The sequence below is a fragment of the Asanoa sp. WMMD1127 genome (assembly GCF_029626225.1).
Lineage (GTDB): Bacteria > Actinomycetota > Actinomycetes > Mycobacteriales > Micromonosporaceae > Asanoa.
Genome location: NZ_JARUBP010000001.1, coordinates 1933211 through 2048553 on the forward strand (window position 1 = coordinate 1933211; position 115343 = coordinate 2048553).

The 115343-nt window shown below is 71.2% G+C and carries 110 protein-coding genes and 1 pseudogene (2 of these 111 running past the window's edge); 70 read left to right on the forward strand and 41 right to left on the reverse strand.

Features of this window, described 5'->3' with window-relative positions:
• From O7635_RS09295 to O7635_RS09315, 5 genes are all read right to left on the reverse strand, one after another.
• Window positions 1-399, reverse strand: partial view of a PLP-dependent aminotransferase family protein gene (locus O7635_RS09295; protein WP_278080008.1) — the start only. 696 nt of this gene lie to the left of the window's left edge; 399 of the gene's 1095 nt are visible here — the first part of the coding sequence; it begins with the start codon at window positions 397-399; the stop codon falls past the left edge of the window.
• Window positions 400-423: 24 nt separating this feature from the next.
• Window positions 424-1404: a hypothetical protein gene (locus O7635_RS09300; protein WP_278080009.1), complete on the reverse strand. Its 981-nt coding sequence runs from the start codon at window positions 1402-1404 to the stop codon at window positions 424-426.
• A gap of 24 nt (window positions 1405-1428) precedes the next feature.
• Entirely contained in the window at window positions 1429-1815 is a 387-nt protein-coding gene (locus tag O7635_RS09305) for a CBS domain-containing protein (RefSeq protein WP_278080010.1), read from the reverse strand.
• A gap of 72 nt (window positions 1816-1887) precedes the next feature.
• On the reverse strand, window positions 1888-2730 hold the full coding sequence (locus tag O7635_RS09310; protein WP_278080011.1) for an LLM class flavin-dependent oxidoreductase: 843 nt from the start codon (window positions 2728-2730) through the stop codon (window positions 1888-1890).
• Window positions 2727-3326 (reverse strand): hypothetical protein, encoded by a 600-nt coding sequence (locus tag O7635_RS09315; protein ID WP_278080012.1) that lies wholly within the window; start codon window positions 3324-3326, stop codon window positions 2727-2729. The genes O7635_RS09310 and O7635_RS09315 overlap by 4 nt, the downstream gene beginning before the upstream one ends.
• Window positions 3327-3385: 59 nt before the next feature.
• On the opposite strand from O7635_RS09315, the gene O7635_RS09320 reads away from it, so the two are divergent.
• From O7635_RS09320 to O7635_RS09340, 5 genes are all read left to right on the forward strand, one after another.
• Complete coding sequence (locus O7635_RS09320) at window positions 3386-3901, forward strand: MarR family winged helix-turn-helix transcriptional regulator (protein ID WP_278080013.1); 516 nt, start codon at window positions 3386-3388, stop codon at window positions 3899-3901.
• A gap of 33 nt (window positions 3902-3934) precedes the next feature.
• Window positions 3935-4384, forward strand: coding sequence for an NUDIX domain-containing protein (locus O7635_RS09325; protein ID WP_278080014.1), 450 nt, complete (start codon window positions 3935-3937; stop codon window positions 4382-4384).
• A gap of 77 nt (window positions 4385-4461) precedes the next feature.
• Complete coding sequence (locus O7635_RS09330; RefSeq protein WP_278080015.1) at window positions 4462-5193, forward strand: phosphocholine cytidylyltransferase family protein; 732 nt, start codon at window positions 4462-4464, stop codon at window positions 5191-5193.
• Window positions 5181-6248 carry an iron-containing alcohol dehydrogenase family protein gene (locus tag O7635_RS09335; protein WP_278080016.1) on the forward strand — a complete coding sequence of 356 codons (1068 nt, stop codon included), beginning with the start codon at window positions 5181-5183 and terminating at the stop codon, window positions 6246-6248. Before O7635_RS09330 ends, O7635_RS09335 begins: the two co-directional genes overlap by 13 nt.
• The gene (locus tag O7635_RS09340) at window positions 6223-6939 is read left to right on the forward strand and encodes a CDP-alcohol phosphatidyltransferase family protein (RefSeq protein ID WP_278080017.1); all 717 of its coding nucleotides are present in this window, start codon (window positions 6223-6225) and stop codon (window positions 6937-6939) included. The genes O7635_RS09335 and O7635_RS09340 overlap by 26 nt, the downstream gene beginning before the upstream one ends.
• A 159-nt stretch (window positions 6940-7098) precedes the next feature.
• Here the strand turns inward: O7635_RS09340 and O7635_RS09345 are convergent, their stop codons facing one another.
• Window positions 7099-8268: a glycosyltransferase family 4 protein gene (locus tag O7635_RS09345; protein WP_278080018.1), complete on the reverse strand. Its 1170-nt coding sequence runs from the start codon at window positions 8266-8268 to the stop codon at window positions 7099-7101.
• 26 nt (window positions 8269-8294) lie between these two features.
• On the opposite strand from O7635_RS09345, the gene O7635_RS09350 reads away from it, so the two are divergent.
• The 26 genes from O7635_RS09350 to O7635_RS09475 all read left to right on the forward strand — a co-directional run bounded on the left by O7635_RS09350 (window position 8295) and on the right by O7635_RS09475 (window position 36816).
• Window positions 8295-9155 (forward strand): DNA-formamidopyrimidine glycosylase family protein, encoded by an 861-nt coding sequence (locus O7635_RS09350; RefSeq protein WP_278080019.1) that lies wholly within the window; start codon window positions 8295-8297, stop codon window positions 9153-9155.
• A 302-nt stretch (window positions 9156-9457) separates the two neighbouring features.
• On the forward strand, window positions 9458-10960 hold the full coding sequence (locus tag O7635_RS09355) for a sugar transferase (protein WP_278085420.1): 1503 nt from the start codon (window positions 9458-9460) through the stop codon (window positions 10958-10960).
• 49 nt (window positions 10961-11009) lie between these two features.
• Window positions 11010-12227, forward strand: coding sequence for a histidine kinase (locus tag O7635_RS09360; RefSeq protein ID WP_278080020.1), 1218 nt, complete (start codon window positions 11010-11012; stop codon window positions 12225-12227).
• On the forward strand, window positions 12224-12985 hold the full coding sequence (locus O7635_RS09365) for a LytTR family DNA-binding domain-containing protein (protein ID WP_278080021.1): 762 nt from the start codon (window positions 12224-12226) through the stop codon (window positions 12983-12985). The genes O7635_RS09360 and O7635_RS09365 overlap by 4 nt, the downstream gene beginning before the upstream one ends.
• A gap of 106 nt (window positions 12986-13091) precedes the next feature.
• The gene (locus tag O7635_RS09370; protein WP_278080022.1) at window positions 13092-15179 is read left to right on the forward strand and encodes a carboxypeptidase regulatory-like domain-containing protein; all 2088 of its coding nucleotides are present in this window, start codon (window positions 13092-13094) and stop codon (window positions 15177-15179) included.
• Window positions 15180-15190: 11 nt separating this feature from the next.
• Window positions 15191-17266 carry a carboxypeptidase regulatory-like domain-containing protein gene (locus O7635_RS09375; RefSeq protein ID WP_278080023.1) on the forward strand — a complete coding sequence of 692 codons (2076 nt, stop codon included), beginning with the start codon at window positions 15191-15193 and terminating at the stop codon, window positions 17264-17266.
• A 111-nt stretch (window positions 17267-17377) separates the two neighbouring features.
• Window positions 17378-18055 (forward strand): response regulator transcription factor, encoded by a 678-nt coding sequence (locus O7635_RS09380; protein WP_278080024.1) that lies wholly within the window; start codon window positions 17378-17380, stop codon window positions 18053-18055.
• Entirely contained in the window at window positions 18052-19107 is a 1056-nt protein-coding gene (locus tag O7635_RS09385) for a HAMP domain-containing sensor histidine kinase (RefSeq protein ID WP_278080025.1), read from the forward strand. Before O7635_RS09380 ends, O7635_RS09385 begins: the two co-directional genes overlap by 4 nt.
• Window positions 19104-20585: a DUF4173 domain-containing protein gene (locus O7635_RS09390; protein ID WP_278080026.1), complete on the forward strand. Its 1482-nt coding sequence runs from the start codon at window positions 19104-19106 to the stop codon at window positions 20583-20585. The genes O7635_RS09385 and O7635_RS09390 overlap by 4 nt, the downstream gene beginning before the upstream one ends.
• A gap of 24 nt (window positions 20586-20609) precedes the next feature.
• Window positions 20610-20984, forward strand: a complete 375-nt coding sequence (locus O7635_RS09395; RefSeq protein WP_278080027.1) for a hypothetical protein — start codon at window positions 20610-20612, stop codon at window positions 20982-20984.
• On the forward strand, window positions 20985-22634 hold the full coding sequence (locus tag O7635_RS09400) for a cation acetate symporter (RefSeq protein ID WP_278080028.1): 1650 nt from the start codon (window positions 20985-20987) through the stop codon (window positions 22632-22634).
• Window positions 22635-22665: 31 nt separating this feature from the next.
• The gene (locus O7635_RS09405) at window positions 22666-23424 is read left to right on the forward strand and encodes an ABC transporter ATP-binding protein (RefSeq protein ID WP_278085421.1); all 759 of its coding nucleotides are present in this window, start codon (window positions 22666-22668) and stop codon (window positions 23422-23424) included.
• Window positions 23415-25088, forward strand: coding sequence for an ABC transporter permease (locus tag O7635_RS09410; RefSeq protein ID WP_278080029.1), 1674 nt, complete (start codon window positions 23415-23417; stop codon window positions 25086-25088). The genes O7635_RS09405 and O7635_RS09410 overlap by 10 nt, the downstream gene beginning before the upstream one ends.
• 7 nt (window positions 25089-25095) lie before the next feature.
• Window positions 25096-25620, forward strand: coding sequence for a flavin reductase family protein (locus O7635_RS09415; protein ID WP_278080030.1), 525 nt, complete (start codon window positions 25096-25098; stop codon window positions 25618-25620).
• Window positions 25621-25690: 70 nt separating this feature from the next.
• The gene (locus tag O7635_RS09420) at window positions 25691-26191 is read left to right on the forward strand and encodes a SigE family RNA polymerase sigma factor (protein ID WP_278080031.1); all 501 of its coding nucleotides are present in this window, start codon (window positions 25691-25693) and stop codon (window positions 26189-26191) included.
• Window positions 26184-27032 (forward strand): hypothetical protein, encoded by an 849-nt coding sequence (locus O7635_RS09425; protein ID WP_278080032.1) that lies wholly within the window; start codon window positions 26184-26186, stop codon window positions 27030-27032. Before O7635_RS09420 ends, O7635_RS09425 begins: the two co-directional genes overlap by 8 nt.
• Before the next feature lie 165 nt (window positions 27033-27197).
• Entirely contained in the window at window positions 27198-27569 is a 372-nt protein-coding gene (locus O7635_RS09430) for a DUF485 domain-containing protein (protein ID WP_278080033.1), read from the forward strand.
• Complete coding sequence (locus O7635_RS09435) at window positions 27550-29226, forward strand: cation acetate symporter (protein ID WP_278080034.1); 1677 nt, start codon at window positions 27550-27552, stop codon at window positions 29224-29226. The genes O7635_RS09430 and O7635_RS09435 overlap by 20 nt, the downstream gene beginning before the upstream one ends.
• A 101-nt stretch (window positions 29227-29327) precedes the next feature.
• The gene (locus O7635_RS09440) at window positions 29328-30305 is read left to right on the forward strand and encodes an NAD-dependent epimerase/dehydratase family protein (protein ID WP_278080035.1); all 978 of its coding nucleotides are present in this window, start codon (window positions 29328-29330) and stop codon (window positions 30303-30305) included.
• A 102-nt stretch (window positions 30306-30407) separates the two neighbouring features.
• Window positions 30408-31655, forward strand: coding sequence for an LCP family protein (locus O7635_RS09445; RefSeq protein WP_278080036.1), 1248 nt, complete (start codon window positions 30408-30410; stop codon window positions 31653-31655).
• A gap of 199 nt (window positions 31656-31854) precedes the next feature.
• The gene (locus O7635_RS09450; protein WP_278080037.1) at window positions 31855-32787 is read left to right on the forward strand and encodes an LCP family protein; all 933 of its coding nucleotides are present in this window, start codon (window positions 31855-31857) and stop codon (window positions 32785-32787) included.
• A gap of 20 nt (window positions 32788-32807) precedes the next feature.
• The gene (locus O7635_RS09455) at window positions 32808-33146 is read left to right on the forward strand and encodes a rhodanese-like domain-containing protein (protein ID WP_278080038.1); all 339 of its coding nucleotides are present in this window, start codon (window positions 32808-32810) and stop codon (window positions 33144-33146) included.
• Between the two features lie 5 nt (window positions 33147-33151).
• Window positions 33152-33925, forward strand: a complete 774-nt coding sequence (locus O7635_RS09460; protein ID WP_278080039.1) for a glycerophosphodiester phosphodiesterase — start codon at window positions 33152-33154, stop codon at window positions 33923-33925.
• A 43-nt stretch (window positions 33926-33968) separates the two neighbouring features.
• Window positions 33969-35429, forward strand: a complete 1461-nt coding sequence (locus O7635_RS09465; RefSeq protein WP_278080040.1) for an ATP-binding protein — start codon at window positions 33969-33971, stop codon at window positions 35427-35429.
• 31 nt (window positions 35430-35460) lie between these two features.
• Window positions 35461-35883: an ATP-binding protein gene (locus O7635_RS09470; protein ID WP_278080041.1), complete on the forward strand. Its 423-nt coding sequence runs from the start codon at window positions 35461-35463 to the stop codon at window positions 35881-35883.
• Window positions 35884-35937: 54 nt separating this feature from the next.
• Window positions 35938-36816, forward strand: coding sequence for a DUF5926 family protein (locus O7635_RS09475; RefSeq protein WP_278080042.1), 879 nt, complete (start codon window positions 35938-35940; stop codon window positions 36814-36816).
• On the opposite strand, the gene O7635_RS09480 is transcribed toward O7635_RS09475, so the two are convergent.
• The gene (locus O7635_RS09480; protein ID WP_278080043.1) at window positions 36803-38014 is read right to left on the reverse strand and encodes an arginine deiminase; all 1212 of its coding nucleotides are present in this window, start codon (window positions 38012-38014) and stop codon (window positions 36803-36805) included. The genes O7635_RS09475 and O7635_RS09480 overlap by 14 nt on opposite strands.
• Before the next feature lie 161 nt (window positions 38015-38175).
• On the opposite strand from O7635_RS09480, the gene O7635_RS09485 reads away from it, so the two are divergent.
• Window positions 38176-38901 carry a hypothetical protein gene (locus O7635_RS09485; RefSeq protein WP_278080044.1) on the forward strand — a complete coding sequence of 242 codons (726 nt, stop codon included), beginning with the start codon at window positions 38176-38178 and terminating at the stop codon, window positions 38899-38901.
• Window positions 38902-39001: 100 nt separating this feature from the next.
• Complete coding sequence (locus O7635_RS09490) at window positions 39002-39520, forward strand: hypothetical protein (protein ID WP_278080045.1); 519 nt, start codon at window positions 39002-39004, stop codon at window positions 39518-39520.
• 3 nt (window positions 39521-39523) lie between these two features.
• Here O7635_RS09490 and O7635_RS09495 read toward each other — a convergent pair whose 3' ends face one another.
• Both O7635_RS09495 and O7635_RS09500 read right to left on the reverse strand, forming a co-directional pair.
• On the reverse strand, window positions 39524-40753 hold the full coding sequence (locus O7635_RS09495; RefSeq protein ID WP_278080046.1) for a sigma-70 family RNA polymerase sigma factor: 1230 nt from the start codon (window positions 40751-40753) through the stop codon (window positions 39524-39526).
• Window positions 40750-41100: a YciI family protein gene (locus O7635_RS09500; protein ID WP_278080047.1), complete on the reverse strand. Its 351-nt coding sequence runs from the start codon at window positions 41098-41100 to the stop codon at window positions 40750-40752. Before O7635_RS09500 ends, O7635_RS09495 begins: the two co-directional genes overlap by 4 nt.
• A gap of 107 nt (window positions 41101-41207) precedes the next feature.
• Here O7635_RS09500 and O7635_RS09505 point away from each other — a divergent pair, with 107 nt between their 5' ends.
• Window positions 41208-41597: an ACT domain-containing protein gene (locus O7635_RS09505; RefSeq protein ID WP_278080048.1), complete on the forward strand. Its 390-nt coding sequence runs from the start codon at window positions 41208-41210 to the stop codon at window positions 41595-41597.
• A 55-nt stretch (window positions 41598-41652) separates the two neighbouring features.
• Window positions 41653-42183 (forward strand): hypothetical protein, encoded by a 531-nt coding sequence (locus O7635_RS09510; RefSeq protein ID WP_278080049.1) that lies wholly within the window; start codon window positions 41653-41655, stop codon window positions 42181-42183.
• Between the two features lie 8 nt (window positions 42184-42191).
• On the opposite strand, the gene O7635_RS09515 is transcribed toward O7635_RS09510, so the two are convergent.
• From O7635_RS09515 to O7635_RS09540, 6 genes are all read right to left on the reverse strand, one after another.
• The gene (locus tag O7635_RS09515) at window positions 42192-42593 is read right to left on the reverse strand and encodes a hypothetical protein (protein ID WP_278080050.1); all 402 of its coding nucleotides are present in this window, start codon (window positions 42591-42593) and stop codon (window positions 42192-42194) included.
• Window positions 42590-42889, reverse strand: coding sequence for a hypothetical protein (locus O7635_RS09520; protein WP_278080051.1), 300 nt, complete (start codon window positions 42887-42889; stop codon window positions 42590-42592). The genes O7635_RS09515 and O7635_RS09520 overlap by 4 nt, the downstream gene beginning before the upstream one ends.
• 61 nt (window positions 42890-42950) lie before the next feature.
• A complete protein-coding gene (gene pheA, locus O7635_RS09525) occupies window positions 42951-43901 on the reverse strand; it encodes a prephenate dehydratase (protein WP_278080052.1) in 951 nt (316 codons plus the stop codon).
• 76 nt (window positions 43902-43977) lie between these two features.
• On the reverse strand, window positions 43978-44709 hold the full coding sequence (locus O7635_RS09530) for an AIM24 family protein (protein ID WP_278080053.1): 732 nt from the start codon (window positions 44707-44709) through the stop codon (window positions 43978-43980).
• Between the two features lie 112 nt (window positions 44710-44821).
• Window positions 44822-45181 (reverse strand): metallopeptidase family protein, encoded by a 360-nt coding sequence (locus tag O7635_RS09535; RefSeq protein WP_278080054.1) that lies wholly within the window; start codon window positions 45179-45181, stop codon window positions 44822-44824.
• 31 nt (window positions 45182-45212) lie between these two features.
• Complete coding sequence (locus tag O7635_RS09540; protein ID WP_278080055.1) at window positions 45213-45641, reverse strand: OsmC family protein; 429 nt, start codon at window positions 45639-45641, stop codon at window positions 45213-45215.
• Between the two features lie 38 nt (window positions 45642-45679).
• On the opposite strand from O7635_RS09540, the gene O7635_RS09545 reads away from it, so the two are divergent.
• The 6 genes from O7635_RS09545 (at window position 45680) to O7635_RS09570 (ending at window position 51729) form a co-directional block, all read left to right on the forward strand.
• Window positions 45680-46330: an NAD(P)-binding domain-containing protein gene (locus O7635_RS09545; protein ID WP_278080056.1), complete on the forward strand. Its 651-nt coding sequence runs from the start codon at window positions 45680-45682 to the stop codon at window positions 46328-46330.
• The gene (locus O7635_RS09550; RefSeq protein ID WP_278080057.1) at window positions 46330-47934 is read left to right on the forward strand and encodes an NAD(P)/FAD-dependent oxidoreductase; all 1605 of its coding nucleotides are present in this window, start codon (window positions 46330-46332) and stop codon (window positions 47932-47934) included. Before O7635_RS09545 ends, O7635_RS09550 begins: the two co-directional genes overlap by 1 nt.
• A 5-nt stretch (window positions 47935-47939) precedes the next feature.
• Entirely contained in the window at window positions 47940-48665 is a 726-nt protein-coding gene (locus tag O7635_RS09555; RefSeq protein ID WP_278080058.1) for a hypothetical protein, read from the forward strand.
• Window positions 48666-48710: 45 nt separating this feature from the next.
• Window positions 48711-49976, forward strand: coding sequence for a serine--tRNA ligase (gene serS / locus O7635_RS09560; RefSeq protein WP_278080059.1), 1266 nt, complete (start codon window positions 48711-48713; stop codon window positions 49974-49976).
• Between the two features lie 140 nt (window positions 49977-50116).
• Window positions 50117-50938, forward strand: a complete 822-nt coding sequence (locus tag O7635_RS09565; RefSeq protein ID WP_278080060.1) for an HAD family hydrolase — start codon at window positions 50117-50119, stop codon at window positions 50936-50938.
• Window positions 50935-51729 (forward strand): HAD family hydrolase, encoded by a 795-nt coding sequence (locus O7635_RS09570; RefSeq protein WP_278080061.1) that lies wholly within the window; start codon window positions 50935-50937, stop codon window positions 51727-51729. Before O7635_RS09565 ends, O7635_RS09570 begins: the two co-directional genes overlap by 4 nt.
• On the opposite strand, the gene O7635_RS09575 is transcribed toward O7635_RS09570, so the two are convergent.
• A complete protein-coding gene (locus O7635_RS09575; protein WP_278080062.1) occupies window positions 51726-52316 on the reverse strand; it encodes a bacterial proteasome activator family protein in 591 nt (196 codons plus the stop codon). The two genes, O7635_RS09570 and O7635_RS09575, sit on opposite strands and share 4 nt — an antisense overlap.
• A 65-nt stretch (window positions 52317-52381) precedes the next feature.
• On the opposite strand from O7635_RS09575, the gene O7635_RS09580 reads away from it, so the two are divergent.
• Complete coding sequence (locus tag O7635_RS09580; protein WP_278080063.1) at window positions 52382-53191, forward strand: alpha/beta hydrolase; 810 nt, start codon at window positions 52382-52384, stop codon at window positions 53189-53191.
• A gap of 85 nt (window positions 53192-53276) precedes the next feature.
• Window positions 53277-54479, forward strand: a complete 1203-nt coding sequence (locus O7635_RS09585; protein ID WP_278080064.1) for an ABC transporter substrate-binding protein — start codon at window positions 53277-53279, stop codon at window positions 54477-54479.
• 6 nt (window positions 54480-54485) lie between these two features.
• On the opposite strand, the gene ddaH is transcribed toward O7635_RS09585, so the two are convergent.
• A complete protein-coding gene (ddaH, locus tag O7635_RS09590; protein ID WP_278080065.1) occupies window positions 54486-55319 on the reverse strand; it encodes a dimethylargininase in 834 nt (277 codons plus the stop codon).
• A 58-nt stretch (window positions 55320-55377) separates the two neighbouring features.
• On the opposite strand from ddaH, the gene O7635_RS09595 reads away from it, so the two are divergent.
• Window positions 55378-55836: an Lrp/AsnC family transcriptional regulator gene (locus O7635_RS09595; RefSeq protein ID WP_278080066.1), complete on the forward strand. Its 459-nt coding sequence runs from the start codon at window positions 55378-55380 to the stop codon at window positions 55834-55836.
• 91 nt (window positions 55837-55927) lie between these two features.
• A complete protein-coding gene (locus O7635_RS09600; RefSeq protein WP_347405269.1) occupies window positions 55928-57769 on the forward strand; it encodes a beta-propeller domain-containing protein in 1842 nt (613 codons plus the stop codon).
• 136 nt (window positions 57770-57905) lie between these two features.
• Here the strand turns inward: O7635_RS09600 and O7635_RS09605 are convergent, their stop codons facing one another.
• From O7635_RS09605 to O7635_RS09615, 3 genes are all read right to left on the reverse strand, one after another.
• Window positions 57906-58994, reverse strand: a complete 1089-nt coding sequence (locus tag O7635_RS09605) for a hypothetical protein (protein ID WP_278080068.1) — start codon at window positions 58992-58994, stop codon at window positions 57906-57908.
• 159 nt (window positions 58995-59153) lie between these two features.
• Complete coding sequence (locus tag O7635_RS09610; protein ID WP_278085422.1) at window positions 59154-59393, reverse strand: DUF6457 domain-containing protein; 240 nt, start codon at window positions 59391-59393, stop codon at window positions 59154-59156.
• Window positions 59390-60007: a molybdenum cofactor guanylyltransferase gene (locus O7635_RS09615; RefSeq protein WP_278080069.1), complete on the reverse strand. Its 618-nt coding sequence runs from the start codon at window positions 60005-60007 to the stop codon at window positions 59390-59392. Before O7635_RS09615 ends, O7635_RS09610 begins: the two co-directional genes overlap by 4 nt.
• Window positions 60008-60472: 465 nt before the next feature.
• Here O7635_RS09615 and O7635_RS09620 point away from each other — a divergent pair, with 465 nt between their 5' ends.
• Window positions 60473-61117, forward strand: coding sequence for a GNAT family protein (locus O7635_RS09620; protein ID WP_278080070.1), 645 nt, complete (start codon window positions 60473-60475; stop codon window positions 61115-61117).
• 547 nt (window positions 61118-61664) lie between these two features.
• Window positions 61665-62543, forward strand: coding sequence for a formate dehydrogenase accessory sulfurtransferase FdhD (gene fdhD, locus O7635_RS09625; RefSeq protein ID WP_278080071.1), 879 nt, complete (start codon window positions 61665-61667; stop codon window positions 62541-62543).
• A gap of 68 nt (window positions 62544-62611) precedes the next feature.
• Here fdhD and O7635_RS09630 read toward each other — a convergent pair whose 3' ends face one another.
• Together O7635_RS09630 and O7635_RS09635 are read right to left on the reverse strand one after the other, a co-directional pair.
• Window positions 62612-63754, reverse strand: a complete 1143-nt coding sequence (locus tag O7635_RS09630; RefSeq protein WP_278080072.1) for a DUF4192 domain-containing protein — start codon at window positions 63752-63754, stop codon at window positions 62612-62614.
• 133 nt (window positions 63755-63887) lie between these two features.
• The gene (locus O7635_RS09635) at window positions 63888-64466 is read right to left on the reverse strand and encodes a GNAT family N-acetyltransferase (RefSeq protein WP_278080073.1); all 579 of its coding nucleotides are present in this window, start codon (window positions 64464-64466) and stop codon (window positions 63888-63890) included.
• Between O7635_RS09635 and O7635_RS09640 the strand changes: the two genes are divergently transcribed.
• The 9 genes from O7635_RS09640 (at window position 64465) to O7635_RS09680 (ending at window position 76540) form a co-directional block, all read left to right on the forward strand.
• Entirely contained in the window at window positions 64465-65349 is an 885-nt protein-coding gene (locus tag O7635_RS09640) for a fructosamine kinase family protein (protein WP_278080074.1), read from the forward strand. The two genes, O7635_RS09635 and O7635_RS09640, sit on opposite strands and share 2 nt — an antisense overlap.
• A gap of 275 nt (window positions 65350-65624) precedes the next feature.
• Window positions 65625-66656 (forward strand): GTP 3',8-cyclase MoaA, encoded by a 1032-nt coding sequence (gene moaA, locus O7635_RS09645; protein ID WP_278085423.1) that lies wholly within the window; start codon window positions 65625-65627, stop codon window positions 66654-66656.
• A gap of 343 nt (window positions 66657-66999) precedes the next feature.
• Entirely contained in the window at window positions 67000-67275 is a 276-nt protein-coding gene (locus O7635_RS09650) for a MoaD/ThiS family protein (protein ID WP_278080075.1), read from the forward strand.
• Window positions 67276-68709: a metallophosphoesterase gene (locus O7635_RS09655; RefSeq protein WP_278080077.1), complete on the forward strand. Its 1434-nt coding sequence runs from the start codon at window positions 67276-67278 to the stop codon at window positions 68707-68709.
• A 54-nt stretch (window positions 68710-68763) separates the two neighbouring features.
• Window positions 68764-71931, forward strand: coding sequence for a UvrD-helicase domain-containing protein (locus tag O7635_RS09660; RefSeq protein WP_278080078.1), 3168 nt, complete (start codon window positions 68764-68766; stop codon window positions 71929-71931).
• A 118-nt stretch (window positions 71932-72049) separates the two neighbouring features.
• On the forward strand, window positions 72050-72904 hold the full coding sequence (locus tag O7635_RS09665) for a flagellar basal body protein FliL (protein ID WP_278080079.1): 855 nt from the start codon (window positions 72050-72052) through the stop codon (window positions 72902-72904).
• A 123-nt stretch (window positions 72905-73027) separates the two neighbouring features.
• Window positions 73028-74233: an ATP-binding protein gene (locus O7635_RS09670; RefSeq protein WP_278080080.1), complete on the forward strand. Its 1206-nt coding sequence runs from the start codon at window positions 73028-73030 to the stop codon at window positions 74231-74233.
• Window positions 74234-74284: 51 nt separating this feature from the next.
• Window positions 74285-74893 (forward strand): DoxX family protein, encoded by a 609-nt coding sequence (locus O7635_RS09675; RefSeq protein ID WP_278080081.1) that lies wholly within the window; start codon window positions 74285-74287, stop codon window positions 74891-74893.
• Window positions 74894-75076: 183 nt separating this feature from the next.
• Window positions 75077-76540, forward strand: a complete 1464-nt coding sequence (locus O7635_RS09680) for a glycosyltransferase 87 family protein (RefSeq protein ID WP_278080082.1) — start codon at window positions 75077-75079, stop codon at window positions 76538-76540.
• Between the two features lie 510 nt (window positions 76541-77050).
• Here the strand turns inward: O7635_RS09680 and O7635_RS09685 are convergent.
• Genes O7635_RS09685 through moaC form a run of 4 tightly spaced genes read right to left on the reverse strand, consistent with a single transcriptional unit; the run spans window position 77051 to window position 79689 of the window.
• A complete protein-coding gene (locus O7635_RS09685; protein WP_278080083.1) occupies window positions 77051-77461 on the reverse strand; it encodes a molybdenum cofactor biosynthesis protein MoaE in 411 nt (136 codons plus the stop codon).
• A complete protein-coding gene (locus O7635_RS09690; protein ID WP_347405270.1) occupies window positions 77458-78696 on the reverse strand; it encodes a molybdopterin molybdotransferase MoeA in 1239 nt (412 codons plus the stop codon). The genes O7635_RS09685 and O7635_RS09690 overlap by 4 nt, the downstream gene beginning before the upstream one ends.
• A 25-nt stretch (window positions 78697-78721) precedes the next feature.
• Window positions 78722-79207, reverse strand: coding sequence for a MogA/MoaB family molybdenum cofactor biosynthesis protein (locus O7635_RS09695; protein WP_278080084.1), 486 nt, complete (start codon window positions 79205-79207; stop codon window positions 78722-78724).
• Complete coding sequence (gene moaC / locus O7635_RS09700; protein ID WP_278080085.1) at window positions 79204-79689, reverse strand: cyclic pyranopterin monophosphate synthase MoaC; 486 nt, start codon at window positions 79687-79689, stop codon at window positions 79204-79206. The genes O7635_RS09695 and moaC overlap by 4 nt, the downstream gene beginning before the upstream one ends.
• Window positions 79690-80358: 669 nt before the next feature.
• Here moaC and O7635_RS09705 point away from each other — a divergent pair.
• The 5 genes from O7635_RS09705 (at window position 80359) to O7635_RS09725 (ending at window position 85968) form a co-directional block, all read left to right on the forward strand.
• Window positions 80359-82890: a bifunctional diguanylate cyclase/phosphodiesterase gene (locus O7635_RS09705; protein ID WP_278080086.1), complete on the forward strand. Its 2532-nt coding sequence runs from the start codon at window positions 80359-80361 to the stop codon at window positions 82888-82890.
• The gene (locus tag O7635_RS09710) at window positions 82887-84143 is read left to right on the forward strand and encodes a glycosyltransferase 87 family protein (RefSeq protein WP_278080087.1); all 1257 of its coding nucleotides are present in this window, start codon (window positions 82887-82889) and stop codon (window positions 84141-84143) included. Before O7635_RS09705 ends, O7635_RS09710 begins: the two co-directional genes overlap by 4 nt.
• Before the next feature lie 4 nt (window positions 84144-84147).
• Window positions 84148-84807 (forward strand): phosphoribosyltransferase family protein, encoded by a 660-nt coding sequence (locus tag O7635_RS09715; protein WP_278080088.1) that lies wholly within the window; start codon window positions 84148-84150, stop codon window positions 84805-84807.
• Window positions 84807-85208 (forward strand): zf-TFIIB domain-containing protein, encoded by a 402-nt coding sequence (locus tag O7635_RS09720; protein WP_278080089.1) that lies wholly within the window; start codon window positions 84807-84809, stop codon window positions 85206-85208. The genes O7635_RS09715 and O7635_RS09720 overlap by 1 nt, the downstream gene beginning before the upstream one ends.
• A 76-nt stretch (window positions 85209-85284) precedes the next feature.
• Complete coding sequence (locus tag O7635_RS09725; protein WP_278080090.1) at window positions 85285-85968, forward strand: maleylpyruvate isomerase N-terminal domain-containing protein; 684 nt, start codon at window positions 85285-85287, stop codon at window positions 85966-85968.
• Here the strand turns inward: O7635_RS09725 and O7635_RS09730 are convergent.
• Complete coding sequence (locus O7635_RS09730; protein ID WP_347405330.1) at window positions 85965-88631, reverse strand: replicative DNA helicase; 2667 nt, start codon at window positions 88629-88631, stop codon at window positions 85965-85967. The two genes, O7635_RS09725 and O7635_RS09730, sit on opposite strands and share 4 nt — an antisense overlap.
• 421 nt (window positions 88632-89052) lie before the next feature.
• Here O7635_RS09730 and O7635_RS09735 point away from each other — a divergent pair, with 421 nt between their 5' ends.
• Window positions 89053-92247 carry a hypothetical protein gene (locus tag O7635_RS09735; RefSeq protein ID WP_278080092.1) on the forward strand — a complete coding sequence of 1065 codons (3195 nt, stop codon included), beginning with the start codon at window positions 89053-89055 and terminating at the stop codon, window positions 92245-92247.
• 71 nt (window positions 92248-92318) lie between these two features.
• Here the strand turns inward: O7635_RS09735 and rplI are convergent, their stop codons facing one another.
• The 5 genes from rplI to O7635_RS09760 form a co-directional block, all read right to left on the reverse strand.
• Window positions 92319-92768 carry a 50S ribosomal protein L9 gene (rplI, locus tag O7635_RS09740; RefSeq protein ID WP_278080093.1) on the reverse strand — a complete coding sequence of 150 codons (450 nt, stop codon included), beginning with the start codon at window positions 92766-92768 and terminating at the stop codon, window positions 92319-92321.
• A gap of 14 nt (window positions 92769-92782) precedes the next feature.
• The gene (gene rpsR, locus O7635_RS09745) at window positions 92783-93022 is read right to left on the reverse strand and encodes a 30S ribosomal protein S18 (RefSeq protein WP_173040721.1); all 240 of its coding nucleotides are present in this window, start codon (window positions 93020-93022) and stop codon (window positions 92783-92785) included.
• A gap of 23 nt (window positions 93023-93045) precedes the next feature.
• Window positions 93046-93591: a single-stranded DNA-binding protein gene (locus tag O7635_RS09750; RefSeq protein WP_278080094.1), complete on the reverse strand. Its 546-nt coding sequence runs from the start codon at window positions 93589-93591 to the stop codon at window positions 93046-93048.
• An 82-nt stretch (window positions 93592-93673) separates the two neighbouring features.
• Window positions 93674-93964: a 30S ribosomal protein S6 gene (rpsF, locus tag O7635_RS09755; protein ID WP_089250289.1), complete on the reverse strand. Its 291-nt coding sequence runs from the start codon at window positions 93962-93964 to the stop codon at window positions 93674-93676.
• Between the two features lie 286 nt (window positions 93965-94250).
• Entirely contained in the window at window positions 94251-95135 is an 885-nt protein-coding gene (locus O7635_RS09760; RefSeq protein ID WP_278080095.1) for a hypothetical protein, read from the reverse strand.
• 174 nt (window positions 95136-95309) lie between these two features.
• On the opposite strand from O7635_RS09760, the gene O7635_RS09765 reads away from it, so the two are divergent.
• On the forward strand, window positions 95310-96080 hold the full coding sequence (locus O7635_RS09765) for a deoxyribonuclease IV (protein ID WP_278080096.1): 771 nt from the start codon (window positions 95310-95312) through the stop codon (window positions 96078-96080).
• Between the two features lie 165 nt (window positions 96081-96245).
• On the opposite strand, the gene O7635_RS09770 is transcribed toward O7635_RS09765, so the two are convergent.
• Window positions 96246-96446: a hypothetical protein gene (locus O7635_RS09770; protein WP_278080097.1), complete on the reverse strand. Its 201-nt coding sequence runs from the start codon at window positions 96444-96446 to the stop codon at window positions 96246-96248.
• A 484-nt stretch (window positions 96447-96930) separates the two neighbouring features.
• Here O7635_RS09770 and O7635_RS09775 point away from each other — a divergent pair, with 484 nt between their 5' ends.
• Window positions 96931-99126, forward strand: a complete 2196-nt coding sequence (locus O7635_RS09775) for a hypothetical protein (RefSeq protein WP_278080098.1) — start codon at window positions 96931-96933, stop codon at window positions 99124-99126.
• Between the two features lie 148 nt (window positions 99127-99274).
• On the opposite strand, the gene O7635_RS09780 is transcribed toward O7635_RS09775, so the two are convergent.
• Entirely contained in the window at window positions 99275-100735 is a 1461-nt protein-coding gene (locus O7635_RS09780; protein WP_278080099.1) for a glycosyltransferase 87 family protein, read from the reverse strand.
• Between the two features lie 474 nt (window positions 100736-101209).
• The gene (locus O7635_RS09785) at window positions 101210-103423 is read right to left on the reverse strand and encodes a transglycosylase domain-containing protein (RefSeq protein ID WP_278080100.1); all 2214 of its coding nucleotides are present in this window, start codon (window positions 103421-103423) and stop codon (window positions 101210-101212) included.
• On the opposite strand from O7635_RS09785, the gene O7635_RS09790 reads away from it, so the two are divergent.
• The gene (locus O7635_RS09790; protein ID WP_278080101.1) at window positions 103407-103901 is read left to right on the forward strand and encodes a hypothetical protein; all 495 of its coding nucleotides are present in this window, start codon (window positions 103407-103409) and stop codon (window positions 103899-103901) included. The two genes, O7635_RS09785 and O7635_RS09790, sit on opposite strands and share 17 nt — an antisense overlap.
• Window positions 103902-104229: 328 nt before the next feature.
• Here O7635_RS09790 and O7635_RS09795 read toward each other — a convergent pair whose 3' ends face one another.
• Complete coding sequence (locus tag O7635_RS09795) at window positions 104230-104646, reverse strand: DUF5318 domain-containing protein (RefSeq protein WP_278080102.1); 417 nt, start codon at window positions 104644-104646, stop codon at window positions 104230-104232.
• A gap of 160 nt (window positions 104647-104806) precedes the next feature.
• Here O7635_RS09795 and O7635_RS09800 point away from each other — a divergent pair.
• Window positions 104807-105352: pseudogene (locus O7635_RS09800) on the forward strand (PadR family transcriptional regulator); the annotation flags it as partial.
• An 88-nt stretch (window positions 105353-105440) separates the two neighbouring features.
• A complete protein-coding gene (locus O7635_RS09805) occupies window positions 105441-106520 on the forward strand; it encodes an inositol-3-phosphate synthase (RefSeq protein ID WP_278080103.1) in 1080 nt (359 codons plus the stop codon).
• A gap of 66 nt (window positions 106521-106586) precedes the next feature.
• On the opposite strand, the gene O7635_RS09810 is transcribed toward O7635_RS09805, so the two are convergent.
• The 5 genes from O7635_RS09810 to O7635_RS09830 form a co-directional block, all read right to left on the reverse strand.
• Window positions 106587-107426, reverse strand: a complete 840-nt coding sequence (locus O7635_RS09810) for a hypothetical protein (RefSeq protein WP_278080104.1) — start codon at window positions 107424-107426, stop codon at window positions 106587-106589.
• Window positions 107427-107580: 154 nt separating this feature from the next.
• A complete protein-coding gene (locus O7635_RS09815; RefSeq protein WP_278080105.1) occupies window positions 107581-108453 on the reverse strand; it encodes a hypothetical protein in 873 nt (290 codons plus the stop codon).
• Between the two features lie 120 nt (window positions 108454-108573).
• A complete protein-coding gene (locus tag O7635_RS09820) occupies window positions 108574-109059 on the reverse strand; it encodes a methylated-DNA--[protein]-cysteine S-methyltransferase (protein WP_278080106.1) in 486 nt (161 codons plus the stop codon).
• Between the two features lie 31 nt (window positions 109060-109090).
• Window positions 109091-109648, reverse strand: coding sequence for a hypothetical protein (locus O7635_RS09825; RefSeq protein WP_278080107.1), 558 nt, complete (start codon window positions 109646-109648; stop codon window positions 109091-109093).
• A 33-nt stretch (window positions 109649-109681) separates the two neighbouring features.
• The gene (locus O7635_RS09830; protein WP_278080108.1) at window positions 109682-111136 is read right to left on the reverse strand and encodes a CCA tRNA nucleotidyltransferase; all 1455 of its coding nucleotides are present in this window, start codon (window positions 111134-111136) and stop codon (window positions 109682-109684) included.
• Between the two features lie 101 nt (window positions 111137-111237).
• On the opposite strand from O7635_RS09830, the gene murJ reads away from it, so the two are divergent.
• The 3 genes from murJ to O7635_RS09845 all read left to right on the forward strand — a co-directional run.
• Window positions 111238-112974 carry a murein biosynthesis integral membrane protein MurJ gene (gene murJ / locus O7635_RS09835; RefSeq protein WP_278080109.1) on the forward strand — a complete coding sequence of 579 codons (1737 nt, stop codon included), beginning with the start codon at window positions 111238-111240 and terminating at the stop codon, window positions 112972-112974.
• Window positions 112975-113017: 43 nt separating this feature from the next.
• Window positions 113018-114109, forward strand: coding sequence for an IS630 family transposase (locus tag O7635_RS09840; RefSeq protein WP_278080110.1), 1092 nt, complete (start codon window positions 113018-113020; stop codon window positions 114107-114109).
• Between the two features lie 278 nt (window positions 114110-114387).
• Window positions 114388-115343, forward strand: partial view of a protein kinase family protein gene (locus O7635_RS09845; protein WP_278080111.1) — the 5' portion only. It continues 607 nt past the right edge of the window; 956 of the gene's 1563 nt are visible here — the first part of the coding sequence; the start codon lies at window positions 114388-114390; its stop codon lies off the right edge, out of view.

Sequence of the window (115343 nt, forward strand, 5' to 3'; positions counted from 1 at the left end):
GCCCGACTCCAGCAGCTTGCGCAGCTCGTCGACGTCGATGCCGTCCGGCCCGGTGGTGACGGCGTGCACCTCGCCGCCCTTGGTGCGCAGGTTGAGCAGCGTGCGGTCGTAGGTCGGCCGCTCCACCACGACCGCGTCGCCGGGGCCGACCAGGTGGTCGAAGAGGAACGCGTCGGCCTGCAGCGAGCCGTTGGTGACCAGCACCTGCTCCGGGGCGACGCCGTGCTTCTCGGCGATCCACTTGCGCAGCGGGAGGTAGCCGACGGACGTGCCGTAGGCGGTGACGCCACCCGGGTCGGCGTCGAAGGCGCGCACGGCGGCGGCCTTGAGCCCTTCGATGTCGACGATGTCCAGCGAGGGCGCCCCACGGGCGAACGAGATGAGCTGCGCGGCGGTCATGGCTAACCAGCGTAGGCCCGCAGGTCAGTCGGGCAACGTGCGGGCGGTCGGCAGCACCCGGTCGATCCACCAGGCCAGCTCCGGCTGGTCGGTCGTCTTCGACCAGCCCAGCTGGACGAACGCGCCGAGCAGGGCCAGCTCCAGCTGCCGCTCCCACCAGCCGGCGGTGTCGACCTTGCGACGCTCCAGCGCGAGCCGGAACGCCTCGATCGTGTCGTTCTTCGACTCCGGCAGACGGCCGGCGTTGAGCGCGAGGTAGCCCGCCAGGTCGACGCAGCTGCCCGCGGCCCCGGCCCAGCCCCAGCCGAGCAGCGCGGTGCGACCGTCGGCCAGCGGGCGCAGGTTGCCGTAGCGCCAGTCGCCGTTGACCAGCGTCTTCGGGAGCCCGTCGAAGGCGGCCAGCAGGGGCGCCGGCTCGATCGCGAGGGCGAGCGCCACCTCGTGGGCCGCGGGCTGGTCGGCGGCGAGCGCGGCCCAGCCGACCACCAGGCCGTCGGCGCCGGAGCTGGCCTCCCGGATGCCGGTCGAGGGCGCGAGCGCGGTGTAACGGGCGCCCGGCGGGGCGAGCCCGACCGGGTCGGTGAAGTGCCAGAACCGGGCGTGCAGGGCGGCCATGTGGTCCAAAACGCGGCGGTGCCCTTCGAGATCGACATCCCACGGTACGGAGGACCGCGCCTCGTCGAGCACCAGCAGGTCAGCGATCTCGGTGGTGGGGTCCCAGCTCACGCCGGCGATCGTGTGGTCGACCGTGCGGGGCAGCCGGTCGAGCAGGCCGCCCTGCCACAGCAGCACCGTCCAGGGCGCCCGGCCGTCGGCGCCGTCGCCCAGGGCGCGCATCACCCAGTCGAGTGGCCGCCCGAGCCGTTCGAGGCGGAACCGCTCGTCGCCGATCGACAGCACCTCGGGGCCGTCGTCGTCGGGCGCGGGCTCACGGCGCACGGGTCGACCCGCCGCGACCGCCTGGATCATCTCGGTCGTCGAGCCGTGGACCGTGCGTCCCGTCATACCGCTCAGTTTGCCGCCAAATGATCAGACGCGCTCGCGGTCCGCCGCCCAGACCCGCATGATGTCGCGAACGGAAACCACCCCGATCACCTCGGTGCCCTCGAGCACCACGAGGTGCCGGAAGCCGCCGCGGGACATCGCCAGCGCCGCCTCTTCGAGCGTCCACTCAGGACCGGCATAGACCACGTCCCAGGTGATGTGGGCGCCGACCGTCTCCACGTCGGGGTCGAGGTTGCCGCCTATCGCGTAGAGCACGTCGCGTTCGGTCATGATGCCGATCCCTTGGGCGTCCGGATCGACGACGATGGCGGACCCCACCCGGCGGGTGGCCATCATGCTGGCGGCCTGCCGGAGCGTGTGTTCGGGACCGACCACGAGAACCTGCTTGGACATGGCATCACGAACCTGCATGACACATCCCCCTTGAAGGCCACCGTACGGACATAGTGGTCCTGCCGGGACAGAACCACAAGACTTGCGCCGTCAGCCCGCCTGTCGTACCAGGGGCAACACCTCGGCGCCGAGCCACGCGACCCGCTCGTCCCGACCGGCCCCAGGGACCGCGAAGTTGAACGCCGTGAACCCCAGCCGCACGTAGCTCAGCAGTGTCTCGGCCACCTCGTCGGCCCCGCCCGCCGGCACGTCGAGGTAATAGCAGCCGCTGATCTCCTCGATGGACCGGCCGGCGGCGTCAGCCGCGCGGGCGATGCGCTCCCGCATGGCCGGGATGGCCTCCGGCGGTGCGTGGCCGAGCGACGGGATCCAGCCGTCGGCGAGCCGGCCGGTCATCGCCAGCGCCCGCGGGCCGTAGGTGCCGACCCAGATCGGGATCGGCCGCTCCGGGCGGGGCGTGATGGTGGCGTCCTCCGTGTGGTGGATCCGCCCGGCGAAGGTCAGCGAGGGCTGCGTCCACAGCCCACGGATCACCTGGATCGCCTCGGTGAGCCCGTCGACCTTGTCGCGCGGCGACGGCACCCCGATGCCGAACGCGCGGAACTCGTGGTCGGCCGAGCCGCCGCCGAGGCCGAGCCCCAGCAGCCGGCCGCCGGAGAGCCGGTCGAGCGTCTCGGCCATCTTCGCCACCATCGGCGGCCGGCGGTAGGGCACGCCGAGCACCCGCGGCAGCACCCGCAACCGCTGCGTGTTGGCCAGCAGCCAGGTGAGCAACGTCCAGTTCTCGAAGCCGGGGTCGGTGCCGCAGGGGTGGTCGTTGGCCGACACGAAGTCGAAGCCGGCGGCCTCGGCGGCGCGGGCGGCGGCGACCGGTTCGACGAACAACTCACCGGCGCCGGTGGTCGCGGGCACGTCCAGTCCGAACAAGATCATGCTGTCTCTCCATTCGCGACGGGGCGCGGTGCGATGGTCAGCCGGGGCAGGAAGACCCCGACCAAAGGCCCGATGGCCAGGGCGTACGCGATCGTGCCGAAGCCGACCGAGCCACCGAGCGCGAACCCGATGGCCAGCACGGCGAGCTCGATGCCGGTGCGGACGAGCCGGATCGAGTGGCCGCGGGCGGCGAGGCCGGTCATCAGCCCGTCGCGCGGGCCGGGGCCGAGGCCGGCGCCGACGTAGAGGCCGGTCGCGACCGCGTTGGCGAGGATGCCGGCGACCAGCAGCCCGATGCGGGCCGCCAACGGGTCGATCTCCGGCAGCAACCACAGCGTGCCGTCGGTGACCAGGCCGACCACGACGACGTTGGCGACCGTGCCGATGCCCGGCCGTTGCCGCAGCGGGATCCAGAGCAGCAGCACCACGACCGCGGTGAGGTTGACGACCAACCCGATGGACAGCCCGACCCGCTCGGCGACGCCCTGGTGGAAGACGTCCCACGGCCCGAGGCCGAGGTCGGCCCGCACCATCAGCGCGAGGCTGATGCCGAAGAGCACCAGTCCGGCGAAGAGCCGCAGCAACCTGTTTGACATGTCAAGCAGACTAGGCGCGTTCTGTTTGACATGTCAAGCAGAGTGTCTAGGCTGATGTGATGACCCGCTGGTTGACCGACGACGAGATGCGCGCCTGGCTCGGCTACCGGCGGCTGCGCACGCTGCTCGACCTCCAGATCACCCGCGACCTGGCGGCCGACTCGGGGCTCTCCGACGCCGACTACGACGTGCTCTCGACCGTCTCCGACGCGCCCGGCCACCGGATGCGGCTCGGCGAGCTCGCCAGCGCGATCCGCTGGTCGGTCAGCCGCCTGTCCCACCACGTCAGCCGGATGCAGCAGCGCGGCCTGGTCACCCGCGACGACTTCGCCGGCGACGGCCGCAGCGCCACGGTGGTGCTCACCGACGCGGGCTGGGCGACCATCCAGGCCGCGGCCCGGTTGCACGTGGCGTCCGTCCGGCGGCACTTCATCGACCTGCTCGACCCGGCCGACCTGGCCGCGCTGACCCGGATCTCCGGCAAGGTGCTGGCCCACCTGGAGCGGGCGACGCCGCCGGACCCCGCTCGTCGTGGCAGCCCGCGCACACAGCGCGAAGGAGCCGCCGGCCGCTAGCAGGAAATGGATCGCGCTGACTAGATTCGGTGCGTGGCCGTCGAACCTTTGCTCTGCGCCGCAGGCGTGATCGTCGACGACGACGGGCGGGTGTTCATCCAGCGACGCTCCGCGACCCGCAAGCTGTTCCCCGACACCTGGGACATCGTCGGCGGCCATCTGGAGCCGGGCGAGAGCCTCGAGGAAGCGCTGCACCGCGAGGTCACCGAGGAGACCGGCTGGCGGGTGTCGATCGTGCTCGGCACCATCGGCGAACACCGCTATCTGGGCAACGACGGGCTGGAGCGGCTGGAGACCGACTTCCTGATCCGGGTCGACGGTGACCTGGCCCGGCCCCGCCTCGAGGCGGGCAAACACACCGCCTTCCGGTGGATCACGCGCGACGAGGTCGACGTGCTGGACGAGAACAACGGCATCGACGACGGTCTCGTTCGCCAGATCGTCGAGGGCGGTTTCGCCCTTTTGCGCCAGATCGGCTTGTAGGCCAGCGCACCGCTATCCTCCTGTCGGGAAGAGTTTTCTTCCCGTACACCTGCTGCACCCCCTGGAGGAAGCGCCGGATGATCGGCCTTGTGCTCGCAGCCGGCGCCGGCCGGCGGTTGCGCCCCTACACCGACACGCTGCCCAAGGCCCTCGTGCCGGTCGACGGTGAGACCACCATTCTCGACATCGCGCTGCGCAACCTCGCCGCGGTCGGGCTGACCGACATCGCGGTCGTGGTGGGCTACGCGGCGGAGACCGTCGAGAAGCGCCGGCCCGATCTGGAGTCCCGCTACGGCGTCACGCTCAACCTCGTGCACAACGACAAGGCCGAGGAGTGGAACAACGCGTACTCCCTTTGGCTTGCTCGCGACCAGTTCGCCGGCGGCGCGCTGCTGGTCAACGGCGACACCGTGCACCCGGTCTCGGTCGAGCAGACGCTGCTGGCCAACCGCGGCCCCGGGGTGCTGCTCGCCGTCGACGACGTGAAGTCGCTGGCCGACGAGGAGATGAAGACCACCTTCGACGCGTCCGGCCAGCTCACCCGGATCACCAAGCTGATGGACCCGGCCGAGGCCTTCGGTGAATACATCGGCGCCACGCTGATCGAGGCGTCGGCGGCCGCGGGCGTCGCCGAGGCGCTGGAGGCCACCTGGCGCCGCGACCCCAACCTCTACTACGAAGACGGCTACCAGGAGTACGCGAACCGCGGCGGCGAGGTCCGGGCGGTGACGATCGGCGACATCCCCTGGGTGGAGGTCGACAACCACGCCGACCTGGCCCGAGCCCGGGAGATCGCGTGCCACTACTAGCCCGCACCGTCACCACGCCGCTGGCCATCGAGGTGCGCCGCGGCGCCGTCGCCGAGCTGGGCACGCTGCTGCACGACCGGCGGATCTCCGGCGGTGGCGATGTGGCCGTCGTGGTGGGTCCCGGCCAGGGCGAGCGGATCGCCGAGCTGGTGCGCCCGTCGCTGGGCAACGCGGACCTGTTCCACATCTGCGGCGGCACGATCGACTCCGCGATGGAGCTGAGCCAGGACCTGCGCCGGCGCAACTACGACGCGGTGGTCGGCATCGGCGGTGGCAAGACCATCGACACCACGAAGTACGCCGCGACCCGGCTGGGCATCCCGATGGTCACGGTGGCGACCAGCCTGGCCAACGACGGCGTGTGCTCGCCGGTCGCCTCGCTCGACCTCGACGGCCGGCGCGGCTCCTACGGCGTGCAGATCCCGCTGGCCATCGTGGTCGACCTCGACTTCGTCGAGAACGGCCCGGACCGGCAGACCCAGGCCGGGATCGGCGACGCGCTGTCCAACCTCAGCGCCGTGGCCGACTGGGAGCTGGCCCACCGCGAGCGCGGCGAGGCGATCGACGGGCTGGCCGTCGCGCTGTCCCGCAGCGGCGCCGAGGCGCTGGTCAACCACCCGGGCAAGATCGGCGACGACGCGTTCCTGACCACGCTGGCCGAGGCGCTGATCATGGGTGGCATCTCGATGGCGGTGGCCGAGTCGTCCCGGCCGGCCAGCGGCGGCTGCCACGAGATCTCGCACGCGATCGACCACCTCTATCCCGGCACCGGCTCGCACGGCGAGCAGGTCGGCCTCGGCGCGCTGTTCTGCACCTATCTCCGCGGCGACCAGGAGCGGTTCGCCCAGCTCGCGGCCTGCCTGCGGCGGCACGGGCTGCCGGTGACGCCGGCCGAGCTCGGGCTGACCGACCAGCAGTTCGGGCTCGCGGTGGCCCAGGCTCCGTCGACCCGGCCCGACCGCTACACGATCCTCGAGCACCTCAAGCTGTCGCCCGCCGAGATCGACGCCCGTCTGAAGGGGTATGCCGATGCGCTCCGCGACCTTGTCGGCTGAGCCGGCGCCGCCGGGACCGGCCGAGTTCTACCGGGTCAACCGGGGCGGCGGGCTGTTCAGCGAGGGCCTGAGCCAGCGGGTGGGCGCGCTGTTCGCCGCGGCGGCGTACCGGACGGGTGTGTCGCCGACCCTGCTGACCGCGGGCAACCTGGTGGTCGGCCTGGCCACGTCGGCCGCGGTGGTCGCCCTGACCTCGACGAGCGCGCCGACCTGGGTAGCGGGGCTGGTCGCGCTGCTCGGCTGGCAGCTCGCCTATGCCCTCGACTGCGCCGACGGGCAGCTGGCCCGGGTGGCCGGCCGCACCAGCCCGGCCGGCGCGCGGGTCGACGTGCTGTGCGACATCGCCGTGCAGATCTCGCTGGTGACCGCGCTGTCCGCCGTGGCGGTCGACCAGCACCCGGCCACGGCCTCCTGGGTGGTGGCGCTGTTCGCCGGCACCTGGATGGTCAACCTGGTCACCTCGGTGATGCAGGCCGGCCCCAACGCGGGCAGCATGGTCACCTCCACCTCGCTGCCGGTGCGGCTGGTCAAGCTGGTCCGCGACTACGGAGCCGTCATCTTCCTGGCCGGCCTGGTGCTCCTGCTTGTTCCACAATGGACCATCTGGCTGGTGGTCGCCTTCACGATCGTCAACGGCGGATTCCTGTTGGCCAGCATCGCCTTCACCGGCCGCACCGCCCTGCGCTCCTAGCGAAGGAACGGCCCCTTCTTATCGGTTTCCGCATAGGAAGGGTCCCTTGTTAACAGCGCCGGCGGCAGCGGCGTTAACAGGGGACCCTTCCTATAGCGAAAGCGACAAGAAGGGGCCCTTGCTTCGTGTTAGCAACGGGCCGTTCTTATGCGGAAACCGTTAGGAACGGGCCGTTGCTTGCGTTAGGCGGGCGTAGGTGTCGAGGAGCTGCTTCGTCACCACGTCCGGGTGGAAGGTCTGCTCGTAGCGCGCCCGGGCCAGCGGGGCCTTCGCGGCGGCCTCGGCTCGGGCGACCGGGAACGCGGCGGCGAGCGCGGCCGCCTCGGCGGGCACCGTCCAGCCCGCGTCACCGACCTCGTAGGGCACCCCGCCCAGCGCCGTGCCCAGCACCGGCCGGCCGGCGGCCAGCGCTTCGAGCACCACGGTCGGCAGCACGTCGTGCCAGGTCGGGGTGACCAGCACCACGGCCGCGGCGGAGAGCGCCGCGGCGACGCCCGGGCGGTCGAGGCGGCCCAGGTAGTCGACGTCGGCCCGCTCGGCCGCCACCGACTCGACCAGGGGGCGCAGGTCGCCGTCGCCGGCGATGCGCAGTGGGCCTAGGGCGCCGTCGGGATGCTGACGCCAGGCGTCGAGCAGCAGCCGGACGCCCTTCTCCTCGGAGAGCCGGCCCGAGAAGAACAGGAAGCCGTCGCCGAGGGGGGCCGCCGGGCCCGGATCCGGGATCGCGTTCGGCTTGACGGTGATCCGGTCCGCCGGGATCCCGTACGCGATCAAATGATCTTTGATGGCGTCCGTCAGGGCCAGGTAGCCGTCGACCGATCGCCACGTCGGCCGGTGCACGGTCAGCGCGGTCGCCATCACCACGCTCTGCGCCGCCGAACCCCGGTAGCACCGGTGCCGCACGGCGGGCAACGGGAGCGCGCGCCCCCGACAGTCGTGGCAGATGCCGCCGTCGCGGAAATAGAGCCCGGACGCGCACACCTGGCGGTAGTTGTGCACGGTCTGCAGCACCGGCAGGCCGAACCGGTGCGCGGTCCGCACGATCCAGGGCGAGATCAACGGGTACGGGTTGTGCAGGTGCAGCACGTCCGGCCGGTGTGTCCGGATCAGCTCGGCGAGGTCGCGCTGCGCCCGGGGCGCGTAGATCGGCGAGACCGGCAGCAGCGCCTTGGCCGCCGGCGACATGTCGGCGATCTCGTCGGAGCTGCGCAGGAACGGCAGCACCTCGACCCCCGCCGCGGCGAGCTGGTCGATCTCCTGATCGACGATCACATTCTCGCCAGAGGGCTGGGCCTCGCGATATCTGTTGTGCGCGACGACGACCTTCATGGTGGCGTCAGGCTACCGTTGTCGACGTGCCCGAACTGCCCGAGGTGGAAGCGCTCGCCGCATACCTGCGTGACCGTGCCGTCGGTCACCGCGTCCAGCGGCTCGAGGTGTCCGCCATCAGCGCGCTGAAGACCTATGACCCGCCGCCCTCCGCGGTCGCCGGCAAGGAGATCACCGGAGCCGGGCGGCACGGCAAATTCCTCGACATCGCGTTCGAGGGCGATGTGCATCTGATCGTGCACCTGTCCCGGGCCGGGTGGCTGCACTACCGCGACTCCTTCCCGAGCGCCGCGCCGCTCAAGCCGGGCAAGGGGCCGATCGCGGTGCGGGTACGGCTCGACGACGGTTCCGGGTTCGACCTGACCGAGGCCGGCACGCAGAAACGGCTCGCCGCCTATCTGGTGACCGATCCGGCCCTCGTGCCCGGGGTGGCCAAGCTCGGCCCGGACGCGCTGACCGCCGACGAGGCCACGTTCGCGGCCGCGGTGCGCAGCCGGCGGGGCCAGCTCAAGGGGATCATCAAGGACCAGTCGGTGCTGGCCGGCATCGGCAACGCGTACTCCGACGAGATCCTGCATGCCGCCAAGCTGTCGCCGTTCGCGATGAGCGACCGGCTGACCGACGCGCAGCTGGCGACGCTCTACGAAATGACCCAGACGGTGCTCAACGACGCGGTCGGTCGGTCCGTGGGTCAGAAGGCCGCCGAGCTCAAGGGCGAGAAGCGCTCCGGCATGAAGGTGCACGCCCGCACCGGACTGCCCTGCCCGGTGTGCGGCGACACGGTGCGTGAGGTCTCGTTCGCCGACTCGAGCCTGCAGTACTGCCCCACCTGCCAGACCGGTGGCAAGCCCTTGGCGGATCGACGGCTGTCCCGGTTGGTGCGCTGAGTGAGCGCCTGGAAGCCCTGCGTACGAACCTTTTTCGACGCACAACTGACTTCTTCCGCCGCGCGCCACAATCGGTATAGTGACCCGGTCCCGCACCGACGGCGCGGGGACGACCGCTCAGGCGGGTCCGGGCGTAATGTCTGTCTTCTGTCCACGGTTCGTAACCGTTGACGTGGGAGACTGATGCGGTGGGCGACCCGAGCCCGTACGGCGAGTGGGCGGCACGCGTTAGCCGGGAGGGCGTAGGTGAGGTGACGACCAGCCTCGAACGCCCGGTGACCAGCAACGGCCGCGGCGGCGTCGTGCGCCACGTCGACAGCTTCGAGATCCAGGTGCCTCCGCCGCCGCCCACCAACGGTGTGCCGCGCTCCGCCTGGGCCCGGGCGCGCCGGCGCGTCTCGCGCTGGCACCGCCCCTTCATCCTCATCCTGCTCGTCCTCGACTTCGGCGCGGTCACGCTGGCCAGCTACATCGCGGTCACCGAGTTCGAGAAGGCGCGGGCCGGCTTCCAGGACCGCCCGACGCTGTTCGCCCTCATCGCCTACGTGTTCCTGCCGTGCGGGTGGATCTTCACGCTGTGGGCCAACCGCGCCTACGACCGGCGTTACCTGGGCCTGGGCACCGACGAGTTCAAGCGCGTGGTCCGCGCCTCGCTCGTGGTCGCCGCCTTCGTCTCGTTCCTGGCCTTCGCCACCAAGACCGACCTCTCCCGTATGACGGTCGGCAGCGTGCTGCTCGGCGCCCTGCTGCTGATCCTGGTCGCCCGCTATCTGGCCCGCCAGGCGCTGCACCTGGTCCGCCGCCGCGCCGGCCAGGCCGGCCACCGGGTGATCCTGATCGGCACGCTTCCCGAGGCGCTCGAGGTCTACACCGCGGTCACCCGCAACCCCGCCGCCGGCCTGGTCCCGGTCGGCATCCACATCACCGACGGCTACGCGGCGGCCCGCGGCATCGAGACCCCGGTCCCGGTCTACGCCGGCCGCGACGTGCTCGGCCTGGTCCGCGAGCTCGGCGCCGACACGATCGCCGTCTGCGGCTCCGCCAGCGCCGAGCCCGGCGAGCTGCGCCGCCTGGCCTGGCAGCTCGAAGGCAGCGGCGTCGACCTGGTGGTGGCGCCGCAGCTCACCGACATCGCCGGCCCGCGGGTGCACATCCGCCCCATCGAGGGCCTGCCCCTCCTCCACGTCGAAGAGCCGACGCTGTCGGGCCCGGCCCTGCTGGCCAAGAACATGATGGACCGCGTCGTCGCCGCCCTGGGCCTGATCATCCTGCTGCCCGTCTTCGCCGCCGTCGCGATCGGCATCAAGATCAGCGACAAGGGCCCGGTCTTCTTCCGCCAGCCCCGCGTCGGCCACGAGGGCCGCACCTTCCGGGTGTGGAAGTTCCGCACCATGTACGTCGACGCCGAAGACCGCCTCGCCGCCCTCGTCGACCAGAACGAGAGCGACGGCATGCTCTTCAAGATCCGCCAGGACCCGCGGGTCTTCCCCTTCGGCAGCTTCCTGCGGGCCAGCTCGATCGACGAGCTGCCCCAGCTCATCAACGTCCTCTGGGGCGAGATGTCCCTGGTCGGCCCCCGCCCCCTCCCGGCCGACGACGGCGACTTCCTGGGCGACGTCCGCCGCCGCCTCCTGGTCCGCCCCGGCATCACGGGCCTCTGGCAGGTCTCGGGCCGCTCCGACCTGAGCTGGGACGAAGCCGTCCGCCTGGACCTCTACTACGTGGACAACTGGTCACTGGCATACGACCTGAGCATCCTCTGGCGCACGATCGGCGTAGTCCTCGCCCGCAAGGGCGCCTACTAGACCACCCGAGGGCTTCCGTAATCGACGAGCGGCGGCGAGGATTCCGCGCATGAGTGCGGACCTCTCCACGGCGCTGGCAGTTCTGGCGCTGGTCAGCGCGCTCGCAGCCGCCGTCTACGCCGTCATCCGCCTCCGGGCCCGCCGGGGCATAGCGACGGCCACCCAACGCGCCACGTACGAGGTCCTCCACACGGCGGGCCTGGCCGCCGAACCGCTCCGCTCCGGCCTGACAACCGCCAGCGCGGCCAAGGCCGCCAAACACCTGAGAGCCCTGGTTGGCGCCCCCGGCCTGGCGTTGGCCGACGACAACACCCTGCTGGCCCTGGACGGCCGCGGCGGCCACCACTCCCACCAACTCCAGGCAGCCGCCAAGAAGGCCCTGGCCGCCGGACGATCGACGGTGCTCCGCCAGGCCGAGCTCCCCTGCGACCGGGTCGACTGCGAGATCCGCGGGGCGGTGGTGGCCCCCATCCGCGGCTCAACCCCGGTGGCCCTGGTAGCCGTGGCCGACGACCAACCCGCCCCGGGCCTGGTCCAGGCAACCCTGGAAACCGCGCGCTGGGCCGCCACCCAACTGGCCCTGGCCGAACTCGACTCCAACCGCGAGCGCCTCGCCCGAGCCGAGGTCAAGGCCCTCCGCGCCCAGATCAGCCCCCACTTCATCTACAACGCGCTGACCGCGATCGCCTCGTTCGTACGCACGGACCCCGAACGCGCCCGCGAGCTGATCCTCGAGTTCGCCGAGTTCACCCGCTACTCCTTCCGGGCCCACGGCGAGTTCACCACCCTGGCCGAGGAGCTGCGCTCGATCGACCGCTACCTGACGATCGAGCGGGCCCGGTTCGGCGAGCGGCTCCAGGTGCGGCTGCAGATCGCGCCCGAGGTCCTGCCGGTCAGCCTGCCGTTCCTCTGCCTGCAGCCGCTGGTGGAGAACGCCGTGCGGCACGGACTGTCCCGCAAACCGGGCCTCGGTATGGTGAGCATCGAGGCCCGTGATGCCGGCGCCGAGTGCCACATCACCGTCGAGGACGACGGCGTCGGCATGGATCCGGCGGCGCTCGTCGCCGGGGTGGCCGAGGCCGGCGTGGCCGGGGTCGACGACGCCGGCGCCCACGTCGGGTTGTCCAATGTAGACGACCGCCTGCGGTCGGTGTTCGGCGACCAGTTCGGTCTGGTGGTGGAGACGGGGATCGGAGCGGGAACCAGGGTGAGCATGCGGGTGCCGAAGTTCCACCCGGGCGTGCACGCGGCCGGTGGCGCGGCATGACCGATCGCGCCTTCCTGCGCGTCCTGGCGGTCGACGACGAGCCGCCGGCGCTGGACGAGCTCGCCTACCTGCTGCGCGCCGACCCGCGGGTAGCCAGGCTGCACACCGCGGCCGACGCCACCGAGGCCCTGCGCGTGCTCCGCGACGCCGACGTCGACGTCGTCTTCCTCGACATCCGGATGCCGGGCCTCGACGGCATGGAGCTCGCCCGGGTGCTGCGCCGCTTCGCCCGGCCACCGGCGATCGTCTTCGTCACGGCGTACGACGACGGCGCCGTCGACGCCTTCGACCTCGGCGTCACCGACTACGTCCGCAAGCCGGTCCAGGCCGAGCGGCTGGCCGAGTCGATCCGGCGCGTGGTCAGCGGCCGCGTGGTGCCCACCCACCCGGCCGCGCTGGCCCGCGCCGAGGAGGACCCGACGATCCCGGTGGAGCTGGCCGGTACGACCCGGATGCTGCCCCGGTCGGCGGTGCGCTGGGTCGAGGCCCAGGGCGACTACGCGCGACTGCACACGGCCGACGGCTCCCATCTCGTACGCGTGCCGCTGGCCACCCTCGCCGACCGCTGGGCCGACGCGGGCTTCGTCCGCATCCACCGCTCCTATCTGGTGCAGCTGCGCCTGATCGCCGAACTGCGCCTGGCCAACTCCGGCTATGTCGTCATCGTCGACGGGGCCGAACTTCCCGTGTCCCGCCGGCACACCCGGGAGCTCAAGGACAAGCTCGTCCGCGCCGCGAAACAGGACTGGAACCGCTAGATCATCTCGGTCGAACGGCCGACGACACGAGAGCGAAGTACCTCTATCCTTCGTTGGCCTGCCATGCGCGTGCGCCGTGGCGGGACCACACGGGGAGAGGAAGGCTTTGACAAAGCAACCGAAGCGCCGGTTGACGGCGGCTGCGCTCGCGGCTGCCCTCCTGGCGACCAGCGTCGCCGGTTGGGCGACACCCGCACAGGCCGCGGCCACCGGCGCGATCAGCGGACACGTGACCACCGCCGCCGGCGCGCCGGCCGAGGACGTCTGGGTCCAGGCCCTCGACGCGGAGACCTACGAAGGCATGGGTTTCACGACCACCGCGGCCGACGGGTCCTACCGCATCGACGCTCTGGCTGACGGCCAGTACATCGTCAGCTTCAACGGTCCCGAGCTCGCCGAGCAGTACTTCGACGGCAAGACGCGGATCAACGAGGCCGACCCGGTCACCGTGACCGGTGGCCGGACCACGACTGTCGACGAAGACCTGATTGCCGCCGGCTACCTCACGGGGCACATCTCCGATCCGAACGGCGAAGGGCTGGACAACAGCCTCGTGCGGATCTACCGGGCCGAGGACGAGGCCTATGTCCAGGCGGTCGGCACCAGCTACGGCGACTTCCGCGTTCCGGTGCCGCCCGGCACCTACGTGCTGAGCTTCGAGCCCGTCAAGGACCTCGACCAGGAGCAGTACGTGCCGGGCAAGCTCACCGCCGCGGCCGCGCAGCGGTTCGTCGTCACCGCCGGCGAGGACACCACGGTCATCGACACCGCGTTGCGGACCGGCACCCTGAGCGGTCGCGTCACCCGGGCCGACGGCACGCCGGCCCGCGACGTCCGTCTCGACGTCTCGCCGTTCATGGGCAACGGGGGTGGCGAGTACGCCACGACCGACAGCAACGGCGAGTTCTCCGCGCCGCCGATGCTGGCCGGCGACTACATGGTGGAGTTCAGCGTCGGCGAACGCACCGAGTACTTCGACCGGGCCGCGCGATACGAAGACGCGGACCCGGTGACCATCACCGGTGGGAACGACAGTCGAATCACGCCGACCCTGCTGCCGACCGGAAGCGTCCGTGTGCGCGCCCTGGACGCGGTCACCGGCTCGGTCGTTCGGGACTTCTGCGCCAACAGCGAGTGCAGCGACGGCTCGGGCGAGGTGCTGCTGACCGACCTCGCCGAAGGGTCACAGGACCTCTGGATCTCCGCCCCTGAAGCGAACTACGTCGACCGCAACAGCACTGTCACCGTCCGCGTTGGTCAGACGATCGACGTCACGGTTCGACTGGTGCCGGGCGCGAAAATCACCACGACGGTCGTCGACAAGGCGACCGGCAAGCCGCTCCAGGACGTCTGCCTGATCGCCTACAAGCCGGGCCAGTTCTTCATCCCGGACGGCATGGGCGGCAACGAGTGCAGCGACGCGGCCGGCAAGGCGACCGTCGACAAGCTGGCGACCGGCGACTACCGGCTGTTCGCCTGGCCACGCAACAGGAGCTACGGCCGGCAATGGGTGACCGCCAACGGCGGCAGTGGTGACGAGCGGCAGGCGGTCACCATCAAGGCGACGATGGGCAAGACGTCTGCGGGCCCGCAGGTCCGTGTCGACCGTGGCGGCTCCATCCGTGGGCGGGTGACCGACGCCACGACCGGCGCGCCCATCTCTTGGACTCAGGTCGGGATTGCCTCCGGGAGAACGGGCGGCGACACCTCGACCGACGAAGACGGCCGCTTCCAGATCGACGGTCTTGGCCCCTACCGCTGGCCGTTGCAGTACTGGGGCGGAAGCGACCACGCCACGGCGTGGACGGGCGGGGCCGTGAGCCGCTACACCGCGACCGGCACCCAGGTGACCGCCGGTGCCGTGGCCACGGCCGACCTCGCGCTGACCAAGGGCGTCACCGTTCAGGGCAATCTGCACACGGGCGGCCACACGCCCGACTGGGCGCGGATCACGCTGGCCAACACGGTCACCCGTGACGACGTCGGCAGCGTCGACTTCGTGGGCAACTCCTACGAAATGCACGTGCTGCCGGGCCAGGAAGTCCGGTTCGCCTACAACCTCGATATCGACGGTGTGAGTTACCGATCCGACAAGGCGCCGCTGCCCCCGGCCGCACCGGGTGGGCCGACGCGCTACGCGGTCACCGTGCCCGACGGCGGGCTGACCATCGACCTCACTATCGCCATCCCATGAGCAGGAGCAGCATGAGACGAGTACGCGCCACGGCCGCCTTCGCGGCGGCCGTCATGGCGGGCACGATGGCCGTGTGGGCGACGCCCGCCCAGGCGGCCGGCACCGGCGTCGTCACCGGCCGGGTCACGACCAGCACCGGCGCGCCCGCCGCCGACATCTGGGTGTCCGTCATGGACTACGAGGAGTGGGGCGAGCCGGTCGGCTACACCACGACCGCCGCGGACGGCACCTACCGCATCGGCGGCCTCAACACCGACAGCTACGTGGTGTCGTTCTCCGGCACCGACCACCCCACGCAGTACTTCGACGGCAAGACCGACATCTTCGACGCCGACGAGGTGCGCGTCACCACCGGCCAGACCACGACGATCAACCAGCAGCTGATCGCCGTCGGATTCATCACCGGTCGCCTGCTGCTGCCGACGGGCGAACCGTTCGCATGGCACTGGGTCGACGCCACCGACGAGTACGGCACGTCCAGGGGTGGCAGCTCGACCGACGACAACGGCGACTACCGCATCCCGGTGCCGGCAGGCAGCTACTACGTGGCGTTCTCGCCGATCGACGACAGCTACCAGCAGCAGTACGTTCCAAGGAAGCTCAGCCGGAACGACGCCACCTTGTTCACCGTGGCGGCCGGCGCCGAGGTCCGTGCTGACGACACCGCCTTGGAGACCGGAAGCCTGAGCGGACGCCTGACCAACGACAACGGGACGCCCGTCGCCGAGGCTTCCGTGTACGGGTCGCCGTTCCAGACGGAGGATGGCGGTCTCTACGGGGAAACCGACGCCAACGGAGAGTTCTCGTTCCCACAGGTGCTGGTCGGCACCTACCAGGTGTCCTTCCAGGCCGGTTACCGCTACCAGTACTTCGACGGCGCGCTCCGGCCGGAGGACGCGGACCCGGTGACAGTCTCGGCCGGCGACGACACCCGAGTGACCGAGAGCATGCTGCCCACCGGCACCGTCCGCGTTCGGGCCCTCGACGCGATCACCGGCTCCGTGATCCGTGACTTCTGCGCCGGCGACTTCTGCAGCGACGGCACCGGCGAGGTGCTGATGACCGACCAGGTCGCGGGAAATGTGCAGTTCAGCATCTGGGCCGACGGCAACTACCTGGGTCGCGACAGCAACGTCACGGTCCGGGCGGGCCAAACCGTCGACGTCATCGCCCGGCTGCTGCCAGGCGCGAAGATCACCACCACGGTCGTCGACAGGGCGACCGGCAAGCCGCTGGCAAACGTCTGCGTGACGGCCTACAAGCCGGCCCGGGCCTACGTGCTGGACGGCTTCGGTGACAACTGCACCGATTCGGCCGGCAAGGTGACGCTGACCAGGCTCGAGGCGGGCGACTACCGGCTGTTCGCCGAGCCTCGCGACAAGGCTTACGGGCGGCAGTGGGTCGCGGCCACCGGCGGCACTGGCGACGAGCGGCAGGCCACCACGATCCGGACCACGGCCGGTAAGACCTCGGGCGCTCCGCAGATCCGCATCGACCGCGCCGGTTCGATCCGGGGCCGGGTGACCGACGCCGCGACCGGAGCTCCACTCCACGCGGCTGTCAACATCTTCACTCAGAACCCAGGGCTCGGCGCCGAAGAGCCGTGGACGGACGAGGACGGCCGCTTCCAGGTCGACGGCCTCGGCCCCTACCGCTGGCCGCTGAAGTTCGCCAGCTACGGCTACCCGATCACCTGGACCGGCGGCGCCATCAGCCGGTACGCCGCCACGGGCACCCAGGTGACCGCGGGCGGTGTGGCCACCGCCGACCTCGGTCTGACCAAGGGGGTCACGGTGAGCGGCAACCTGGTCTCCGCCCACGGCGGTCCCAGCGGATACACCCGGATCAGCGTGCTGAACACCCAGACGGGCGACTACGTCAGCACCGACGACTTCGAGGGCACGGCCTACGAGGTGCGGGCGTTGCCCGGCCAGGAGATCCGCTACGTCTACTACACCGAGATCGACGGTGAGTACTACAGCTCCGACAAGGCGAAGCTGTCCCCGGCCACCCCCGGCGGCCCGCCGCGCTACTCGGTGACCGTCCCGACGGGCGGTCTGACCGGCATCGACGTGCTGGTCGACTGAACGGGACCAAACGGAAGGCCCGCACCGAACGGTGCGGGCCTTTCCGCTTCTCCACAGGTTGTTCACATCGCCGGACCGGCTCCCTCACGCGCGCTTACTACAGTCCCTCGCATGAGAGAGCGCCGGATCCTGGTGGTCGAGGACGAGCGGACCATCGCCGACTCGATCGCCGTGCGGCTGCGGGCCGAAGGTTTCGCGGTCGGGCTGGCCGGTGACGGCCCAGCCGCGGTCGACAAGGCCCGCCGCGAACCGCCCGACCTGGTGATCCTCGACGTCATGCTGCCGGGCTTCGACGGGCTCGAGGTGTGCCGGCGGATCCAGGCCGACCGCCCGGTGCCCGTGCTGATGCTCACGGCCCGTGACGATGAGAACGACATGCTGGTCGGCCTGGCCGTCGGCGCCGACGACTACCTCACCAAGCCGTTCTCGATGCGCGAGCTGGCGGCCCGCGTACACGCGCTGCTCAGAAGGGCCGAACGCAGCCAGACCGCGGGCCCGCAGCCGATCCGGCTCGGCGACCTGGAGATCAACCAGGCGGAACGCCGGGTCAGCCGGGCCGGTGTCGAAGCGCACCTGACGCCGACGGAGTTCGACCTGCTGGTGCACCTCGCCGGCCGGCCGCGCACCGTGCTGCCCCGCGAGCGGCTGCTCGCCGAGGTCTGGGGTTGGGGCGACGGGGCCGGCACCCGCACCGTCGACAGCCACATCAAGGCGTTGCGCCGCAAGCTCGGCGCCGACCTGATCCGCACCGTGCACGGTGTCGGCTACGCGCTGGAGGTGCGGTCGTGAAGGACCTGCTCACCCGCGGGCTCGACCTGCTGCCCCGGCCGCTCGACCCGGTCCGCTCGATCAAGCTCAAGCTGGCCGTGCTGCTCTGCGCCTCGGCCGCCGCGGGCCTCGCCTACTTCTGGTACGCGATGGAGTGGATCCCCTACGTCACCTCCGCCACGGCACTGCTGGTCGGCCTGCTCACCTCGCAGGTGCTGGCGCACGGCATGACCTCGCCGCTGCGCGAGATGACCGCCGCGGTCCGGGCGATGCGCCGCGGCGACTACACGCAGCGGGTCCGGGCCACCTCCCGCGACGAGGTGGGCGAGCTGGCCGAGGCGTTCAACCAGATGGCCGCCGACCTGGCCGCCGCCGACCGGCAGCGGCGCGAGCTGATCGCCAACGTCTCGCACGAGCTGCGTACGCCGATCACCGCCTTGCAGGGCGTGCTGGAGAACATCGTCGACGGGGTGGCCGACCCGCACCCCGCCACGCTGCGCACCGCGCTGCACCAGACCGAGCGCCTCAGCCGGCTGGTCACCGAGCTGCTCGACCTGTCGCGCCTCGACGCGGGCGTGCAGCCGATGCACCCGGTGCGGCTCGACGTGGCGGACTTCCTCGACGAGGTCGCCGAGGAGGCCGCCGTCACCGCGAGCGGCGCGGGGCATGACATCAACCTGGCCGTACGCCCGCCCGACACCCCGCTGACCGTGCACGCCGACCCGGCCCGCCTCCACCAGGTGCTGGCCAACCTGCTCGACAACGCGGCCCGGCACAGCCCGCCCGGCGGCACGGTCTCGGTGGTCGGTCGGCTCGACGACGACCGCGTCGTGTTCGAGGTCGGCGACGAGGGCCCCGGCATCCCGCCGGACCAGCGGGAGGCGGTGTTCGACCGGTTCACCCGCGGCGACCGGGCGGTCGGTGGCGGCACCGGTCTCGGCCTGGCCATCGCCCAGTGGGTGGTGCAGCTGCACGGCGGCACGATCGGCGTGGTCAACCCACCATCGGGCACGGGCTGCCTGATGCGCGTCTCGCTGCCGAGGTCCGCGGCGCCGGCGGCGGTGGCCGCGTGACCGACACGAAGAGCCCGAGCACCGCGCTGGCCGTACGCAAGCCGCCCTCGGACTGGTCCTGGGCCGGTCCGACCGGTGAGCCGGGCGCGCCCGCGCTGGTCGCCCTCCTGATCGCGGCCGGCATCGCCGCGGCCGCCCTGCCGCTCGACCGGGCCGGCATCGGCTGGCTGCTGGGCGGCGCAGCGGGCATTGTTGCCCTGGCAGTCACGCGAAGCAGGGTTTCCTGGCGCCAGGCCGGCTGGGCCGCGAGCACCCTCGCGCTGCTCGGCGTGGGCACCGTCCGCGACGCCGGCTGGCTGTTCGTCCTGTGCGTGCTCACCGCCGTGGTCACCGGCACGCTCGCCCTGGTCGACCCCCGGTCGGTCAAGATGATCGTCGCGTCGTTCGTGGTGCCGATCGCGGCCGCGGTGCGGGCACTGCCCTGGGTGCGGGCCGGCGTGCGCACCCGGCTCGCCGGCCGGCCCGGTGTGCCCGCCCGGGTGTTCGGCATCGCCGCCGTCTCGCTGGCCCTGCTGCTCGTGTTCGGCGCGCTGTTCGCCTCAGCCGACGACGCCTTCGCCACGCTGCTCGGCCGGGCGACGCCCACGGTCAGCGGCGCGACGGCGTCCCGGGCGCTGATCCTGTTCCCGTTGCTGTTCGTCGTGCTGGCCGGCGCCGCGTTCGTCCTGGCCGCGCCACCCCGGCCGGGCGCGGACGACCAGACCCGGTTCACGTTCCGGCGGGCCGACTGGGCGATCCCGATCGCGCTGCTCGACCTGCTCTTCCTCGCCTTCGTCGCGGTGCAGGCCACCGTCCTGTTCGACGGCAGCCGGCACGTGCTCGGCCCGGGCGGCCCGACGTTCGCCGACTACGCCCGCGGCGGCTTCTGGCAGCTCCTCGCGGTCACCGGCCTCACCCTGGTGGTGGTCGCGGTCGCCGGCCGCTGGGCGCCGCGGGCCGGCCGCGCCGACCGGTTCACGATCCGGCTGCTGCTCGGGGCGCTGGCCGTGCTCACCCTCGTGATCGTGGCCAGCGCGACCTACCGCATGAACGTCTACGAGCAGGCGTACGGCTACACCCGGCTGCGCATCTTCGTCTCCGCGGTGGAACTCGGCCTCGGCGCCGTGTTCGTCGCGATCCTGGTCGCCGGCATCCGCCTGCGCGGCGACTGGCTCCCCCGCGCCGTGCTGGCCATCGCGACCGGCGGCCTGCTCGCCCTGGCGGTCCTCAACCCGGACCGGTTCATCGCCGACCGCAACGTCGACCGCTACCTGGCCACCGGCCGGATCGACGTGCACTACCTCAGCACGCTCTCCGCCGACGCGGTGCCGGCCCTCGACCGGCTGACCGGCAACGACCGGGCCTGCGCGATCTGGCGCGCGAACAACGCCCTGGCCACGACTCGGGACGACTGGCGCTCGGCCAACCTCTCGCGCTACCAGGCCCGCCTCCTGCTGGCCGACAGGCCCGCCACCACTTGCCAGGTCTTCCGCGACTAACTGTGATCGGGGACACTGCGGGGCATGACCGAAGGGCGGCGGACGCGGGTGGTGCTTGCCCGTGTGCACCCGCGGGCGCACGACCACGACCGCACGCGCACCGAGTTGGCCGAGCAGACCCAGGTCGGCGAGGCGCTGGTCCGGGGCCTGGTGCGGGCCCAGCTCGCCCTCGCGCTGCGGCTGTCGCTGGTGGTGGCGATCGGGCTTGGCGGGCTGCCGCTGCTGTTCGCCGTGGCGCCCGAGGTCAGCACCGCGCAGTTCGCCGGCATCGACCTGCCGTGGCTGCTGCTCGGCGTCGCGGCCTTCCCGTTCCTCGTCGTCGTCGGGTGGGCCTACGTGCGGCTGGCCGAGCGCAACGAGCAGGACTTCGTCGCGGTGGTCCGCCGGCCGGAGCGCTGAGTGGGCAACCCGTACGTCGTACCCGCCATCCTGTTGGTCACGTTGGTGACCGTCGGCATCGGCTTCTACGGCCTCAAGCTGGCCCGGACCACCTCGGACTTCCTGGTCGCCTCGCGCAGCGTCAGCCCGACCTGGAACGCGGCCGCGATCGGCGGCGAATACCTCTCGGCGGCGTCGTTCCTCGGCGTGGCCGGCCTGCTCCTGAAGTACGGCGTCGACGTGCTCTGGTACCCGGTGGGCTTCGCCGCCGGCTATCTCGCCCTGCTGCTGTTCGTCGCCGCTCCGCTGCGCCGCTCGGGGGCCTTCACGCTGCCCGACTTCTGCCAGCTCCGGCTCGGCTCGCGCCGGCTGCGCAAGCTGGCCACCGCGTTCGTGGTGTTCATCGGCTGGCTCTATCTCGTGCCACAGCTGCAGGGCGCCGGCCTGACGCTGACCACGGTCACGGGTCAGCCGTACGCCCTCGGGGCTCTGCTCGTCGGCGCCGTCGTCACGGTCAACGTGGCGCTGGGCGGAATGCGCGCGATCACGTTCGTGCAGGCCTTCCAATATTGGCTGAAGCTCACGGCGCTGCTGGTCCCGGCGATCTTCCTGCTGCTGCAGTGGCAGGCCGACGGCCGCCCGGCGGTGGCCGCGCCGGACGGCCCGGTGTTCCACGTCGCCACCTCGGTGGTGATCGAGGACCAGGCCACGCTCACCCTGCCCGACGGCTCGACGATGCGGGTCGACGCCGGGCAGCGGCTCGAGTACGCGGCGGGCGACCCCGTGCCGCAGGTGTCCACGGTGGACGACACCCGCGGGCCGGACTGGCTGCTGCCGGGCGACAGCGACCAGGGGCTGTTCGCCACCTACTCGCTGATCCTGGCGACGTTCCTCGGCACGATGGGGCTGCCGCACGTGCTGGTCCGCTTCTACACCAACCCCGACGGCAACGCGGCCAGGCGCACGACGCTGGTGGTGCTCGCCCTGGTCGGGCTCTTCTATCTGCTGCCGACGATCTACGGCGTGCTCGGCCGGGTCTACACGCCCCAGCTGTTGATGACCGGGCGCACCGACGCCGTGGTCGTGCTGCTGCCCGGCGCCGCGCTCGGCGGCGGCCTGTCGGGCCAGCTGCTCGCCGCCCTCGTCGCCGCCGGCGCGTTCGCCGCGTTTCTGTCCAGCTCGTCGGGCCTGCTGACGAGCGTCGCCGGAGTCATCTCCACCGACGTGATCGGGCGCGGCTCGGTGCGCGACTTCCGGTTGGCCACGCTGCTCGCCGGGATCGCCCCGATCGTGCTGTCGCTGACCATCGAGAGCCTCGACGTGTCACAGGTGGTCGGGTTGGCCTTCGCGGTGGCCGCCTCCAGCTTCTGCCCGCTGCTGGTATTGGGGATCTGGTGGCGGGGCCTGACCGCCCGCGGCGCGGCGGCCGGTGTGCTGGTCGGCGGGGGCGGGGCCGGCGGCGCCGTACTGCTCACCGTGCTCGGCCCGCCGCTGTCCGGCTGGCCGGCAGCGCTGGTCAGCCAGCCGGCGGCCTGGACGGTGCCGCTCGCGTTCGCGGTCATGGTGGCCGTCTCGCTCGCCAGCCGCCGCCGCGTGCCCGCCGACGTCGGTGCGGTCATGCTGCGCCTGCACGCGCCGGAAAGCGTGCTGGCCGGTTCCCCACGACGGTGAACCGGGCCGTTACCGTCAAGGGGTGACGACGGTGAAGGACGATCGGTTCGCCCTGGTGCTGCGGGGACTGGCCAAGAGCTTCGACGGCAAGGTGGCGGTCGGCGGCGTCGACCTCGACGTGCCGGCGGGCTCCTTCTACGGTTTGCTCGGGCCCAACGGCGCCGGTAAGACGACCACGCTGTCGATGGCGGTCGGGCTGCTGCGACCCGACCACGGCCAGGCCTGGGTGCTCGGCCACGACGTGTGGGCCGATCCGATCCAGGCCAAGCGGCTCTTCGGCGTGCTGCCCGACGGCGTGCGACTGTTCGACCGGCTCAGCGGGGCCGAACTGCTCGCCTATCACGGCCTGCTGCGCGGCATGGACCCGGCGGTCGTCGACCAGCGGGCCCGGGAGCTGATCGACGTGCTCGCCCTCGGCGACGCCGGGCAGACCCTCGTCGTCGACTACTCGGCCGGCATGAAGAAGAAGATCGGTCTGGCCTGCGCACTGCTGCACGCGCCGCGGCTGCTGGTCCTCGACGAGCCGTTCGAGGCCGTCGACCCGGTGGCCGCCGCGCTGATCCGCGACATCCTCCAGCGCTACGTGGCCGGCGGCGGCACCGTCATCTTCTCGAGCCACGTGATGGCGGTGGTCGAGCGGCTCTGCACCCACGTCGCGATCCTGGCCGACGGCGCCATCAAGCGGGTCGGCACGCTCGACGAGGTGCGCGGCGAGCGGTCGCTCGAAGACGTCTTCGTCGAGGTGGTCGGCGGGCGCACGGCGACCGGGCAGGAGCTGGCGTGGCTCTGACCGCCGCGGTCGACACCGCGCCGCGTGCGGTGTCCGGGCGCCACTTCGTGCGGCTCAAGCTCCGCATCATGGGCAACAGCTTCCGTGGCCAGCCCTGGCGCGTCACGATGTTCGTCTTCGGCCTGGTGATGGGCCTGTTCTACGCCGTCGCCGGTTTCCTCGGCAGCGCGCTGCCCGGGCTGGCCGACAGCCCGGACGCCGCGCTGCTGGTGGCGGCGCTCGGCGGTGGCGTGATCGCCGTCGGCTGGACGCTGGTGCCGCTGGTCTTCTTCGGCGTCGACGAGACGGTCGACCCGGCCCGGTTCGCCCTGCTGCCGCTGAGCCGGCGCACGCTGGTGACCGGCCTGCTGACCGCCGCGCTGATCGGCGTGCCGGCGGCGGCCACGCTGATCGCGACCGCCGGCCTGGTGCTTTCCGCGGGCGCGCTGGGCGGCGTGGGCGCGGCCCTCGTCGAGGCCGTGGGCGTGCTGCTCGGCCTCGTCTTCTGCGTCGCCGTCAGCCGGGCGGTGACCAGCGCGTTCGCCACCATGCTGCGGTCGCGCCGCACCCGCGACCTGGCCGCGGTGCTGCTCGCGGTCGCCGGCGCGTTGATCGGTCCACTGCAGATCGCGATCAACCGGGCCAGCGCCGACACCGACTGGCGGCGGTTCCTGCCGGCGGCCGAGGTGGTGGGCTGGACGCCGTTCGGCGCGCCTTACACCGCGGGCTTCGAGGTGGCGGCCGGGCGCTGGTGGGCCGCGCCGGTCAAACTCCTGCTCGTCGTGGCGGTGATCGGCCTGCTGCTCTGGTGGTGGTCGCGGACGCTCGAGTCGGCGATGGTCGGCACGGCCAGCGCCGGCCGGGCCAAGGAGCGGGTCGCCACCGGTACGCCCGTCGAGCTGCTCTTCCCGCGCGTGCTCAGCTGGGCCCGGCGCGACCAGTTCGGGGCGGTGCTGGCCCGGGAGGTGCGCTACTGGTGGCGGGACGCCCGCCGCCGGGCCAATCTGATCACGTTCGCGGTCGCGGCGTTGTTCGTCTCCGCGATCGTCAACTTCAGCAGCAGCATCTGGGGCACCGAGCCGACGAGCGAGGTGACCACCTCGCCGGTCACGTTCTCCCTGTCGATGATCTTCGTCGGCACCCTCGCCGCCGTCACGCTGGCCAACCAGTTCGGCTTCGACGGCACGGCCTACGCGGCCGACGTGGTCGCCGGCGTCCCCGGCCGGGTCGAGATCGCGGCCCGGGCCAGCGCCTTCGCGGTGTACGTGCTCCCCCTGGTCGTGGTGATCGCCGTAATCGTCGGTCTGTTGGTCGGCGAACCGGGCTGGATCCCGCTCGCTCTCGGCACGCTGGTTGCCACGTTCGGCTGCGGCCTGGCCGCCAACTCGATGCTCTCGGTGGTCGGCGCCTACGCCCTGCCCGAGACCTCGAACCCGTTCGCGCTCAACACCGGCGCCGGCATGGCCCGCGGCCTGCTCAGCGTGGTCGCCATGTTGGTCAGCGTGGCGCTGGCGGTGCCGATGCTGATCGGCGCGCTGTTCGCCGGCGACGCCTGGCTCTGGCTGGCCCCGCCACTGGGCCTGCTCTACGGCGTCGGCGCGGCCGTGCTCGGCAGCGTGATCGTCGGCGACGTGCTCGACCGGCGCATGCCGGAGCTGCTGCAGACCATCACACCGCGACGCTGACAATGGTGTGGTGAACCCGATCGAGCCCGGCGCGCACATCCACGGCACCGACCCGTTCGCCACTCCGGAGGGGTCGCGCTCGCCGGTGCGCCGGTTCCGCGGCCGGCTGGCGTCGCCGGTGACGCTCTGGACGGCGCCCGGGCCGGCGGGGTTCACCGTCTCGTCGACCACGGTGGCCGATGGCGACCCGGGCCGGCTGCTCGGTCTGCTCGACGACGAGTCGGACCTGTGGGCGGCGCTCTCCGCGGCGGGCCGGTTCGCCGTCGCCCCGCTCGGCCCCACGCACCGCCAGCTCGCCGACAGGTTCGCCGGCCTGATGCCGGCGCCCGGCGGCCTCTTCCACAGTGGTGAGTGGACGACCACCGACTACGGCCCGGTGCCGGCCGACGCGGGCTGCTGGGCGGGGTGCCGCCTCGACGCCGCCCGGGAGTTCGGCTGGGGCCTGCTGGTGGAGGCCACCATCGAGCGGATCGAGATCGTGGGCGAGGTCCCACCGCTGATGCACTATCGCGGTCGATATCTGGCCGGCTGACGCAACCCCGGCCTGAGATCATCGGTGTCCTCTCCAAGAAACGGGGAGGCAGCCTATGGAGACGGTTCGGGTGTCCAGACCCGACACCAGCACCACCACCTTCGACTCGTTCTACGCCGCGAACTTCAACCGGCTCATGCTCCAGCTCTACGCGTACACGGCGGACGTCTCGGCCGCGCAGGACGCGGTCCAGGAGGCGTTCAGCCGGGCCTGGGCCCGGTGGGACCGGCTGGTCACCTACGACGAGCCGGCGGCCTGGGTCCGCCGGGTGGCGATGAACGTGGCCACCAACCGGTGGCGCCGGATCCAGGCGGCCCGGGCGCACGCCCGGTTCCACCGCGAGGAGGTGGTGGCGGCGCCGAGCCCGGACCGGGTCGCGCTGGCCCGGGCGCTGCGGTCCCTGCCGGAGCGGCAGCGCCGGGCGATCGTGCTGTTCCACATCGCCGACCTCACGATCGCCGAGATCGCGGCGCAGGAAGGCGTCGCCGAGGGCACGGTCAAGGCCTGGTTGCACCGCGGCCGGGCCGCGCTGGCCACCCTGCTGACCGAGGAGGAGGTCCGCCGTGGATGAGCAGCACCTGGACGACCTGTTCGGCCAGTTCCGGGCGGGGCCGCCGCTGGTCGTGCCGGCCGGCGCCGGCGCCGCGCGACAGGCGTTTCGACACCGCCGCCGGGTGCGGGTCGCGGCGAGTTGCGTGCTGGCCGCCGTCGCGGTCGGCGTGCCGTCGGTCGGCTTCGCGACCGGCGCGTTCGACGGGACCCCGAAGCCGCCGGTGATGACCACCGCCCCCACTCCGACTCCGACCCGGTCGACGACCCCGCCGACCAGCCCGCCGGCCAGCCCACCGGCCACCGGCTCGCCCGAACCGACGCGGACGACCACCGCACCGGTCGAGCCGACCAGCGTGCCGCGCGCAGCGATGCTGCGCGAGGCCGACCTGCCGGCCGGATACGAGTACCGCGGTGAGGACCTCAGCGACGCCGACTGGACGCTCGCGTTCCTGGCGTCGATCTGCGACCCGCGACCCAGGGACACCGAGCCGCGCGGCGTCACCCAGCGCGATGCGGTGTTCGGGCGCGACCGCGACGAGCCGCTGTTCCAGCGGGTCTACCGGATGGCCACACCGGCGGCTGCCCGAAGCTGGCTCGACGGCCTCCCCGATCGGCTCGGCGACGAATGCGGTGGGTCGGGCGAGCGGCGGTTCACCGTGGTCGACACCGACTTCGCGGGCGCCGATGCCGTCCTGATCCGGACCGATCTCGGCGAGGGAGAGCCGACCTTCTCCCTATTCGTCCGGCAGGGGCCGCTGCTGACCCAGATCTGGCAGAAGCACGAGACCGACGTCGGAGCGTTGCGCGACCTCGGCCGGGCGGCCGCGGACCGACTCTGCCAGGGCACGACGGCCTGCTGACATCGGCGCCGTTCAACGGCGTGACGGAGGTCACTGGGCGCAGCCACCTGTCCGTTCGGCGCAGGTGGCTGCGCCCGCCGCGCTGGGGGTTCCAGGGCCGCGCGACCCGTTCCTACGGTGCCGCTGTTCAGCCCTGTCCCGACGCCCCCGCGAAGGTGGTGACACATGAGTACGGAGGCGAGAGACACCGCTCCCACGGAGACCCCCGAGGACCGGTATCTGGCCATGCAGCGTTCCCCGGAGTTCGGCGCGCTTCGAAAGGCTTTCCGCGGCTTCGTTTTCCCGATGACCGTGGCGTTCTTCGTCTGGTACGCGCTTTACGTGATCCTGTCCGCGTACGCGCGCGATTTCATGAGCATCCGGATCGGCGACAGCCACATCAACGTGGCCCTGATCTTCGGTCTGCTCCAGTTCGTCTCGACGTTCCTGATCGCCTGGCTCTACTCGCGGTACGCGAACCGCAAGGTCGACCCGCTCGCCGACAAGATCCACGAAGAGTTGGGGGAGGTGTCGCCCAGTGAGGGTCCTCGCGGCTGAGGCGGCCACGGGCGGCAGCACCGCCCGTACGCTCACGATCATCCTGTTCCTGGTCTTCGTGGCCATCACCCTCGCCATCACCGTGTGGGCCAGCCGGCAGACCAAGACGGCGACCGACTTCTACGCCGGCGGCCGGTCGTTCTCGGGCTTCCAGAACGGCATGGCGATCGGCGGCGACTACATGTCGGCGGCGTCGTTCCTCGGCATCGCCGGCATCATCGCGCTCAACGGCTACGACGGGTTCCTCTACTCGATCGGCTTCCTGGTGGCCTGGCTCGTCGCCCTGCTGCTGGTCGCCGAGCTCCTGCGGAACTCGGGCCGCTACACGATGGCCGACGTGCTGGCGTTCCGGATGCGGCAGAAGCCGGTCCGCACGGCGGCGGCCGTCTCCACCATTACGGTGTCGATCTTCTATCTGCTGGCCCAGATGGTCGGCGCGGGCGCGCTGGTCGCGCTGCTGCTCGGCATCCGGCCCGGCACGACGTTCCTCGGGATGGACGCCGACGCGGCCAAGATCGCCACCATCGTGCTGGTCGGTGCGTTGATGATCGTCTACGTGACGGTCGGCGGCATGAAGGGCACCACGTACGTCCAGATCGTCAAGGCGTTCCTGCTGATGACCGGCGCCTTGCTGATGACCGTGCTCGTGCTGGCCGTGTTCAAGTTCAACCTGTCCTCGCTGCTCGGCGACGCCGCGTCGTCGTCCGGCAAGGGTGAGGCGTTCCTCGAACCCGGGTTGAGATATGGCGTGGAAGTCGCCGGTAACGCGACGCAGACCTTCTACAACAAGATGGACCTGCTCTCGCTCGGCATCGCGCTGGTGCTGGGCACGGCCGGCCTGCCGCACATCCTGATCCGGTTCTACACCGTGCCCACCGCCCGAGCGGCCCGCAAGAGCGTGCTCTGGGCGATCGGCATCATCGGCGTGTTCTACCTGTTCACGCTCGCCCTCGGCTTCGGTGCCGCGGCGCTGGTGGGCAGTCAGGCGATCACGGCGCAGGACCGAGCGGGCAACACGGCGGCACCTCAGTTGGCAGCGGAGCTCGGGCGCCGGTTCTTCGGCGGCGAGGTGGGCAGCGCTGCGTTGCTGGCGGTCATCGCGGCAGTGGCGTTCGCCACGATCCTCGCCGTGGTCGCCGGTCTGACCCTGGCGTCGTCGTCGAGCCTCGCGCACGACTTCTACGCCAACGTGGTCAAGGACGGCCAGGCCTCGGAACGGCAGGAGGTCAACGTCGCCCGGATCTCCGCCCTGGTGATCGGCGCGATCTCCATCCTCCTGTCGATCTTCGCGCAGAACCTCAACGTGGCCTTCCTGGTCGCGCTGGCGTTCGCGGTCGCCGCCTCCGGCAACCTTCCGGCGATCCTCTACAGCTTGTTCTGGAAGAGGTTCAACACCTCGGGCGCGGTCTGGGCGATCTACGGTGGTCTGATCTCGGCCGTGGTGCTGGTGTTCTTCTCGCCGGTCGTCTCCGGCTCGGCCACCGCGATGTTCTCGAAGTCGGACTGGCAGTGGTTCCCGCTGTCCAACCCGGGTCTGATCTCCATCCCGTTCGGCTTCTTCTGCGGCTGGCTCGGCACCGTCCTCTCCAAGGAGCGTGACGACGCGAAGTACGCGGAGTTGGAGGTCCGCTCCCTGACCGGCTCGGGCGCCCACTAGACAACCCGATCGGTCACACCGGGGCCCCGGCGGCGGCACACCGCCGGGGCCCTGCCGCACCCTGGCAGGCCGTTGATCGGCGTGATCGGTAGGCTGGGGACATGGTGGTTGCTCAACGTTTCGGAGCCGGTCATCGCATCCTCGTCACAGGAGGCGCCGGTTTCGTCCCGTCCCACCTGATCGATGCCCTTATCGCCCGAGGTTGCACGGTCGTCGCGGTCGACAACTTCGTCACCGGGTCGAAGGAAAACGTCACCCACCTCGTCGAGCACCCGCAGTTCACGCTCGTCGAGGCCGACGTCGCCGACGGTCTACCGACCCATCACCCGGCCATCGCCGGCCGGTTCGACGCGATCCTGCACATGGCGTCGCCGGCCAGCCCCAAGGACTTCACGACCCTGCCGATCGAGATCCTCCGGGTCGGTTCGATCGCCACGCTGCACCTGCTCGACCGCGCGGTCGCCGACGGCGCCCGGTTCCTGATGGCGTCGACCTCCGAGGCCTACGGCGACCCGCTGGTGCACCCCCAGGTCGAGACCTACTGGGGCAACGTCAACCCGGTCGGCATCCGCAGCGTCTACGACGAGGCCAAGCGCTTCTCCGAGGCGTCCACGATGGCCTACCACCGCTACCGCGGTCTCGACACGGCGATCGTGCGGATCTTCAACACCTACGGCCCGCGGATGCGACCCGACGACGGCCGGGCGATCCCGACCTTCATCGCCCAGGCGCTGCGCGGTGAGCCGATCACCGTGCACGGCAACGGCGCGCAGACCCGCTCCATCTGCTACGTCGACGACCTGGTGCGCGGCATCCTGCTGCTGCTCGACTCGACCGAGACCGGCCCGGTCAACTGCGGCGACGAGCACGAGCTGTCGATGAAGGACCTGGCCGAGACGATCGTCCAGCTGACCGGCAGCTCATCCACGGTCACCTTCACGTCCCGCACCGCCGATGACCCCGAGATGCGCCGGCCCGATCTGACCCTGGCCCGCACCAAGCTCGGCTTCGCGCCGAACACGCCCTTCGAAGAGGGTCTCCGGCGTACGATCGAGGACTTCCGCCGCCGCGCGGTCTGAGCTGAAACCGCAGGTCAACGCGGAAATTTTTAGCTACCAACTTCGTGCCGTGCCGGCGTTGGTTGTGAGCGCCACCCAGGTTTGCTTCGTACCCTGAGTGACATGTCTGCGACCACGTCATCGTCCGGCGGCACCTACGGGCGCGCCTCGGTGCCCGGCCGTACGCCCGGTTCCGCACCGGTCTCCGGCGCCCCCGTCTCCGGCGGGCCCGGCGGCACCCGGATCAGCGGCCGGGCCCACGTCCCCGGCGCCCGGAGCGAGTCCCGCCCCCGTGGCGTCGGTCGCGTCGGTGGCGGCGGTGGCCCGGGCGGGCCCGGTGGCCCACGGGGACCGCGCCGGCCGGGGGCACCCTATCGCCGTGGTCCGCAGCCCAAATGGGGCCGGATCGCCCTCGTCGCGGTGGCCGGCCTGGCGCTGCTCGGCCTGCTCGGCGCCGGCGGCACCTGGGTCTACGTGCGGGCGCTCAACGGCAACATCGGTCGCACCGACCCGTTCTCCGAGATCACCGGCGGCCGGCCGGCCAAGACGGCCAGCGGCGCGCTCAACATCCTGATGGTCGGCACGGACTCCCGCGACCCTGATGCGGCGCTCGACAAGGCCGGCAAGTGGCGGGCCGACACGATCATCGTGATGCACATCCCGGCGTCGCAGGACAAGGCCTACCTGGTCTCCATACCCCGGGACCTCTACGTGCCGGTGCCCAGGTCGGCCAACGCCGACTGCTCCGACTCGGAGCGCCACAAGGTCAACTCCGCGTTCGCCTTCGGCGGGCTGCCGCTGGCCGTGCGTACCGTCGAGTGCTTCACCGACGTCCGGATGGATCACGTGATGGCGATCGACTTCGCCGGTTTCAAGGAGGTCACCGACGCGCTCGGCGGCGTCGACCTCAAGGTCGAGCGGACCATCAAGTCGATCCACAAGCCGTTCCGCACGTTCCAGAAGGGCGTCAACCACATGAACGGCGACGAGGCGCTCGACTGGGTGCGGCAGCGCAAGCAGTTCCCCGACGGCGACTTCGCCCGGATGCGGCACCAGCAGGAGTTCCTCCGGGCCCTGATGGACAAGGCGGCCAGCAGCGGCACGCTGACCAACCCCGGCAAGCTCAACAGCTTCCTCAAGGCGGTCACCAACGCGGTCACGGTCGACGAGGGCTTCTCGCTGGTCGACATGGCGCTGCAGTTCCGCAACCTGCGCGGCGAGAACCTGCAGTTTCTGACCAGCCCCTACAGCGGCAGCCAGACGATCGGCGGGGAGTCGGTCGTGGTCTCCGACAAGACCAAGGCGCTGGCGATGTACAAGGCGATGAACGAAGACAAGATGGCCGACTGGGTGGCTGCCAACAAGAAGTAACAACTGCACCAATCCGGAAGAATGACTGGGCTGGCCCTCGCCCGACATATCCGACTTAAGCTGACGCTAGACCGAGGCGGCGGCGGGGTCGGGAGGGGTCATTCCCAGCTCGGAAGACCAGGGGACCAAGCGGCCGCGCGCGCGGGCCGCCCGCCCACGCTGGGCCAGGATCTTCATAGTCGTCGGCATCGCCCTGGCGGTGCTGGCCGGCCTCAGCCTCGGCGGGCTCAAGCTGATCACGGAGCGGCTCGACGACGCGCTCAAGAAGGCCGACCTGCTCGACTCCGACGCCCGGACCGGCGGCGGTGAGCTGCGCGGCCCCCTCAACTACCTGCTGATCGGCTCCGACCAGCGCCCGACCAGCCCCAACAGTCACCGGGCCGACTCGATCGTCATCGTGCACATCCCCGCCGGGCTCGACCGGGCCTATCTGATCTCGATACCTCGGGACCTGCGGGTCACGATCCCGCCGTACCCCCAAGGTGGTTACAAGGGCGGGCAGGACAAGATCAATGCGGCCTTCCAGTACGGGCAGGGCGACGGCGCCAAGCTGCTCTCGGCGACGGTCACCAACCTCACGGGCGTGCGGTTCGACGGGGCCGCGATCGTCGACTTCACCGGCTTCAAGCGAGTGGTCGACCTGCTCGGCGGCGTGGACGTCTGCGTGGACCAGCAGGTCACGTCCATTCACACCGGCCACGTCTTCCCCATCGGTTGCTACCGCATGGACGGGGCGCAGTCGCTCGACTTCGCCCGCCAGCGCTACGGACTCCCCCGCGGCGACTACGACCGGCAGCGCCATCAGCAGCAGATCCTCAAGGCCATCGCCCAGAAGCTGACCGACCCGACCGTGCTGGCCAACCCGATCAAGCTCGACCAGACCATCCGGGCCATCGGCGGGACCATGACCGTCGACACCAACGGGGTGCCGCTAAACGACCTGGTGATCTCGCTGCGCCACCTGCGGGCCCAGAACGTCTCCGGCATCCGCATGCCTTCGACCGGCGCCCGCATCGACGGCACCTCCTACAACGTCCTCACCGCGGACGCCGACGGCCTGTTCAAGGCGATCCGCGAGGACGATGTGGCGGCCTGGACAGCCGCCAACCCCAAATGGGCGAACAACATCTGACCGGGCCTAATCTGTAGAGCGTGTGGAGACCCGAACCCGTGCCGTGGGTGAGTGCCGAGGACGTGCCGGAGGACGCCTACCTGCTCGACGTCCGTGAAGACGACGAGTGGCAGGCCGGCCATGCGCCGGGCGCGCACCACGTGCCGATGATGGAGGTTCCGGCCCGGCTGCCCGAGGTGCCGACCGACGCCGACGTGGTGGTCGTGTGCCGGATGGGTGGTCGTTCGGCCCAGGTCGTGACCTACCTGGCCAAGCAGGGTTGGGACAACGTGCGCAACCTCGACGGCGGCATGGCCGCCTGGGAGTCCGCCGGCCGGCCGATGGTCAGCGAAGACGGCCAGCCGGCCCGCGTGGTCTGACGTCGGTGGGCGAATCGCCGCTGATCTTCGCGCACCGCGGTTCGTCCGCGGTGCTTCCCGAGCACACGCTGCCGGCCTACCTCAAGGCGCTGGACGAGGGCGCCGACGGGGTCGAGTGCGACGTCCGGCTCACCCGCGACGGCCACCTGGTGTGCGTGCACGACCGCCGGCTCGACCGCACCAGCAACGGCAAGGGCCGGGTCAGCCGGCACACCCTGGCCCAGCTCGACGCGCTCGAGTTCGGCAAGTGGGCCGACACCGACGATCCGCCCGACCCCGACCGGGCCCGGCTGCTCACCCTCGACCGCCTGCTCGGCGCGGTCCGGGACGCCGGCCGCGAGGTCCAGGTGCTGATCGAGACCAAGCACCCGACCCACCACGGCGGCGACGTGGAGCGTGCGCTCGCGGCCATGCTCCGCCGGCACGGGCTCGACCAACCCCGCGACAGCGAGCGGGTGGCCGTGACGGTCATGTCGTTCTCGGCGCTGGCCGTGCGCCGGATGCGCGAGCTCGCCCCCGGCCTGCCCACCGCGCTGCTGATGGAGCTGCTGCCGTCGGCGCTGCGCGGGACCCTGCCGTTCGGCGCCCGGATCGCCGGCCCCGGCATCCACCTGGTCAAAGCCCGGCCGCGGCTGGTCCGCACGCTGCAGGCGGCCGGCAACCGGGTCTATGTGTGGACCGTCAACGAGCCCGAAGAGATCGACTTTCTGATCGACCTCGGCGTCGACGGCATCATCACGGACCGGCCCGCGTTCGTGCTGAAGCACATCGGTCGCTGAACCAGGCCTTTTCCGGACGGCTCGGGTTGGGCACACTCGGGACGTGCCCGCGCGCCCCGACTATGCGTCGTTCATCGCCGGCCACGCCGAGGTGATCGAGCGGATCAACTCGGGCGAGGCCGGCCTGCCGATCCTGGGCGTCGTCCTGCGGCTGGCACAGGAGGCGCTGGGCGCCGCGGGCATGACCTTCGCGGAGTACGGCCCGTCCGGCGGGCGGATCGTCGCCGCGAGCGGCGCCGCCGAGTGGGCGTTGGGCCGGCCCGTCGACAAGGGTTCGCCGACGACGCGGCGGCTGCTCACCGGGCTGCGTACGCAGGTGCTCTCCCTCGACCGGATCGAGGGCGACTTCCCGCACCAGGCGACCGGCCAGGGCCTGCACACCATGCTGGTCACCCGGGCGATCCTGGGCGGGCTGGTGGTGGGCAGCCTGCAGGCGTTCTATCACGAGGCCGAGGACCTGCCCACGATCGAGCACCACACGCTGATCGAGTTCGTCGCCACCAACCTCGCCCACATGTACGGGCACCAGGCCGGCCTGCCCGTGCACGGCGACGGCCCGGTGGTGGCGGCCCTGGCCGACGGTCTCGCGATCATCGACTTCGACCGCAAGGTGCGCCTCTGGAACCCCGCGGCCGAGGAGGTCACGGGCCTGAGCGCGGCGGAGGTGCTCAACGCGACCCTGCCGTTCCCGATCCCGGTGCTCGGCCAGACCCTCGACCACCGGCTCACCGACGGCCGCTGGCTCAAGATCACCGCCAGCGAGCTCACCGGCACCGTCGACTCGATCGTGGTCACCTTCCGCGACACCAGCGACCAGCACCGCCGCGACGGCGACCGCGACCTGTTCGTCGCGCTGACCAGCCACGAGCTGCGTACCCCCGTCACCGTGATCAAGGGGTACGCCGACACGCTGAACAGCCACTGGGACGAGCTGCCGGAATACGAGCGGCGGCACGCGGCCGACGTCATCGGCCAGCGCGCCAGTGAGCTCGCCAAGCTCGTCGACCGGCTGCTCTCGGCGGCCGACCAGACCGGCCCGAGCGCGGGCTCGCCGCCGACCCCGTTCGACCTCGTCGAGGCGCTCCGGGTGGCCGAGCGCGACCTCCCGACCGCGCTGCGCCGCCGCCTCCTGGTGCGGCTCCCGGTCGAGCTGCCGAAAGCGATCGGCGACCGGAGCACGATCACCACGATCCTGACCGAGCTGGTCACCAACGCCGACAAATACAGCGAGGACGGCACCGGAATCGAGCTGACCGCGCACACCGACGAGCGCACTGTGGTATTCCGCGTTTCCGACCGGGGCATCGGGGTACGACCCGAACATGTGGAGCGTGCGTTCGACCGCTTCTGGCAGGCCGAATCGGGTGACCGACGACGGTTTCCGGGGGCCGGACTCGGGCTCTATTTGGTACGAAGGGTCATAGAGCGACAGAACGGGTGGGTATCGCTCCGCCCACGCGACGGTGGCGGCACCGTCGCCGAAGTGCGGCTCCCGCGCGGCTGACGATCGCGCCGGGTGACGGGAGGTTGGGGAAGTGACGACGGCGGTGGCCGAGGGGTCCTGGCACGTGGTCGTGCCGCACCACGCCCGCGGCGCGCGCACCGCGCGGCACCGGCTGACCACCGAGCTGGCCGGCACGGTGCCGGACGAGCTGCTCGCCGACGTCATCGCGGTGACCGGTGAGCTGGTCGTCAACGCGGTCCGGCACGCCCGCCCGCTGCCCGGTGGCGTGATCCGGGTCGACTGGCGCCTCAGCCCGGCCGGGGTGGTCGCGGTGCGGGTCACCGACGGGGGCGGGCAGGTCCGCCCGAGCGCCCGGCCGGCTGGCCCGGAGGCGCTCGACGGCCGCGGTCTGCACATCGTCTCCGCCCTCGCCGACCGGTGGGGCGTCGACCGCGACGGCCACGGCCAGAGCGTCTGGGCCGAGCTGGGGGAGCACTCCCACTCCCTGGCGTGAAACGCCAGACCGCGACGGGCCACCCGGCCGGGGTTGGCAATAGGCTGTCTCCCCATGAGCAAGAAGCGCCGGATCAAGAACGACGGCACCCCCAAGCGGGAGAAGCAAACCGACATGTTCTCGGCGCGCCCGTTCGAGGGCTTCGCCGACGAGGTCGAGTGGATCGCCCTGCGTGAGCTGGTCCCGGCCGCTTCCGCGCCGCTGACGCTCGCGCCGGCGATGGTCGAGGAGTTCGGCGAGCGGCCGGTCATCCTGGCCACCGTGCTGCCGATGGCCTGGCCGGCGATGACCAAGCCCGACGGCCGGATCTTCCTCGGCCTCCAGCGGCACGTGCAGTCCGGCGACGCCTCCCGTGACCTGGCGGTGGCGCTGGTCCGCGCGCTGCAGACCAACCCCGGCAGCCCCGTCTCCGTGCCCGCGCACGCCGGCGTCGGCCCGCGCCTCCAGGACATGATCGTCGACGGGCCGCTCGACATCACGCTGCACGAGGGCTTCGAGTTCTGGCTCGACGACGACGCCGGCGACGACGCCAACGTGAAGGCGTCACTCGAACGGGCGAATGCGTCGATCTATCCGACCGTCCGGCTGGCCGCGGCCAAGGCGGCGTACTGGTGCCGGGTCCCCGACCGTGGCCACGTCCGCTGGGTGCTGCCCGACGAGGAGGACGCCGCGCTGGGCGCGCTGGCCCGTCTCGCGGCCGCCGGCGACCTGCTGCTCGGCGAGGGCACCAAGTTCGCCGGCATGTTCCGGGCGCACGGCCGGCTGGTCCCCGTCTGGGACATCCCGCGCGACCCGGAGGCCGCCGACTGGGAGGCGCCGGTGGAAGCGTTCGCCAAGCGCTACGCCGACGCCCTGGCCGACGAGTCGCCGCTCGACTCCGCCGCCCGCCGCGCCCGCCAGGGCCTGGTCGGCCGCCAGCTCACCCTGCGCTGACCCCGTCGCGGAGCATCGGGCACGACATACAGCGTGGTCCGCCCCGGCCCGAGCCCAGCTCTGAGCCCGGGATCCGGATCACCTCGATGCCGGCCCGCTCGAGCTGGGCGTTGGTCTCCACGTTGCGCTCGTAGGCGACGCACAGCCGCGGCGCGATGGCCAGCGTGTTGTTGCCGTCGTCCCACTGCTCGCGCTCGGCGGTGACCGGGTCGAGGCCGGTGTCGATGACGCGCAACATGGCGATGTCCATGGCGTCGGCCGCCGCGCGCAGGAACGGCGCCGGCCCGTCGACCTGCGGCTCACCGTCAGGACCGGCGATCACGGTGTACGCCTGGAGCGTGTCCGCATATTTCGGATACATGATGACGGCGTCGACGTCGACCATCGTCACGATGGTGTCCAGGTGCATGGTCGCCCGCTCCTGGGTGATCGGTACGACCAGGATCGTGTGCGCGAGTTCGGCCGCGAAGATGCGCCGGGCCAACCGTTCCGCGCCCGCCGGCGTGGTGCGCTCACCCACCCCGATCGCGATCACGCCCTCGGCCAGCAGCAGCACGTCGCCGCCCTCGACCGGCTCCAGGCTCGCGTCGTAGACGAACTGCGTGCCGACGAACCGCGGGTGGTAGCGGTAGATGGCGTCGGTCAGCGTGGTCTCCCGGCGGCGGGCCGGCATGGCCAGGCTCGTGACGGCGGCCCGGTCGCGTACCCAGACCGAGGAGTCCCGGGTGAACAGCAGGTTGGGCAGCGGGTCGATGACGAACTCGTTGCTGGGCATCAGCGAGTAGACGAGGCCGCCCGGCCGGTCGGCGCTGGTGCGCAGCTCGTCGTGCGCCAACCCGCCGATCAGCACCGTCGCCAACGCCGACGGGTCGAGATAGGTCAGATGGTCGGCGACCCGGCGGCGGAGGGTGTCGCCGAGCCGGGGGTCGTCGACGACGCTCGCGGTGATCTCCGCCCGCGCCTCGGGCACCGACAGGGCCTCGGCGAGCAACTGCGACACGTAAAGCACCTCGACGCCCCGTGTGCGCAGGGCCGCCGCGAAGGTATCGTGTTCCTCTTGGGCTCGGCCGACCCACGGGATCCCGTCGAACAGCAGAGAATCGTTGTTTCGCGGGGTCAGACGGGCCAACTCCCGGCCGGGCCGGTGCAGCAGCACAGTGCCGAGCCGACCCACTTCGCTTCCGACATAGTTGGTCACAAGGCCCGAGCCTAGGCCGTGGTTGTCACCATCCGGGAAAAGAGCCGCTCCGTGAATGCGGCATTCATCCCCACTCATTCCCCCGACACATCTTGCCTCAGTACCGGTGTCGCCACGTACGGTAGTTAGACAGCCAAAGCTCGCCCTTGCCGGAGGCAGCGATGACCGTATTTCCTGCGCGTCGAGCCGTCCCCCTCACCCCCCGACGAGCTCTGCCGAGCGCAGAATCCGACCAGCACGACCTGCTCGAAGCCGCACGTCCACGCCCCATGGACTGGGCCCGCCGCCGGCGGGCCGAGCGCGACGCCCGCCGCATCGAAGCGGCCGGCGCCCGTGCTCTCCACCGCGTCGAGAACCTCGGCCCGTCGTGGCACATCATCGAGTGGCCCCGCACCGACTCGTTCGACGCCCTGTTCACGGGCGCCGACGACCAGGCCGGGTTCCTGGTGATCGGGCCGAGCGGCCTGTTCGCCGTGACGATCGCCGACCACGGCCGGTCCCGGGTGATGGTCGCCGGTGACGTCGTCCAGATCAGCGGCAAGCGCCCGCCCTACGTGACGGAGGCGCGCCGGGACGCGAAACGGGCCGCCAAGGCGCTCAGCGGCGCCGTCGGCCACGCCGTACCGGTGACGCCGGTGTTGACGTTCGTCGGTTCTGGCGTCATCAGCGTCTACGGACTTCCCAAGGACTGTCTGGTGGCGACCCACCGCGAACTCGACCGCCTGCTGGTGGCCGGCGGCGACCGGATCAGCGCGTCCACCGCCGAAAAGTTGTCCCGCGTGGCGAGCCAACCCAGCACCTGGCTCAACGCGCCCAACAGCGGTGGTGGCTACCGGTGGTACGAGGAAGGTCGCACCGCCTCCACCAAGCTCGCCACCCGCCGTTGACCGCGTCGTCACTACCATCGGCCGACTGGAGGGTCGTCGGCACGCCCATCACCGGTTAGCGTGACGGTGGGGCAACTGCCGGCGATGCACAGGAGGCGCGGTGGCGCACGTCGAACTTGAGCTCGAGGTTTTGGCACCTGGCGAGTCCGACGGCGTGGAGCCGACAACCGGCCCACCCGCGGGAGCTGCCGCCTGGGCGTCTCCCTCGTGGTCGCCACCGGCGCCGCAACGCCCCGCGCCGACCAGCTTCACCCGCTGGGCCGAGACGGTGTTCGCGGCCGACGAGCCCTGCCTGGTCATCGACCGTTCGATGACCATCGTCGCCGCGTCCGCCAGCTGCTGCGCGCTGCTGGGCCTCGCCGACCCGCGCACCGCGGTCGGCCTTCCGCTGCTCGACGCGGGCCTGCGCCTCGTCGACTTCACCGCCGCCCGCAGCGAGCTCACCGAGACCGAGGTCGACAAGATCCCGCCGCTGCTCGCGGTCACCTCGGAACGCCAGGCCCGCGGCCTCCTCCGCGTCCACCAGGGCGACGGCGACGCCACCGTCGACGCGATCGCCACCCCGTTGCTGGTCGACGGCGCCGTTGCCGGCTCGCTGACCTTCTTCGCCACCGTCTGACCGTCAGCGGTCGGCGACCTCCGCCCGACGGCGCCGCAGGTAGCGCCGCTCCGGGTCCGAGGTGACCAGCGCCAGCGCCTCGTCGTAGGCGCGGACCGCCTCCGCCGGACGGCCGAGCCGGCGCAGCAGGTCGGCGCGGGTCGCGGGCAGCAGGTGATAGCCGTCCAGCGCACCGGTCGCGGCCAGCCGGTCCACCACCGCCAGGCCGGCCTGCGGGCCGTCGGCCATCGCGACCGCCACCGCCCGGTTGAGCGCCACCACCGGCGAGGGCAGCAGCTTGGCCAGCTCGGCGTAGAGGCCGGCGATCTCGGTCCAGTCGGTGTCGCCCGCCGTCGGCGCCGTCGCATGGACTGCCGCGATCGCCGCCTGGATCTGGTAGGGCCCCGGGCGGCCACGCCGCAACGCACGCCGGAGCAGGGCGTCGGCCGCTGCGATGCGGGTCGTGTCCCAGCGCGAGCGGTCCTGGTCCTCGAGCGCGACGAGGTCGCCCGCGGCATCGAGGCGCGCGGCCCGACGGGCGTCGTGCAGCATCATCAGCGCCAACAGGCCGGCCGCCTCCGGCTCGTCGGGCATCAGCGCGACGAGCACCTCGCCGAGTCGGATCGCCTCGGCGGTCAGGTCGACCCGCACGAGGTCGGCGCCCGCTGTGGCCGCGTACCCCTCGTTGAAGAGCAGGTAGACCACCGCGAGCACGGCCGCCAACCGGTCGGGCAGCAGGTGGTCGGGCGGCACCCGGAACGGGATGCCGGCGTTGCGGATCTTGCCTTTGGCCCGGAACAGCCGCTGCGCCATGGTCTTCTCGGGCAGCAGGAACGCCCGGGCGATCTCCGCGGTGGTCAGGCCGGCCAGCGTGCGCAGGGTCAGCGCCACCTGCGCCTCCTGGTCGAGCGCCGGGTGGCAGCAGGTGAAGATCAGCTCAAGGCGGTCGTCGGGGATGCCCACCGGCACCAGTGGTTCCGGCTGGCTCATCCGCACCACCTCCCGCAGCTTCTCCGCCTCGACCGCCGCACGCCGCACGCGGTCGAGCGCCCGGTTGCGCGCCGTCACCACCAGCCAGCCGCCGGGGCGCTGGGGCACGCCCTCGTGCCGCCAGCGCTCCAGCGCCTTCGCGAACGCGTCCTGGGCGCACTCCTCCGCGAGGTCCCAGTCGCCGGTCAGCCTGATCACCGCCGCCACCACGCGACCCCACTCGGCGCGGTAGACAGCGGTGACCTCGGCGTCGATGTCGGTCATTCGGTCCAGTACGGCCGCACGTCGACCATGCCGCCCCAGGCCATCGGGTGCTTCGCGGCGATCTCGATGGCCTCGTCGAGATTGTCGGCCTCGATGATGTCGAAGCCGGCGATCTGCTCCTTGGTCTCCGCGTACGGCCCGTCGAACACCACCACCTCCCCGTTGCGCACCCGCACCGTGGTGGCGTCCGCGCCCGGCCGGATCCGGTTGCCGGTGAGCCGGGCACCCTTGCCGTCCATCTCGCTGACCCAGTCCTCGATCTCCATCGGGCCGCCCGCCGCGTTCTCGGACTCCTCGCTCGGCTCGTTGCCCGGGGCCTCGGTGCAGATCAGAAACAGGTACTTCATCTCAGGTTTCCTCTCGCTTCGCGTCCACTTCCACCTCTACGACGAACGGGAAAGCCCGCCAACTACCGGTCGGGAAAAAGTTCTTGGAGCGCCGTACGCTTCGTGTCATGCCCGCTCTTGATCTTCTCCCGGACGACTACGCGGTCTGCCGGCTCCCTGCCGGCTCGGCGCTGCCGCCGGGCCTGGTCGGTGGCGGCAACGGCGCCGGAGTGCTGTCGGTGACCTGGACCGCCGACGAGGTCTCGGTGATCTGTCGCGCCGACCAGGTGCCCGACGGCGCGACCGCCGAGGCGCCGTGGCGCTGCCTGCGGGTCGCCGGCCCGCTGGACTTCGCGCTGACCGGCGTGCTCGCGTCGATGGTGGAGCCGCTCGCTGCCGCCCGCGTCACGATCATGGCCTTCTCCACCTACGACACCGACTACATCCTGGTGCCCAGCGTCCGGCTGGCGGAAGCCGTCGCCACGCTCGACCGGGCCGGCCATCCGGTGACGACCTGAGCGGGAATACGATGGTGCCGCCCGCACCCCCGTCGATGTCCCGCCCCGAGGTACCGTGCGCCGCCCCACCCTGCCCCCGCTGCTTCTCGCGTCCGCGACGGTCGCCCTGGTCGCGGCCGGCTGCGGCACGCCTCCTGAGCTGAACCCCCCGGGTACGGCGGTCCCGCGCCCAACGGCGACGGCGAGCGCGACGCCGACCGTGCTGCCCCCGCCCCTGACGCCGCAGCCGTCGACGTCGACGCCCCAGCAGCCCACGCCGACCACGACGACCGGCTTCCCGGACAGCCCCGCGGTGGCCTGCGGCGGCCGCCCGTCCGCGGCCCAGGTGATCAGCTTGCTGAAGCGGCGTGGCCTGCTCGCGTCGTCCTATCGGGGCCGGGTGACCGTCGGGCCGATGTGCGCGGGCACGTGGCAGTGGAGCGTGCTCGACACGGCCAACGGGCCCCTGCAGGCGGTCAGCCGGATCACCGGCAACACGCTGCGCCTCGTCACCGCCGGCACCGACGTGTGCAGCATCGAGGTGCGGGCCGGCGCCCCCGCGGGCATCCGCGCCGCCGCCTGCGACGCGAACCCACCCAACATCTAGCGCGCGGATCAGACTTCGATGATCGGCCAGCCGTCGCCGAGAACCTTCCGGACCTGGTCCGCACGTGAGGTGATGAGGCCGGCCGCGCTGCTGATGGCCACGAAAGCGGCATGACCGGCGCCGAGCCGGCCGGTTTGCCGGGCCATGCCACCAATCAGGGGGCAGTCATCACTGCGGTCGACCTCAACGGCTGGCGAGACGACCCGGACTGAAGGGTTCCGACGCAACATTTGCAGCAGCTCATGCTCACGGTGGTCGAGCAGGCTGTACGCCTCGAGTAGACAGACCAGTGGCACGGCCACGGTGGCCCCCGCATCGGCGGCCTCCACCACCGACCCGCCGACCGCCTCGACACCTTGGACGTATGCCATGAGGGCGCCGGTGTCGAGGACGTAGACGGGTCGGCTCACGCGACGTCGGACCGGTCGAAGTCGGCTCGCACCTCGTCCACCGGGCGGTCCAGCAGCTCAGCGACGCGGGCAATCGCACCCTCGCGCATCTCGGGCGTGACCCTTCGCTCCGCGAGCCGGCGCACGGCACCTTCCGGGTCGTATGGGAACTCGCGGTAGCCCGCCGCCCGCATCGCGGCCCGCAGGTCGTCGGACGCCCGACGTCGACGCAGTGCCTCCGTGACGTAGGCCGAGACCTGACGAGCGGGAAGTGCGTCAAGTTGCTCGGCGACGTCCTCCGGAACGGATACTGTCACACGCCGATTCATACTCTAGAGGCTAACAGGTGTGACTTCAGCTCGGGGAACAGTCGGCGCTTTAGTCGCCGCGCCGGATGCGGTCCAGCCAAGCTGCGGCGTCGGCATAGTCCACATCGGATTGGCCGGGCGGCGCCGGGACCGGGCCGTCGCTCTCGGAGTCGGTCCAGCGGTGCCGGGGGTACGAGCCCAGGAAGCGCACCTCGGCGCTGACCCGGCGGAGCCCGCGCAGCGCCTCCCCCATCCGGTCGTCGGCCACGTGGCCGGTGCAGTCGAGGAAGAACGCGTAGCGGCCGAGCGCCTCGCCGGTGGGCCGGGACTCGATCCGGGTGAGGTTGACACCGCGCACGGCAAGCTCCATCAGCACCGCGAGCAGCACGCCGACCCGGTCGTGGGCGATGTAGACGGCCAGCGACGTGCGGTCGTCGCCGGTCGCCGGCGGCGGGGTGCCCGGCCGCGAGACCAGCACGAACCGGGTCACCGCGTCGTTGTGGTCGCTGATCTTCTCGGCCAGCACGGTCAGCCGCTGCTGCGTCGCGCCGATCGGCGCGCAGACCGCCGCGTCGTGCTCGCCGGTGGCGGCGCTGCGCGCGGCCGCGCCGTTGGAGAGCACGTCGACCACGACCGCGTCGGGCAGGTTGTCGCGCAGCCAACCCCGGCACTGCGTGGACGCCTGCGGGTGCGCGGCCACCGAGCGGATGCTCGAGAGCGTGACACCCGGGCGGGCGGCCAGCACGAACTCGACCGGCAGCACCACCTCGCGGGTGATCACGAGCGGCGAGCCGGCGACCATCTCGTCGAGGGTGACACCCACGCCGCCGCCGATCGAGTTCTCCAGCGGCACCAGGGCGGAGTCGGCGTCGCCGGAGCGCACGAGGTCGAGCGCCTCACCGACGCTGCGCGCCGGCGTGCGCTGGCCGCGCTCGGCGGCCGGAATCGTGCGCAGCGCCTGCTCGGCGAACGTCCCCTCCGGCCCGAGGTAGACAAATCGCGTAGGCGGCGTTCCCGGCATGAGGCCAGCCTAGGACCATGGCCCGAACGGACAAACGGCCCACCCCTGTGCGGGGCGGGCCGTCTGCCACGATCGATCAACTGAACAAACCGCCGAGGACGCCGCCCTGCTGCTGGTTGCCGCCGCCGGCGCCGGCGATGCCGGCCGGGGGCTCCTCCGAGGGCTGCACGACGACGAAGCCCTGGCCGGCGAAGCTCATCGTGAACGCCTCGCCGGTGCTGCGGCCGAGCAGCGTGCCGATGCCGAGCTGGTCGGCCCGGTGGTAGCCGGTCTGCAGGCTGGCCGACCAGCAGATCGCCGCCTGCGGGTCGACGTAGGTCGGCTGGTCGACGTTGAGCACGACCGGGGTGCCCTTGGTGGTGATGGCGATCCGGCCCTGGCCGGTGAACACGCAGTTGAACAGGCCGGCCGAGGACATCATGCCCATGCCCTGGACCATCTTGATGTCGTACTGCAGCGACGCGTCGAAGGCCAGCACGTTGGCGCCGTTGATCGACAGGGCGTCGCCGTGGTCGAGGTCGACGAGGTGGATGTCGGCGGCCCGGTCGGCCAGGAAGACGTCGCCGCGGCCGCTGACCTTCATCAGCGGCACGCCCTCGCCGGTCAGCTTCTGCTTGAGAAACTTGCCGATGCCGCCGGAACCGAGCGCCTGGAACTGCACCTGGCCCTGGTAGGCCACCATCGACCCGGTGCGCGCCATGCACTCACCGTTGAGCTCGATCTTGAGCATCTTGGAGTTCTGCAGCCGCAGGCCCGGCTGCTGCGACTCCTTCTCCAGGTTCTCCGCGGAAAACAGCTCGCTACGCATCTGGGCGTTCCTCCATGACAGGATCCGGCGGGGTTGCTGCCCAGAAGCGTAGGTAGCCTGCGCAAACGCGAACGCGCCAGTGTCGCCAAGCCGACCTTGACGAGTCCGCGGCTCAGCCCCAGCCCAGGTCGTGCAGGCGCTCGTCGTCGATGCCGAAATGGTGTGCGATCTCGTGGACGACGGTCACCGCGACCTCTTCGACGACGTCCTCGTCGGTGTCGCAGATCGACAGGATCGGCAGGCGGTAGATGGTGATCCGGTCGGGCAGCACGCCGGCGTAGTTCCAGCCGCGGTCGGTCAGCGCGTGCCCCTCGTAGAGGCCGAGCAGCCGGGTGCCGGGTGGCGACCGGTCCTCGACCAGGATCACCACGTTGTTCATCAGCCGGAGCAGCTCTTCGGGCACCTCGTCAAGGGCGTCGGCGACGAGTTCCTCGAAGCGCTCGCGACTCATCTCGACCGGCACGGCTCCCATTGTGCCGTGCCGGCCGTGACGGGTGCGCCGCTCAGGCGAGGCGCGCGGTGAGCGTGATCTCGGCGCCTGGGGAGAGCAAGCGGGAGATCGGGCAGTTCTCCTTGGCGCCCTGGGCGATCTTCTGGAACTCGGCGTCGTCGATGCCGGGGACGTCGCCGACGGACTCCAGGTCGATGCGGGTGACGGTCATGCCGGCGTCGGTCTTGTCGAGGTGCACCTTCGCCGTCGTCTCGACGGAGGTCGGCGTGTGACCCGCGTCGGCGAGGCCCTTGGAGAAGGCCATCGAGAAGCAGCCGGCGTGGGCGGCCCCGATCAGCTCCTCGGGGTTGGTGCCCTCACCCTCCTCGAAGCGCGACTTGAAGCTGTAGTTCCCCTCGAACCCGCCCTTGCCGGTGCGGATCGTGCCGGAACCTTCGGTCAGGTTGCCCGACCAGCGGGCGGAAGAAGTGCGGATTGGCATGCCCTCGACGCTAGTGCACCCTGCGGCATGATTGCTGGATGCGGATCGGCATCCTCGGCACCGGCACCGTCGGGCAGACGTTCGGCACTCGCCTGCGCAATCTGGACCACGAGGTCGTTCTGGGTGCGCGCGAATCGGGCAATCCGCGCGCGGTGGAGTGGGCTGAGGCACACGCGGCGCGCTGTGGGACGTTCGCCGAGGCGGTCGCCGACGCCGATCTGGTGATCAACGCCACCGCCGGGCAGTACGCGGTCGACGCGCTGGAGATGGCCGGCGGCAATCCGGCCCTCGCCGGCAAGGTGGTTCTCGACCTGAGCAACCCGCTGGACTTCTCGTCCGGGGATCTTCGGCTCAGTGTCTGCAACACCGACAGCGTGGGCGAGCAGATCCAGCGGGCGTTCCCCGACGCCCGGATCGTGAAGAGCCTCAACACCGTCAACGGCAGCGTGATGGTCGAGCCGAGCCTGGTGCCCGGCCAGCACACGATCTTCGTCGCCGGCAACGACCCCGAGGCCAAGCAGGTGGTGATCGGCCTGCTCGGCGAGCTCGGCTGGGTCCGGGCCAACGTCCTGGACCTCGGCGGCATCGAGGCGTCACGGGGCATGGAGATGTACATGCCGCTCTGGGTGTCGATCCTGCGCGCCCTCGACGGCAACCTGGCTTTCAACATCAACGTGGTGCAGGGCTGATGACGCCGTACGACGTCATCGTCGTCGGTGGTGGCCACAACGGGCTGGTGGCCGCCGGTTATCTGGCCCGCGCCGGCCGCCGCGTGCTGGTGCTCGAACGCCGTGAGACGGTCGGCGGCGCAGCGGTCTCGGAGCACCCGTTCGGCCCGGACTTCACCGTCACCAGCCTGTCCTATGTGGTCAGCCTGCTGCCCGCCGACATGGTGCGCGACCTGCGGCTGGTCGAGCACGGTTACCACGTCTACCCGCAGGGGCCCTACTTCGCGCCGCGCGCCGACGGCCGCCACCTGCGGCTGCCGGACGACCCCGCCGAGCGGCGCCGGCAGATCGCGACGTTCTCGGCCCGCGACGCCGACGCGTACGAACGCTGGGAGTCCTGGCTGTCGCACCTCGGTCGACTGGTCGGTCCGCTGCTGCACGAGATCCCGCCGAAGCTGGGCTCCAAGCGGCCGCTCGACCTCGCCGCGCAGGCCGGGCTGGCCGGCCGGCTGCGCCGTGTCGACGTGCGGGCCGCCGTCGACCTGACCCGGCTGTTCACGGCCAGCATCGCCGACCTGGTCGAGGACCGGTTCGAGTCCGACGCGATGCGCGGCCTGCTCAGCGTCTCGGGCGTGATCGGCACCTGGGCCGGCCCGCGCAGCGCCGGCACCGGCTTCGTCACCCTGCACCACCACCTCGACCAGACCGGCGGGCAGCAGGCCGGCTGGGGTTTCCCGCGCGGCGGCATGGGCGGTGTCACGGCGGCGATGGCGGCCGCCGCCCGCGCGTTCGGCGCCGAGATCCGGACCGGGTCGGCGGTCGCCCGCATCGACACCCGCGACGGCGCGGTGCGCGGCGTGACCCTGGCCGACGGCACCGAGCTGCGGGCGTCGACCGTGATCACCACCGCCCACCCGCGGATCTCGTTCCTCGAGCTGCTCGACCGCGCGGAGCTGCCGGCCGACTTCGTCGCCGACATCGAGGGCTGGCGCAGCCGGTCGGGCACGGTGAAGGTCAACTTCGCCGTCGACCGGTTGCCGACCTTCGCCAGCCACCCGGACTACGCGCCCGATGTGCACGGCGGCACGATCGTGCTGGCGGACTCGCTCGACGACATCGAGGGCGCCTACCAGGAGGCGGTCGCCGGCCGCCCGGCCACGCTGCCGTTCGCGGACGTGTGCATCCCGTCGGTCTTCGACCCGACGCTGGCGCCCGAGGGCCAGCACGTGGTCAGCGCGTTCACCCAGTGGGTGCCGCACACCTATGCCGGGGCGCCGCACACCGCCGAGCTCGACGCCTACGCCGACCGGTTGGTCGCCCGCCTGGAAACCGTGGCGCCGGGCTTCACCGACTCGGTCATCGGCCGCCAGGTCATCGGTCCACACACGATGGAGCACGAGTACGGCCTGGTCGGCGGCAACATCTTCCACGGCGAGCTGACACCGGGGCAGATGTTCCACGGTCGCCCGGCCGCCGGGTACGCCGACCTGCGTACCCCCATCCGTGGTCTCTATCAGGCCGGCAGCGCGACCCACGGCGGCGGCGGGGTCACCGGCATCCCGGGCCGCAACGTGGTCCGGCAGATCATGCGGGACCGACGCCGCGGCCGTGGCGTGGCATCCTGAAGGGCATGTCCGCAGAGCCCTCCGGCCCTTCCGTCGTCGCGTTCGGCGCCGGCGACGACCCGGCCGACCGCTCGGGGCGACCGGGCGACCGTCTTCTCCGCATCGCCCGTGACTGGCGGGTATCCGCCGGCGTCGCGACCCTGGCCGCGGGGGCCGCGTGCGTGTCGCTGTTCGCGTCGTGGTTCGGGGTCGTGCTGCCGCTGGGCGAGCCCGACCCCACCACGGGCAACCAGTCCGACCGCCTCACGTTGTTCCACCTCGGTGACCTCGGCCCGCTGGCCACCGCCTACCTGCTGTGTCTGGTGGCGCTGACCGTCACGACCGTGCTCACGCTGTTCGGCCCGCCCGCGGCCCGCCGGGCCCTGCGACTGGGCGGGCTGGCCCTGACGGGCGCGTCGCTCGCGATCCTGGTGGCCCTGGTGGGCACCATCGACAACTACATCCGGCGCAGCTTCTTCTTCCTCTTCGAGGTCGAATACGACGTCGACAGCCGCGCCGGCCTGACGGTCGCGTTCCTCGCCGTGCTGCTGGCCGGACTCGCGCTCTTCCTCGCCGGCCGCACCCCGCATCACCCGGCCGGCGAGACCCCCGTCGCGTGGGGCTGGCAGCCGCCGCGCCAGCCGCACGACGAGACCGCCGCCGAAGTCGCCGCCGCGGCGCCGCTCGACCTCAGCGTGCAGCCGGCCCGCCCGTTCGCCCGGCCCGAGAGCGACGACGGCCGCGGTCGCTGATATCCCCGCGACCGCCGACAACCCGTGCCGGTACGCTGATTTACCGTGATTGACCTTCGACTGCTTCGTGACGACCCCGACGTTCTGCGCGCCAGCCAGCGGGCCCGGGGTGAGTCCGAATCCGTCGTCGACGACCTGATCGCGGCCGACGAGGGCCGGCGGGCCGCCGTGCAGCGCTTCGAGGGCCTGCGGGCCGAGCAGAAGCAGCTCGGCAAGCAGATGCCACGCGCGACCGGCGCCGAAAAGGAAGCGTTGCTGGCCCGCACCAAGGACCTGTCGGCCGAGGTCAAGGCGGCCGAGGCAGCGGTCACCGAGGCCGAGGGCGGGCTGCGCGCGGCCCAGCTGCGGATCTCCAACGTGGTCGAGAGCGGCGCGCCCGCAGGCGGCGAAGACGACTACGTCGTGCTGCGCGAGGTGGGCACCAAGCCCGAGATCGAGTCGCCGCGCGACCACCTGGAGCTCGGCGAGCTGCTCGGCGCGATCGACGTCGAGCGCGGGGCCAAGGTGTCGGGCAGCCGGTTCTACTACCTGACCGGGGTCGGCGCGCTGCTCCAGCTCGGCCTGCTGCAGATGGCCATCGCCCAGGCGGTCGAATACGGGCTGACCCCGTCGATCGTGCCGGCGCTGGTCAAGCCCGAGGCGATGGAGGGCACCGGCTTCCTCGGGGCGCACGCGAGCGAGGTCTACCGGCTCGAGGCCGACGACCTCTACCTGGTCGGCACGAGCGAGGTGCCGCTGGCCGCCTACCACAGCAACGAGATCCTCGACCTCGGCGAGCCGGTCCGCTACGCCGGCTGGTCGAGCTGCTTCCGCCGGGAGGCCGGCTCCTACGGCCGCGACGTGCGGGGCATCATCCGCGTGCACCAGTTCGACAAGGTCGAGATGTTCTCCTACTGCCGGCCCGAGCAGGCGCACGACGAGCACCTGCGGCTGCTGGCCTGGGAAGAGGAGATGCTGGCCAAGGTCGAGGTGCCCTACCGGGTGATCGACACGGCGGCCGGCGACCTGGGCAGCAGCGCGGCGCGCAAATACGACTGCGAGGCGTGGGTGCCGTCGCAGGGGCGCTACCGCGAGGTGACCTCGACGTCCAACTGCACGACGTTCCAGGCCCGGCGGCTCAACATCCGCTACCGCGACGAGGCCGGCAAGCCGCAGATCGCCGCGACGCTCAACGGCACCCTGGCGACCACCCGATGGATCGTGCCGATCCTGGAAAACCACCAGCGGCCCGACGGCTCGGTCGCGGTGCCCAAGGCGTTGCAGCCCTACCTGGGCGGTCGCGACGTGCTGGAGCCCGTGAAGAGGTCCTGACCGCACTGAGTGTCGGCAGCCCGGTTGCGACGATTTCTCCCGAACGTCATGGCTGGGCTACCCAGTGCGAGGTACGGTTGCTGCCCGGCCGCTCGCGGCTCGCTCCCGGCAGCCGATGCGGGTCGGGGCGAGGAGGAGCCATGCCCCGACCGGGCCTGCCGAAACTGGTCGCCACCGACCTCGACGGCACGATCGTGCACACCGACGACACCGTGTCCGCCTACACCCATGAGGTCCTCGACCGGGTGCGCGCCGCCGGTATCCCGATCGTCGGCGCCACTGGGCGTGGCCCGCGACTGGCCGAACTGACCCGCAACGACATCCGCGACGCCGACTTCCTCGTGATGGCCAACGGCGGCCGGGTCGTCGACCAGACCGACCCGCTCGACCCGATCGTGCTGCGCGACGCGCGCCTGTCGGGCCGGGTGCTCGCGTCGGTGATCGCCGAGCTCGAGTCCGCGGTCGGGCCGCTGACCGTGATGGTGGAGGCGCTCGACGGGCACGACGACCCGCTGTGGGGCGACCCCGATCCGTCCTGGCGCTATCCCGACCGGTTCGAGGCCCGCACACGCGACGAGTGCTTCGCCGGCGACGTGATCAAGGCGTTCGCCCGGGCGCCCGGGCACGACGTCGACGAGCTGCTGGCCGCCGCCGCCCGGATCGTGTCGCCGACGGTCGCCACCGTCACGCAGGCCGGGCTGGGGTTCATCGAGATCCTTCCGCCCGGGGTCGACAAGGCGACCGGGCTGGCGGTGGTCACCGAGGCGATCGGCGTCGACCCCGGCGACGTGCTGGTCTTCGGTGACATGCCCAACGACCTCGGCATGTTCGCGTGGGCCGGCTGGGGGCGGGTGGCCGTGGCCAACGCGCACCCGCTGGTCCGGGCCGCGGCCGACGAGGTGACCCTGAGCAACGACGAGGACGGTGTGGCGATTTACCTCGACCGGCTACTGTCGCGATGATGTTGATCGCCACGGACCTCGACGGAACCCTCCTCCGCGCCGACAAGACGATCAGTGCCCGCACCTCCGCCGCGCTGGAGCGGGCGGCCGCCGCCGACCTGCCGGTGGTGCTGGTGACCGGCCGGCCGATCCGCTGGCTCAAGCTGGTCTACGAGCAGCTGGCCACGCCGCTGCCGGCCGTCTGCGCCAACGGGGCCGTGGTCTACGACCCGCACCGTGACCAGGTGTTGCGGGCCAACCCGATGGCGCCGGAGGCGCTCGCGGAGATCGCCCGCCGGCTCGCCGACGAGGTGCCCGAGGCGGTGCTGGCGGTCGAGATCATGGACGGCCGGGAGATGCGGCACCACATCGACTACCCGATGCAGTGGGACACCCCGCACGGCGGCGTCGAGGCCGTCGAGGCGGTGGCCGAGCTCCTGCGGGAGCCCGCGGTCAAGCTGCTCGTGCGGGCCGGCGAGCGGGATCCCGACGAGTTCACGGCCCGGGTGGGCAAGGCCCTGGCCGGCGTGGCCGAGGCGACCCACTCCTCGACGTCGGGCCTGGTCGAGGTGTCCGCGTCCGGCGTCACCAAGGCCGCCGGGCTGGCCTGGTACTGCGCGCGGCTCGGCGTGCCGGCCGCCGACGTGACCGCGTTCGGCGACATGCCCAACGACGTGCCGATGCTGGCCTGGGCCGGGCGCGCGATCGCCGTGGGCAACGCCCACCCGGCCGTCAAGGAGATCGCCGACGAGGTCGTGGCCACCAACGAGGACGACGGCGTGGCGACCTATCTGGAGAAGGTGCTCGCCTAGAGGTATTGGCCGGTGCCGCGACCTTCGGTGCCGGGCTGCGGCGCCCCCGGAATGCCCGGGATGACCCCCGGGACGGCGCCGGGTGGCAGCGCCGGGCGGCTACCGCCGCGCATCTGCTCGAGCTGCATGCGGGCGGCCATCTGCTGGGCCACCAGGGCGGCCTGGATGCCGTGGAACAGGCCCTCCAGCCAGCCGACCAGCTGGGCCTGTGCGACCCGCAGCTCGCCCTCGCTCGGCGTGGATGTCTCGCTGAACGGCAGCGACAGCCGCTCGAGCTCGTCGCGCAGCTCCGGCGAGAGCCCGTCTTCCAGCTCGACGATCGACCGCTGGTGGATGTCGCGCAGGCGGGCGCGGCTGGCCTCGTCGAGCGGGGCCGCGCGTACCTCTTCCAGCAGTTGCTTGATCATGCTGCCGATCCGCATGACCTTGGCCGGTTGCTCGATCTGGCGGCCCGGGTCTTCCTCGCCGCCGTCGGCGTCGGTGTCGACGGTGCCGACCGGCCGGCCGTCCGGCCCGACCACCACCACGGTGCCCGACCGACGGTTGGGTTCGGCCTGCTCGTCCGGCGCTCCTGGGGTCTCGGTCATGACTCCATCTTTCCCCAACGCCCGCCGGGTGTGCTCCCCGGACCCGGCAAGCTAGCGTTCCGCGCATGCCCACAGGCCGACCGGACCCCCGCGACGTGCTCGTTCTCCCCGCCGCGCCACCGGACGCGGTGGTCCGCTACGGGGCGGACGCCGACCACGTCGCCGACGTCCGGCTGCCCTCGGCCGGCGCGGGGCCGCTGGTGGTGGTGATCCACGGCGGTTTCTGGCGCGCCGAGTACGACCGGGCGCACACCGGTCATCTCGCCGCGGCGCTGGTCGCGGCGGGCTATCCGGTCGCCCAGCTCGAGTACCGCCGCACGGGTGGGGCCGGCGGCTGGCCGGCGACCTTCGACGACGTCCTGGCCGGGGTGGCCGCGCTGCCCGGGCTGGTCGCGCTGGCGGCCGCGGACCTGGGCCGGCCGGCGCCGTTGCCCGGGCCACCGCTGCTGGTCGGGCACTCGGCCGGCGGTCACCTGGCGCTCTGGTACGCGGCGCACGCGCCCGCCGCGGCCCGGCCGGCTGGGGTGCTGGCGCTCGCGCCGGTGGCCGACCTGGTGGAGGCGCACCGGCTGGACCTCGACCGCGGCGCGGTCGCGGCCCTGCTCGGTGGCGACCCGGAGGCGTTCGCGGCCGCCTACGCCGCAGCTGATCCGCTGCCCCGCACGCCCCTGGGATTACCCACCGTGATCCTCCATGGCACGGCGGATGCGCAGGTCCCCATCGCGCTGAGCCGGCGGTTCGTCGCGGCGGCCGGCGGCGTTGATAACGAAATAGCGCTGGATGAACTTCCTGAGGTAGGGCATTTCGAACTCATCGATCCGAGGTCAGCGGCGTGGAGCAAGGTGACGGAGGCGTTGCGGTCCTTGCAGCGGTGATCATCTTCATTGACGCAGCGTCGTTGAGGAGGTAGGAACCCGGGGGAGTGTGGCAACCAGCCCACCGGTCGGGGAGGGTCGTTCCGTGTCGCAGATGGATCGTCGACAGGCGTTGCGCTTGTTCGCGGGGTTGGGTGCCGCGGGCCTGCTCGCCGGATGCGGCAACGACGACACGGCCGAGGCGGCCGCCGGCAACGAGCTGGTGAGCGACGAACCGATCAAAATCGGCCTGATCGCCCCGCAGACCGCCGGCTACAAGAACATCGGCGACGAGATCGCCCGCGGTTTCAACCTGTTCCTCGAGATGAACGACCAGCGGCTCGGCGGCCACCAGGTGCAGCTGGTCGTGGCCGACGAGGGCGAGACGGTCGAGTCCGGCAAGGCCGCGCTGGACAACCTGCTCAAGCAGGGCGTGCTGGCACTGACGGGCGTCGTCAACTCCACGGTGATGCTCGGCATCCGCGACACGGTCGAGCAGGCCCGGATCCCGCTCGTCGGCTCCTGCGCCTCGCCGTCGTCGCTGCAGAGCGTGGTCTACATCTGGCGCACGTCCTATGTGAACAATGAGGCCGGCCAGGCGTTGGGCCGCTACGTCGCCGAGAACGTCAAGGGCAAGGTCGGCATCATCGCGCCCGACTACGAGGCCGGCCGCGACGCGGTCGAGGGCTTCCGCACGGAGTTCGGCCCGACCGACTCGCGGATCAAGGCGGGTCCAGTGTGGACCGAATACAACGCCGAGCCGACCAAGACGTTCTTCCGGGCCAAGATTGACCAGGTGCGCAAGGGCAACCCCGAGGCCATCTATTGTTTCTACAATGGACAGGCGGCGGTCGAGTTCCTTCGGCAGCTGCGGGCCGACGGCTACAAGGGGCAGATCTTCGCGCCCGGCTTCCTCACCGAGGGCGAGGTGCTCGGCGAGCTCAAGAGCAACGAGGCCAACGACGTCTTCACGGCGCTCAACTACTCGCCGGACCTCAACAACGCCGCCAACCGCGAGTTCGCCACCGCCTTCCGCCAGAAGTACGAGGCCACGCCGACGACGTACGCGGTCGCTTCCTACGACGCCGCTCAGGTGATCGACAAGGCGGTGCGGATCGCCGGCAAGAACCCCACGCCGCAGGCGGTCAACCTGGCGATGGGCAAAGTCGGACTCATCGACAGCCCGCGCGGCGAATGGCAGTTCAACCAGACGCGCACGCCGCAGCAGAAGTGGTACCTCCGCCAGGTGCGCCGCGACGGGCCCGTGCTGTCGAACGTGGTGATCAACGAGCTGGCGACGCTGGGCTGACCCTGTTCAGGGGCGCAGCTCCGCGACGCAGCACTTGACGCTGCCGCCGCCTTTCTTGAGCTCGCCCAGCTCGACCGGCACGGGCGTGTAGCCGGCGCTGGTCAGCTTGGCGGCCAAACCGGTGGCCTCCGCGTTGAGCACGACGTTGCGGCCGTCGCTGACGAGGTTGAGGCCGAAGGCCAGGGCGTCGTCCTCGTCGGCGATCAGCGCGTCGGGGAACAGCTGCGCCAGGACGCGCTGGGAGCCGGCCGAGAAGGCGCCCGGGTAGTAGGTGATCCGCTCGTCGTCGAGGGCGGCCAGCGCGACGTCGAGGTGGTAGAAGCGCGGGTCGACGAGCTGCAGGGAGACCACCGGGCGGCCGAGCGCCTCCTGGGCGTGGCTGTGGGCCACGGACTCCGTGCGGAAACCGTGCCCGGCGAGGATCATGCCGCCGTACGCGTGGGGCAGGTAGGCGAAGTCGCCCTCACCCTCGTTGATCTCGGTCGGCTCGACGTAGGTCCAGCCCTGCTCGACGTAGAACGCGCGGTGGGCGGCGGCCTCGGCGGCCCGCTGCGGATAGCGGAACCGGGCGCCGAACGCCGTGCCGTCGACCGTGAAGGCGCCGTTTGCCGCATAGACCATGTCGGGCAGCCCGTCCTCGGCCGGCAGCACGTGCACGGTGTGGCCGAGCCGGACCAGCGTCTCGTGGAGCAGCTGCCACTGTTTCAGGGCCAGCTCCGTGTCCACGGCCGCGCTCGTGTCCATCCACGGGTTGATCGCGTACACCACCGTGAACCGCTCCGGCGGGCACATGAGATATGTCCGCTTACGCGACTTCCGCTCGTCCTTCACGATCACCATGATCAGGTACTCTTCGTGGTCAAGACAGCCGAATCTCTTGCTTGGGAGAGGCGAAACGTTGCAGATCGACGACGTGGACCAGCGAATCATTGCGTCACTCGTCGCGGACGCCCGTGCCTCGTACTCGGAGATCGGTGAGAAGGTCTCGCTCTCCGCGCCGGCGGTGAAGAGGCGCGTCGATCGCCTGCGGGCGGCGGGCGTGATCCGCGGCTTCACGGCGGTCGTCGATCCGGCCGCGGTGGGGTGGACGACGGAGGCGTTCGTGGAGCTCTACTGCACCGGGCGGACGACGCCGGCCCAGCTCACGGTCGCGACGCGGCGGCATCCGGAGGTGGTGGGGGCGTACACGGTGTCGGGCGAGGCGGACGCTCTCGTGCACCTGCGTGCGGCGGACATCGCCCACCTGGAGCAGGCCCTCGAGCGCCTGCGCGCGGAGCCGTTCGTCACCTCCACCCGGAGCATGATCGTGCTGAGCCGCCTGGTCGACGCCCCCAACGTGGTCCCGGCCCCGCACTGATCCCACGCGTTTCGGTGGGAACGGTCGTGGACGGGCCCGCGTCCAAAGCGGCATGACGATCGCCAGGCGCGGTGCGTACGCCCTTGTCGCTGTGTTGCTCTTGAGCGGGTGCACCGGTGAGCCCACCGCCGCACCACCGCCCTCCCCGACCGCGCTGCCCGCCCCGGCGTTCCGGCTGGTGGCGTTCGACTCGTGCGCCGATGTGCTGGCCGGGTTGAAGCAGGCCGCCAAGGAGGTGGTGACGCCGTGGGGCTTCGAGGGTGACTGGCGCGCGGGGCGGCTGCCGATGGCGGCCGCCGGGGGTTCTGTGGAGGACGCGGCGAACACGCGGGGCGACGCGGGTGTCGCCAAGGCGCCGTCCGGGGCCGAGCAGACCGGCTACTCGGGCACCAACAATCACGAGGCCGGTGTCGAGGAGCCGGACCTGGTCAAGACCGATGGCCGGCGGATCGTGACGGTGTCGGGCGGGACGCTGCGCGTGGTCGATGCGGCGACCCGACGGGTGACCGGCAGCCTCGACCTGTCCGACGGCCGAGGGCAGCTGGGCGAGGGGACGCTGCTGCTCTCCGGCGACCGGGCGATGGTGCTCATGTCGGCGTTCGGGCCGATCTCCAAGGATCGGGGCTTCGCTCCCTATCTCGACTCGGCTGTCCGGCTGGTCACTGTGGACCTGGCCGGGGCGCGGCCGACGGTGGTGGGCTCCTACACGATCGATGGTTCGCTGGTAGACGCACGGCAGGTGGGCGCGACGGCGCGGATCGTGGTCCGCAGCCGGCCGCGGATCGAGTTCCCCTACCGCGCCACCACCGACGCGAAGCGGTTGCGGGACAACCGGGGGGCCATTGACCGGTCCACAATCGACGATTGGCTGCCGCGGTGGACGGCGTCGAGCGCCGGCGAGGAACGCGGTGGCCGGATCGACTGCGGCGCGCTGCGCAAGCCCGAGGTGTTCTCCGGGACGTCGCTGCTGACCGTGCTCGGCTTCGACATCGGCGCCGCGGCGTTCGGAGACGGCGACCCCACCACCATCGTCGCCGACGGAAACTTCGTCTACAGCAACGGCGCCAGCCTCTACGTGGCCAACGACCAGCGCTGGCGGGTTCTTCGTGCCGACGTCGGCCGGCTGCGCGACGACACGATCATCTACCGGTTCGACGTTACCGGCAGCGGGCCGCCGCGCTACGTGGCCGCGGGTTCGGTGCCCGGCTATCTGATCAACCAGTACGCGATGTCGGAGTTCGACGGTCACCTCCGGGTCGCGACCACGCTGGCCGAGAACACGTCGTCGGTGCACGTCCTGCGCGCGGGCGACCTGGTCGAGGTCGGTGTGGTCGAGGGCCTGGGCAAGGGCGAGCGGATCTATGCCGTGCGGTTCGCCGGGGCGGTCGGCTATGTGGTGACGTTCCGGCAGACGGATCCGCTCTACACGCTGGATCTCCGTGAGCCGGCCCGACCGACGGTCCGCGGCGAGCTGAAGATCAACGGGTATTCGGCCTACCTGCATCCGCTGGATCCCGGCCGCTTGATCGGCGTCGGCCAGGACGCCGACTCACGGGGTCGGGTGTTGGGGGCGCAGGTGTCGCTGTTCGACGTGGCCGACCTGGCCGAGCCACGCCGGGTCGCCCAGCACCGCGTCAAGAGCGGCTGGTCGGAAGCGGAGAACGACCCGCACGCCTTCCTCTATTGGGCGGAGTCCGGGCTGCTGGTCATCCCGATGAGCTGGAACTCGCACTTCGGCGTGCTCGCGTTGCGGGTCACCGAATCGGGCCTGAAGGAGGTCGGCCGGCTACGCCATCCCCAGGCGCAGGGTTATGACGTCCTGATCCGGCGCTCGCTGATGGTCAACGGAACCCTGTGGACAGTGTCCGACGCCGGCATGCGCGCCACCGACGCGACCTCCCTGCGCGACCAGGCCTGGCTGCCGTTCGCGTAGGCCTTTGGCTCCGCGGGCCTGGGCCTTGGTCGGGCGGCCTGGCTTCGCCGCCTGGCTTCGCGGCCCGACCTTCGTCGGGCGGCCTGGCTTCGCGGGTCTTTGGCTTGGTCGGTTTGCTTCGTTGGCTTCGGCGCGGTTACAGGTACATGCCTGTCTTGGGCTCCTGGGAGCCGCGGTTGGCCGGCTTGTCGCCCTCGCCGAAGAACCGTTTGCCGCCGAACTCGCCGTGCAGGCGGTCGTCGAGCTCGTCGGCGAGGCCGGTCATGACCTGGACGGCGAGCATGAGGTGGGTGGCCTGGAAGTTGCGGCCGAACACCGGGATCGACGCCCAGACGGTGTCGTTGGTGCAGTAGAGGCGGCCGATCGGCATGCGGTTGGTCAGCTCCGAGAGCTTGACGTAGAGCTGCTCGGTCGGCTCGACCTCGGTCAGCACCGGAGAGAAGACGTCGACGAGCGGCGGGTTGTCGCGGACGCGTACGAACACCATGGCCGAGCCCGCCCGGATGCCGATGTCGCCGTCGGAGTCGACCTTGAGTTGCTCCGGCTCGGACTTCATCAGCGCGGCGACCACCGTGCGGACCCGCTCTTCGAGAGCGATGCTGTCGTCGTCGTCCGTTTCGCCGCGGGCCGCCATCTGCTGGCCGGCCTTTATCGCGTTGTCGAGGTCGAGGCTGCCGGCCACCTCGGGCCGCGCGGTGGCCAGCGGCTCGACCGCGATCGGCTCGTCCTCGACGTCATGCACGAGGTAGACCAGGAACGCCGGGTGCGGCGCACCGTAGACGTCACGCAGGGTGCGCGAGACCGTCGTGGCGATCCGGGACGCGTCCTTGGTCGACGCGTGCAATCCGAACTGCTCACCGGAGTCGGGCAGCACACCCGGCGGCGACCACCCGAGCGCGACGAGGTCGGCCACGGCGCCCCGATCGAGCCGGTAGCCCTCCGGCAGTGCGGAGTTGCCGACCGCGAGCGCGCGTACCATGCCGTCGCTCAAGATCTGCAGCTCGACGGAGTAGACCGCGGCGCCGGTGCCCGACGCGGTCGGATCGAGCGTCAGCTCGACCCGCGCACCTTCCGGCAGCTCGGGCAACACCTTGGCCAACGCGCGCGCGAAGTCCCGCCAGGCCTCGATGACCTTGCCCCGCAGATCGGCCGTGCTGGCCTCGTCGAGCAGGATGGCATCGGTGAAGCCGTCGTCCCCCGTACTCGTTAGCTGCGCTGACGTCATGATCGCCTCCGTCCGTCAGCCACACCCTACCCACGGCACCGGTTCCCACGGATAGGCCGGTGTGAGTCGGATAACCGCATTACATCGCGCTTCCACCCAGTCTGCTGACCGAGCCGCCGATGGCCGGCTGACTGCTGACGGAACGCGAGGATTGCGAGGTTATCCCGCGCCGCGCTCCCCTTGATCGGCCGCGAGCGCGGTCAAGGCGGCCGCCGCCTCCCGCGGGTCCCGCCCTCGACCGACGGCCAACCCGAGCAGGTACGCCGTCACCGGCGCGGCCGGCCGCACGGTGTTGTGGGCGACATCGCGGGCCAGGTCGAGCACGAGCGAAACGTCCGCCTCGGCCGGCGCTATGTCCAACTCCGCGCAGGCGGCCTTCACCCACTCGTCGAGCGTCATCTCGCGGCCTCTCTCGCTGTCAGCCATTCCCGCACCTTACGGAGGTCGTCCTCGGTGTCGCAGTCGAACCACGGGGGTGGATCTGCGCCGGCCCACTCGACCTCGACCACCGTCAGCGGCTCGATGAGGGCGCGCATGGAAGCGCCGTGCACGCCGCTACCCAACTCCGCGATGCGCCGCCGCAAGGCGTCGGCGCGCCACACGCCGCAGAGCAGCTGGCGCCGTCGGTCCTGGTCGACGAAGAGTGCGGCGTCCATTGTGGATAGCTTAGTGCGCAGCTTGGTTACGGCGTCGGTGGTGAGTAGGGGGAGGTCGCCGGCGACGATGATCAGCTCTCGCGTGGCTTGGCCGGTGGCGGCCAGGCCGGCGGCGATTGCGGCCACGGGGCCGCCGCCTTGGGGCTGCTCGCGGGTGTAGCGCACGCCGTCCGGCACGTCCGCGCTGCCGCCGACCACCACGCGGGGGTCGGCCGCGGCGACCGCGTCGAGTACCCGGTCACGCATCGAGCGCCCGGCCACGATGATCGAGGGCTTGTCCGAGCCACCCATCCGCCGCGCCGAGCCGCCCGCCAGGACGACGGCCGCAAACCCCGCCACGGCATCCCCTCCTGCCATGTTCCGACCCTACGGCGATCATCGTCTCGACGTTTGGGCGCGTCACCGACCAGCCTGGGCAGGATGGGAATGCCAGCGCCTCGTCGCTCGCCGAACTCGGCCATGCCCGGCGGCGAGCCAGGCGCGCTTGCCGTGCAACGGGGTGGGCCGCGAACTCGGCCATGCCCGGCGGCGGGCTAGGCGCGCTTGCCGTGCAATGGGGTGGGGAGCGGGCCGCGAACTCGGCCACGCCCGGCGGCGAGGTAGGCGCGCTTGCCGTGCAATGGTGGGGAGCGGGCCGCGAACTCGCCGTTTGCGCGTGGGCGGGCCGTTTCGCTCGTTGGTAGAGCGCAGCACCGGCGCGGCGCTGTCTGACCAGCGGCCAGGTCCCCGCACAGGCGAAGGCTTCGAGGGCGGGAGCCAGCCAACCCCGGCACCGCTCGGAAACGGGATGCGGCAGTCGGGTGGTCTGGCTACCGTCCGGGCGTGGCCCACACCTATCCCCCGCTGAACGTCGAAGTGCGCACCCCACGCCTGACGCTGGCCGGCGCGTCCGACGAGCTGCTGGAACGCCTCGTGCCGCTCGTGCGGGCCGGGATCGCCGACTCGGAGCCGTGGCCATTCGACGACCCGATCTCGTTCTACGCCGACAGCCCAGAACGCGAATGGCGCTGGCTGCGCGGCATCTGGGCCGGCCGCGGCCGGGTGAGCCCGGACTCGTGGCGGCTCTACTTCGCCGTGCTCGTCGACGGCGAACCCGTCGGCATGCAGGACCTGATCGGCAAGGACTTCGCGCGGTTCGGCACGGTGTCGAGCTTCTCCTGGCTGACTCCCGGCTGTCGCGGGCAGGGTCTCGGCAAAGAGATGCGGTCGGCTGTTCTGCATCTGGCCTTCGCCGGCCTGGGCGCCCGCGAAGCCGGCAGCGACGCCTTCGTCGACAACGAAGCGTCGAACCGCGTCTCCCGTGGCCTCGGCTACGAACCGAACGGCACGGACTGGGACACCCGCCGCGGCGAGCCCGCGCAGATCCAGCGATGGCGTCTCACTCGGGACGCCTGGGAACAGGCCCACCGAGACGACATCGAGCTGACCGGGGTCGAGGAGTGCCTGCCCGTCCTGGGCATCGGCTAATGAAGCCCACGCAGTGGTCCAGCCTTGCGCTGCGATCGGGCCGACGCAGTCGGGCGGGGCGAGCGTCGAGCTTCGCCACGATCAAGCGACGCAGTAGCGCGGCGTCAGCCACCACCGTGACGGCCGATCAAACCGCCCCAACCGACGCAGTCCAGCGGCGTCAGCCACCGCCGTGACGGCCGATCAAACCGCCCCAACCGACGCAGTCCAGCGGCGTCAGCGACCACCGTGAGGGCCGATCAAACCGCCCCAACCGACGCAGTCCAGCGGCGTCAGCGACCACCGCGCCGGCCGGCCCGGCGCCGCGCGGCCGCGGCTGGGCGTCGGCGGCGACCGCCGTGCGCTTATGTCAATCGTCCCTCCCCTCGCCGCAGCGGCTCGTGAAGCTCACCCAGCGCCCTCTCGCTCCCGCGATGCCTGCCGCGCGTGCCGCGTTGGCCGACGCCAGGCCCAGACGCTGCGCGCTGCGTGGACCTGCGGTGATCGCGGCGCCCGGATTGGCGCGCATCCCTCGGCGGCGCGGCAGCTGCGGAGGCAGGATGGTGGCGTGGGACGCGTAACCGACCGGCGGGAGATCGTTCGCTTCGATCTCTCGGCCGGGACCGCCGTGCGCCGGATGGACTCCGTCTCCGGCGAGGAGCCGCTCGAGATCAGGGTGGGTACCCGCGGCGACGGCCGCACGCCCCGCCGGCCCCTCGCGGTCACGATGCGTACCCCGGGTGACGACATCGACCTCGCCATCGGGTTTCTGCTGACCGAGGGTGTCATCCGGAACGCCGGGGACGTGGTCACCGCTCAGCTGTGTGCCGGCACCGACACGCCCAACACCTACAACGTGGTCGACATCGTGCTCGCCGACGGCGTGCCGGCGCCTGACACCGACCCCGCCCGGGCGTTCTACACCACCAGTTCCTGTGGTGTGTGCGGCAAGGCCAGCATCGACGCGATCCGCACGCGGTCGCCGTGGCGGCTCGCCGACCAGCCCATGACCGTTTCGGCGCAACTGCTGGCCGGTCTGCCCGACCGGCTGCGCGCTGCCCAGCGGACCTTCGACCGCACCGGTGGCCTGCACGCCGCTGGGCTGTTCACCGCCGACGGCGAGCCCGTGCTGGTCCGTGAGGACGTCGGCCGGCACAACGCCGTCGACAAGGTCATCGGCCGGGCGCTGGCGGACGGCCTGCTGCCGCTGAGCGCACACGTGCTCCTCGTCTCGGGCCGGGCCAGCTTCGAGCTCACCCAGAAGGCCTGGATGGCCGGCATCCAGGTGCTGGCCGCCGTGTCGGCGCCGAGTTCGCTCGCCGTCGACCTCGCAGAGGAGGCCGGCATGACGCTGGTCGGATTCCTCCGCGGCGCCACCATGAACGTGTATGCCGGCGCCCATCGGATCACCGCGCCGGACCGGGCGGCGACGCCGGCGGCGCGCTGACGCCCGCAGGGCGCCGTCGACCACCGCCAGCAGCGCCGCCACCGCGGCCGCGAGCACAACTCTCATCGTTAGCTCGCCTGGCCGAGGCCCGTATGCGGGCCGATCCACCTGCGCCGTGGCCCGCGCCGCTCGCGCCGGACGGACGCGCGATGCGGCTGGTGCGCCGCGTCCACCATGATCGACGGCGGCAGGCACTGTTCGAGCACCTCGTCGACCATCCGCGCCAGCGCGTAGTCCGGGTCGACCGCGAGCGCCCGCTCGACCGCGATGGTCGCCAGCGCGCCGAGCCCGGCCCGCCACGCCGCGTAGGCCAAGAGGCTGGCGGGCGCCGCGACCAGGGCCGGATCGACCCGGCGGACCACGTCGCTCCACAGCTCGACCTGCCAGTCGTCGTCGGTCGTGTGCTCCCACGCATGGTCGCGGACCGGCAGATGGACCAACAGCACGCTCAGCCAGGCCACCTCGTCGTCGGTGAGCCGGCGACCGGCGCGGTAACGGTCGACGGCGCCGTCGACCGCCTCGTCGCCCGCGGCGCGCAGGGCCTTCGCCACGCGCGCGTTCGCGCGTACGGCTGCTCCGGCGTTTCCCAACGCCATCGAATGGAGCCGGGGTGAACCGGTGTCGGGTGCCGCCCTCGCCCCCTCGACCAGCGCGGTGAGGCGCGCATCGGCCCGCGCCGTGGCCTCGGTCATGGCGGCACGCACGGCGCCCTCGACCGGCGCGACGACCGCTGCCACCGCCGTTCGGTCGGGAAGCGCGACGCGGCCCGCGTAGACCGCGGCAGCTCCGACGCAGGTGGTCGTCAGGTCGAAGGGCTTGCCCTCCGGCGGGCAACAGCCGTGGTCAGCGCAGATGTAGGACCAGTAGCGGCCACCGTCGACGCGAAGGACGTCGAGGACGGTGATGTCCGCCGACCGCAGCGCCACGCACAGGGCCTCGGCGAGCGGGGTGACCGCTGTCGACGACCCGTACCCGATGATCGCGATGGCGTCGACCGCGTCCCTGATCAGCAGGGCGACCAGGCGTCGGGCGATCTGCTCCGGTGGCGTCGCGCCTGGTAGGTCGCCGCGCGCCACGAAGTGCACGCGGTCGTCGACGATCGCGATGACCACGATGCTCTCGCTCGGGTGGAAGCCGAGCAGGTATGGCACCGACGCGATGAGGTCGGCGCAGGAACGCAAGGTGATGGGTGGCGCCTCGGGTGCGGTCATGGCGCGGAAGCCTGGCGGACGCCGACGTGTGATCGCCACCGGACCGACAACGGCCTGTGGATAACTTCGAGTGGCACAAGTTATCCACAGGCAGCCGCAAAGATCCCCGCTCGACCCGCGCCGCCGGGGAGACTCAGCCCCGGAAACGCAGCCCGTGCAGCTCGATCTCCACGTCGTCCACGGTGGACGGCGACGGACGCAGATCGAGGCTGAGCTCGACAGCGGAGAGGAGGTCGAAACCAGCGGCATGAAGAGACTTCAACGCATCGACGTTTCGCGACTCCGGCCGGATGGTCAGCCGCTCCAGCGACCGCTTGCTGGCCTCGCCGGTCACGTGTTTGAGCAGCGCGGCGCCAATGCCCGAGCCACGGTGCCGCGCGGCGACGACGATCGGCTCCACCTCGCCGCTGGTGCCTTGCATGAGCAACCCGACCAGACCGATGACGCCTTCGTCGGGATTCTCGGCGACCCAGATGCCCGACAGGTCGAGCCGGGTCAGATAGTCCTCGAAGCCGGCGCCCGGGTCGGGGCCGGCCGACCTTCCATAGAGACCACTCCGCCGCTCCGCGAGCTCGACCCACAGGGTCCGACCAGCGGAGTGGTCGCGGGGACGATACGGGCGGACCACCACATCCGTCATGTCCTCATGCTTACTCTCCGAAGCGACCCGGCGAAACCCGACGCACGACAGGGGTCCAGACTTGGGCGTCATGGACCTGGCCTACCTCCGGTCACATCCGCACCACCTGCCCACTTTCCTCAAGCATCAGCGGATCCGGGAGACACCGGTGGCGGGCGGCAGCATCGCCGCCGCCTCTCGGTTGACGCTCGACGACGGCGCCTCGCTGTTCGTCAAGAGCTGGCCCGAGTCGACGCCGACGCCCGAGGGCTTCTTCACGACCGAGGCGGCCGGCATCGAGTGGCTGCGGATCGCGGGTGGTCCGCCGCTGCCGGAGGTGTTGGTGGCGCTGCCCGAGTTGCTGGCGCTGGAGTGGCTCGAGGCGGGCGAGCCGACCAGCGAAGGCGCCGAGCGGTTCGGCCGCCAGCTCGCGGTGCTGCATCGGGCGGGCGCGCCGGCCTTCGGTGCGGAGTGGCCTGGCTACATCGGGGCATTGCCGCAGGACAACACGCTCTCGGGGCAGCCCTGGCCGCGGTGGTTCGCGGAGCATCGACTGCTGCCCTACCTGCGGCTGTCGGTGGATGGTGGGGCGCTCTCCGCGGCCGACGTCGCGGCGACCGAGCGGTTGATCAACCAGATCGAGGTGTACGGCGGAGCCGAGCCGCCGTCGCGCATCCACGGCGACCTGTGGCCGGGCAACCTGTTCTGGGCGACCGACGGCCGGGCCTGGTTGATCGACCCGGCGGCGCACGGCGGGCATCGCGAAACCGACCTTGCGCAGTTGGCGCTCTTCGGTGGGGTGCCGGAGCTGGGCCGGATCCTCGCCGCCTACCAGGAAGAATGGCCGCTCGCGGATGGCTGGCGCGAGCGGGTGCCGTTGCATCAGTTGCATCTGTTGCTGGTGCATACGGCGCTGTTCGGCACCGGCTACCGGTCGGCGGTGCGCGCCGCGGTCGACACCCTGCTGGGTGGCTAGGGCCTATCTGGTGGATCATGGCGGAGTCGCGGCGAGGCCTAGGCGGTGTCCGGGCGTGCGCGACGGACGTCTGAATGCCGGTGTTGTATTCAGATGGCCGTCGCGTGCGGTCGGGCGCCGTCTGGGTCCGGCGCGGCCCGTCGTGATCCACCAGATAGGCCCAAGGGCGCACGCACGGGTGGTGCTCGCGGGGAACCGCACGAGCGGGTCGATGGCTCCGGCCTTTGCGGGAATCCACGGGACCCCGCACGACGCGATACGGTCGAACGGTGACGATATCCGAGGTCCGCGCCACGGATGGCGTTCTCGCCGACCGCTTCGGGCGGGTAGCTACCGATCTGCGGGTATCGCTGACTGATCGGTGCAACCTCCGCTGCACATATTGCATGCCCGCGGAAGGGCTTGCGTGGTTGCCGCGGGAAGAGTTGCTGTCCGACGCCGAGATTGTCCGCCTGGTGCGGATCGCCGTGGAGCGGCTCGGCGTGACCGATGTCCGGTTCACCGGTGGAGAGCCGCTGATCAGGCCCGGCGTGGTCGACATCATCGGTGCGTGCGCCGAGATGCGGCCCCGGCCCAGGATGTCGGTCACCACCAACGGGATCGGCCTGGAGCGGATGGCCGGCGCGCTGAAGACGGCCGGGCTCGACCGGGTCAACGTCTCACTGGACACGTTGGACCCGGAGCGGTTTAAGACGCTGACCCGCCGTGACCGCCACGCGGCGGTTATCGCGGGACTCGAAGCGGCGGCGGCCGCCGGCCTGGTGCCGGTGAAAGTCAACTCGGTGCTGATGCGCGGCGTCAACGACGACGAGGCGCCGGAGTTGGTGCGGTTCGCGTTGGCGCACGGCTATGAGCTGCGGTTCATCGAGCAGATGCCACTCGACGCCCAACACAGTTGGGATCGCTCGAAGATGGTCACGGCTGACGAGATCCTGGCGTCGTTGCGGGCCAGCTACACATTGTTGCCGGACCCCGTCGAACGCGGCGGGGCGCCGGCCGAGACGTGGGTGGTCGACGGCTACACCGCCACCGACGGCGGACCCGCACGGGTCGGCGTGATCGGCAGCGTGACCAGACCGTTCTGCGGCGATTGCGACCGCACGCGGTTGACCGCCGACGGGCAAATCCGCAACTGCCTGTTCGCTACGGACGAGTCGGACCTACGCGGCGCCCTACGCGGCGGCGCGACCGACGAGGAGATCGCCCGACGCTGGCAGGCGGCGATGTGGGCCAAGCGCGCCGGACACGGCATCGACAACCCGACGTTCCTGCAGCCTGCCCGCCCGATGTCCGCGATCGGCGGCTGACCACCACCCCGACCGCTGATGCAGCGTCGGTTCGCACGCCGCATGGCGGCGAGCAAGAGGCCGGGAGTCGGGCCGCGCTGCGGTCGGCCGCGTCGGTTCGCACGCCGCATGGCGGCGAGGCCGGGAATCGGGCCGCGCTGCGGTCGCGACTAGCACGACCCACCGTCTTCGCGGTCGATCAGATCATGTCTACCGAGGGGCCGGTATTGCTCGGTGCACCGAGTTCGCACGCGCGGCGCCGCTCGAACTGGAACGGCTTGCGCAGCGACCACCTGACTCGGCCGATGTGGGCCGGTGGAGCGGCTCGCGGAGCGGTTTGGGGCTTGGAGATAGGCTGATCGGCATGGGTGATCCCGTTGACGGGGTGGCTTCGGAGGTCGTGACCGTCCGGTTTTTCGCCGGTGCGCGGGCGGCTGCCGGGGTCGCGGAGACCAGCGTGGCCGCGGGGCTGACGCAGGACGGCTTTGTGGCCGTGCTGGCTGACCGGCATGGTGAGCGGCTGGCCAGCGTTCTCAAGGCCGCCAGCTTTCTGGTCGACGGGGTTGCTTGGCGGGACGGTCAGCGGCCGTTGCCCGCCGGTGCCGAGGTTGACGTCCTGCCGCCGTTCGCGGGTGGGTAAGTGGGCATCATCCTGTTCGTCGGCCTCGCCTTCGTCGTCATCGGTCTGATTCACCTTTATCTCTGGAAACGGCTCGTCAAGGACACCACGCGGCCCGGGCGGTGGCGGCGCGTCGGGGCCGGGGTCGCGGTTGTGCTCGGGCTGTTGGTGCCGGCCACCCTCATCGGCACGCGAACCGGGGTCACGGCGCTCGCCTGGCCCGGCTATCTGTGGATCGCGCTGATGTTCTACCTGCTCGTCGTGCTGGTCCTGCTGGAGATCCCGATGCTGCTGGCGCGCATCGTGCTCCGCCGCCGTGCCGCCCAGCCCGCCGCGCAACGGGTCGGCCAGACGGTTGGGACCCGCCTCGCCGACGGCCCAGAAGACCGCTCCGCATTCACCGACCACACCGCCGCCGGGGACGGGAAGCGACCCGCGACCACGAACGACCACACCACCGCCGCGGACGCCACGCCAACCGCAGCCACGAACGACCACACAACCGCCGCCGACGCCACGCCAACCGCAGCCACGAACGACCACACCACCGCCGCCGACGCCGCGCCAACCGCGGCCACGGACGACCACACCGCCGATGACGAGCCTGGGGCGCCCGCCGGGATCGAGCGGCGGTTGGTGCTCGCGCGGGGCGCTGCCATCTTCGCCGGGCTGACCGCCGCCGGGATCACCGGCTACGGCGTCCGCACCGCCCTCGGCTCGCCTCGGCTCGATCGCGTCCAGATCACCCTGGCCAAGCTTCCGCGCACCATGGACGGCCTGCGGATCGCCACCGTGTCCGACATCCACCTCGGGCCCCTCGCCGGCCGCGCGCACACCGAGCGCGTCGTCGCGGCGATCAACCGGACTCAGGCCGACATCGTCGCTGTCGTCGGGGACCTCGTCGACGGGAGCGTGAGCGAGCTCGGCGCCGCGGCCGCTCCGCTGCGCGAGATCCAATCGCGCCACGGCGCGTTCTTCGTGACCGGTAACCACGAGTACTACTCCGGCGCCGAGGAGTGGCTGGCCGAGGTCGAGCGGCTCGGCATCCGGACGTTGCGCAACCAGCGCCAGCTCATCCGCGCCAACGGTGGCGCGATCGACCTCGCCGGTGTCAACGACATCGCGGGGGAAGGCACGAGCACCGGCGGCCCCGACATCCCGGGCACGTTGAAGGACCGCGACCCCAAAATTCCAGTCGTGCTGCTCGCCCACCAGCCCGTCCAGGTGCACGACGCCGCCGAGCACGGCGTGGACCTCCAACTGTCCGGGCACACGCACGGCGGGCAGATGGTGCCGTTCAACTACGCGGTGCGGCTCGAACAGCCGGTGGTCAGTGGCTACGGCCGGTTCAGGGACACCCAGCTCTACGTCACCAACGGCGCCGGGTTCTGGGGGCCGCCGGTGCGTGTGGGCGCACCACCACAAGTCACCCTTGTGGAGCTTCGCAGCGCATAACGCTGTGCGACACGCCGCACCACGGTGGACGGTCACAAGATTCCGGCGCGGGGCATGGCACTATGCGGCGTGCTCCCGTACAGCGCCGCACCCTTCGTCGCGGATCTGCACATCCACTCCAAGTACTCCCGCGCCTGCAGTCGCGACCTCACCCTGCCCAACCTCGCGCTGTGGGCGCGCCGCAAAGGCATCACCCTTCTCGGCACCGGCGATTTCACCCACCCGGCCTGGTACGACCACCTGAAAGAGCACCTGCAGCCGGCCGAGCCCGGCCTGTTCCGGCTCAGCCGCGACGCCGAGCAGGAGATCACCCGTCAGCTCCCACCGCGCCTGGCCGGCTCCGAGGAGCGGGTCAGGTTCGCGCTCTCGGTCGAGATCTCCACCATCTACAAACGGGACGACCGCACGCGCAAGGTGCACCACCTGATCTACCTGCCCGACCTGGACGCGGTCGCGCGGTTCAACACCGCGCTCGGGCGGATCGGCAACCTCGCCTCCGACGGCCGGCCGATCCTCGGTCTCGACTCCCGTGACCTCCTCGAGATCACCCTCGAGGCCAGCCCGGACGGCTACCTCGTCCCGGCGCACATCTGGACGCCGTGGTTCTCGGCGCTCGGCAGCAAGTCCGGCTTCGACGCGATCGCTGACTGCTACGCCGACCTCGCCGACCACATCTTCGCCGTCGAGACGGGCCTCAGCTCCGACCCGGCGATGAACTGGCGCGTCTCCAGCCTCGACCGCTACCAGCTTGTGTCCAACTCGGACGCTCACTCGCCGCCGGCCCTGGCCCGCGAGGCCACGGTGCTGGCCACCGACCTCGACTACTTCGCCGTGCGCGAGGCCCTGCGCACCGGCGACGGCCTGGCCGGCACCCTGGAGTTCTTCCCGGAAGAGGGCAAGTACCACGCCGACGGCCACCGCCTCTGCTGCGTCAACTGGGAACCGGAGCGCACGAGACAAGCCGGTGGCCTCTGCCCCGAATGCCACAAACCCCTGACCGTCGGCGTCCTCAGCCGCGTGGAAGACCTGGCCGACCGACATGACGGAAAAATCCGGCCCAACGCCAAGCCAGTCCAACACCTCCTCGCCTTGGCCGAAATCCTGGGCGAGATCGCCGGCGTGGGCCCACGGTCCAAGACAGTCGAGGGCAAGCTCAACACCCTCGTCGCCGCCCTCGGCCCCGAGCTGACCATCCTCCGCGACACCCCGCTCGACGACATCAAGAAGGTCGGCGGCGACCACCTCGAAGAAGCCATCCGCCGACTCCGCCGCGGCGAGGTGCACCGCACCCCGGGCTACGACGGCGCCTACGGCATCATCCGCGTCTTCGACAAGCACGAGCTCCCGAGCAACGCGACCCAGGCCGACACGCTCTTCGACGTACCGCCGCAAACCAAGCGGAAGCCCAAGGACCGCCCGTCGGAGGGATCAGCCCGGCGTGGCCCCGTCAAGCGGGTCGAGCCGCAGCCCGTCGAGGCCCCGATCCCACCACCGCAGCAGGTCTCGCCGCACGAGCCGTTCGAGCCGATGCTCGCCGGCATGGAAGAGGTCGGCACCGGCCTGCTCGACCGCCTCGACGCGATGCAGCGGGTCGCCGCCTCCGCGCCCGGCGGGCCGATGCTGATCGTCGCCGGCCCCGGCACGGGCAAGACCCGTACGCTCACCCACCGCATCGCCTACCTGTGCGCCGAACTCAACGTGCAGCCCGACCACTGCCTGGCGATCACGTTCACCAGGCGGGCCGCCGAGGAGCTGCGCACCAGGCTCGACGGCCTGCTCGGCCCCGTCGCCGCCGACATCACCGTCGCCACGTTCCACTCGCTCGGCCTGACGATCCTCCGTGAGAACGCGGCCGCCGCCGGCCTTCCGGAAGACTTCCGGATCGCCGACGACACCGAGCGGGAAGCGGCCCGCAAGGAAGCCGGCGACGACGACGCCACGTACGGCAAACTGCTGCGCGACAAGGACCTGGTCGACCTCGACGAGCTGGTCGGCCTGCCGCTCGAGCTGCTGCGCAAGGACCCCGACCTGGTCGACCGCTACCAGGGCCGGTGGCGGTGGATCTTCGTCGACGAGTACCAGGACGTCGACGAGACCCAGTACGAACTGCTCCGCCTGCTCTGCCCGCCCGACGGCAACCTCTGCGCGATCGGCGACCCCGACCAGGCGATCTACTCGTTCCGGGGCGCCGACGTCGCCTACTTCATGCGCTTCGCCGAGGACTTCACCGACGCCCGCCCGGTCCGGCTGACCCGGAACTACCGGTCGTCCGCGCCGATCCTCGCGGCCGCGGTGCAGGCCATCGCGCCGCAGTCGCTGGTCCGCGGCCGCCGGCTCGACCCGGCCCGCCTCGACCCCGAAGCACCGCTGGTCGGCCGCTACCCCGCGACCTCCGCGACGGACGAGGCCGACTTCGTCGCCCGTACCATCGACGACCTGGTCGGTGGCCTTTCCCACCGGTCGCTGGACTCGGGCCGGATCAGCGGCAACGCGGCCGGCGTCTCGTTCTCGGACGTCGCCGTCCTCTACCGCACCGACCAGCAGGCCGCCCCGATCGTCGAGGCGCTGTCGCGGGCCGGCATTCCGGTGCAGAAGCGCTCACACAACCGACTACGCGACCGCCCGGGCGTCGACGCCATCGCCCGCGAGCTGCGGCTGGCCGGCGAGCAAGGGCCACTGCACGCCCGCGTACGCAGAGCCGGTCAGCTCCTCGCCAAACGTTTCGCCCAGCCCACCCTGGACACCACGACCGGCACCCCGACCCCGCCGGACGTCTGGTCGGCCGTCGAACTGCTCACCCCGCTCGCCGTGCGCTGCGGTGACGACCTCGAGCAGTTCCTCGCCCAGCTGGCCACCGGCGCCGAGGTCGACGCGCTCGACCCGCGCGCGGAGGCGGTCACCCTGCTCACGCTGCACGCCGCGAAGGGCCTCGAGTTCCCCGTGGTCTTCCTGGTCGGCGTCGAGGACGGCCTGCTCCCGCTGCGCATGTTCGACCGCACCACCGACGACGACCTCGCCGAGGAACGCCGGCTGTTCTTCGTCGGCCTGACCCGCGCGCAGGACCGCCTCTACGTCTCGCACGCCCAGCGCCGCTTCCGACTCGGCACCGAACGCGAGACCGGCCCGTCGCCGTTCCTCGACGCCATCGACGCGGGCCTGTTCGAGCGGCTCGGCGCGACCGAGGAACGCCGACCCAAGGATCGTCAGCTCCGCCTGATCTGACCTGGCAACCCGGCCAGGGTAGGTTTGGCGCGGTTCCGGGAGGTGAGCACCGCCCGGTCAGACGCTACGGTGACCAGAGCCACCGATGAGTGAACTCCCTCGGCCAGGAGGAACGTCCATGTCGAACTACGGACCGCCGAACGGTGGGCCGTACCCGGGCCACGACCCCTACGGCCAGCCATCGGACCCTTGGGGCGGCCAAGGCCAGAGCGGCCAGGGCGGCCAGGGCGGCGGCCACGACCCGTGGGGCGGGCAGCCGCAGTCCAGCCCACCCGGCGGACCCGGCTCACCGACCTACGGCGGCGACTACGGCCAGAGCGGCGGCAACCCGTACGACTCGGGCTACCCGCAACAGCAGCCGGGCTACGGCCAACCGACCTACGGCGGCCAGGGCTACGGCCAGCAAGGCTATGGGCAGCAAGGCTACGGCCAGCAGGGCTACGGCCAGCCCACCCAGCAGTACGACCAGAACTTCCCGCAGTACGGCACCGAACCCGCCTGGACCACACCCGAGGAACCCCCGCGCAAGAAGCGCTTCAGCCCGGTCCTCGCCCTGGTCATCGTGCTCTCGGTGCTCGTGTGCGGCGGCGGCGCGGCGGCCGTCTGGTTCGTCGGCCGGCCCGACGACCCCCAGAAGACCGCCAGCCAGACCACTCCGACGGAGTCGACCGCGCCGACCGAGGAGCCGACGAAGTCAGCGGCGCCCGACCCCGAGTCGTCCGCCGACGCCCGCTTCGTCAAGAAGGGCCAGTGCGTCAAGAACGTCGGCACGAGCACCGACCCCAAGCTCGAGATCGCCAAGTGCGCGACGAAGACCTACCAGGTGCTGGCCAGGTTCGACGAGGCCACCACCGGTCAGGACGACGCGGAGAAGAAGTGCAAGGACGTCGACGGCTACACCGACTGGTACTTCTTCGACAGCCCGCTCGACCTCAACGACTACGTGCTCTGCCTCAAGCTGCGCAACAGCTAACGCAAACTAGCGCGATCTAGCCACGGCGCTAGAGAGCGCTAGAAGCCGCCAGACCACGACACGCCGTACCGTCGTCTACGCATTTCTAGAGTCTTTCCTAGATCGACCGATACGGTCATCGACATGGATCCGGTGCGCAACCCCTACGCACCCGGTGCCGGTCAGCGGCCGCCGGAGCTGGCCGGGCGCGACCGCGAGCTCGACGTCTTCGACGTGGTGCTCGAACGCGTCGCCCGCGGCCGCCCCGAGCGCAGCCTGGTGCTGACCGGCCTGCGCGGTGTCGGCAAGACGGTGCTGCTCAACTCGCTGCGGTCACAGGCGATCGGGCGGCTCTGGGGCACGGGCAAGATCGAGGCGCGGCCCGACCAGTCGCTGCGCCGCCCGGTCGCGGCCGCCCTGCACATGGCGGTGCGGGAGCTCGCGCCCCGCCATCGCGCCCCCGACCGGATCGACGAGTTCCTCGGCGTGCTCAAGGCCTTCGCGCTGCGGGCCAACCAGGCCAACGCGAAGCTGCGCGACCGCTGGCAGCCCGGCATCGACGTGCCGGCGAAGAGCGGCCGGGCCGACTCCGGCGACATCGAGATCGACCTGGTCGAGCTGTTCACCGACGCGGCGGCCGTGGCCACCGACGTCGGCACCGGCGTCGCGCTCTTCATCGACGAGATGCAGGACGTGCCGCCCGACGACGTCTCGGCCCTGTGCGCCGCCTGCCACGAGCTTTCCCAGCTCGGTGCGCCGCTGATCGTGGTCGGCGCCGGGCTGCCGCACCTGCCCGCCGTGCTCTCGGCGGCCAAGTCCTACTCGGAGCGACTCTTCCGCTACCAGCGGATCGACCGGCTCGACCGGATCGCGGCCGACCAGGCGCTCGGCGCGCCGGCGGCCCGGGAGGAGGTCGAATACGAGCCCAAGGCCCTCGACCTCCTCTACGAGAAGTCCGGCGGATACCCCTACTTCGTCCAGGCCTACGGGAAGGCGACCTGGGACCACGCCCCGCGTACGCCGATCACCGCCGACGACGTCCGGGTGGCCGCGCCGGAGGCCGAGGCCGAGCTCGCCGTGGGGTTCTTCGGGTCCCGCTTCGAGCGCGCGACGCCGGCCGAGCGCGAATACATGCGCGCGATGGCGACCCTGTCCGCCGCGGACCGCGGGGACGACATGGACCTGGCCGTCGCGACCGCCGACGTCGCGCAGGCGCTGGGCCGCAAGCCCGCCAGCCTGTCGCCGGCCCGGGATGCCCTGATCAAGAAGGGTCTCATCTACTCCGGCGAGCGAGGCACGGTCGCGTTCACCGTTCCCCACTTCGGACGCTATCTGCGTACGCAGCCATGAGTCGCACTGTTTGGGGGATACCGCGACCTCCGACGGGGTAAGAACTAGACCATGAGTCCCGTACGCACGGTCGCGCGCCTGTTCCTCAGCACGATCTTCGTCGTCAGTGGCGCCCGCTCGGTCGCCCGTCCGACGGCGTTCGTGCCCCGGGCCCAGAAGGTGGCCGACAAGGTCGGTCCGCTGTTCGAGAAGGCGCCCGACAAGTTCCCCACCGACCCGGCCTCCCTCGTGCGGATCAACGGGGCGGCACAGGTGTTGGCCGGCCTGATGCTGGCCAGGGGGCGGCTGACCCGGCCGGCGGCGGTCGTGCTGGCCAGCACGCTCGTGCCGACCACACTGGCCGCGCATCCCTTCTGGACGATCAAGGACCCGATCGAGCGCCGCCACCAGGAAACGCACTTCATGAAAAACCTGGGTCTCTTCGGCGGCCTGTTGCTCGCGGCGACCGACACCCAGGGCCGTCCGGGCCTGGCCTGGCGGGCGAGCCACTATGCGGGACACAGCCGGCACGCGCTCGAGCACGGCCGGCACAACCTGGAGCATGGACTGCACTCGATCGGGCACAGCGGACAGTCCCTGCGCCGAGCAGCCAAGACGGCCCGACGCGAAGCCAAGATCGCCTACAAGGCGGCTGCGGCCGGGCGCAAGCTACCGAGCTGAATCCGGGCAGTAACGACCCGAAACGCATGAACTGGTCGCCCTGCGTTAACGCGGACGAAATGTCGCGAACTAGTGTGGGATCGGACACGGTCAGATAACGCCGCGGGTGACGTAACACGGGCCCCTCTAGGCTCGATACGGACCAGGACGGCACATCACAAAGGGTACGGGGGTGGCCACGCCATGCCGGCGACCGTCGGAAGACGGATGGACCGCCTCGTCCAACCCAGCAGCCCTGTCCGTGGGATCTACAGTCGGAACCTCGTGCGCCTCGGCCTCATCGCCGGCGCGTTCGTCACGGCCTGGTACGCCATCGGTGCGTTCGGACGGCCGTACAACTTCTTCGACATGAAGATCTACCACGGTGCGGCTGTCTGGTGGGCGAGCGGACGCGATCTCTACGCCTACGCGGCGCCGGACACCGGGCTGGGGTTCACGTACCCACCCTTCGCCGGCCTGTTGATGCTGCCGATATCGCGGGTGCCGTTCGCGGCCGCCGCCTGGATCAACGTGGTCGCCAGCCTGCTGGCGCTGGCCGTCGTCATGTGGGCGCTGCTCGGCCCGATCGCCCGCCGCTACGGCTGGACCCGCTGGTTCGCCGTCGGCCTGGCCGTCCCCGCCGCCGCCGCGATCGAGCCCGTTCGCGAGTCGCTCGGCTACGGCCAGATCAACCTGCTGCTGTTCCTGCTGGTCATGGCCGACCTGGTCGCGCTGCGCTGGCGCGCACGGACCAGCGCCGGCTTCACGCCGACCGGCGGCGCGCTGACGCGCTTCGTCCGCAGCGGCGCCTGGGCCGGCGTCGGCATCGGCCTCGCCGCGTCGATCAAGCTGACCCCGGCCCTGTTCGTGATCTACCTGCTGGTCACGAAGCAGTGGCGGGCCGCGATGACGGCGGTGGCCACCGCGATCGGCGTCAGCGCGGCGACGTTCATGGTCGCCGGCAAGGACTCGGCCGCGTACTTCCTGCGGGTGATCTGGGAAACCGAACGCGTCGGCCAGGCCGACATGACGCCCAACCAGTCGCTTGCCGGCGTGCTCGCCCGGCTATACGACACACCCGAGGCGCCGACGCTGCTGTGGCTCTCGTTCGCCTTGCTGGTCTTCGCGCTCGGCCTGTCCCGCGCCGCCCGCGCCCACGCCGACGGCGACGAGCTCACCGCGTTCGTCCTGGTCGGACTGACCGCCAACGTGATCAGCCCGATCTCCTGGAGCCACCACCTGACCTTCGTCATCCCGGCGATCCTGGTGCTGGCCGACGCGGCGATGCGCCGCCGCGACGCGAGCAAGGGCCTGGAAAGCGGCCGACGCCTCACCCGCCGCGGCCTGACACCCAGCGCCGGCATGGGCGGCCTGGCGCCGCTACGCACACCGATCTGGTTCCCGGCCCTGACCGGCCTCCGCCACGCCAGCGCCGCGATCTTCGTCTACCTGCTGTTCCTCGTCTCGCCGATCTGGCCCTACGAGCACCAACTCCCCGAATATTCGCACTACGAGGACGGCCTCTGGGGCGCCCTCATGGAGAACTCGCTCGCGCTCGCCCTGATCGTGCTGGTCGCCGCCCTACCGTGGCGGCCCGGCGCGGAGCCGGCCTTCTACCCCGAGAAGGCGATCCGCATCGACCGGCGGGCGATTCACCAGAAGATCTGATGCTTGTCCCGGGCCCGTCGGGGGAACGTCGCTCCCGCCGGGCCCGATTCCATGGGCTCTGGATCCGGTCCCGGGTTCGCGGTGGGCGCGACCGTCGCTCCCGCCGGGCCCGATCCATTGGATCTAGATCCGGTCCCGGGTTCGCGGTGGGCGCGACCGTCGCTCCCGCCGGGCCCGATCCATAGCATCCAGATCCGGTCCCGGGTTCGCGGTGGGCGCGACCGTCGCTCCCGCCGGGCCCCGCTCGCTTCGCGTCGCTCTCCGCGTCCGCGCTGGGTCGCGGACCCTTCCTCTCAGCTGGACTGGCACGCGGGCGGGGAGCGCCCGCGCATCGTGCATCGCACCGCGAACAGGCGTCCCGCGAGGTCGCCGCGGCCTTCGGACGGCGGGCCGCTCAGCGAGATCGAGTGCGGTTGGCGCGCTCCAGGTCGCTGATCTGGACCGGCTTGCCGGCCGTTGGCGTGCAATGGCGGTGTCGCCGAAGTGGTCGGTTGGACGGCGTGGCGTCGGTCAGGGGCAGTTGACCCATTCTTCGGCGCCGTCGGTGAAGACCTGGCGCTTCCAGATCGGCAGGCGGGCCTTGGCCTCGTCGACGAGGCGGCCGCAGGCGGCGAAGGCGGCACCGCGGTGCGCGGTGCTGACGGCGGCCACGAGGGCGACGTCGCCGATCTTCAGGGCGCCGACGCGGTGGGAGACCGCCACGGCGTACACCTCGGGATCTTTGGCGATCTCGGCGGCGACCTCGCGGAGCACGTCGAGCGCTGTCGGGTGGCCCTCGTAGTCGAGGGAAACGACCGAGCGCCCGCCGTCGTGGTCGCGGACGACGCCCTGGAACGACACGACCGCGCCGGCGCGCGGGTCGGCCACGGCCGCTTCGTGCGCGGCGAGATCGAGCGGCTCGGAGGTCACACTGACGATCACGGTCGTTCTCCCGGCAGTAGCGGCAACGGTACGAACGGTACCCGCGCGCCGGCCTCGCCGGACGTACCCGGTGCGATCGCGGCGAAGCCGTGTGCCCGGGCGAGGCCGCGCAGCATCGCCGAGCCGACGTGCCGGAGCGGGCGGGCGGTGCCGGTGGCCGCGTCGACGTGCACGAGCGCCAGGTGCGTGTAGTCGCCCCGGCCCGGCACCGGCTCGGCCAGAGTGACCGACGCCAGCGCGGGCAGCGCCCGCCCGCGCAGGCCGGCCAGCAGTGGTTCTACCAGCGACGCGAGCGCGACCAGGGCCGACTGCGGGTTGCCGGGCAGGCCGGCGATGAACCGGGCCCGCCCGTCGTCGCCGGTCACGCGGGCCACCAGCATCGGGAAGCCGGGCCGGACCGCAACGGTGTTGACCAGGTATTCCGCCCCGAGGGCGGCCAGCGCCGGGTGCAGGTGGTCGACCGGGCCGTGCATCGTGCCGCCGGTGGTGCAGACCAGGTCGGCGCCGGCGAGGGCGGAGCGGATCGCGGCGATGTGCGCGTCGAGCGTGTCCTCGACCGGCCCGACGACGGCACCGGGCGCGACCTGGCAGCCGTACCTCCGGAGCAGGGCGGGAACGTTCGGACCCAGCGCGTCGCGGACCCGGCCGTCCCCGGGCGGACCCTGGGTGAGCAGCTCGTCGCCGAAGATCCGCACCGCGGCCCGCGGCCGGGGATGCACCGCCAGGGTGTCGTAGCCGCACGACGCCGCCAGCCCGAGCACGCCCGGGTCGACGGGCGTGCCAGCCGGGACCAGCACCTCGCCGAGCTCGGCCTCCTCGCCGGGCCGGCGCCATTCGACGGTTTCGCGCAGGCGCCCGGTGACCCGGCCGTCGGCGGTGCGGGTGGACTCCTCGACGCGCAGCACGGCGTCGGCGCCCGGCGGCAGCATCCCACCGGTGGCGATCTCGACCCCGGTGCCGTCGTCGGTCAACGGCGCGGGGGAGTTGCCGGCGAGCACCTTGCCGACCAGCGTCCACGGCGCCGGGCCGCGCACGGCGAAACCGTCCACACTCGACGTGGGGAAGGCCGGCAACGTGGTCAGCGTGACCAGGTCCTGGGCGAGGGTGAGGCCGTCGGCCTCGTCGACCGGCACCTCGGTCGGTGCTATGAGGGCGGCTCGGCCCGCCTCGTACATCAGCTTGCGGGCCTGGTCCCACGCGGTCGGGGCGGTGGTCGCGACGGTTTCGGCGGTCACCCTGCGAGCCTATGCCTGCGCCGGGTCAGATGTTCGGTGCGGGATGATCTCCGCCGCGGAGCTGGTCGACCGCGTGCACCAGGATGGGGCCGAGCACGGCCAGACCGTCGCGGGCGCCACCCTTGGAGCCGGGCAGGTTGATCACCAGAGTCCGGCCGGCCACTCCGGCCACCCCGCGGGACAGTGCGGCGGCCGGGATCTGCTCCCGGCTGTGCGCCCGGATGGCCTCGGCGATGCCCGGCACCTCGTAGTCGAGCAACACCTTGGTCACCTCGGGCGTCTGGTCGGTCGGCGTGATGCCGGTGCCGCCGCTGGTCACCACCACGTCGATGCCCTCGGCGATCGACATCCGCAGCGCCTGCGCGACCGGCTCGCCGTCGGGCACGACGATGGGCTCGTCGACCTCACAGCCGATCTGCCGCAGGCCGTCGACCAGGATCGGGCCGCTGGTGTCGGCGTAGACGCCGGCGGCCGCCCGGTTGGAGGCCACGATGACGCGGGCGCGAATCACTGTTCGTCCTCCCTGGTCCAGAGACCGGTCTTGCCGCCCTCCTTGCGGAGCACCCGCACGTCGGTGATCGACGCGGCCGGGTCGACCGCCTTGACCATGTCGACCAGGGCGAGGCCGGCGGTGGCCACCGCGGTCAACGCCTCCATCTCGACGCCGGTGCGGTCGGCGGTGCGGGTGACTGCCGTGATCTCGACGGTCGTCTCGCCGAGCACGAACTCGACGGTCACCCCGGTCAACGCGATCGGGTGGCAGAGCGGCACGATGTCGGGCGTCTTCTTGGCGCCCATGATGCCGGCGATCCGCGCCACCGCGAGCGCGTCACCCTTGGGCAGCCCGTCCCGGCGCAGCAGGTCGACCACCTCGGCGGTGGTTTTCAACTGGCCGGCGGCGGTGGCCCGGCGGGCCGAGACGTCCTTGGCGGAGACGTCGACCATGCGGGCCGCTCCGCCCTCGTCGACATGCGTCAGATGTGCTTCGCCCACGCTGTGAGCCTATCGGTCAGGGCGGGGACCGCACGGTACCGACGCTTTCCGTCGCAGTTATATGAGTCTCGTATTATCGCACAAACTTTGTCCGCCCGCATGATGGTTTGTTAATGCACCAACAATGCATTCGACGTGCAGCCGTTTGGCGCATGGAGAGTAGTCCGTTCAGCTACAGAGAGTGGCGCAGTGGTGGCCATGTGGGTGTGGTTAATCCCGGTTGGTGCATGCCCGTCCGAGTATGCAGATGCGGAGCGTTGGCTTAAGTCACGCGACAAGGGGTTGGTGCGTAAGCACCTGCGGCCGGAGAATAACGAGTGGCGCATTGCCCACAGAGCGCACGCAATCGCTGACCGCCCGCTCACTTCCGAATTTGTCGAGCCCTTCCGACCGAATCGTACAAACCGCACCGGCTTGAATGCGGTGCGCATTCATCGAGTGAACACATCGTTACAAAACGGTCCCTAGTTGGCGAATACTGCTCATATCGACATTTCTCGGTTCAAATATGGCGATCAGCAACTTACGCTTCTCCCATCGCCGGAACAAGCCGGCCAAAGACTTGGGGAGTAGGCATGCGCGCCAACGAGTGGAGCTGAAGTCCCAAAAGAACAGGTCACGGTCCGGTATGCTGGCGTCACTCGTAGGCGTCGCTCTAATGGGGATCGATTGACCGACGAACCGAAGACCCACCACAACGCGACCGATCGGCAGCTCCGGCTGCTCGTCGGTCTCGTGGTGTTTCTGGCCGCCGTCGCGATCGCAGCGTCGATTTATATGATCGCCACGAAAAGGGTCGAAAATCCGTCTCTATTGACATTAGGTGCATTGACCGTCGCGGCGACGGCGTCCAACCGGGCGATGCTGAACGTACGCATCCGAGCCAACAAATATGGCCAGTCCTGGACCGAGATCGTCACCCTCGTCGGGTTGACCGTCGCCCCGCCACCGTGGGTTGTGGTGTGCACCGCGGTCGGCATCGTCATCGGTCGGGTGCTTGGGCGGGTCAGTCCTCTCAAAGTTGCCTTCGGCGCCAGCAAGGACGCGGTGTCGGCGGCCGCGGGAGCTGGCGTCATGTATGCCGGCGGTACCGCTTTCGTCACCGGCGACCCGCAGTTCCACATCCTGTCTCTAGTGCTCGCCTTCCTTACCGTGACCGTGGTCGACGAGTTGCTGGTCCACCCCGTGGTGGCCCTCGCCACGCGCACACCGCTCTCCCAGCAGTTCCGTCGCTACCTCGACATCAGGATCGGCTTCGGCCTGGCCCGACTGGTGGTGGCGCTGTTCATCGTCTGGCTCCTGTCTCTCAACCGCGACGCCCAGGTCTTGCTGGTCGCGCCGCTGCTGATCCTGACCCTGCATCTCTGGTACTCGAATCGGATCCGGAAGCGCGACGAGCGCATCTCGTGGCAACGGCTCGCCAGCTCGGCGGAGGCACTCAACGACGTCGACCTGCGTCGCGTCATGGAGGTCGCGGTCGAGTGGACGCCTGATCTCTTCTCCGCCGACGGGGCGGAGGTCGAGGTTTTCCACACCGACCCGCCACGGTTGGTGCGTGGCCTCGGCGGCAAGGTCGATCCACCTGGTGCGGGCGAGTGGCCGACTGACACCTTCGTGATCACGACGGTGCTCGAGGATCGCACAGACAGCAAACCCATCGGCGAGCTGCGGTTGCATTTCAGCGGCCCGGTGCAGCTCAACGAGATGGAGATCTACAAGCTGCGCACCTTCGCATCCGCTCTGAACACCGCGATCCACAACGCGTCCGCATACGCGGAGCTCGAGCGGGTCGCGGTCGTGCACGCACACGACGCGGCGCACGATGCGCTGACTGGGCTGGCCAATCGCCGTCAGCTACTCGACCACGGCCAGAGGTTGATCTCGGACGAGCACGCCAACGGCGTCGTGGCGTTGCTTCTGCTGGACCTCAATCATTTCAAGGAGGTCAACGACACTCTGGGTCACGCAGCCGGCGACGAGGTGCTCAAGCAGGTCGCCCAGCGGCTCGGGGGCGCCGCCCGCACCGACGACCTGGTGGCCCGCCTAGGCGGCGACGAGTTCGCCGTCCTGCTGACCGGCCTGCCCGCACCTGCGGTCGCAGCCCACCGGGCGGAGCGGCTGATCCGTGCCCTGCAGGAGCCCATGGAGGTCGAGGGCATGCAGATCACCGTCGAGGCCAGTGGGGGGATCGCGACGGCGCCGAGCACCGGGGGGATCGCCGAACTGCTGCGGCGGGCCGATGTCGCCATGTACCAGGCCAAGCGGTCCGGGCTGCGAATCGCCACCTACTCGCACGCGCGGGACACCGCTGACATCGGCCGGTTCGCGATGACCGGGGGCCTGACCAGCGCGGTCGCCGACGGGACGCTCACCGTCGACTTCCAGCCGATCGTCGACCTGGCCAGCGGTGAGGTGCTCGCGGCCGAGGCGCTGGCCCGCTGGCACCACCCCGATCACGGCACCGTCGATCCGCTGCGGTTCCTGGAGACGGTCGAGCGCAGTGGGTTGCTGCCGGCGTTCGCCGAGGCCGTGCTCGACCAGGCGTTGCTGGCCTGCTCATCGTGGCGGGAGGCGGGCTTCGACCTGCCGGTCGCGGTCAACGTCGCACCGCGCAGCCTGCTCGACCCGCGCTTCCCGGGCTCGGTGACGACCCGGCTGCGTACGCACGACCTGCCGCCCGATCGGCTCATCCTCGAGCTGACCGAGACCTTGACGATCAGCCAGCTCGAGGTGGTCGACCAGGTGCTCGGCCGGCTGCGCGACGAGGGTGTGCGGCTGGCGCTCGACGACTTCGGCACCGGGTACTCGTCGTTGTCGGTGTTGTCGCGGATCCCCGTACACGAGTTGAAGATCGACAAGCAGTTCGTCACCGCCATGGAGACCTCGCCCGAGGCCGGCGCGGTGATCCGGTCCACCGTCGACCTCGGGCGCAGCCTCGACCTCGCGGTGGTGGCCGAGGGCGTCGACAGCGAGCCGCAGCGGCGCGCGCTCTGGGAGCTCGGCTGCACGGCCGGGCAGGGGCAGCTGTTCGCGCGCCCGATGACCGCCGCACGGCTGCTCGCGTCGCTGCACCGCGGCTCGGGCGGGCGGCCTGGCACCCTCGCGCCTGCGCTGCACGACGAAGGGGCGGTGATCCGGCTCAGTCCGCGGCGGGCGGTGCCGCGACAGCGCAGCGAGCGTTTGCCACACTTGGGCGGATGATCACCTGGTCCCGGCTCGACCGTGCGGCCGGCGGCCTGGCCTTCGATCTCGGCCTCTACGCGCTGTCGGCCGGCTTCGCCGCGATCACGGCGGTTACCTCGACCCTGTTGCCGCATCGAGCGTGGGGTGGCGTGGCCGCGATCGGGTACGCCGTGGCGGCCGTCGCCGTGCTCACGCAGTGGCTCGCCGGCAACCGCGACCCGCGACTGCGCGCCGCCATCACCGGTTTCGCCTGGGTCGCCACCGCGTGGGTGCCGATGCTGATCCAGTCGGTCGAGCGGGCCGGCGGGCGCACCGACCGGGCGCAGGAGGAGGTGCTGGTCGTCGAGGACGGCGGGAGCCGGCTGCTGCACCACGCGACGCCGTACCTCTCCGACGACACGATCGCCCGGTTGCCGGCCGACGAGCGGTTGCTGGGCTATCTGCCGTACCAGCCGGGAATGTCGCTGTTCGGTCTGCCACGCGCGCTGGCCGGCGACGCCTGGTGGACCGACGCCCGGATCTGGTTCCTGCTCGCCACCACCGCCGCCTTGGGTCTCACGATCGCTTTGGTACGCGGCCCGCGCGTGCTGCGGGCCGTGCAGCTGACCACGGTGCTGCCCGTCTGCGCGCTGACCGCCGCCACCGGCGGTGACGACCTGCCGGTGCTGGCGCTGTGCCTGCTGGCCCTCGCGCTCTGCGCCCGCGAGCGCTGGGGGTGGGCCGGGGTCGCCGCCGGGCTGGCCGCCGCGCTCAAGCTGCTGGCGCTGCCGATCCTCGCGGTGCTCATCATCCACGCGCTGACCCGGCGACGGCTGGGGCGGTTCGCGCTGGGCGCGCTCGGGCTGCCGGTGCTCGCGGTGGTGCCGCCGCTGCTGCGCGATCCGGGCGCGCTGGTCGACAACGTGATCGGCTTCCCGCTCGGGCACGGCGTGGTCACCAGCCCGGCGGCCTCGCCGTTTCCCGGGCGGCTGATCGCCACCGGCCTGCCGGCGGGGCGCGTCATCGCGCTCGGTCTGCTGCTGCTCGCGGGCCTGGCCATCGCGGTGTGGCTGGTCCGCCGGCCACCGACGACCGCTGCGGCGGCGGCGCTGATCAGCGGGTACGGGCTGCTGGCGGCGATCTTCCTGATGCCGTCGACGCGGTTCGGCTACCTGTTGTACCCGGTGGCGCTGCTGGCCTGGGCGCCGGCGCTGACGGCCGCGGCCAGCGTCACCGAGCGCCCCGATCGCGTGGAAGAAGCGGCGGACGGGCGCGCGACGGCGTACACCTGAATGGGTGGACGGCTCCTCCTTCCCTGACCGGGCAGCGGCCGGCGCGGTGCTGGCGGACGCCTTGGGCGGCTATGCCGGCCGGACCGACGTGCTGGTGCTCGGGCTGGTGCGGGGCGGCATCCCCGTCGCGGCCGCGGTCGCGGGGCGGCTGGACGTCGCGCTCGATGCCCTGGTGATCCGCAAGCTGGGCGTGCCGTGGTCGCCGGAGGTCGCGTTCGGCGCGCTCGGCCCCGGGGGCGTGATGGTGGTGAACGACGACGTGGCGGCCCGGCTCGAGCAGGGCGACGTCGACGCGGTGGTTTCACGTGAATCGGCGGAGCTGTCCCGGCGGGAGGCGATCTATCGCCGCGGGCGACCGCCGTTGTCGTTGGCCGGGACGGTGGCGGTGCTGGTCGACGACGGCCTGGCGACGGGCGCGTCGGCGCGGGCGGCGGTCGCGGTGGCCCGGGCGCTGTCCGCGGCGCGGGTCGTGCTCGCGGTGCCGGTCGGCTCGGTGCGGGCCCTGCGTGCCCTGGAACCGCTGGTCGACGAGCTGGTCTGCCCGCTGCGGCCGGCGCCGTTCGGCGCGGTCAGCGAGTTCTACGACGACTTCCACCAGGTGTCCGACCGCGAGGTGGCCGCAGCGCTGGACTCGGCCCGCGTGCGTCCACCCGGTACCGTCTAGTGATGCAGATGACCTGTCCGAAGTGTCGTGGCGAGATGCGTACCTACGAGCGCAGTGGCGTGACCATCGACCAGTGCGGCGAGTGCCGTGGGATCTTCCTCGACCGCGGCGAGCTCGAGAAGCTTTTCGAGGCCGAGGCCAACTGGAACCGTCAACACTCCTCCGCACCGCCCGCGCCCGGGCAACCGGCGCACTCCGGTGGCTACGCCCCACCGCCCCCGCCACCGCCGGGTGGCCACGCGCCGGGCTACGGGCAGCCGAGCCACGTGCCGCCGCCGCCCCCGCCGGCGCACTACCCGCCGCAGCCGGCCTACGGTCAGCACGGCGGGCAATACGGCTACCACGGCCACTACCGCAACAAGCGTCACAAGAAGGGCTTCCTGGGCGAGCTGTTCGACTGAGTTCGCGCTGTCGCTTGCCGGGGGTCGGTCGCCGTTGTCGGCTGCCGGCCCCCGTGCCGCGTGAGATCGTCTAGTCATGACGGCTCCTGCCGGCGCTGCCGCCCTCGCCGCCGCCTACGACGCGGTCACCGCGGTGGTGCTGCCGCTGACCGACGACGACCTGCTGCGACCCACCCGATGCCGGGGCTGGGTGATCGCCGACGTGGTGCACCACCTGCTGCAGGACGCGCGGCGGGCACTGGTGACGTTCGCCAGCCCGGCTCCCGGGCCGTCCGATGTGGACCACGTGAGCTACTGGTCGGCGTACCCGGGCAGTGGTGATGCGGCGGCTAGCCAGCACAACGCGTGGTTGACCAGGCGGGCGGCTTCGGCGTACGACCGGCCGTCGGCGATTGTCGCGGTGTGGGCGTCGACCGCGCCGGCGGCCGCCCGCGCCGCCGCGGCCGCGGACGCCACGTCGTTCGTGGCGACGCAGGGGCATGTGCTGTCGGTGCCCGACTTCGTCGCCACGCTGGTGACCGAGGCCGTGGTGCATCATCTCGACCTGACCGTCGACCTCCCGTCGGCGCCGGAACCGCCGGCGTCCGCGCTGGCCGTCGCCGTGTCCACGATGGACGGTTTGCTCAGCGACGAGGTCGTGCGGCCGGTGGGCTGGTCGTCGAAGGAGTTCCTGCTCAAGGCGAGCGGCCGGGAGGCACTGACACCGCGGGACCGGGTCGCGCTCGGCGAGGCCGCGGGCTGGTTTCCGCTCTTGTCTTAAATCGCCATGTCGACGAAGCGGGACAGGTGGAGCTGGGCGGCGACGGTGACGGTGTCGGTCGGGCCGTTTCGGTGCTTGGCCACGATGAAGTCGGCCTCGCCCGCCCGCGGCGACTCCTTGTCGTAGTAGTCGTCGCGGTGCAACAGGATCACGACGTCGGCGTCCTGCTCGATCGAATTGTGGGTCGCGATGCCGTTGGCGATGAAGTTGTGCGTGCCGAGAACGGTCGCATCGAACACGTCCTGCATGCCGAGCGGTTCGATCGCCACGATCTCGTCCCAGAATATGTCGTTCGTCGCATGCAGTTCGAGGTCGGCATCACCGAGGATTTGCGCCACCCGGGCCAACCGTGGTCTGCTCGGTGCGCACTTCCACATCGCGCTGCCGCTGAACTGCGTGCGCATCGCCGAGGCGAACTGGCGGTGGCTCATCCCTCGCTCGATCAGAGCGGCGCGTACGCGAGTCCACACCTCTAGCGGAACGGTGTCGACGTTGGTGTTGCTGACGCCGCCTTCGAGAGCGGCCAACAACAGCTCGCAATTCGCCGACCGGGCGCCGTGAACCCCGATCTCGCGGAGGAATCGCAACTGGTCGTCGCGGCCTGAGACGTCGAGGGTGTATTGCGCTCGGACAGCCTTGCTCGAAACAGTCCTGATGCGGGTTGTGATGCCGAAGCGCAGCAACAGCCGACTCACATCGTCGAGCAGGCGACGGCTCGTGCTGGCGTAGTAGACGCGGCCACCGCGTCCGCCACGGGTCATGGTCACCGAACCGTCAGTCGCCCAGAGGTGGCGGAGGAAAAGTCGAACCTGCCGCTTCTCCAGGCCCATCAAGGAAGCCGGCACGAACTTCTCGTGTGAGCGGAGCCCGAATAGGCCCAAGCCGTCCAGCCACGCGGCGATGGGGTTACGCCGCCCTCGGGCGAGCGGGTATGGCGCGGGCAAGCGCAAGGTAGTGACTCGCGCCTGCTCGTAGTCGTCGCGGACGGCGGTGACACCAAAATGCCGAGCAGCGTCTGTCACGGCTCGCAAGTTCTGCTCGTCGATGCTCGCGTAGCGGATGGGTTGACGCTTGACGAAGGAGCCGTCGCCGAGCATGTGCGCCAACAACACGACCTCGTCGTCAGCCCACGCCGGCGCCATGGTCTCCGGCGCGGGGATGTGTCGCGGGACGCCGATGCGTGACCCAACAGAAAGATCTCCCAACGCACGCCAGCCGTCGAACGACAGGAAGGGATGGTTGGCGGTCGCGTCGATCGTCTTGCCCGAAGCCAGCCGCAGCCGAAACGTCTCTCTGCGACCACTTGGGAAGACGTGGGTCATCGTGCGCGGGGTGTATTTGAGCCGCTCGTCGAGCGCCCACACCGGTGTGTCACGGGCGCCCGAGGCAAGCAGCTCGCCGAGTGTCACCTCGGCGTTGGTGTCGGCGCGTATCACCCGCGTCGTGGCCGTCAGACAGCCCGACTCACGCAAATCGGACAGTTGCGGGCGCTTGTCGGTGCGCTGCTCGGGGCCACGGTTGAGCTGACTCACCGCGATCACCGGGCACTCGACCTCTTTGGCGAGCAGCTTGAGGCCACGCGACAGTTCGGCGACCTCTTGCTGCCGGCTCTCGGTGCGCTTGGGCGAGCTCATCAGCTGGAGGTAGTCGACCACGATCATCTTGAGGTCGTGGCGTTGCTTGAGCCGGCGCGCCTTGGCCCGGATCTCCATCAGGTTCATGTTGGGCGTGTCGTCGACGAACAGCGGCGCCTCGCTGATCTCGCCCATGCGGCGGGCCAGCTTGGTCCAGTCGTCGTCGGACAGCTGCCCGGACCGGAGCACGTGCAGCGGCACCCGCGCCTCGGCGCTGAGCAGCCGCATAACGATCTCAACCTTGCTCATTTCGAGCGAGAAGATAGCGCTGGCGCAGTTGTGCCTGATAGCGGCATTTCGGGCAAAGTCCATTGAGGCCGTGCTCTTCCCTAAACCAGGCCTTCCCGCAACGATCACCAGTTGGCCGGGGTGCAGGCCGTTGAGGAGCCGGTCGAGGTCGGTGAAGCCGGTCGGGACGCCGGTCATCACGCCGCCCTGTGCCCCGACCGCTTCGATCTCGTCGAGGGTGGGCTGGAGCATGTCGGCGAGGATCGCGAAGTCTTCGCTGACCCGCTTCTCGGTGACGTCATAAATCGCCTGCTGGGCGAGGTCGACCACGTCGTCGACGTCGCGGCCGCTGCCCGCCGCGGAGCCGTAGCCGAGCTGGACGATCCGGGTGCCCGCCTCGACCAGGCGGCGCAGCACGGCCCGCTCGGCCACGATGCGCGCGTAGTAGCCCGCGTTGGCCGCAGTAGGCACGCTGGCCATCAGCGTCTGCAGGTAGGGGGCGCCGCCGATGCGCACCAGGTCGCCCGCGTCGGCCAGCGAGGCCGCGACCGTCACCGCGTCGGCCGGCTCGCCGCGGCCGTAGAGGTCGAGGATCGCGTCGAAGACGGTGGCGTGGATCGGGCGGTAGAAGTCGCCGGTCTTGAGGATCTCGACGACATCGGCGATCGCGTCCTTGGAGAGCAGCATGCCGCCCAGCACGCTCTGCTCGGCCGCGACGTCCTGGGGCGGCGTCTTGTCGAATCCGCCGTCGCCGTCGCGCCTGGGTTGCGGGGCATCCTGGTTGGGGCGCCCGCCGCGCACGTCGTCGGTGACTGACACGGGAGCCCCCTCTCGTACGGATGTACTATAACCGAAACATGATCGGTTTGCCCCCGACACGACTGGGGGATGCCGCGTCGGTTCTGTCACGAACCGAACGGCAACGATATGGGCCCGGCCACCGATCGAGCAAAGAGGCCCGTGGACGAACCTTTGGACAACCTGTGGAAAGCAGGTCAGAGGTTGTGTGGATACCTGTGCACAGCTTGTGTACGACCACTGTGCAGGGTCGCCCGATGGCCGTTTGACGTGCGGTTCTTCGATCCCCAAGGTGTGGAGGAAAGAAATACGCGTCGGCCGGGCCAAGCCATCAACCGCTCGGTCGACTACCATCTACGCGTCTGTGTCTTCTTCAACGACACGGGCGACTGCGATCCGATATCAGGAAGGTCACGCTCCAGCCGTGGACTATCGGGATTGGGCGCGCGGTGACGACACTCCGGTGACGGCGCCGCGATCTCGCTCGCCCCGATCTCCGGAGGACCGTCCGCGGCGCACCGGCGGCCGGCGCGGCACCAAGCCGACCGCGGCCGAGCCCAACCCGGACGCGATATCGCAGTGGGACCCGCTCGGCGCCTCCGGCGGCGAGCTGGCGGCGATCACGCAGCTCGAGGACACCGCGTCGTTCAAGCTGCCCAAGGACTTCTGGGAAGACGAGCCCGGATCCGCCGCGGGTGACCAGGTCATCACGCCGACGGGCGGCGGTGGCCGGCGGCGACGCGACCGGGCCGATGACGAGATCGAGCTGTCGAGCGGTGGCCGGCGGCGACGCGACGTGTCCGACTCGCGGGCCGGGCGCTACGACGACGAGGTCGAGCTTTCCAGCGGCGGTAGCCGGCGGCGCGATGTCGCCGACTCGCGCGCCGGGCGGTTCGACGATGACGAGATCGAGCTTTCCAGCGGCGGACGCCGGCGGCGGGATGCCTCCGACTCGCGCGCCGGGCGGTTCGATGACGACGAGGTCGAGCTGTCCAGCGGCGGGCGCCGGCGGCGTGCTGTCGGCGACTCCCGCGCGACGCGGGTGGGCGACGACCAGATCGAGCTGCCCAGCGGCGGCCTGCGCCGGCGGGACATCACGGACTCGCGGGCCGGACGCTACGACGATGACGACATCGAACTCTCCAGCGGCGGACGACGACGGCGCGACGTCGCCGACTCGCGCGCGAGCCGGTTGGGCGACGACGAGATCGAGCTGTCGAGTGGTGGTCGGCGTCGGCGGGACGACGTCAGTGACTCCCGCGCCGGGCGACGAGATGCTTTCGGCGAGATAGAGCTGTCCAGCGGCGGCCGGCGTCGGCGCGACGATGTCGGCGACTCCCGCGGCGGGCTCGAACTGCCCCGCGGTGGACGACGGCGGCTCGAGGACGCCGAAGAGGCCGATCAGATCGGTCCTGGCCGGCGCTGGCGCGCGGACACCGATCCTGACCCCGAGCCGGTGCGGCGCAGCTGGCAGGACGAGGCCACCGACACCGAGCTACCGAGTGTCGGCTACGCCACTGGCGGTCGCCGGGCGCGCCGCGAGGACGGCGGCGACAGCGAGCCCGTCAGCCGGGCCCGGCGCCGCCGGCAGGCGGCCGATGAAACGGAAACCGCCGACCGCGGCTGGCAGACGGAGCCGACCGATACCGGTTCGGTTCAGGTGCCGTCGCTGGGTCGGCGCGGTCGGTCCACGCGCGACGATGCGGACGAGCCGAGCCAGACCTGGCACGGCGAGTCCGCCGCCGGCGGGCGACGCTCGCGGCACGCCGACCCCGACGCCGGCCGTCCCAGCTGGTCGGAGAGTGCGACCGGCTATGTGGAGACGACCGGCCGGCGCAGCCGCGCCGACGACGAGGATCCACCGGTCCGCAGCCGCCGCGCCCGCCGCGATGCGGACGCGCTCGAGACCCGAGGCCGCCGCGACCGCCATGGCGACGAGACGGACCCCAACGAACAGACCGGCCAAGGCTGGTCCGGCGGCGCCCGCAGCCGGCACGCGGAGGCCGACCCGGTCGACCATCCCAGCCACGGCCGCCGCGCCTACTCGGCCGACTCCGACTCCACCGAGCCGGTCGGCCGCAGCCGCCGCCGGGCCGACGACCTGGACCCGAGCGAGTCAGCCGGCCGCGGCCGCCGCGCCTACGCCGCCGACTCGGACTCGACTGACCCGGCCGGCCGCGGCCGCCGCGCCTACGCCGCCGACTCGGACTCGACCGAGCCGGCCGGCCGCGGCCGCCGGGCCTACGCCGCCGATTCCGACTCGGCCGAGCCGGCAGGCCGCAGCCGCCGGGGGCGGACCGGCGACGAGCCCGCATACGGCGACTGGCGGGACGCCGCCGCCGCAGCCGAGCTACCGACGCAGAGCCGGCGGAGCCGCGACGACGACGCGAGCCGCCGCGGCCCTGGCTGGCGCGCGGACCCGCCCGCCGGCGACGTGCCGGAACAGCGCCGCCGTGGCCGCCATGACGACCCGGACCTGACCACCCGCCGCGCCGACCCGGACCGTGGTCGCACCGACTGGCGCCCCGAACCGGACGGCAGCGAGCCGCCCGCACGGCGCGGCGACTGGGCCGGCGATCCCGACTCGGACCGCTGGCGGCACCCCGACATGACCGGCGAGTGGTCCCGCCGGGCCATGCCGCCGCTCGACCCGGCGCCCCCGGAGCGTGGCGACGACCGTCGTGGCCGCGACGATCGAGGGCCCGAGGACACCGGTCGGCGCGGCGGCGCGCGCCCCACACCCGAGGACACCGGCAACTGGCGCGCCGAGGAGCGCGGCCGCCGGCGCGACTCCGGCCACCGCCCGGGCGGTCCCCGCGACGACGGCCTGGACACCGGTTCGTGGGAGCGGATGACCGACACGGGCCAGTACGACAGCACCACCTCGACCAGCGAGTGGGACCGCCTGGTCGGCAGCATCGAGGACGAGGAGGCCGAGGAGAAGTTCGAGGCCTTCTGGTCGGGTCACCGCCTGGCCGGCGACGATCCGCGCTGGGTGGAGACGCCCGCGACCGCGCCGCGCTCGCCCGCGGTCGGGCTGCCCGAGCCACGGCGGCCCGAGCCGGACGGCTACGACGACGGCCCGCGCCGCCCCCGCTCCGGTCCCGACACGATGGCCCGCGCGGCGATGCCGCCCGTCGACGCGACCGACCCCGGCTGGGGCGCTCCCGCCCGGCCGGCCGCCCGCCGACAGCCGGCGGCCCCGGTGCGGTCGGCGCCGCAACGCCGGGCGATGTGGGAGCAGGAAGAGTTCGAGCAGCTCGACAACGACAACGGCGGCTTCATGGCGGCGGTGCTCTACGCGGCCGCCTGGTACGCCGTACCCGTGCTGGCCTTCGGCATCTGGCTCATGACCCTGCCGGCCGTGGCGCCGGACGACTGCATCAGCGACGTGACCGGCGGCGGCTGCGACTCGCCGCGGGCCCAGGCGCTGGAGGGCCTGCTGTCCGGGGTGCCGCAGTTCGGCATCGCGCTGGGCATCAGCCTCATCGCGGCCATCCTGCTGCGCTGGCTCGGCCACAGTTGGCGGGCCGGCAGCGTCGGCCTGGCCGCCGCGGTGGTCGGCGGTGGCATGGCGGCCGTGCTCAACAGCATCTTCACGGGCCAACCGCTCGGCTGAGCGGCAGCGACAAGACCAGACAAGACGAAAGCGCCGCACCGGAGAACCGGTGCGGCGCTTTCGCGTGCTGCTTACTTGCTGCGGTTGACGTTGACGTCGAAGCTCGCCGTCACCTCGGGGTGCAACTTGACCTTGACCGGGTAGCTGCCGATCGACTTGATCGAACCGGGCAGCTCCAGCCGGCGGCGGTCGAGGGTCGGACCGCCCGCGGCCTTGACCGCGTCGACGATCTCGACCGGGGTGACCGAGCCGAACAGGCGGCCGCCGTCGCCGGCGCGCACCTGCAGGCTGACCTTGAGGCCCTCGAGCTGGGCCTTCACCTCGTTGGCGTGGCCGAGGTCGCGGATCTCGCGGGCCCCACGGGCCCGCTTGATGTTGGTGACCTCTTTCTCCGCACCCTTGCTCCAGCGGATGCCGAAGCCCTGCGGCAGGAGGTAGTTGCGGCCGTAGCCGTCCTTGACCTCCACCACGTCGCCCGGCGTGCCGAGACCGGACACCTCCTGGGTCAGGATGACCTTCATGTCGGTGCCTCCTCTCAGCGGGCGGTGGTCGTGTAGGGGAGGAGCGCCATCTCGCGCGCGTTCTTGACGGCGCGCGCGATCTGCCGCTGCTGCTGGGAGGTCACCCCGGTGACCCGGCGGGCACGGATCTTGCCCCGGTCGGAGATGAACTTGCGCAGCAGCGCGGTGTCCTTGTAGTCGATGTAGGTGATCCCCTCCTTGTCGAGCGGGTTCACCTTCTTCTTGGGCTTGCGTAGCGCAGCAGCCTTAGCCATTGCTCGTGCTCCTGGTGATCTGTTTAGAACGGGGGCTCGTCGTCGGAGTAGCTGTTCGACCGGCCCGAACCGCTCGAGGCGCCTGCCGGTGCGGCCGTCGCCCAGGGATCGTCGAAGTTGTTGCCTCCGCCGCCACCCTGGCCGCCGCCACCACCGGAGCCGAAGCCGCCACCACCCCCGCCGGAGCGGGACATCTTCTGCACCTTTGCCGTGGCGTAGCGCAGCGACGGGCCGATCTCGTCGACCTCGAGCTCGATGACGGTGCGCTTCTCTCCCTCACGGGTTTCGTAGGACCGCTGCTTGAGCCGGCCCGACACGATGACCCGAGCGCCCCGCTGTAGTGACTCGGCGACGTTTTCGGCCGCCTGCCGCCACACGGTGCAGGAAAGGAAGAGTGGCTCGCCGTCCTTCCACTCGTTGGTCTGGCGGTCCATGATCCGCGGGGTCGAAGCCACGCGGAACTTGGCGACCGCCGCGCCAGACGGAGTGAAACGCAGCTCTGGGTCATCGGTCAGGTTGCCGATGACCGTGATGGTGGTGTCTCCTGCCATGACCGTCTCCTCGTGCACTCATCGAGTCACTGCCGACAGGCTCGCACAGCCGTACGACAGGTTTGTGAGGCTTGGTTCGGGAGGCCGAAAGATCGCGCGGTCAGCGCGTCTCGGGCCGGATGACCTTGGTGCGCAGCACCGACTCGTTGAGTCGCAGCTGACGGTCCAGCTCAGCCACCGCCGCGGGCTCCGCCTGCAGATCGATGACGGCGTAGATGCCCTCGGCCTTCTTGTTGATCTCGAACGAGAGGCGCCGGCGGCCCCACACGTCGAGCTTCTCCACCGAGCCGCCCGCGGTCCGAATCACGTTCAGGTACGTGTCGAGCGACGGGGCGACGGTGCGCTCCTCGAGACTGGGGTCGAGGATCACCATGACTTCGTAATGACGCAAGACGTGCTCACCTCCTATGGGCTAGGCGGCCGCGGTCCTTCCGCGGCAGGAGGTCGTGCGTCGTTGCCCAAACACCCTTCTGGTGCGGACAACCCCACCACAATACCGGAGCCGCAGCGTACGGCCTATCCGGGCATAGCAAGGGCCCCTTCCGTGGAAGGGGCCCTCTGGTGCAGAGCCGCGGAGCGCCTTGAATCCGCATTCTTTGGGTGGGACCTGGGGAGGAACGACCACACCGACGAGGTTGGACGCAGGCGCCCCGCGGAGCCTTTTGGTGATATTTAGTTTACGCTGCGCGAGTCCGACTTGCACGTTGAGCGATAATCGCCCTAATTGCCCCAGCGGACACGCCCACCACGCAGACGGTCGCGATCAGCGCCAGCAGGCCCGTCGGACCGCTGTCGCTGACCGGGTCGACCGAGGCCAGCGGCTCGGCGGCCGCACCGGCGACCGTGGTCGCGCCGTCGAGCCCCGTACCCCCGTCGGGGTTGGCGAAGCTGTCCAGCGCGAGCGCGGCAGCGTCCGGGTTGGCCGGGTCCTCGGGGTTGGCCGCGTCGGCGCCCGGGCTCGCGGCCGGGTCGGCGCCGGGCGAGGCGGCGGTCGCCGGGTCCGCGTCGTCGTCGCTGTTCGCGCGGTTCTGGCGGTCACCGTCGCGCTGGTCGTCGCCGGCCGGCGCGTCGTCGCCGTCGCCCGCCGCGTCGCCGCCAGCGGTGTTGCCGCCGCCGAACGGAGCCGTCGGCGGGTTCGCCGGCGTGTCGTTGCCGGCCGCGGGCGGTTGCGGCGCGGCGGCCAGCACCTCGACGCGGACCGACTTCTCGTCGGCGAGCATGCAGTCGGGCTTGAGCGCCAGCTCGACCGGGCCGCGGTGGAAGAGCACGTCGGCCGTCGCGCCGGAGGCCACCTCACCGCGGGTGGCGCCGTCGAGCATCAGCTTGGCCTTGCGGCCGGTGTTGTTGACGACCCGCAGCGTGCTCTCGGCCGGCACGGTCACCGACGCGGCGCTCGGCTTGGCACCGCAGGCCACCCCGAGCAGCCCGTCGCCGGTGAAGACGACCTGGCTGTTGGTCTCCTGCGCCGGGTCGGCGTAGGCGGCGCCCCCGATGGCCAGCGGCCCCGCGATGAAGAAGGCGGCGACAGCGGACGCGACGGTACGGCGTCGGATGGCGTGCAACGTTCACAACTCCCGTGGTCGGCCGGTGCCGCGGTTCCTTCGCCCCCCGGCTGGTCTATGGGGGTAACGAAGCGGAACGTAAGCCGGTGACGCAGGCCACTGGGCGATTTGCGAGGAATTCCGGAAGCAGGCACCGGTGCACTGTTGTCGTACCCGCGACGTAGGCTCGCCACCATGCGCATCGGAGCTCACGTCGACTCGACCGACCCGTTGGCGGCCGCGACGGCCCGCGATGCCGACGCGGTGCAGTTCTTCCTCACCGATCCACAGGGCTACAAGTCGCCCAAGCCGCGCGCCGACGCCGAAGCGCTGCGGGCAGCCGAGGTCGACGTCTACATCCACGCGCCCTACCTGATCAATGTCGCGACGCTCAACAACAAGATCCGCATCCCGAGCCGCAAGCTGTTGCTGTCGCATGCCGCCGGGGCCGCCGACGTGGGCGCCAAGGCGCTGATCGTCCACGGCGGACACGTGGGCGGCGTCGACGAGCTGAGCACCGGCTTCGACAACTGGCGCAAGACTTTCGCGTACGCCCAGGAGCAAGGCGGTTTCGCCACTCCCGTGCTGATCGAGAACACCGCGGGCGGCGACCACGCCTGCGCCCGCAAGCTCGACATGCTCGCGCGACTCTGGGACGCGGTCGGCGACTACGAGGTCGGCTTCTGCCTCGACACCTGCCACGCCCACGCCGGCGGCGAAGACCTGCTGGGCCTGGTCGACCGGGTCAAGGCGATCACGGGCCGCATCGACCTGATTCACTGCAACGACTCCAAGGACCCGTTCGACTCGGGTCGGGATCGACACGACAACCTAGGTTCCGGGATGATCGATCCCGAGCTGCTCATCGCCGTCGTGCGCGCCGCCGGCGCACCGGTCATCGTCGAAACACCGGGCGACGTCGAGGGCCAAGCGGCCGACATCGCGTTTCTACGCGGCAAGGTCTGACGTTAGGCGGCACTAGGGGGTGTCTCGTGGACCAGGGTGGTGCCGCTGGTCGCCATCCGCGAGACCCGGCCTCCGGTCGGTCGAGAGAAAGAGCGGCATGAACGCACCGGGACCCGAGCCCATCCGCAGGCCCTCCATCGCCGGTGAGGAGGAGCCCGACGAGGCCTACGTGGCCGACGCGCCCGAGCATGCCGGCAACGGGTCGTCTCGCGGCGCCGCCGGAGGCCCGACGAAGCCGGTCGACGCCGGCAACGGGTCGGCGGCCGCCTCCGTGGGTGGGTCGCGCGCTGGGGAGAAGACCGCGCACAGCCCTGCGGCGGAGTCGCCGGACTCGAGCGCGGCCACCGTCGCGACGCGATCGGGCACCGACGAGGACCGGACGCATCCCACGGATGAAGCGGCGCCATCGCGGACGGGGAACAGTTCGCCCGACGACGATGAGCGGGCCGCCGTCGCGCCCGAGGCGCGGCGTGGCGAGCCGGCGCGGCCGGAGACCGACGCGGTCGACCAGCCAGGCGCTGCCACCGAAACGCCCGTCGAGTTGGCCGCGGTCGCTGCGGGTGCGGCCCTGTCCGCCGGCCACGATTCCGGTGCGACGCCGAGGAAGAGCGGCGATTCGTCAGCCAAGTCTTCCCCGCCGACACCGCAGCAACGCAGCGGCGAGGTCGACGGTGGCTCCCGAGCTGAGCCGGAGACATCTGCCGCAATCGAGAGCCCGCAGGGGGCCGGAGCGGTCGAGCCTGCCGCTCGTGCCAAGGGTCGCCGGTGGTGGCCGTTCCGGCGTTCCGACCGGCGCGCCAGCGTCGCATCCGCGGCGGCGGGCCCTTCTGCCGGCGCGTCCGGCTCAGGCGTGGAGAGCGCGGCAGCGGCCGGCGCTGCGACACCCGCCGCAACCAGCAGCGACGCAGCCAGCGAAGCGACTCCGAACGCAGCGACCACCGAGGCGGCCAGCGAAGCGACTTCCGCCGCAGCGACCAGCGAGGCGAAGGCCTCTGCGGCGACCGATGACGCGGAAAGCGAAGCGACCCCGGACGCGACGACAACCAACGCGGTCAGTGCAGCGACACCAGCCGCGGCGGCGGCCGCCTCGGGTGGTCGGCACGCAGCGCCGGCCGACTCCACCGCCGAGTCGGTTGGGCAGCGTGGCAGGCACGCGGTCGACGAGACGGTCGATGACGACGTCAAGGTCGCGGCCTCCGGTTCGACTGCGGTCGACGAGGGCGCCAAGGCGGGCACCGCGGTCGCGACCAAGGACGGGCAGGAGCCGGAGGACCGGTGGGCGGAGTTCGCCGGGCGCACCGAGCCGCCGCCGACCGTCGCTGCGCGGGTCGGGCGTCGGGTCGGGCGGTTCCTGCGCCATGAGTGGACCCTGGCCGCGCTGATCTCGATGGCCGCGGCGGTGGTCATGACGTGGCCGACCCTGCGCTACCCGCGCCACACGATTCCGCAGGACATCTGGGACCCGACCCTGCAGGCCTGGCAGATGTCCTGGTCCGGGCACAGCCTGCTCACCGACCCCGGTCGGATCTGGCACTCCAACGCGTTCTATCCCGAGCTCTGGACGTTCGCGTTCTCGGACTCACTGCTCGGTTACGCGCCGCTCGGCATGATCGGCGAAGGGCCGGTCGCGGCGATCGTGCGCTACAACATCGTGTTCGTGCTGGCGCACGCGCTGGCCACGTTCGGCGCCTACGTGCTGGTCCGCCAGCTCGGCGCCCGGCGCACGGCGAGCGCGGTGGCGGCGGCCGCCTACACGTACGCGCCATGGCTGCTCTCCCAGGCCGGCCACCTGCACATCATCTCCAACGGCGGCATCCCGCTGGCCCTGGCGATGCTCGCCCGTGGGCACGGCTTCTCGTTCCGCGACGGCTACCGGCCCGAACGCCGGCACGCCGGCTGGGCGCTGGCCGGGTGGTTGGTCGCCGCGTGGCAGCTCAGCCTGGGCTTCGGCATCGGCCTGGTCTTCGCGTACGTGCTGGCCCTGCTCACCGTCGGCGCCCTGGTCACCTGGCTCTACAAGCGCTTCCGGGTGTGGCGGGAGCCCCGGCCGTTCGGCCGCAAGCTCTTCTTCGCCGACCTCGGTGGCGCCGCCATCTTCGCGGCCGTCGGCGGGCTGCTGGCCATCCCTTACTTCGAGGTCGCCAACGCCCACCCGTACGCCCGGCGTGGTGCCGAAGAGATCCAGCTCTACTCGCCGCCCCTGCGTGGCTTCTTCACCGCGCCCCAGGAGTCGTGGCTCTGGGGCGGCCTGCACGCCCCGCTGCGCGACTCGCTCGGCTGGGCGCCCGAGATGACCCTGCTGCCGGGCTTCACGCTGATCGGCCTCGCCCTGGCCGGCCTGTTCTTCTCGATCTGGACGCTCCGCCAGCGCCTGTTGCTGCTGCTCGGCCTCGTGGTCGTCACCGTCCTGGCGATGGGCAGCGAGATCCAGGACGGCCGCTACACCTATCTGCCACTGCTCGAGCACGTGCCCGGCTGGGACGGCATCCGCACACCCGGCCGGTTGATGCTGTGGGGCACCCTGCTGCTCGGCATCCTGGCCGCGGGCACGGTGGGCGCGTTCGTCGTGCGGGTCAAGGAGCTGTCGGCCAACCGGATCCCACCGTGGCCGAGCCCGTGGCTGCGCCTGGTCACGCTGGTTCCGCTGGCGCTCGTGCTGGTCGAAGGCATCAACACGACGCCGCACCCGATCGTCCCGGCCCAACCGGCGGCGATGCGTACCGTCGACGGCCCGTTGCTGGTGCTGCCGAGCGACCAGCTGCACGACGAGAACGTGATGCTCTGGTCGACGACCCGGTTCCAGGACATCGTCAACGGCGGCAGCGGCTTCGTGCCCAAGAAGCTGGAAGAGGTACGTCAGGTCACCGCGACGTTCCCGGACGCCAACAGCATCAACTACCTGCGCCAGATGGGCGTCCGCAACGTCATCGTGGTCCGCGACCAGATCCAGTCGGGCTCACCGCTGCAGACGGCGATCGAGCTGCCGGTCGACTCTCTGGGCATCACCCGCGAGGACGTCGGCTCCGTGGTGGTCTTCCGCCTCTGAACCGACGGCGGAAGCCTCGCCCGCAGACGCGGGGCCGCGCCGGACGGATGGGCGTGGCCACGGCCGGAAGCGGTGAAGCCCTGGTCTGGGCCGTGGCGGCCGGCGGCGGTCGGCGGGATGTTCATTCCCCCGTCGCCGCCGGTGGGTGTCAGGCTCGGGCCGGGATCGGGTCCGGGTCAGCGGTCGGTGCGTCGTCGAGGCCCGGGTCCGGTGCTCCGTCGAAGTCGCCGCCGTCGGGGTCGTCGTCGTAGGTGGCCCGGACCGGGTCCAGCTCCGGCCGCAGGATGTCGCGCACCACGAAGTAGCACATCGCCACGACGCCGGCCAGGCGCAGCGTGGCGGCCAGCACGAAGACGCCCTCCGGGAAGACCTGTTTGCCCGAGGCGCCGAGGAGCTCGCCGTAGAAGGCGAGGAAGTACAGAACCTCGGTGACCTGCCAGGCCAGGAACGCGCCCCATCGTGGCCGGGCGAGGACGGCGAGGGGGAGCAGCCACAGGACGTACTGCTGGGACCAGACCTTGCTGAAGATCAGGAACGCGGCGACGACCAGGAAGGCCAACGCGGCCAGACGGGGGCGGCGCGGTGCGTAGATCGCTAGCGCGGCGATGGCGAGGCAGGCGATGCCGAACAGCAGATACGTCAGGATGTTGAGGGTGCTGACGTGCTCGCTCAGCCACTGGAACGGGCCCGCGTCGTTGGGTGACCACTTGTTGTCCAGGTAGCGGCCGATGTACCAGAGCGTGCCCCAGTCGATCGGGCGCGTGCTGTTGAGCTCGAAGAAGCGCTTCCAGCCGTCGGGGAACGCGAGCGCGATCGGGATGTTGACGGCGAGCACGGTGGCGGCGCCGGTCCAGACCGTGGTCAGCGCGGCCCGCCAGCGCTTGGTGCGGAACGCCAGCACCAGGATCGGGCCCAGGATGAACAGCGGCCACAGCTTGGCCGCGCAGCCGAGGCCCAGGAGCACTCCGGCTGCGACCGGTTTCCGTCTGGCCCAGGCGAGCATGCCGAAGACGGCGAGCCCGATCGCCAGCAGGTCCCAGTTGACGGTCGCGGTGACCAGCAGGGCTGGGGACAGCGCGAACATCGCGGCGTCCCACGGTCGTCTCTTGCGCAGCGCCAACAGCGCGCCGACGGTGCCGACGGCGATCGCGCCCAGCACCAGGGCGTTGATGTTGTAGAACCACTGGGCCTGGTTGATCTCGGGGCGGTCCTGGCCCAGCGCGTGCACCGGCAGACCCAGGGCGCCCATGAACACGCCGGTCAGCACCGGGTATTCGACCGGGTGGTCCGCGTAGGGGACCTTGCCCTCGTTGAGGCCTTCGGCGTAGTAGAGCGCGAGGACGTCGGTGTAGCAGAACCGGGTGTACTGCTGATGGTCCTGCCACGCACCGTCCTGACACGGTGACTTCTGCACCCAGTGCAGGGCCAACGTCAGACACATCAACGCCAGCACGATCCGGGAGGCGGTCCAGAAGCCACCACCGGAACGAGCGCCGCCGCGGCGTTCGACCGCGTGCTCGCCCACCGGTCCGCCGATCGCCTCCGACAGCCCGCGAACGAAGCCGTCGGAGCGCGACGGCTGGTCGACCGGTCCGGCGTCTTCACGCATCAGGTTTGCACCCACGAAGACGCATCTTTCCGCATCCCACCCGGTGTGCCCCATCCGGAGCGCCGATTTGGTCGCAACAGCTGGGAGCCGCTGCCGGCCAGGGCCTCAGCCCCCAGGCGGCCGGAACCACCGGGGGCCAGGGCTGCGGGCGACGCGAGGCCGGAACCACCGACGGCCAAGGCTTCGGATCCCGGGCGGTCGGAACCATCGGAACCCACCGCTTCGAGCCACGCGAGGCCGAAACCACCGACGGCCAAGGCTGCAGATCCCGAGCGGCCGGAACCACCGAAACCCACGGCTGCGGGCCACGCGCGGACGGAACCACCGAGCCAAGGCTTCGAGAGATGGGCGGCCGGAACCGCCGGGCGCACTGCGTCGGACCACGCGCGGGCGGCTTCACGCCCCAGGCGGCCGCAACCGCCGGCGGCCGAGGCTTCAGGCCCTGGCCGGCCGGCCGGCGGATCGACGCCGAGGCTATCCACCCGGCGGTGGGATCACCGTGAACGGGTTGTTGTTCTGTGTCTGCGGCTGGTCGGTGTTGTTGTCATCCCGCCGGCCGTCGCCGTTTCCGTTGCCGCCGTTCCCGTTCCCGTTTCCGTTGCCATTGCCGCCCGCGTTGCCGCCGGGGAAGTTGCAGTCCTGGCCCGGGAAGCAGGTGGGCTGCTGCGGTTGCGTGCCGTTGCCCGCGTCCGGGTCACCGAGGTGCGTGCCGGGTGGGAACCGGGTGATCGGCTTGCCGTCGAGCGCTTCGTTCATGAAGCGCTTCCAGATGTCCTTCGGCAGGCCGGCACCCGCGATCTTGTTTTCGTTCTTGTCGCGGATCGCCTTTTCCTTGCCGACGTTGCCCACCCAGATCGCGGTCGCGACCTCCTTGGTGGCGCCGAGCATCCAGGCGTGCGCGTTGTCGGAGCTCTTCTCGTTGAGCTCCCACGTGCCGGTCTTGCCGGTCGCCGGCCGGCCGCCGTCGAGCCCGCCGGAGATCTTCTCGAGCGTGTCGTTGACGTCGTCGGCGACCTCGGGCCGGATGGTCTGCCGCGGCTTGCGCTGCTCGCCACCAACCTTGATCCACTGGCCGGCGTCGTTCTTCTGCTGCACCGAGATGACGAAGTGCGCCTTGTTGTAGACGCCGCGGTTCGTGATGGTCGCCAAGCCGTTGGCGTGATCCAGCACCGTGATCGGGTAGGCGCCGTAGCCAGCCACGTAGTAGAACGGGTCGCTCTTGCCGATCTTGGTCTTCGTGCTGGCGATGTTGTAGGGCTTCACCGGGTTGTTGGTCCACATCGTGGTCACGCCGGCGTTGCGGGCCATCTCGACGACCTTGTCGGTGCCGATCTTCTCGGTGATGTGGAAGAAGGGCACGTTGTAGGACTCGATGGTCGACGTGCGCAGCGTGCAGTTCTTGCCACACGGTGGCTGCCGACCGGCGTTGATGACCTTGATCTCGGTGCCGGGGACTTCGTAGTCGGTCGCGTCCCACCGCGAATCGAGCGAAATCCCCGACTCGAGCGCCGCCGCCAGCGTGTAGATCTTGAACGACGAGCCCGGAGCGTGACCACCGGTGAGCGCCCCGCCCTCGACGTTCTTGCCGGCGTAGTCGTGGCCTGTGCCGTTCTCCCCACCGAAGTAGGCGAGCACCCGCCCCGTCTCAGGCTCGACCGCGACACCGGCCGCCATCAGATTGCTCGGCTGGCCGGCGAGCTCGGAGCCCTTCTTCTTGCGCCAGATCGCCGCCTCCATCGACCGCTGCATCTGGATGTTGATGGTCGTCTGGATCTTGAAGCCACCATCCTTGATGAGCTGCGAGCAGTTCTCCGCGTCACAGCCCGGGATCTTCATGGCGATCATCTCGTCGCGGACGTAGTTGATCACGTTGCCGAGCGGGGTGTTGACGCCGCAGTCGGTGAAGCAGGTGCCGTCCTTCGGCAGCGGCTTGATGGCCTTCTTCGGATCCGGGTAGCTCGCCGGCTTCTCCTCCGCCTTGAGCCAGCCCTTCTCGACCATGCCGTTGATGACGTACGTCCAGCGGGACTGTGCCTCGGGAAGGTTGTAGCCCGGGTCGAAGCCCTTGTGGGTCGCCGACGGCTGCGGCTGCTTGATGACCGCCGCCAGCACCGCGCCCTCGGCCACGTTCAGCTTGCTGACCGACTTGCCGAAGTAGGTCTGCGCCGCCGCCTCGATTCCGTACGCACCTCGCCCGAAGTAGATCGTGTTGAGGTACATCTGCATGATCTGGTCTTTGCTGTATTCGTCGTTGAGCTTCGACGCCATCACGGCCTCGCGGACCTTACGGGCGTAGGTCGCGCCCTCCAGGTTGTCGTACGCGTTGCGCGCGTACTGCTGCGTGATGGTCGACGCGCCCTGGCGTTCGCCGCCGGTGAAGTTGTTCCACGCGGCACGCGCGATGCCGACGTAGTCGACGCCGTCGTGCTCGTAGAACTTGCGGTCCTCGGCCGCGGCGACGGCCTTCTGCACGAAGTCGGGGATCTGCTCGATCGAGACGAAGGTGCGGTTGTATTCGCCGAGCTTCGCGATCTGGGTCTTGCCGTCGGCGGCGTAGATCGTGCTCGCCAGCGGCAGGCTGACGTTTTCCGGCACGACGACGTTGGTCGTGTAGTAGGTGCCGCCGACCAGACCGGCGCCGGCCAGGATGACCATCACCGCGAAGCCGGCGATGGCCCAGTTGATCATCTTGCGACGGCGGCTCAGCTTCGGCCGCTTGCCGCCCGAGGACCGGCCACGTCCGCCGGGACCACCGGGACCCGTCGGCCCGCCCGGCCCGTCACCCGGACCACCCGGACCGCCGGGGCCACCGCCCACGACCGCCCGACCGACCCGCGCCCGACCCGCGCCGACCGCCGCACTGCCGACCGAAGCGCTACCGACCGAGGCGCTGCCAACGGACGCGCTGCCAACCGACGCCCGACCGGAAGACCCGGACGATCCCACGGACGACGACCCCGGCACCGCGGCCGAAGCCCGACCAGGGGAAGACGACGATGCGGGTACGGAGGCCGAAGCGCGACCGACCGTCGCGCGCCCGGCCGACGACGGTGGCACGGACGCCGAGCCGCCGGCGGGGGAGGAGGGCACGGAGGCCGACGCCCGCGGCACCGACGCCCGACCACCCGAGGCCGAGCCGCGCGCGGCCGGCGACTGCCCGCCGTAGCCACCGTTGTCGGGCCAACCGCCCATCCCGTCACCACTCTGCCAGTGGCGATCGTCGCCGGACCCTGAGCCGCCGCTGTTGCCACTGTTGCCCGTGGGGCGGGCGTGGCCGCGCGCGGAACTGGATTCGTCGTACGAGTTCATTCGTCACACCCTGCCGGTCGCGGTGACGCGCGCCTGCGCTGCCACCGGGTTGCCGTGAGTTGGACCACGTCGTGCGGTCGTCCGGTTGCGTCGGTCCGCCACCGACATATCTGAAAAAACCGGACTTATCCGGTTAACGATTCGCCCGGCCGCCGAAGATGCGGCAATCGCCGGGCGAAGCGTGGTCACCGTCGCGCCTCTCTCCTTCGCGCGCTTGCCTGCTCGTCGGCCGCGGCCAGACCGTCGCGCCCGAGCAGGAACTGCTCCACCAAGTGGTTCCAGGAGCAGCCCTGGCAGACCTCCACCACGTAGACCTGGAACTCACGGAGAGTCATCGCGAGCACCGGCAACTCCGCCAGGGTGCGCGCCTGTCCCGCCGACTGCTTGAGTTCATCGCCGTAAATGTAGTGGACGTGCGTCAGGTTTTCTCGCCTGCAGATCGGGCAGCGCTCGTCGGTCGGCTCGCCGTGGAACCGAGCGGCGCTTTTCAAGTAGGGCGAGGCGTCGCAGACCTCGTAGGTCCCGACGCGGCTCGAATAGACGTCACGCAGGACCGCTCGCTTCTGGAGCGAGTAGTCGACGACCTGGCGCTGCGTGCGCATGCGCAAGAGGGTACGCGGTCGAGGCGACGAGAGCGACAACCGCTACGGAGCGTGATTCCCCGGGCGCAATCAGAGGTTTGCGCGGAGGTTCACCCGTGATTTACCGTGGGCGGAGCGATGTATCGGCCCGATACATCGTCGGCCACGAGGGAGGTTGGTGGTGCTCGAGTTCGCGATCCTCGGCCTCCTCCACGAGGGGCCGATGCACGGCTACGAGCTCCGCAAGGAGCTGTCGGCCAAGCTCGGGTCGATCCGCGCCGCGATCAGCTACGGCTCGCTCTATCCCACGCTGCGCCGGCTCCAGTCGGCCGGCTACCTCACCGAGGCTGGCGAGACCCCGCCGACCACGCCCGAGGTGCCGGCGCTGACGAGCAAGCGCGGGCGGGTGGTCTACCAGATCACCCCCGAGGGCAAGGAGCGCTTCGCCGACCTGATCGCCCAGGCCGGCCCCGAGACCTACGACGACGCCGGCTTCGGGATCCACTTCGCGTTCTTCGCGCGTACCGACCAGGCCACCCGCCTGCGGATCCTCGAAGGCCGGCGGCGCAAGGTCGAGGAGCGCCGCGAAAGCATGCGGGACGTGCTCGCCCGGGCGGGCGAGCGCCTCGACGCATACACCCTCGAGCTGCAGCGTCATGGTTTGGACGCCTGCGAGCGCGAGGTGCGCTGGCTGGAGGAGCTCATCGTCAACGAGCGCTCCGGCCGGCAGCCGGAGGGCGGCAACGCCCCCGGCACAGCAGAAACCAGCCCGCACGTCCAGGACGAGCGGCCGTAATAAGAAGGAGGCAAACGCGATGGGCTCCGTCCGCGTCGCCATCGTCGGTGTGGGTAACTGCGCCTCGTCCCTGGTCCAGGGTGTGGAGTACTACCGCAACGCCGACCCCAACGACCGCGTCCCGGGTCTCATGCACGTCACCTTCGGCGACTACCACGTCTCCGACGTGGAGTTCGTCGCGGCGTTCGACGTGGACGCCAAGAAGGTCGGCATGGACCTCGCGGAGGCGATCGTCGCCAGCGAGAACAACACCATCAAGCTCTGTGACGTGCCGCCGACCGGTGTCCTCGTCCAGCGCGGTCCGACCTTCGACGGTCTCGGGCAGTACTACCGCGAGATCATCGAAGAGTCGGACGCTCCGGCGGTCGACGTCGCGCAGGCGCTGCGGGACGCCCGGGTCGACGTGGTGGTGGCCTACCTGCCCGTCGGTTCGGAAGAGGCCGACAAGTTCTACGCGCAGGCCGCCATCGACGCCGGTTGCGCGTTCGTCAACGCCCTGCCGGTGTTCATCGCGTCCGACCCGGTGTGGGCGCAGAAGTTCACCGACGCGGGCCTGCCGATCGTCGGCGACGACATCAAGAGCCAGGTCGGCGCCACCATCGTGCACCGCGCCCTCGCCAAGCTGTTCGAGGACCGTGGCGTCGAGCTGCTGCGCACCTATCAGCTCAACTTCGGCGGCAACATGGACTTCATGAACATGCTGGAGCGCACCCGCCTGGTCTCGAAGAAGATCTCGAAGACCCAGTCGGTGACGTCCCAGGTGCCGCACGAGATGGCCAAGAGCGACGTGCACATCGGCCCGTCCGACCACGTGCCGTGGCTCGACGACCGCAAGTGGGCCTACATCCGGCTCGAGGGCCGGTCGTTCGGCGACACTCCGCTGAACGCCGAGCTCAAGCTCGAGGTCTGGGACTCGCCCAACTCGGCCGGCGTGATCATCGACGCGCTCCGGGCCGCGAAGATCGCCCTCGACCGGGGCATCGGCGGGCCGATCCTGTCGGCGTCGAGCTACTTCATGAAGTCGCCGCCGGAGCAGTACGCCGACCACGACGCGCACCAGGCCGTCGAGGCGTTCATCAAGGGCGAGATCGAGCGCTGACGCGAAGCACCCACGTGGAGCGGGCGGGCACCCAGGCCGGGTGCCCGCCCGTCGCGCGTCTCCGGGTCAGCGCCGCCGCCGCCCGGCCGGCCCGCCCGCGGTCAGGGGCTTGGCGGCCCGGGCCGTCGCCGGGAACTCGGCCACGCCGTACGCGAATGTGAACGCGACCGCGTCGATCAGGACGTGCACCGGCCCGCCGGAGTTGTAGACCGAGATGGCATCGTCGTGCTGCGGGTGCCAGCCGTGGCCCACCGTGAACGCGTTGGCCAGCGTGGTGTTGGCCGGGTAGTTCAGGGTCGACGTGCCCGGGTGGTACGGCACGCCGTAGGGATAGATGGTCAGGTGGCCACCGGTGACCGCCTTGACCGCGGTCACGTTGCCGTGCATGGCGTCGGCGTAGCGCACGAGGGCGCTGGCGACGACGTGCATGGTCGTGTTGCTGCGGAGCCGGCCCTGTGCGTCCAGCGCGTCCTTGTTGATGACGAGGTCCCGACCGGTCACGGCCCGGGTGTCGACCAGCCGCTGCGGGACGATCGGCACGAGCTGGCTGGTGTTCATCGTCGTGTGCACGGTGAACGTCTCGCCCGGCCGCTGGACGACGTAGATGTTGCCGGTCTGGTCGACGCAGAGCGAGCCGACCGGGTCGCCGTCGAGCACGGTGTTGCTCGGCACGAGCCGCAGCGCGGGCCCGCCGGCGTTGTCCAGCGTCAGCAGCGCGGCGTCGGCCCGGCCGGTGAGCTGGGTGGGTGCCACGTCGGCGTTGGGACCCTGGACGAGCGCGTCGCCCGGATCGGCCTGCGCCGGCGACCCGACCGCGGCGCCGACCGCACCCGCGCCCACGACACCGGCGGCGACCGTGCCCGCGCGGCGCAGCAGCCGGCGCCGGGCGATTGCTTCTTCAGACATGCGAAACTCCCCCGTTCGCGAAAGTGATGAGGAGTTCAGTGTCCGAGCCGACGGGCGAAATGAGCGCTGAGCATCGGTTATCTGACGTACTGCAACCTACGCCGAAAAGGGCGGAAATCCCCACAGGATTCCCGCCCTTTGGCGCTTGCCGGAACTACTTCGACCAGGTGGGCTTCCCCGCCTGCTTGCCGATCCGCGACAGCGGCTTGGCCGCACGGCTCGCACCGCGCGCCGCGGCCGACTGCAGGCCGGCCTTGATGTCGGTGAAGCCGTAGAGGCCCGTCCAGGCGCTGACGTCGAGCAGCACGTGGGCGGCGACGCTGCTGTTGAAGATGGAGATGACGTCGGACTGGTCCTCGTGGTAGCCGATGCCGACGACCAGGTGGTTGGCGATCGTGGTCAGCTTGCTGGCGACCGGGAAGTTGATGGCCGAGGTCGCCGGCCGCGGCTCGCCACCGGGCCACACGGTCAGGTAGCCGTCGCCGGCCGCGCCGGTGACGGTCACGTTGCCGTGCAGCGCGACCGCGTTCTCGGCGAGATCCCCGACGTGGATGTGGATGGTCTTGCCCGCGAGCAGCCGGCCCGCCGAGTCCAGGTTGCCGGTCGGGTTGATGATGTATTGCCGGCCCGCCGCGTTGCGCGTGTCGAGGATGCGCGACGGGACCACCGGGATCAGGGCGGTCGCGGTGTAGGAGGTCAACACCATCTCCGGCAGGCCCTCGATGGCGATCGTCCAGAGGTTGCCGAACTCGTCGACCCGCAGCGAGCCGACCGGTTCGTCGCCGGTCAGCATCGACGACGGCGCCAGGTTGAGCGCGGGACCGTCGGTGTTGGCGAGGGTGACCATCGGGTCGGGCGTCGCGGCGGTGTTCTCGCCCTGCACGATCGGCTCGCCGGCGGCGGCCTGAGCCGGCGCGGCCATGGCGGCGCTGACCGCACCGGCGCCGACGACGCCGGCGGCGACTGTGCTGGCCCGCCGCAGCAGGCGGCGGCGACCGAGGCCGGAATCGGGCGTCTCAGTGGACATCAGTGGCTCCCCCGTCTTGAGTTGGCTGAAGGGTGGAAAGACTGACGGATCATCCAAGCGCCAGCAACGGATCGCCATTGACCGATCGGTCGTCGTTGCGCTCCAAGCCGGTGGATCTTGCTAAGTGCCGCCCCAGGCACGGCGGAACGCGACGCCACCCTCGAGGTCGAGCAGGAACCGTTTGGCCGGCAGCCCGCCGCCGAAGCCGACCAGCTTGCCGCCGGCGCCGACGATGCGGTGGCACGGCACGACGACCGCGATCGGGTTGCGGTTGCAGGCCACCCCGACCGCCCGCGCCGCCTCGGGGTCGCCGACCGCGGCCGCCACCTCGCCGTAGGTCTCGGTCTCGCCGTAGGGGATCGTGGTCATGCGGTGCCAGACGGCCCGCTCGAACTCGGAGCCCCGGCGCACCGACAGCGGCAGGTCGAAGTCGGTCAGCTCGCCCGCGAAGTAGGCGGACAGTTGTGTGGCCGCGACCGCCAGCACGCCGGCCGGTGGCGCGAACTCGACCTCGGTGACCGTGCCGAACCGCAGCCCGCAGAGGCCGGCCTCGTCGGCGGCCAGGGACAGCGGCCCGACCGGGGAGTCGACGACGCTCCAGCGCATGACACCCATTCAACCCCGGGGGTACGACAGTTCAGCGTCGCCGGTAACCGACCAGCAGCCGGTCGTCCTCCTGCGTGAGCGCGTCGCCCGCGCAGTCGAGGCGGAACGACCGCGGCTCCGCCGCCTCGTCGCGAACCGGTGCCGGGGGCCCGTACGCCGTGTCGTCGATGAACAGCTGGCTGGTGGCAGCGTTTCCGGCCGGCGTGACGGAGATCGAGTCGGTGCCCAACTCGTAGCGGAACCGCACCGGCCCGGCCACCTCGAGCCGCACCAGTCGCCCGTCCGGCGCCCGCCCGGCGAAGGTCGCCTTGGTCCCGTAGTCGGTCTCACCGGTGCCGTCGGCGGCCAGCCGCAGCACCGTCCCGGAACCGCCCGTGAACGACACCGCCTCCGCGAACGTCGGCACGGGCACCGCCTCGCGATAGCTGACCACGTCCCACTCGCCGACCGCGCACGGTGTGTTGGCCGCCCGCCCCGCCCGGCCGGCCTGCACCACCACGATCGCCCCGACCAGCAGGAACAGCACGACCGAGAGGACCACGATCGGCACCCGGTACGAGCGGGGGGTGGCGCCGGGGGTCGGCTGCATGACCGCGACGCTAGCGACCCTCGCCGCGCGCTGTCATTCGGGGTCGACGATGCCTTCCGCCCGCGCCCAGCGCAGCAGCTCCGCCTCCGCCTCGTCGCGGTCCAGCGGGCCGCGCTCCAGCCGCAGCTCCTTGAGGTGCCGCCAGGCCCGGCCGACGACCGGCCCGGGTGGCACGCCGAGCAGCTCCATGATCGCGTTGCCGTCGAGGTCGGGCCGGACCCGCGCCAGGTCCTCCTCGGCCGCGATCCGCGCGATCCGCTCCTCGAGCGCGTCGTAGTCGGCGGCCAGCTGGGCCGCCTTGCGCCGGTTGCGGGTGGTCACGTCGGAGCGGGTGAGCTTGTGCAGGCGGGACAGCAGCGGCCCGGCGTCGGTGACGTAGCGGCGCACCGCGGAGTCGGTCCACTCGCCCCGCCCGTAGCCGTAGAACCGCAGGTGCAGCGCGACCAGCTCGACGACTTCGGCGGTGACGTCCTTGGGGTACCGCATGGCCTTCATCCGCTGCTTGGTCATCCGAGCGCCGACCACCTCGTGGTGGTGGAAGCTGACCCGCCCGTCGGGGGAGACCGCCTTGGTGGCCGGCTTGCCCACGTCGTGCATGAGCGCGGCCATCCGCAGCACGAAGTCCGGACCACCATCACCTTCGAGGCGTACGGCGTTGGCGACCACGATCAGCGTGTGCTCGTAGACGTCCTTGTGCTGGGCGTGCTCGTCGATCTCCAGCTTGAGCCCGCTGATCTCCGGGATGAACCGGTCGGCCAGCCCCGAGTCGACCAGCAGCCGCAGGCCGTAGACCGGGTCGGCGCCGCAGAGCAGCTTGGTGAACTCGTCGCGGATCCGCTCGGCGGTGATCCGGTCGAGGTCGGCGGCCATGGACTCCATCGCGGCGCGGACGCCCGGGTCGACCGCGAACCGCAGCTGGGCGGCGAACCGGGCGGCGCGGAGCATCCGCAGCGGGTCGTCGCCGAACGACTCCTGCGGCGTACCCGGCGTGCGCAGCACCTTGTTGGCCAGGTCGTCCAGGCCGCCGTAGGCGTCGGTGAAGGTGTGGTCGGGCAGGCTCACGGCCATCGCGTTGACGGTGAAGTCCCGCCGCCGCAGGTCGTCGGCGAGGTTGTCGCCGAAGCGGACCACCGGGTTGCGGGTGACCCCGTCGTAGACGTCGGCCCGGAACGTGGTGATCTCCAGCCGCAGGCCGTCGCGCTGCGCGCCGATCGTGCCGAACTCCCGGCCCGTCTCCCAGGTCGCCTCCGCCCAGCCCTTGAGCACGGCGAGGGTCTGGTCGGGGTGCGCGTCCGTCGCGAAGTCGAGGTCGTCGCCGAGCCGGCCGAGCAGCGCGTCGCGCACCGAGCCACCGACCAGGTGGAGCTCGTGGCCCGCCTTGGCGAACCGGCGCCCCAGCTCGTCGGCGACCGGCGAGACGCGGATGAGCTCCGCCACAGCGGTCTCCTGCGCCTGCGTGAGGCGGCGGGTAGAGGATGTTCCGGACATGGGACGGCCAGCCTATCTGTCTGTCCGGGGTCGTCGTCTCCGCGGGGCGGTGTTCCCAGGTTAGGGTCGGGCGTACATCGTCACCCTCGCCTGGAGGTCCCGTGAGCAGCGGCCTTTACCGGAGCGCGCACGCCGCGCACGGCGACGAGGGCATCGTCCGGGCCGATCCGGTCGACATACCGCCGCCGGCGGGGCCGCCCGCGATCGAGGAGCCGTCCTCCTCCGGTGGCGGCAGCGCCGCGGGCAACAGCGCGGTCATGGCGGTCGGCAGCCTGGTCAGCCGCGGTACGGGCTTCCTGCGCACCCTGGTGATCACGGCCGCCCTGGGCGCCGCCGTCGGTGACGCGTACACCACGGCCCAGATCCTGCCGGGCATGGTGTTCGAGTTCCTGATGGGTGGCGTGCTCACCAGCGTGCTGGTGCCGGTGCTGGTCCGCCGCCGCGACACCGACCGGGACCGGGGCGAGCTCTACACGCAGCGGCTGCTGAGCCTGGTGGTGCTGGCGCTGTTCGTCGCCACCGTGCTCGCCCTGCTGGCCGCGCCCCTGCTGACACTGCTCTACATCGACGCCGACACGTCTGGCGACACCCGCTCGCTGATCAACGTGCTCGCTCTGCTGATGCTGCCGATGATCTTCTTCAGCGGGTTGTCGGCACTGATGAGCGCGATCCTCAACGTACGGGGCCACTTCGCCGCCCCGATGTTCACGCCGATCCTCAACAACTTCATCGTGATCGCGTCGTTCGGGCTGTTCATCGCCCTCTACGGCGCCCGCGAGGACCTGAAGACCGGCGACATGAGCGCCGACATGATCCTGTTGGTCGGCGGCGGCACCCTGCTCGGCATCATCGTCCAGGTGGCCGGCCTCGTGCCCGCGCTGCGCAAGGTGGGCTTCCACTACCGGTGGCGTGGCCAGTGGCGCGAGCTCGGCCTGCGCGAGCTGGCCCAGCTCGGCGGCTGGATGTTCTGCTACGTCGCCGTCAGCCAGCTCGGCCTGATCGTGGTCTTCAAGCTGGCCAACGCCGCCAGCGCCAACGGCGATCCCGGCCCACTGATCTACAACAACGTCTTCCTGCTGGTGATGACCGCCCACGGGATCATCGCCGTCTCGATCATCACCGCGCTGCTGCCCCGGATGAGCGCCGCGGCGGCGGAGGGGCGGTTCGGGGACTTCGCGGACGACGTTTCACGTGGAACGCGGACGGTGACGGCGGTGCTGGCCCCGATCGCGGTCTGCTACGCGGTGCTCTCGTACCCGATCTCGGTCGTGCTGTTCCACTACGGCGCGTTCACGGAGGACAACGCCACGGACACCGGGGTGGTGCTGACCACGGGCGCGCTGGCGCTGGTGCCGTTCGCGATCAGCCAGCTGTTCACGTTCGCCTTCTACGCGCTGCCCGATACGCGTACGCCCGCGTTGGTCAACATTCCCGTCGTCGCGCTGCGGGTGATCGTCCAGGTGGCGCTGTTCGCCGCGCTGTCCACCTCGGCCGTGGCGGCGGGCCTGATGTTCGGCAACGCGGTCTCCTACGTGGCCGCCGCGGTGGTGTTCGCGATGCTGCTGCGCCGGCGGATCGGTCCGATCGGGGCGGGCCGGATCATGATGACCTTCGGCAAGGTGCTGGTCGCCTCGCTGGGCGCGGCCCTGATCGGCTACCTCGTGCTGCTCCTGCTGCCCGACAGCGACTCGGCGGATCGGGTGATCGCGCTGGCGCGGTTGGTCGTCGGGGGAGCGGTGATCTGTCTGTCCTATCTCGGACTGGCGATGGCCCTGCGGATCACCGAGGTGACCAGTGTGGTCGGCATGGTCCGGCGGCGGCTGGGGCTGGCCCGCTAGTGTCCTGAGTCGTTAAATCGTTGTCAGTGGGTACGGTGGTCGTATGCCGTCTCCGATAGCAGTGTCGATCGTGCTCACTGATGACGAGCGTGAGCAGTTGGTTACCTGGTCACGAAGGCCGACCAGTGCGCAGGCTTTGGCGGCGCGGTCACGGGTCGTGCTGGCCTGTGCCGATGGTCCCGGCGAGTCGAACGGCCAGATCGCGCAGCGTCTGGGGATCTCGCGGAACACGGTGAAGAAGTGGCGTAATCGGTTCGCGGTCGACCGGCTCGACGGGTTGTTGGACGAGCCGCGGCCGGGCCGGCCGCGCACGGTCACCGACACCGACGTCGAGCGCGTCATCACCACGACGTTGGAGACCACGCCGAAGGACGCCACGCACTGGTCGACCCGGTCGCTGGCCGCGCAGGTCGGCCTGTCACAGACGGCGGTATCGCGGATTTGGCGGGCGTTCGGGCTGCAGCCGCACCGGCAGGACTCGTGGAAGCTGTCGAAAGACCCGCAATTCATTGACAAGGTCCGCGACGTGGTCGGTCTCTACTTGGACCCGCCGGAACGGGCGGTCGTGCTCTGCGTCGACGAAAAGTCTCAGATCCAAGCCCTCGACCGGACCGCGCCGGTCCTACCAATGCTGCCCGGCACACCCGCCAGGGCCAGTCACGACTACATCCGCGCCGGCACCTCCAGCCTCTACGCCGCCCTGGACCTGACCACCGGCAAGGTGATCGGCTCGTTGCACGCCCGACACCGGGCGATCGAGTTCCGCAAGTTTCTGACCACCCTCGACCGGGAAGTCCCCGCGGACCTACAGGTCCACCTGGTCCTGGACAACGCCTCCACACACAAGACACCAGCGATCAAACGCTGGCTGGCGGCCCACCCTCGCTTCGTCCTGCACTTCACCCCGACCAGCTCATCCTGGCTCAACCTCGTCGAGCGCTGGTTCGGCGAACTGACCACCAAGAAACTCCAACGCGGAACCCACCGCTCGGTCCGCGCCCTCAACAAAGACATCCGCGAATGGATCGGAACCTGGAACGACAACCCCAAGCCCTACGTCTGGACCAAGACCGCCGACCAGATCCTCGAATCCATCGCCCGCTACTGCACTCGAATTAACGACTCACGACACTAGGCGGTTGTGCTGGCCCGGGGCGACGCGCCCGACAGTAAATCGTACCTTTTTCGGGTTCTGAACATGTCGCCGCAAAGGCTGATTTGCGGGTCTTTGCAGTGCTCAGCGGGCCGGCTCGGGCAGCGCCGACAGGGGAACATGGCCTGTGGAGGAGGGGCCGGTCCCAGGTAAGGTCGCTCCCGACAGAAGCGCCGAGCCCCTACGCTATTGGTGGCGCCGCCCGGTTTACGACGGGGCGCAGCGCGCTGCCCGGGTGACTGCGAGACGAGCGAGTCGGCATGGCGAGCGAGAAGAGCACCGAAGGAGGACCGGTGACCCAGGTCGGCGAGGGCCAGGAGGCCGAAGAGGCCACACCTCCCGTGCTGACCGTCGGGGCACCGCACGTCGGCGAGGTGCTCGCGGACCGCTACGAGCTGGCCGAGCACATCAACGACGACGCGGCCGGCCGGCAGGTCTGGCAGGGCGTCGACGTGGTGCTGCGGCGCCCGGTCGCGGTCGTCCTGCGCTATCCGGGCGGTGACTCCGCGCAGGAGATGCTGCAGGCCGCCGTGACCGCCAGCCGGGTGATCCACCCCAACCTCGCCGGTGTCTACGACGCGATCGACGAAGACACCCGCGCCTATGTCGTTCGCGAGTGGATCGACGGCGAGGCCCTCCGCGAGCTCGTGGTCGAGGAGCCGCTCGACGCCGAGCGCGCCACCTCCATCGCCCACGCGGTCGCCAGCGCGGTGGCCGCGGTGCACGCGACCGGCATGGTGCACGGCAACGTCCACCCCGGCACGGTGATGGTCGCGGCCGACGGCCGGGTCGTGCTGGCCGACGCCCGGGCCACCGAGGGCGACACCCCCGACACCGACGTCCGCGCGATCGGCGGCATCCTCTACTTCGCCCTCACCGGGCACTGGCCGCACGCCGAGGTCGGGCCGTCGTCGCTGCCCGACGCGGTGCGCGACGGCTCCGGCGCGATCGCCGCGCCGCGCATGGTGCGCGCCGGCGTGCCCGCCTACCTCGACGACCTGACGATGGACCTGCTCGACGACCGGCTGGCGCTGCCGTCGGCCGATGTGCTGGCGGCCGAGCTCGACCGGCTCGACGTCGCCGCCGACGAGCCCTTCATCGTCGACGCCGGGCCGCTGCGCTTCTCCGCCGTCGAGGGCGACCTGCCCGAGCAGCCACCGGCCAACCGGCGCAAGCTGGTCATCGGCGTGGCCAGCCTGCTGGTCATCGCCACCGT

Bases quoted from the DNA above. Each gene is read 5' to 3' on its own strand.
- O7635_RS09725 (WP_278080090.1), top strand. From the start codon at position 85,285: ATGACGGCTCCTGCCGGCGCTGCCGCCCTCGCCGCCGCCTACGACGCG.
- O7635_RS09675 (WP_278080081.1), top strand. From the start codon at position 74,285: ATGAGTCCCGTACGCACGGTCGCGCGCCTGTTCCTCAGCACGATCTTC.
- O7635_RS09820 (WP_278080106.1), bottom strand. From the start codon at position 109,059: ATGCGCTGGAGCGTCGTCGACTCCCCGGTCGGGCCGCTGTCCCTGGCC.
- O7635_RS09430 (WP_278080033.1), top strand. From the start codon at position 27,198: ATGAGTACGGAGGCGAGAGACACCGCTCCCACGGAGACCCCCGAGGAC.
- O7635_RS09495 (WP_278080046.1), bottom strand. From the start codon at position 40,753: ATGACCGACATCGACGCCGAGGTCACCGCTGTCTACCGCGCCGAGTGG.
- O7635_RS09815 (WP_278080105.1), bottom strand. From the start codon at position 108,453: ATGTCCACTGAGACGCCCGATTCCGGCCTCGGTCGCCGCCGCCTGCTG.
- O7635_RS09795 (WP_278080102.1), bottom strand. From the start codon at position 104,646: ATGCGCACGCAGCGCCAGGTCGTCGACTACTCGCTCCAGAAGCGAGCG.
- O7635_RS09805 (WP_278080103.1), top strand. From the start codon at position 105,441: ATGGGCTCCGTCCGCGTCGCCATCGTCGGTGTGGGTAACTGCGCCTCG.
- O7635_RS09535 (WP_278080054.1), bottom strand. From the start codon at position 45,181: ATGGGAGCCGTGCCGGTCGAGATGAGTCGCGAGCGCTTCGAGGAACTC.
- O7635_RS09660 (WP_278080078.1), top strand. From the start codon at position 68,764: ATGGCACTATGCGGCGTGCTCCCGTACAGCGCCGCACCCTTCGTCGCG.
- O7635_RS09505 (WP_278080048.1), top strand. From the start codon at position 41,208: ATGCCCGCTCTTGATCTTCTCCCGGACGACTACGCGGTCTGCCGGCTC.
- O7635_RS09575 (WP_278080062.1), bottom strand. From the start codon at position 52,316: ATGACCGAGACCCCAGGAGCGCCGGACGAGCAGGCCGAACCCAACCGT.
- O7635_RS09630 (WP_278080072.1), bottom strand. From the start codon at position 63,754: ATGACCGCACCCGAGGCGCCACCCATCACCTTGCGTTCCTGCGCCGAC.
- O7635_RS09810 (WP_278080104.1), bottom strand. From the start codon at position 107,426: ATGTCTGAAGAAGCAATCGCCCGGCGCCGGCTGCTGCGCCGCGCGGGC.
- O7635_RS09580 (WP_278080063.1), top strand. From the start codon at position 52,382: ATGCCCACAGGCCGACCGGACCCCCGCGACGTGCTCGTTCTCCCCGCC.
- O7635_RS09605 (WP_278080068.1), bottom strand. From the start codon at position 58,994: ATGACGTCAGCGCAGCTAACGAGTACGGGGGACGACGGCTTCACCGAT.
- O7635_RS09790 (WP_278080101.1), top strand. From the start codon at position 103,407: ATGGCCCAGTTGATCATCTTGCGACGGCGGCTCAGCTTCGGCCGCTTG.
- O7635_RS09635 (WP_278080073.1), bottom strand. From the start codon at position 64,466: ATGACGCCCAAGTCTGGACCCCTGTCGTGCGTCGGGTTTCGCCGGGTC.
- O7635_RS09485 (WP_278080044.1), top strand. From the start codon at position 38,176: ATGACCGTATTTCCTGCGCGTCGAGCCGTCCCCCTCACCCCCCGACGA.
- O7635_RS09565 (WP_278080060.1), top strand. From the start codon at position 50,117: ATGCCCCGACCGGGCCTGCCGAAACTGGTCGCCACCGACCTCGACGGC.
- rplI (WP_278080093.1), bottom strand. From the start codon at position 92,768: ATGAAGGTCATCCTGACCCAGGAGGTGTCCGGTCTCGGCACGCCGGGC.
- O7635_RS09610 (WP_278085422.1), bottom strand. From the start codon at position 59,393: ATGACGCTCGACGAGTGGGTGAAGGCCGCCTGCGCGGAGTTGGACATA.
- O7635_RS09710 (WP_278080087.1), top strand. From the start codon at position 82,887: ATGATCACCTGGTCCCGGCTCGACCGTGCGGCCGGCGGCCTGGCCTTC.
- O7635_RS09500 (WP_278080047.1), bottom strand. From the start codon at position 41,100: ATGAAGTACCTGTTTCTGATCTGCACCGAGGCCCCGGGCAACGAGCCG.
- O7635_RS09375 (WP_278080023.1), top strand. From the start codon at position 15,191: ATGAGACGAGTACGCGCCACGGCCGCCTTCGCGGCGGCCGTCATGGCG.
- O7635_RS09380 (WP_278080024.1), top strand. From the start codon at position 17,378: ATGAGAGAGCGCCGGATCCTGGTGGTCGAGGACGAGCGGACCATCGCC.
- O7635_RS09315 (WP_278080012.1), bottom strand. From the start codon at position 3,326: ATGTCAAACAGGTTGCTGCGGCTCTTCGCCGGACTGGTGCTCTTCGGC.
- O7635_RS09540 (WP_278080055.1), bottom strand. From the start codon at position 45,641: ATGCCAATCCGCACTTCTTCCGCCCGCTGGTCGGGCAACCTGACCGAA.
- O7635_RS09530 (WP_278080053.1), bottom strand. From the start codon at position 44,709: ATGCGTAGCGAGCTGTTTTCCGCGGAGAACCTGGAGAAGGAGTCGCAG.
- O7635_RS09570 (WP_278080061.1), top strand. From the start codon at position 50,935: ATGATGTTGATCGCCACGGACCTCGACGGAACCCTCCTCCGCGCCGAC.
- O7635_RS09305 (WP_278080010.1), bottom strand. From the start codon at position 1,815: ATGCAGGTTCGTGATGCCATGTCCAAGCAGGTTCTCGTGGTCGGTCCC.
- O7635_RS09780 (WP_278080099.1), bottom strand. From the start codon at position 100,735: ATGCGTGAAGACGCCGGACCGGTCGACCAGCCGTCGCGCTCCGACGGC.
- O7635_RS09340 (WP_278080017.1), top strand. From the start codon at position 6,223: ATGCGCTCCGCGACCTTGTCGGCTGAGCCGGCGCCGCCGGGACCGGCC.
- O7635_RS09670 (WP_278080080.1), top strand. From the start codon at position 73,028: ATGGATCCGGTGCGCAACCCCTACGCACCCGGTGCCGGTCAGCGGCCG.
- O7635_RS09650 (WP_278080075.1), top strand. From the start codon at position 67,000: ATGGGTGATCCCGTTGACGGGGTGGCTTCGGAGGTCGTGACCGTCCGG.
- O7635_RS09360 (WP_278080020.1), top strand. From the start codon at position 11,010: ATGAGTGCGGACCTCTCCACGGCGCTGGCAGTTCTGGCGCTGGTCAGC.
- O7635_RS09640 (WP_278080074.1), top strand. From the start codon at position 64,465: ATGGACCTGGCCTACCTCCGGTCACATCCGCACCACCTGCCCACTTTC.
- O7635_RS09680 (WP_278080082.1), top strand. From the start codon at position 75,077: ATGCCGGCGACCGTCGGAAGACGGATGGACCGCCTCGTCCAACCCAGC.
- O7635_RS09320 (WP_278080013.1), top strand. From the start codon at position 3,386: ATGACCCGCTGGTTGACCGACGACGAGATGCGCGCCTGGCTCGGCTAC.
- O7635_RS09665 (WP_278080079.1), top strand. From the start codon at position 72,050: ATGTCGAACTACGGACCGCCGAACGGTGGGCCGTACCCGGGCCACGAC.
- O7635_RS09440 (WP_278080035.1), top strand. From the start codon at position 29,328: ATGGTGGTTGCTCAACGTTTCGGAGCCGGTCATCGCATCCTCGTCACA.
- O7635_RS09475 (WP_278080042.1), top strand. From the start codon at position 35,938: ATGAGCAAGAAGCGCCGGATCAAGAACGACGGCACCCCCAAGCGGGAG.
- O7635_RS09310 (WP_278080011.1), bottom strand. From the start codon at position 2,730: ATGATCTTGTTCGGACTGGACGTGCCCGCGACCACCGGCGCCGGTGAG.
- O7635_RS09615 (WP_278080069.1), bottom strand. From the start codon at position 60,007: ATGGCAGGAGGGGATGCCGTGGCGGGGTTTGCGGCCGTCGTCCTGGCG.
- O7635_RS09555 (WP_278080058.1), top strand. From the start codon at position 47,940: ATGTCCGCAGAGCCCTCCGGCCCTTCCGTCGTCGCGTTCGGCGCCGGC.
- O7635_RS09445 (WP_278080036.1), top strand. From the start codon at position 30,408: ATGTCTGCGACCACGTCATCGTCCGGCGGCACCTACGGGCGCGCCTCG.
- O7635_RS09345 (WP_278080018.1), bottom strand. From the start codon at position 8,268: ATGAAGGTCGTCGTCGCGCACAACAGATATCGCGAGGCCCAGCCCTCT.
- O7635_RS09330 (WP_278080015.1), top strand. From the start codon at position 4,462: ATGATCGGCCTTGTGCTCGCAGCCGGCGCCGGCCGGCGGTTGCGCCCC.
- O7635_RS09550 (WP_278080057.1), top strand. From the start codon at position 46,330: ATGACGCCGTACGACGTCATCGTCGTCGGTGGTGGCCACAACGGGCTG.
- O7635_RS09395 (WP_278080027.1), top strand. From the start codon at position 20,610: ATGACCGAAGGGCGGCGGACGCGGGTGGTGCTTGCCCGTGTGCACCCG.
- pheA (WP_278080052.1), bottom strand. From the start codon at position 43,901: ATGCCGGGAACGCCGCCTACGCGATTTGTCTACCTCGGGCCGGAGGGG.
- O7635_RS09300 (WP_278080009.1), bottom strand. From the start codon at position 1,404: ATGACGGGACGCACGGTCCACGGCTCGACGACCGAGATGATCCAGGCG.
- O7635_RS09365 (WP_278080021.1), top strand. From the start codon at position 12,224: ATGACCGATCGCGCCTTCCTGCGCGTCCTGGCGGTCGACGACGAGCCG.
- O7635_RS09840 (WP_278080110.1), top strand. From the start codon at position 113,018: ATGCCGTCTCCGATAGCAGTGTCGATCGTGCTCACTGATGACGAGCGT.
- O7635_RS09545 (WP_278080056.1), top strand. From the start codon at position 45,680: ATGCGGATCGGCATCCTCGGCACCGGCACCGTCGGGCAGACGTTCGGC.
- rpsR (WP_173040721.1), bottom strand. From the start codon at position 93,022: ATGGCTAAGGCTGCTGCGCTACGCAAGCCCAAGAAGAAGGTGAACCCG.
- O7635_RS09825 (WP_278080107.1), bottom strand. From the start codon at position 109,648: ATGCAGCCGACCCCCGGCGCCACCCCCCGCTCGTACCGGGTGCCGATC.
- O7635_RS09765 (WP_278080096.1), top strand. From the start codon at position 95,310: ATGCGCATCGGAGCTCACGTCGACTCGACCGACCCGTTGGCGGCCGCG.
- O7635_RS09830 (WP_278080108.1), bottom strand. From the start codon at position 111,136: ATGTCCGGAACATCCTCTACCCGCCGCCTCACGCAGGCGCAGGAGACC.
- ddaH (WP_278080065.1), bottom strand. From the start codon at position 55,319: ATGGTGATCGTGAAGGACGAGCGGAAGTCGCGTAAGCGGACATATCTC.
- O7635_RS09785 (WP_278080100.1), bottom strand. From the start codon at position 103,423: ATGATCAACTGGGCCATCGCCGGCTTCGCGGTGATGGTCATCCTGGCC.